Genomic DNA, 115,343 nt, shown 5'->3' with positions numbered 1-115,343 from the left:
ACGCTTTACCAGAAGGCATCGAATTTGTTACAGGTTCCGTTACAATCAATGGGACAACAGTCGCAGGAAGCAATCCCGAAAATGGTATTTCTTTGCCGCCGCTAGGGCCGAAAACGACGACGGTGGTTTCCTTTGAAGCCCATATCGCGGCAACAGGACAACCGGGACCACGTACGAATCAGGCCCGCTTGCTGCTTACAGAGGGAGAAGAAGCGAGTGCGATCCTGTCCAATGCTGTAACCATTGCCGTACTCCAGCCTGTTCTGAAGCTCACCAAATCTGCCGATACAGACAGTGTGCTGCCAGGACAGAGTATCGTTTATACCATCACCGCAGAAAACACTGGAAACATCGGTGCCTTCGGATTGCTAAGTGACTCACTGCCGCCGGAGCTCTCTTTTGTACCTGATTCCGTCTCGGTGAACGGAGTTGCTCAGTATGGTGTCAGTCCGGGGCAAAGCATCGCCCTCGGTACAATCGCGCCGGGAGAAAAGGCTACTGCCGTCTTCTCTGCTCTCGTACTCCGGGCCTCCGAATCAGGCACACTCGTGAATGAAGCTTCATTGGCCTACTCCTACCAATTGCCGGATGGACGCAGTTTACATTTGGAAACTGTCTCTTCCCCTGTCACAGTGAAGGCAACCCGATCTGTAGAAGGAGACTTATCAGCCGTGTTAAGCACAACAGTATCTGCTGTCGTATTGGGCGATGCGGTGCCTTACCAGTTAGCTCTTGCGAACGGCGAGGCCTCGGTTAGTACCGATGTGGTGTTAGCCGATTATGTACCTGCTGGAACCGTCATTAATCCAGACAGCTTAAGAGTTAATGATTCACCTGCCTTGATCAAACCAGGGGAACCATTATTCATCGGCAGCCTTCAACCGGGGCAAAAAGTGAATGTATCCTACACCGTGAACGTTCAGTCACTGCCTGCCGGAGGCCGTCTAAACAATAGCGTGCAGCTCCGGTATGCTGATAGCAACGGTACGAGCGAGGTCACCAGCAACATCGTGACTGTAGCCGTCTTTGACCCGCAGCTTGATGTAAGTATCTCCACAGAAAATGCTGAGGCCGTAGCAGGAGATCCCCTTACCTACACAGTGCAGCTTAACAACTTTGGCAACGTAACTACCGAAGTTACCCTGCAAAACTTTATTCCTGATGGAACTCTGTTCGTTCCCGGCACCATTCAGTTGAACGGTCAATCCTTGTTGGGGACCGATCCTGCTGTTGGTGTTGGTCTCGGATCTGCGGAACCCGGGCAGTCCTTAACGCTGACTTATCAAGTGACCGTAGCCGAAACACCTCCATCCGGCTACATCGTCAATCAGGCTATGCTTGCCTATTCGTTCACACTACCTGGAGGAAGATCCGTATCGGGCTCTCTGGCCACAAATGCCATCAACACTCCAGTCGTATATCCACTGCTTGAATTAGCCAAAAATGTGAATACCGCCGATGCCTCCGTAGGCGATACGCTCACATTTACCGTACAAATCACGAACAAAGGCGGTATCCCGGCGCTATATCCATTGTTCACAGACCCATTGCCGCAAGGACTGATTTACGTACCTAACAGCCTGACGATCCAGGAGGAAGCTCAGTCAGGCGCTAATCCGGGCACAGGAACCAATCTTCCGGATATTGCTCCAGGTGAGACTGTCATCCTTACGCTACAAGCCCAAATCCGCGAAGCACCCGTGGATGGAACCTTCAGCAACCAAGCCACCGTCGCGTATACCTCACGTCGTAGCGGAGGTGAAACAGTTCAAGAGACTGCTCAATCCAACACCGTCGGCGTGACCGTCATCGCAGCTATTCCTAAACTCACACTTAGCTCCAGCGCTCTACGTGTCGGGCAGGAAGATACCTTGTCCTTTACCGTCAACGTGGAAAACATCGGCAACACTCCGCTGGAGGAGCTATTACTCACTGCACCATTCGCAGCCGAAGATTTCCTTTTACTGCGAACGGTCACTGTGAACTCTGTGCCACTTCCATATCCTAAACTGCTCCAAGGTATCCCGTTGGGCCGACTTGATCCAGACCATAAGGCCGTCATCGTCTTTTCCTTGGACATTGAATCCGCACTTCGTGCTTATCTAATCGCTCAAGTCATCCTGCGCTATCAATTCCGCTATCCAAACGGACGCGTAGAGAAGCAGTCTGCTTCCTCCAACACCATTTTTGTGGAGATGGCTGACTTCGACGGTTCTGTAGAGTAACTTTTCACCGTGCTGTGTATCGCCTAGCTCCTTACCATCGTGTAAGGGGCTTTTTTATGTTTTTATGTACATTTGCTCATCTAGAAAACATAAAAAAGCCCTGGAATATATTCCAGGGCAGTTGCTAGCGCGTTATCCATTACTAACCATCTTACCAATTATGTAGGTCGGCTATGCCGCGGATGATTATAATTTGGTTACGTTAGCGGCTTGTGGTCCACGTGCGCCTTCGACAATGTCGAACTCCACGTCTTGTCCTTCTTCAAGTGTTTTGAAGCCTTCTGTTTGAATTGCGGAAAAATGAACGAATACGTCGCCGCCATCAGCAGTTTCAATGAAACCATAACCTTTTTCTGCGTTAAACCATTTTACTTTACCTTGCATGCACTAACATTCCCTTCGTCATCAAATGAAGTGAAGCTCTCGCCCACATTTCCGACTATACCACCCAAAGTTATCCATTGTCAATTGGAATTGATAATGTTTTCATTCATAGTTATTCCAATTTTTATTTGAAAAGCACTCTATTCATATAGATTGTCATGGTATAATAGACAAAAGAGCCTACTATATTCATATAGTAAACTCTTTGTGAGCGTTCGAAACTCATAAAGTAAATTTAATTATTTTTTTGTTGCATCCCGTTTCACTTAATTATCGGGGATCTCCAGCCATATCAATAAAATTCAAACGTCTTGGAGTAGTTCTGCTGTTGGTTTCAACGAAAGAGGAACCTAATTTCGCCCTAAACGATCTGGCGTTGGATCTATGAACGAACCTTGATCAGCACCCTCATCACAGAAGAGAGCACTGTCATCCTCTGGGGAAGCAAGGAAAATTCGTCTGCACATCTTCTTTCGACCCTCTCGTCCAATAATACCAACTTTCCATTTTTTGAATTCTATAACCACACTTTATATATAAATTCATTGCATTATAATTTCTACCTTGTGTCGAAACCACTAGTTGATCAATTGGCCTGGATTCAAGAAACACTTTTAACTCTGTTAGTAACTTCGTGCCTATTCCATGGCTTTGATGCTTTAGATCGACTCCCAAAAGACCAATCCTTGCTTTTCTGTCGTTTAAATTTTCTTTAATTGTTACGAATCCAATAATCTCTCCATCCATCTTAAGAACAAGGCAATAATCATCAAATGAACCTAGAATAGACTTTTCCACCCACAACTTATATAATTTATCTACCTTTTCTACATCAAAAATATGCTGATAACAAGAATATCTACTATCTTTAAATAATCCTGTCAGCTTTTTTTGTAATAAAGGAAAGTCATGCTCCGTGGCAAATACAAGGGAACTTTCATTTTGTGCATTACTACCTATTCTAGTCTCAAATGTTACTTTAATATCAGTCATATGAAAATTTTCATTTTCCAGAAATTGAATAGTGGTTATATCATCAATTTTACAAAGCGCTTGTATAAAGTCCAATTGATTCTTTTCTATAAAATGTTGAAGATATGAGCTTGTAACTGGGGAAGTAGTTGATACTTCGGCCATATTCATAGCAAAAAAAATAGAATCCCAATGCAAAAGCCTCAGCATTCTAGACCCCTCCGACTAATGAAGAACTATTCTGTAGAAAGAAATTATAAATACAGTCTACAATCCGATTTATATCAGACTCATCAATATTAAAATAGAGAGGTAATCTAATTAAACGTTCGCTCTCTCTAGTTGTGTAAACATCCCTACCAGTAAATGAACTATGTTTTAACCCTGCCTCGGAGCTATGAAGCGGTACATAATGAAAAACAGCCATAATTTCATGTCTTCTCAAAAAATTTAATAGTTCAGTCCTTATTTCTAAATCTCTAACTTTAATATAAAATATATGAGCATTATGAGCATTGCCCAGAGGTATACAAGGTATGTCGATTAATTTTTCTTCACTCAGAGGTTTTAATCTATTAAAATATAAATTCCAGCTAGCCAATCTATTTTTTGTAATCATCTCCGCGGCTTCAAGTTGTGCCATTAAAAAGGCAGTATTCAGTTCACTAGGGAGGTAGGAAGAACCTATGTTAACCCAAGTATACTTATCTACCTGACCTCTAAAAAATTTGGATCTGTTTGTCCCTTTCTCACGTATTATTTCAGCCTTCTCCACAAATCGGTCATCATTGACTAACAAAGCACCACCTTCCCCACAATGTACATTTTTGGTTTCGTGAAAGCTGATACATCCTAAATGACCAATAGTCCCAAGTTTTCTCCCTTTATATTCACTAAGAATTCCTTGTGCTGCATCCTCTACAACTACCAAATTGTATCTATTCGCCAAATCTAATATTTTATCCATATCGCAAGCTACTCCAGCATAATGCACTGGGACAATTGCTTTTGTTTTATCTGTGATCGCATCTTCTATAAGATCTTCATCAATATTCATAGTATCTGGTCGGATATCCACGAACACAATCTTAGCTCCTCTTAAAACAAAGGCATTAGCAGTGGATACAAATGTATAAGATGGCATGATAATTTCATCACCCTGTTGGATATCCAAGAGAATAGCAGCCATCTCCAGAGCATGTGTGCAAGAAGTCGTTATTAGTGTTTTTTTCACATTAAAAGTTCTATCAAACCAATTTGCACATAACCACGTAAATTCTCCATCACCCGAAAGATGTCCACTAGAAAATGACTCTTTGATATACTCTCCTTCTTTACCTACGATTGCCGGTACATTGAAATTTATCATTATCATCTCTCATTTCAGCAAATTATGTGGTGAAGCCCATGCAGCTTAATAAAAGTGGGGTGACTTAGTCATAGTCTCTATAATTTCTCTCATAACCTTCTCACTGTCAAAGATTTCATTTGCCCTGTTTATTGCTACAGACCTTTCGCGTTCCCTGAATACAGGATTCCCCCAATTTTTTATAAATGTATTCACATCATCAAAACTGTTAATATGATAGTACTCTCCTGCCGTGTGAGCAACATCTCCAAAGGCATATGTAAAAACGGGTAGCCCTTGTCTTAAAGCAATGGCTGCAGAAGTACCACCTCCAGATCGAACTGTGTTTAAATACGCGTCACACACTTCATAAACTGCAGCTAAGTCCTTTTGAGTTCCGACATGAACAGATTGTTTATCAAGAGTAATGTATCGATTCAATATTTTTTTATAATTTTTAAGATCACCTATAAACATAATGCGGACATGATCATTACGTTTCAATAGATCGTCTAGTTCTGTTAAAAAGGAATCATCTAGCTCCGTATCAAGGCGATTACCTACTATGGCCAATACAAAATTATCCTCCCCTAACCCCCAATGCTCTCTATGCATTTTAGTCTGCGGAGGCGTATATTTATAAGTAAACACACTTTCGATAACGGATTCTCTAGACCTGTTCAATTCTTCTAGCGTGTTCAAATCTGCTGTGTTTATTTTTCTGGGCAAAATTGAAAATGTGCTTTCGGAGATGGGAAGATCATAAGCTAATGGCAGAGTGATAACAGGCACAAAATTAGAAAATAGGTCGGCGCTTACATTTGAGCCTGAGACAGATAAAACAAAGAGTGGCTTTAAATGCCGTATCGTTTTGATTAGCTTCGTTATTTGGCCACCTTCTGGCATTTCTTTTTCGCATTGGAAGAATGGAATCTTTGAATCTTCATACATTAACCCCTCAGTTTGATTGTACTCCTCAACATAGTTAGATTGGACAGCATTAAAATAAGGCGTAACTATAGAGCGTGGCATGTCAGCGGTATTGATGAGATAAATATTTTTTTTGAGATTAATTAAAGCTTTGCAATGATCTAGCGCTACTTGTGTTGGACTATGTGTTATAGAAAGTATCTGTCCAGCTACAACAACTACAACATCTTTGTTTCGTTCTTCATAAGGAATCCAATTCTCTTCGTTAGCGATTTGGTTATTAAAATACTCAAAATATTTCCGATATATCTTTCTCAGTCTGTTAGTGTTTTTCTCCGTTTTCAATTTAGGAGTAATAAAAAGACAACTTGTAATTTGCCAGTAAATAAAATGAAGCACATCTATCCTTTCTTCTTTTTCCATAGATTCAAAAATATCATTCAAAAAACTCTGATCCTTTGTGCAGCTAAGCAAAAATGACGTTAAATATAGTCCCCAATTCTTATAATCTGATATCATTTGTTCGATTTCAGTTACTATCACTTGACGACTATTTGAATTTATACTTTCAAAGTTTCCGTTTAATTTGGTTAGTTCATGATCCAGTAATTTGTATACTTCCACATTTGATAATTTATCGTTCGATAGTATTTTTTTTATTTCAAGCGTTACCTCGGAATAGCTCATCAGGAACCCCTTTTCTTTTTATAATTAGGAGTTACAGAGGAAACCGCATTTAGCCAGACAGTCCCCTTGCCTCTCCTTTCATGCCCAAAAAGCAACTCTTATTTGGATAAAAAACACAAGGAACAAACACAGTAGTTCGTTCCCATTCACATCCTACAGATTACAAATACGATGATGTCCCTAGAGGAGGTATACGTATACAGTCTATTCTGTCCATCCAAAACTCTCTGTTGTCAGAAATCGCCCCTTCTCTTGTACTAAAAGCACCAACAAATCCATTCTGTACTAGAACAGGAGTTAGTTGGTCCAACATTAACTTTTGGTTAACTCCACCGCCAAAAGCAGGCGTATACCAGATCGGGTTTATGCCTAAAACACTCTTCATCCAATCTTTACAAGGACCGATTTCAATATCATAAAATTCCTGTGGATCGCCATTGTACGGAATATGATTATGAGCATGCACACCTATAGTCATTCCTGCCTGGCTCATTTCGACTATTTCTTCTGTATTTATATAAAAATCATTTATAAATTTTTGCTTGTCGGGAAACAAGGACTGAAAAATAGAGTCGAGAAAGGCAGTTGCTTCCGTAACAGATAATTTAAAATTAAGCATAAATTTATTGTATCTGCGGAGTTTCTTCTGTTCATACTTATAGATTTGACTTTCTTCTTCCACACCGCTCGTATCATACGTCCCACTCAGTAATTCCCACAACTCTTCATCGGATTTGAAAGAGAGCACCGTGTGTACCAAATGAACTAATGGAACGTTACCTGTGATATGTGGACCAGACATGATCGTAAAATATGCAGGAATTCCTTTTCTTTTCAAGATGTCATAAGCAACCGTATATTGATCCTTGGTACCATCATCAAACGTTAATATACACCATGGTTGTGAATTATACTTATCAATTTCATCTAATGAGATAATCTTATGAGTCTTACTAATTAAATCAAGCTGCACTTCAAAATCATGGGGATGCATGGGAACAATCCCATCCCATCCCTTTTTCTCGCGTACATAGTGATACATCGCAGCAATATTACCCATTATCAATTCCATCCTTTAGGAAGTGGCCAGATGTTAGGACGATCCATATCTCCGTCAGTTTTAACAAGATATATATTATTCACTTCCATATTTTGAAAACCATCTTCATTACTTTTCATTTTCCATACAAAATTAATGGGATTAACACGATAACGAAAAGGCTGAAACAGACCTGCAAGTCCACATTCCTCTGGAGTGTAGTCTATATTTTGTTTTTTAAACCCAATATATTCTAGGACATGTTCTAAACGATTTGAACTTAACTGATAATCTGCAGCAACGCACCCTTGGCTTCGGGCCCATGATAAAACTCCGCATACCATCTCAATCAGGCCATGATCTAATGCCCCTTCCCAGACATCAGCATTAGCCGGAATGATTTCTATAATCCTTAACACTTTTGTACCGTGGACACTCTCTTCGGGAGCATATACTCGATCTAGACGTGCAACTACAATCCCTTCAACAGCAGGATCACCAAAAAACAAATACTTATAGCCCGCACTTTTTATATATCTCCATTCCCAAAAGGAGGCGCTACGATACTGCGAAAGTGAAAAACGGCGTTGTATACTTTTAATGTACAATTGCTCCAACTTTTCACCAGTGATATTGGGTACAGGACTGTATGAATGTATCAATCTTTCCTCAACATCCGATAACCATTGCTCAATACCTGCTTGATCAACCGGGTCCTTTAGTAAATTCACATAACCGTTCACGTCGAGCGGGATGACATAACGGTTCAAATGATCTGAATAGGAATACCCCATACGCTCATACATAGGTACCACTTGAAAATTACAACCTAAGGTCAAGCACACCGAATTGTACTTTTCAGCTTCTTTCATAAGCATAATACCCAAGCCACTGTTTCTATACTTCTCTGATACAATCCACATGGCGAAACTGATACCTTTATATTGTTCTCCGTTAGAACTATACTCACCAGGAATGACCCCAAGGAATCCCTCAATACAACCATTGTCGATCAGCAGTAAACTTTCCGATAAACCATTCTCGTCAATCCGATACTGCCAATCAAACAATTCTTTATTATAGATAGCATGCTCTGGGGACCAATTAATTCTCATAAACGCAAGCAGCGACTCATAATCAGAATCTTTATATTTTACAATTTCCAATAGCTTTTCTCCCTCCTTTTCATGCGTTATATTTTTCTACATAACATTTTGAAGAAATTATTAATTATGAATATTATTCAAAATATGCAAAATGCTTTGCACAGAATCTATATTAGCTATTTCATCAATGGGAATAGACACATTAAAATTAGCTTCAAGTTCCATCACTAAATTCAATTGATTGAGCGAATCCCAATTTTCAAAGTCACTTTTTACAGATTCCAACGTCACTTTTTCGACAGGCACATTCATAATTTTAGATATTATCGATTGAACCGACTCAAATTTATTCAAAAAGAGCACTCCTTAAGTAAGATATGATGAGGTAGAAATATCTCTCCTAGATTTAAATCATTGTTTTTAGATACATCCCTATACTTCTTTGAAATAAAGTCATAAAAAGGTTTATTCTTTTCTGTCTTTACATACGTAGCCTTAATATTATGAGCTAAAAAATGCTTGGCAACTAAATAAAGCATTGCTTCCTCAATCCCCTTGCCCATGACACGACAACTCATAATAAAATCATGGATCTCAGCCTGACCTCCATCATTACATGAAACCGAAATCAGTCCTGTATAACCTGCATTCCCAAATTTGTCTTCCACTTCAAATAAGATTGCATGATTATTCGGCAGCTCACTCCAGGACCAATACTCTTCAATCGTAAACCTGCGGGTTGCCATGTTAAACTGATTCGTTTTATTGATTAGTTGGACAGCCCTCGTTAACAATAATTTATCTAATTTATGTGGAGTCACCTTAATTTCAAGTGAATGAAGCCATTCTTCCAATGAGCCTACGTTTAACTTTATCGACTCCCGTTCTTGTTCCTGTTTGAACCAGTCTGTTCGTTTACGATCCTCCAACGTTATAGCAGGAGTCTCAAAACAATCCAATCGGCTAATAAAAACAGGATACTGGGTAAAATCAACCGGTAGGTCAGGTACATAAATCTCAGGAAGAGCCTGCTTTATACGATCCCTCTCAGATGGATTATCATCCAGAAACACAACAGATTGCAGACCCAGATTAAGTTCCTTTACAATTTCAACAACATTGGCAGCTTTGTCGTTCCAGTTGATTCTAATTGAAGAAAAATCCTTTCTTCTCAGTATCATATCCGGGTGCTGTTCTATCATTTCTAATGCTACCGATTCACTGTTTTTACTGCAAATAGCCAGAATAATACCTCGGCTACTTAATCTGTGCAATTCTTGCTGAAAAAGTTTGAAGCTCTCACCAACTGGATCTATCCCTCCCAGTTTGATGTTGTCAATGCCATCGTCACCAATCACGCCACCCCAGAGCGTATTATCCAGATCACAGATAATTAGCTTTTTACTTTGTCCGTATAGACCTCTAATGACTGATTTAAGCTCATTAGATACAAAGAGAAAAAAATCACGAGAGAACGGAATTTTTCCAAGTGCATACATTTTAGCATCGTAGCTTTTTTGCTGGATTGCTGCATACCAATAGGAAGAATCAAGAATAATAACATGATCATGTTTTTGTAGTCGCTCTGAAAGACGTAAATTCATTTGCATAAGCACATTACTTAATCCTACATTATGCTTTAATGTCATTGATTGTATCCAACGGTAATGGGGGGGAAGCGACCACGACACCACAAACATATGTTTGACTTTCTTCTCTGCCCCGATAATAAGCTCGCAAAATTGATCAACTTCGTTAAGGACATCACCGATATTAAATTCCTTATAATCCATCAGTTTATTAAACGAAGGAATTACTTTCTCAGGGCTTGTCCATAAAAGCAACATATCCTTTTTCTCCGACCATACAGAGTGTTCAGAATCCATAAGAACCTGATTTACTTGATTATAAGGGGCCTCAGTCACCTCTAACATGAAATCTGCAAAAGATCCCTCTAGAAAACGAACCATTGGATTTAGATTTGAATCAGAGAGGATTAATAGTTTGTTTTTTTTCATTTTATTGTCATCCCCCATAAATCAATGCTCAACTTACTTCATAATGGCGACACTACCACATAAGTCACTTATAGGCGTATACTTAACACCATGTTCTCTACAATACTCTCTAACTGCCTGTTTTACACCGTGGAATCGAGTACTATTATAGTCATGGATTATAATGTATCCTCCAGCTGACAACTTAGGATAGAAAAATTTCAATCCTTCAAGAATAGGTTGATATAAATCAACATCGAGACTAACAAATGCAAAAGTTTCATTCACATCACTTGCTGATTCTGGAAAATAACCTTTTTTTACAATACAATTTTCTTTATACATCATCTTATTCAGCACTAAGTCCACATCTGAATTGCAAAACTCCCCTGCAACCGAGTCTGAAAAATCCCCTTTATTTTCGTTATCAATATCCTTTTGGTCAAAACCGCTAAAGGTATCGAATAAATATAGGTGACGATCAGGAAATGCCTGGTTAATATATTTGGAGAACTCCCCCTTGAACACACCCAGCTCTGCTACACTTCCCTTTACCCCACACTCATTTATTTCATCAGCAATTTGCCGCAATAGAGCCAGCCTAGTATCAAATTTCAAACTCATATAATAGTCGATAATTTTTTCCTTTTCAATTGATAGCTCTTCAACGAGCTGCTTATACACTGATTCTCCATGGATATTTGCAATAATTACATAATCGAATTCAAGCTTACAGATTTCATTAGGAGCAACGACCGATTTGGACAAAAATTTCGCGCCTTGTTTAGATACATCGTTGTCTGCAAATGCGATAACCTCAAATTCATCACTTAATAGATAATGAACACGAAGTCCTCCGTCACCTGCACCAAAAATAACTACCTTTGCTTTATCAATCAAATTCTACACCTCTCCCGAATTAAGCATCATAAATATAAGGATTTAATAAATATTCCTTTTTATGCAAAACATGGTATGCTAATTGCGTTCAATGTTATATTCATCGAAAAAAAGCCTTCATTTGATTAATAACAAAACTCTGCTCATCAACCGACATATTTGTTCCAGAGGGTAAACAAACTCCTTTTTCAAATAGTATTTGGCTAATATCCACACCACTTTCATGAGTGAAATATACGGCGTCCTTAAAGAGTGGCTGTAGATGAAGCGGCTTCCAGACTGGACGGGATTCAATGTTATCTTTGCCTAGATATCCTATTAAATCACTAACACTACTGCCTAAGATTTCAGGATCTATTGTCATTGTTGTCAACCATCGAGTAGACTTGCCAAAGCTTTTTTCCGGCATAAATTGTATTCCATCAATTCCTGATAGCTCATATCTGTACTTTTCAAAGACTTCTCGTTTCTGTTGAATGCGCTCATCCAACACACTAAGCTGTCCTCTTCCTATGCCAGCCAAAACATTACTCAGACGATAATTAAAGCCAAGATCCTCATGCTGATAATGTATTGCCTTTTCCCTAGCCTGCGTTGCATAATGCCGTGCTCTGCTCAGAGCTTCTATATCATCTGAAACCAGCATGCCTCCGCCAGAAGTGGTAATAATCTTATTTCCATTAAATGAAAGAATACCGAATTTCCCAAGCGTTCCACTCATTTGCTTGCCGTAAGTTGCCCCGAGCGATTCTGCAGCATCTTCTACAATCGGCACCTCGTAATGATCACATATCGTTTTTAACCGATTGTAGTCTGCACTCTGTCCGTACAAATTGACTATAACTACAGCTTTAGGTTTCTTTCCCTTATCTGCATAAGTCTTCAATGCTCGCTCTAGTGCCTCAGGGGACATATTCCAACTGTCCGGTTCTGAATCGATAAAGACAGGAATCGCACCTTGATACAAGATCGGATTAGCACTAGCAACAAAGGTAAGAGAAGAACAAAAAACAACATCATCCTTTTCCACTCCAAGCAGTATCAAAGACAAGTGAATCGCCGCCGTTCCGGAGCTTAGGGCAACAGCACCCCCACATCCTAAGTAACTTGACACCTCTGCTTCAAAACCGTCTACATTTTTGCCCAGTGGAGCAATCCAATTGGTTTCAAAAGCCTCTGTGATATATTGTTGTTCAAGCCCGCCCATGTGCGGCGAAGATAAATAAATTCTGTCTCGGTTGGACATTTCGTTTCATCCCTTATCGTTATCGGTTTTGATTACTCTGGCTGGACAACCCACAGCTATGACATTCCCTGGTAAATCATGGATGACACACGAACCGGCACCGACGAGAGTATTACCCCCTACACGGATACCTGGTATGAGACTTGCACCTATTCCGATATGAGCACAGCGTCCGATCTGAACTCCGCCTGCCATATGTACGCCTGGGGAAATGTGTGCGAAGTCTTCTATTCGACAATCGTGATCTATAGTAGCTGCTGTATTAACAATGACGTGCTCGCCAACATACGCGTCGGCGTTAATCACTGAATTAGGCATAATAACTGAGCCCTCTCCAATGAATGCGCTCGGTGCGACTACAGCGCTCGGGTGAACAGCAGTTCCAAATTGGGCTGTTACTGCTTTTAATTGACTCACAATTTTTATTCTTATTGTATTGTCTCCGATTGCTACAATGAACAGCGCTCCGGGATACTGAGATAATAGTTTGTCAACCTGATTAATGTCCCCCAAGACCGGCAACCCGTTCCATTCTTCTTCTTTACAAAAGTCATCAAGAACTCCAATGATTTTTTCACCACAAGATCGTAAAATATCAACTATGACCTTGGCATGTCCTCCTGTTCCAAAAACGATATAGCTCAAGGCCGACCCTCCTTAATAGGTAATTGTCTTTTGAATAAGCTGCTCTGACTTGGATGTTCGTTTCAATATATCCACGATATGAGAGCTTGTGTTATCTCTACTGTATATATTGTCAGACGCTTCAACAATTTGCTGGAAAGGTTCAGACATTGCATACTCCAATGCAGACATCAGTTCGATCTCATCGGCTTTAATATCTATTGTGTTTGCAGAGCGCTCCCTACCTGTCTGACGGGTCCCAATGTTAATGACTGGAACATGAAAGGAAGCAGCCTCGATAATCCCCGAAGAGGAATTTCCAATGAATACTTTTGCATTTTTCAACATTGTCAGATAATCAAGTTGCTCAAAACTGGTTACAAGATGCATCTCACCTCTTGCAGCAAAACGATTATATACATCAACGATAGCATCAGCTCCAGCATCCGAATTAGGCATCACACAAATAACCTCATTCTCTCCAGTCAAAAGAACTTCTAGCATCTTGCCAAGCTTGCTCATATCCGCCTCTTCCGTGGTGACAGGATGGTAAGCAAATAACACATAATCGTTATCTATATCCAGATCGTATTTACGTTTTGTTTCCTCTAGATCAGGCAAGGATGTATTCATCATCGTTTCAATTCTCGGAGCACCGACTACATGGATTCTCCATGGTTCTTCCCCGAGCCGGATTAGACGCTCTCTGCTTCCATTTGTCGCCACGAAATGAATGTGAGCCAACTTACTGATCGCATGCCGAACAGACTCATCAATCGTGCCGGATACTTCGCCACCATGTAAATGAACCAGCGGAATGTTCATGTGAGAGGACACAATCGCGGCTGCAAGCATTTCTCCCCGATCTCCCAGAACAACGACGAAATCTGGCTCCAAAGCTTCTATGGATTGCGTCATGCCCATGATTGCTATTCCGATAGAGCGAGACATATTGGCATGAGTTGACCCTTGCAGCAGACAGTCTACCTTAGCAGATACACGAAATCCGTCCTTATGAATAGCGTCCAATGTATATCCGTACTGTGGGGATAAATGCATTCCTGTCACCAAAAGATGGAGCTCCAGAGCATGTTCATCCTCAATAGCCCGCAAAACCGGGTAATATATCCCATAATCAGCTCGTGTTCCGGTAATCACCAATACTTTTTTCATTGCACATCATCCCATGATAACAAACTATCTTCATGTACATCCTTTAAAAGCTGCTTACCAACCAAGTCATCAAAATATTTAGGCTCTATTCCACTGCCTGGGCGCTTGATGACCAGATCTTCTTGAGTTAATAACTGGCCCGCCTTTTTCGATGTCGCCATCACAATACTTTTTCTTGCAACGGCTCTGGTGCTTTTCTCGGAGGGCATACATCTTTTAATACCATCCCCTAGAGCCTGCTCCACATTTCGAATCGCAAGAACCATCTTTGAAAAGTCAGCTGGCTCCAGTGAAGCCTTATGGTCAGGACCCGGAAGGGTCCGATCCAATGTAAAATGCTTTTCAATAATTCTCGCTCCTAATGCTGAAGCTGCTATAGCGATCTCAATCCCAGCCGTATGATCTGAGTAACCTGTGACCTTATTAAAGGCTGTAGATATTGTCTTCATAGCTAGCAGATTCACATCTTCTAAAGGCGCCGGATAGTCAGAAGTGCAGTGTAGTAATAGTACTTCACTTTTTTTAAATGCTTGTAACGACTCTCCAATTTCATCTAAATTAGACATCCCGGTCGATAGGATAATCGGACGCCCATAACTATCAAGCTTCTGAAGAAAGGGGATATTGTTCATATCTCCTGATCCAACCTTGAATGCGTCAATATGAATTGAATTCAGAAACTCAGCACTTTCTTCGTCAAAGGGGGTGGAAAGGAAATCTATCCCTTTATCCTCACAGTACTTTTTCAAAAGAACAAAATCCTCAAAGCTTAATTCCAGCTGTTTTAACATGTCCAGTTGGCTCTCGGTGGAGTTGGTATTTTCTGTCTGGTAATCAGCCTTTTGGGCATACTTGGTTACCAGTTTTTCGCTTTTAAAGGTCTGGAATTTCACCGCATCGGCACCGCATAAGATCGCTTGGTCAATACATTCGAAAGCGAGATTCAATGATCCGTTATGGTTTACACCCACCTCCGCAATAATGTAGATGGAATGGCTCCCCTTATTGGATAAGAAATTCTGCATGTTATATACTCCCTCCTTACTGCGAGGATTCCTTGTGGTTGGATTCTCTCCAAAAAAACTCTGCCATTTTTAAATCAAACTCGTCATCTATGTCAACAGATCGCTCTCCGGGCATAATGTAGCCACAATTATTAGGTCCTACCAGAGTGCCACTGTTCATCAACAGATCTCTTTTTACGATATAGATGGCTCCATTTAGAACATACAATTCCTTTAGATCCTGCCTCCTCAAATGCTCCCTTTCATCTTTCAGGTAGGACGTAAGCTGTCCGTTATCTATTTCCCTTAGTAGATAGGGTTGTACCCCGGACAAGGTGACACTTTGAAGGGAATCAGCCTGATTACTCGAAAATATTGTATACGCCTCTTCAATATCCATAGCATTTCGCAATGGAGATGTGGGCTGCAGCAGCATAATAACATCAAAAAACTGATCCAGTGTCTGTTCATAAAATTCAACAGCATGCTTGAATACATCAATGCTTTTAGCCTCATCGGTAGCCAGCTCAGCAGGCCTTATAAATGGAACTGCTGCGCCAGCTTGACCTGACACACAAGCAATTTCTGCACTATCCGTTGTAACTACAACTTCGTCCACACAGCTACTGTTCAGCGCTGCCTCAATACTATATTGAATGAGCGGTTTATCATGTAACAATCTAATGTTCTTACCAGGTAAACCCTTTGATCCACCGCGCGCAGGAATAATCGCCAAACATTTATGATTGCTCATCATACAATACCTTTTGTAAAGCCCAATCCGTTCTGTTCAATCAGTTCCCGAATGGCTGTCTGGAAGATCTGCGGTGCAGTCTTCGAAGAATACTCTTGAGGAATCGCCTTTTGAAAACCTTCATATTCCTGCTCTGCTGTATGAAATGACGAAGGGATAATATACATTTGTCCATTCTCCAGTGCTCTTTCAGATTCCTCAAGTGACATTAGTTCTTCATACAGCTTTTCTCCCGGCCGTATTCCAGACTCGATGACTTCACCCGAATAGATATTGCCAGTTGCCTGTTCAAACGAATCAATCAAACATTGGGCCAAGTCTGTGATTTTAAGAATCGGCATTTTAAGTACAAATACTTCTCCGCCTTGTGAATGATGCGCTGCATCTATTACCAGTTGAGCTGCTTGAGGAATAGACATCATAAATCTAGTCATCTCTGCATGTGTGACAGTCACCGGAATTCCCTTAGCAATCTGATCCCGGAATAACGGAATAACAGACCCCCTTGAGCCCATAACATTCCCAAAGCGGACACATGAGAAGACGGTACGTTTGCTACCTTTATACAAGTTGGCCGCTGAAATCAAACGTTCTGATAGTAACTTTGTAGCACCCATTGTATTCGTTGGATTTACCACTTTATCTGTGCTGATGGCTACCACTTTTTCTACATCATGCTCAATAGCAGCCTCTATTAAATTTTGTACACCTATGACATTCGTTTTCACTGCCTCCATGGGGTTGTACTCGCATGCAGGCACATGTTTAAGAGCAGCGGCATGAAAAATGTAATCTACATCCTCCATGGCATAGCTGAGCCTCTGCTTGTCCCTGATATCGCCAATCAGATAACGGACATTCGTATATTCTTTTAATTCCTGCTGTAGATCAAACTGCTTGCTCTCATCTCTACTAAAAATCCGCAGAGCTTTTGGATTATAGGACAAAATATTACGTACAATTTCGCTTCCAATTGAGCCTGTGCCGCCCGTAACCAGTACAATCTTGTTGGTAAACATAATGACCTCCGGAGTGTAAAACGATTAATTTATATATCTTTATGGACCAATGGATCGCTATCTGTTTTTTTATCTAAACGGCGAATCGATTCTGAAAACATTTCTTCAAGTATTGGGATTTGTGCTGTGATATCCTCTAGCAGCTTACCCAGATGCTCATAGATTAGATCAGACTTACGAGTCAACTGATGTTCTGTCACAATCACTGGGAGCACCTGATCAAAACGCGCAATTTCGATAGGCATAATGGACTCAAATATAGGTGAGAACCAATCCCTGTTGGCAATCAACCCCCACATTTGCTCTATAGACTCCACCATACTTTGAGCCTTTGCTGGTTTAGTCCGGCTAAATTCGCGTATTTTTTTCATCAGCTTATGAATTGCTGCAATCTCAGAACGTACATTGGATAGATCTCCGAGTGTCGCTATCAGCTTATCTCTGACATCCAGCACCTTATTTATATCAGCAGCAATATTTATTTTATTTATCAAATCGGCAATTGCATCATGATCAACAGATTCTGATGCTAACAATTTATACATCTCTTCCATCGGTTCGTATGGGGCTCCCTCAATCACTGCACCATTGCGAGTTGAATTGATAAATTTAATCCTTGGAAGTGCCTTAATCAGATTTTCGAGTCCATTCTTCATCAGGGAGAAACTTTCGTCTGTAGTATTGTATGTCCCCTTTACATTTAGCACTTTTTTAGGTGCTCCCTGCACTATCTTATCTGTAGTTTCGGCTGCAAAATGTTCAATTCCATCTGCGTAGAATTTGTTATCAGGGAACGACAAATCCTGACCTGCAAGTATGATCCGTTTAGCCCCTAGATATGCCGCTGCTTGAATAGCCGTTCCTGCAACCGTTTCTGTAGGGGATATAAAGAGTTCCTCTTTACTGAGTCCAAAGAAATATTGTGATACAGCATCACTTTTCATAATACTATGGATTTTCCCTGCACAGTTCTGATCAGAGATTTCATAATAGGAGGAGGAAGTAAACAATAAAGGCTGCTCTCTCGTTTCAGAGGAAGCAAAGATTTTCTTATTGACTGAATGGCCATCCATTATTACAGCAAGGTGAGGCTGTATTCCATGCTTTATTAATGCCTGAATGCTAGAGCCTGCTGAAATAATCAGTGCGTGAGGTCGTAATTTTTTCAGCCATTCGATATCTTCCTGTAAAGATGGGCCTGATGATACAACAATCACCGTTGCACCCTCAAAAGCGTGAAAAAGCCGCTCAATGGAAGGAGTGTATAGTACATCAGATAGATGATATAGAAAATTTCGAGTCCATTCTTCTCGAAAACGATGCTCTGTATGTTTATCTATCATAAAGCTCTGACGGTACTCCTGAAATTTCCCCTTTACTTCACGTAGCATACTCATATCATCAGTTAGATACTTACGCAGCGCAATAAACACTAAATCTTCCATCATGTAACTACTCAGCATATGAAACATCATATCGAGCTGAGAATCACCAACGGCTAGCCAGTACAAATTGGGATGCCCCAGCAAAAGACTGAGGTCATACTCCGTCACAGCCTTCCGAAAAAGCCGCTCATCCGGCTCGTATACAAACAGCCAGTGATTCGGGTACAATTCGAGGAGATCAACAATGCTGAGTCCCCTTTGAAAACCATATACAAAAATAACTTTCCCGTTTCCAATAGCCCCTTCAACAGCATTAAGCCAAGCGATATCCCTTTCAAAGGGCTCAGTAAACAAAGGTATAGATAAGTCATCATTCGGCAAACTATTTATTTGGGTTGCAACATGAGGAAACCTCTGCTCTAGAATTGTATGGTTTATTTGTAGTTGAGACAAGGTAATACCACCGTTTCGCATTAATATTTGTTAATTAGTATATCGGATTTACTCTTAATGGAATGAAGCTTTTCACAAAAAATACCCCCATTCTTAAATCGAATGGGGTACGCTCCATAATGCATTTTTATTTGCGATGATCAATAAACAAACTGTCTACAGAATAAGCTTGCTGGTATGCATGCTGCTGCACACGAATGGCTCCACGTTTCTCCATCCAGTGACCTGCTTCATCCTTAAGTGCATGCATACGCTGTAAAATTACCGAATCGTGACTTAGTATATCACGAATTTTCTGCTTATTATTTTCCGTTATCCACGGCTGAAAGGACTGCATCTGTTCTACAATGCGCTGCCTTTGATCTGCAAACTGTTCAAACTCTTCCTCACTTAAATTCATAAGGTTAGATAACACTGCTTCTGTCCTATGTTGCAGTTCTTCAAGGAGTACTTGCATATTAGGATCCGCCATTACACACTACCAACTACACCAGGCATTTTCATGGCTTCCAACCAAGCTTCCCTTAGGTCAGTCAAATGTTCCAGCACCTCTTGTGCCGGAGCGGCTATTTTGTGAACATTCGCCTCGATCAGCTCATGCAGCATATATTCATACACTCGCAATAAGTCATGGGATATTGGATACTCAAAATTCAATGCAGATATCAACTCGTGTACAATAGCTTGCGCTTTACACAAATTATTATTTGCTTTCTCGTTATCCCTATTCTCTATCCCCTCAATCCCCGCACGAACGAAACGAATAGCCCCATCGTACAGCATAATCAGCAGTTTAGGCTTGGATGCAGTTTGCGCTTGAGTCTGCCGATATTTCTGATAGGGTGTATGGATCAATTGTAAAACCTCCTTTATGACAACATGCTTGTAAGACTCGAAGATGTATTATTATACTTGCTTATTGCCGTTTCCATCGCGGTGAATTTTTTGTAATAGTTAGTTTCTTTCATCGTTAGACGGCTGGTCATGTCACTAATTCGACGGTCCAGACTCGTTAATCGCTCTCCCATTGTGCTCGTAGAAAGAAATGAAGCAGTTAGATCCTTACTTACTATTGAAGTACCGGCTGTATCAGCCATACTTTTCAGTGAAGTATTCGAAATCTTTTTAAGCTTAGCAATAACACCATCTTGCTGTGTGTATTTATTAGTTAGTGCGGTACTCGGATCCTGTTTACCAAAAAAATTCGTGATAATATCTGGATCTTTTTCAACCGCCGCACGCAATTTGTCTGCATCCAAAATTAGCTTGCCCTTCGTATCATACGTCCCCGTAGTGATTCCAAGCTCAGACATCATTAAAGGCTTATTCTTACCATTTGCATCAACTCTGCCGATATCTACACCTTGAATCATGGCATTACGCATTTCAGATAATGTATCCTGCAGGATAGGATCGTTTCTAAGCATGCCACTCTTGGCCTTGGTTGTCCAGAGCTTGACTTCATCATCGCTCATACCGGCTTTTTGTTCCGTCGTAAGCGGAGCGTATTTTTTAAATCTCTCCTCACTAACCTTGCCATTGAGTGTAGCAAGAACATCATTATATGCATCGACAAAGCTTTGAATATTTTCCACAATCTTATCGGTATCTTTGGTTGCTTCGATCCTTGTCGCAGCACCACCGGCTGCCTTCAGCGTAATATCAATGCCATTAATGGTAAAATTATTGGATGACTTTTTGACTTCAAGTCCATTTACCTTTAGCACAGCATCGGTTCCGTTCGTTGAAGACAGTTTAAACTCACTATTAATTTGAGCATCGATATTGAATGCTTGGGAACCGGTGGTTTTACTTGTTAATGACAAACCAGATTTGGCATCATACAGAGCAGTTACTCCAGCCTTACTGTTATCATTAATTTTTTTGACAAACGATTCAATGGTTTCGTTTGCATCCACATCAATGGTGGCCCCACCAACCTGAACCGTACGAGCTGCCCCGTCGGCAAATGCAAGCTCAGTGCTTGCCTTTACCGACCATGAGCTGTCTGAGACAGATCTTGCGGCAGTAGCGAGATTTGTTACCGAGATATCCAATACTCCACTGGCAGACGATGAAGCCGATGCAGTCAACGCATCGCTATTTCCCGTTACTGTTACTTTCTGCGGATTCATTGAAGCAGTGCGGCTTAATGTCGTCAGTTTATCTTGTAGAAATGAAACAATTTTAGTGCTGGACTCACGATAGTTTTCTCGTTTCCATTCCATTAGCTGCTTTTGTTGATTCAGCTTATCGAGCGGTACACGCTCAGCAGTCATCAGCTTTTTGACCACTGCATCAATATCCAGGCCTGAGCCGCCTGAGAGACCACTTATTCTAGTTACCATAATTGTATATCCCCCTATACTTTTTTATCGATAATGATCCCTGCAATTTCCATCATTCTAGCGGCTATGTCCAAAATTTTCTCAGGAGGCACCTCACGAATCAGATCGCCAGTTTCCTTGTTCATCACTTTTATCATGATTGCATGTGTCTTTTCATGCACAGAGATCTCAAATGTCTTCTGTGGGCCTTGAATAGCATCAATTGCTTTCTGTAGTTCCAAAACTGCTTCCTCATGTGTCGGCTGTTTCTGCGCTGTACCACCTATATTGGTTGTTTGGACAGCATCTTGTATGGCAGAATAATTTGTTTCGGCATCTGAAGGGGCTCCACGTTGTATTCCTGCTGATGGCTGAATCGGCAACAGATTTCCAGTGCTAGAGGGGATCATCGAGTCCATAGAATAACCTCCATTCATAGTTTTAGACACAATAAAACCGTTCTGTATTTGAAATGCCAATACATTATATATCGGTAAATGAGTGCAATTATTTACGAAAAAACTAAAATAAAAGCAAAAAAAGATCCTGCGAAAGGCAGGATCTTTTTTTGTAATTGCTGTCGTTTAAAATTAACGCAACAACGACAGTACGCCTTGTGGCGCGGAGTTCGCTTGTGACAGCATGGATTGGGAAGCTTGCAGCAAGATGTTGTTTTTGGACAGAGTAACCATTTCTTTTGCCATGTCAGTATCACGAATACGGGATTCGGAAGCTGTCAGGTTTTCTACAGTTGTGCCCAAGTTGTTGGAAGTGTATTCCATACGGTTTTGCATAGCACCCAAGTTCGCACGTTGCTTAGCAACCGCTTCAATTGCAGCTGTTGTAGCAGACAATTTAACTCCAGAAGTAAGGCCACGGAAACCAGCGGAGCTGATACCTTTAACAGTGAGAACGAACACGTTATCATCAGCTTGGATTTTAACGCTTCCACCGGAAATTGCAATACCGTTGAATTTAGTGTTGGACAGGATTGCATCAATTTGACCGCCCAATTGACCAAGCTCAGCTTTGATGTTGGACTTATCGCCAGCGCTGTAAGTATCATTGAGTTGTTGAACGCCCAGTTCTTTCATACGAGTCAGCATGGAGGATACTTCGTTCATTGCACCCTCAGCTGTTTGTGCGAAAGAGATACCATCTTGAACGTTACGTTGAGCTTGTTCCAAACCACGGATTTGACCGCGCATTTTTTCGGAAATGGAGAGACCAGCAGCATCGTCAGCTGCACGGTTGATGCGCAGACCTGAAGACAATTTTTCCATGTTTTTGCTTGCTGCCGTGTTGTTCAATTGCATGTTACGGTGTGTATTTAATGCAGGTAAGTTGTGATTGATAATCATTTTAAATTTCCTCCCTGAAATGGTTTGATTCCCACATCCTTGTGGTATAAGCGTCTTCACAGGTCGGCCGCCCTGAAGAATTACCGCTCTAAAATATATATCGACCCTACGACTAGAATTGTTTATAGCATTTCGATTTTTTTTGAAATATTTCTTAGTAGTTTACGACTTGGTTATTTCGATTTAAAACCAACATTTTATACATGATGACTTTATCCAAGTCCGACCTGTCCACACCTATCCTTAACCCATCAAACTTTCGAACTCACCCAAGTGGAGATTTTCGATATTACGATAAACGGTTATTGTTCCAGATAATTAAGCATAAAATCTAGTCAAACAAAGACCGACACTTTACTTGGTCACCTTCCTCAATGTATGTGCACCTCTAAGATTAGCGAATCAGGACTTTCTCTCTTCCATCTCCAACATTGCACTTTGAATGGCATTGGAATCCATAACTGCACATTGATTATTTTGCTGAATAGCCTCAAAAACTTCTTTTCGATAGATATCAATATCCTTAGGAGCAGAAATACCAATTTTCACATTATCCCCTTCAACGGAAAGAACAGTAATGACGATATCATTCTGAATCACAATGGATTCACCCTTTTTACGCGTCAATACGAGCATCAGGACTCACCGCCTTTGTCGGGCTCTATTCCATTCCATAATGGATGCTTAATTGTATACTTCGTATTCTGCAAAATAACTTGCTTCCCCGTTTGCTGTTCAATATTAAAAATTAAAGGTGCCAGCAAATTAACCGTCGTTTTGGATTGATCGCTGTTCCATGTGCAGATACATCGTACTGCTATCTGTTCTTGACTGGTGATTCCAATATCCTCAAGAGCATCATCAGATAGCTCAAATTCATAATCTTCAAAAAAATCAAAGGGATTTACGGTAATAAAAATAGTAGCAGGTTGCTCTACTGCACTGAAAAGACTAAATAATTCATTATGCTCCTGTAGTTGAAATTCCCGAAGTTGTTCAAAGCCTGGTATTCCTTTTGGAAACACATAAAGGACGGTGTTCGTATCTTGGTTTTCTTCTTCTATTTTCTGTTTTGGGGTCATCAGTAACTCCTCCTATAAATAGTAACAAAAAAGCTACGGACCACTCGTCCATAGCTTCAAGTAACAATGTCAAAGATAAAAATCAACTCATAAAGTCCATCAGAGATGGCTGCATGATCTTGGCAGATGATTTCAAGGCAGCCTCATAGATAGTTTGGGCAGATGTAGCTTGAATCATCAGACTAGCAACGTCTGCATCCTCTGTTTTGGCTTGAAGTGTCGTCAAATTCAAATTACGATCATCTAAACGGGCTTGTACCAATTCAACCCGGTTCGTGCGTGCACCTACTTCAGACAAACTTGTTTGCATTTTGGTAAAACGGGATTCAATGCTTGAAAGTTGACTTGATATTGCTGTACTATTCCCACTGGTTAATGCGGTGGATAATGCATCCATGACCTTAAAAACATTATCTGCATCTGTCGATTTCCCGAAAAAATCGCCGCCTGACGTATTTACCCGAAATGCATCTTGATCCCCGATCGCATAACTAACTGCACCTTGATCCGGATTAACCTGATCATAACTCGTGACCGTAGCCGATAGCTGATACGGTGCCTGATCATAATTTTGCCCATTGAAAACATACTTCCCACGAAGCTGACTGTTACCAATATTCATCATTTGCTCTTTTAGTTGGTCAACTTCCAGCTTAATCGAATCCAGGGCGGATTGAGGAAGTGTTTCACTTGAAGCCTGAACTGTCAGCTCTTTAAGCCGCTTCATTACATCGCTGGCCTGTTGCATAGTAGTATCAGTAAAATTCAACCAGCTAACTGCTGCGTCTGAATTGGTTTTGTATTGCTCATTAGAAGCTAGCTCAGCTCTGTAACGTAGTGCATAGGTTACTCCTACAGGGTCGTCTGAGGGCTTATTCAGCTTACGACCTGTAGAAATCTGGTTCTCCATTTTGCCCATGTTATTGTTATTCCGATTCAGGTTACTGAGCAGTTGCATATTGGTCATCCCTGAGGTTACTCGAATTGGCATAACTTACTCCACCTTCTCATTATACTAGAGACCTACGCGGCCTGTACCATTAATCAGCTTGTCCAACAGTTGGTCAAATGTAGTCATGAACCGGGAGGCTGCACTATAGGCATGCTGAAATTTAATCATATTGGACATCTCTTCATCCAATGACACCCCACTGACCGACTGACGATTCATGTCCACTTGCTCGGTCAATAGCTGTGCATTTTGCGATTGGCGCTCTGCCTCCTGAGTTTGAACACCTAATTGTCCTACAATTGAGCTGAAAAAGTCATCTACCGTGGTAGACTGGGCTTGAGTGGTATTAAAGCCAAACTTCACATTTTTCAGGTTCGCCATAGCCAACGCCAAAGCATTGTTACCTACAGTTACCTTCTCGTTCGCCGTACCCGTTCCATCTACCCGCAAAGAGCTGGAAATTTTATTGGGATCATCTTGAATATCCTTATTCAGCGTAATATTACCTGCTGTAATGGCAGCCCCATCTTTGGAGGTGAAGAACGCCCCACCTTTTTGCGGTGTCGTGCCACTAAGCGTGTATCCTAGCTGGTGAAGGCCATTAATCCCTTGTACGGTTACTTTTAAATCAGCCGTCAAGGTTCTATTGTTATTCGCATTTGAGTAAGTGACTGCTGTATTATTGGCACCCGAATTCAGTACCGTTCCCTCGGGTAGAACCGTACCTGCGGGTAAAGTAATTTCAATATTGCCATTTGCCAACGTATTAGCCAACTGGTCCATCTGACTCTTGTAATCCGATACATATTTATCCCGGGATAGAATCATACCGTATACTTCGCCACCGGTTAATGTCCCTCCCTGATATGCAGCCTCAAGGCCAGCCGCCGTAACAGCAGTTACCTCTGTACCCGCAACAGCTACTTGTCCAGCCACCGTTACCTGATAGCCGTTATCCAACTGAGTTACCTGCACATTCGCAAGTTTGGACAACTTATCAATCGCATAATCCCGCTGATCCCGTAAATCATTCGGGTTATCCCCAATTTGCTCCAACTTATAGATATTACCATTCAAATCCGCTACAGACTGCAATAATGAGTTCATCTCAGTTGTTTTTAATGTGACGTTACTAGTCAAATCAGAACTGAGTGCATCCAACTGTTTGCTAGCCTGATTCAAAGCATCTGTCAGAGCAAGCGTAGTCTCTTTTACAATTTTGCGATTCGTAACATCCTGAGGATCTTGGCTCAGATCGGACCATGCATCCCAAAAGTTATCCATGACCTTGCGGATCCCCGTATCCGAGGGTTCGTTCATAATGGTCTCAAGCTTGTTCAGCGTATCATAACGGATATCCCAGCCACCTTGAGAAGAACTTTCGTTACGGTACTGGTCATCCAGAAATGTCTGACGAACACGCTCAATAGCGGTGAATTCAACCCCTGTGCCCATCTGACCTCTTACAACAGAACGGTTCAAACCATACGCCTCCATAGATTCAGAGGCTTTCATACTTACCACTTGTCTGGAATAACCAGCTGTGTTGGCATTGGAAATATTGTGTCCGGTTGTGTTTAGTGCTGCCGTTTGCGTATTTAAGCTTCTTCTCGCTGTTTCTATACCATGAAATGTTGAGACCATGTTTTCCTCCTTCTATTAGGCGCGTGTATCAAATAGGCCCGCCGTCACAGTTGATATACTTTTATCAGCCGGGCGCTGGTAAGTCGCTTCCGATTCCGCATAATATGACATACTCTCAATGGAAAAATCGATATAGGAAATCGCCTGCTGTATAAGCTGTTGATTCAATTCATTTAGTTTCTTCAATTCCTGAAGGGTATCCGCCAAATTTTTTTGAATTTGAAGGAGGCGCTGCTTGTCATTTACATCAAACACGAGACGTGACAATTCCGTAATATTGAGATTCAACTTGGACTTAATACCACGTTCCTGCAAAAATTCATATGCTGCCTGCATACGTCGTTCATCCAGCTGCTCAATATTTCTGGAAAGCTTCGATTCCTGATTCATTACTAAAATGAGCTGATCTACCTTATTGGATATCAGCGCTTCTTTTTTTTGAGTTCCTAATGCAATCAACTGCTCGTGAGCCTCTCTAAGCTGCTCTAACACATCAATCAAACGCTCTAAAGGCATATTCCTTCACCTAGCTTTCAGAAGATTGCTTGAAGTAAGGTAACAGCTTCTCTGCAATTTTGTCAGCATCCACACGGTAAGTTCCAGAAGCTACTTGCTGCTTAAGCTCCTGAATCTTTTTAACGCGGTCTGCGTCACTGCTGCGGTTCAGCATTTCCATCGCTTCCGGGGAAATCGAGACCTCGTCCTTGCGGCGGGATTTCTTTTGTTCCTCCTGGCGTCCTGCTTCAATATTTCGTTGATATGGGTTAATGGCTCCGATGCGGTTGGTCTCGTTAATTTTCATAACTTCCACCTTCCTTATTTATTTAAAATGGTCAGAATGTATCAGACGACATAGCGTCGAACATGGTTCGTATTATGTCTTACTTCTTTATTTTGTGCATGTTTGCTAAAAATAAAAAAACCGATAAGCTCTATAAAGATTATCGGCGGTATTTGAAACTTTTTGAATAGCTGAATACGTTTTTAATTCCCCTGTACTACTTTCCACGAAGTTTATCAATCGCGCTGTAGGTACCTGAGCCCATATTATTACTTTGATCCTGATTACTACTTTCGCGTACAGCCTGATGCAGGTCTTTGGTCAGGCGTGTTCGACAAGAATCGCACATATGCCCTTCCCGTATGGGTGTTCCACATACCTCGCAAGGATACGTCATATTGGGAGCATTAGCAATGGAAATACGTCCCTCACGTATAAAGGTCGTAATTTGCTTCACGGATATCCCGGTAGCCTCCGAAAGCTCATGCATATGAATCCCCTTATTTTCACGTATATATTTGACGCACTGTTCATATTCAATCTCAATTTCTTTAATACAGTTCTGACAGATTCCCCTGACATTCATAATAAACAGCTTTCCACAGCGAGGACAGTTATCCAAGTTCATGCTCTGCAGCGCCCCTTTCCTGTTTCCGGTCTCGTATTAGTGTATCCTTACATTACCTTATACCTAAGAGCCTCGTCTAGCGAATATTTTAAAAAAAGAGTGATAGATTTTACACAATTGCACATTTTGTACGATATCATAATAAAGGTACAGAATTCTAATGTACTCTGTATTAGGAAACGCAACAAGAAAACCAAGCATTTAAATCCCACACCAGCTAATGGGCCATAACCTAACATTAAAATTTTTCTTACATCTATATATAATGATATGCAAATCGTATGTAACCTAAGGAGGAAAATGATCTCTCCCAGATCAATCTAATGCATGTGTCTATTTATCGTCATACAACACTCAGGTTTTTAGATTAAAATAAAATAAGCGCCATTCCGGTTATTTCGGGAATAGCGCCTCACTATAATTAAAATAGCTGTATATGATTATAAATGGAGTAAATATACGAATCAAGATGAGGGAAAAACCGGGCGAAACAATCCTCAGAAGAATTCATGCTCACCTGTGCCCCGAATGCCACCAAGTAACTGCTACAAATCCGGGGGAACGGCGCCCATACGAATGCTCCGCACATGGAGTGTGGGTATTCATTATATCAATGCGACTAACATCATCCCAGCTTAAAATCTATCTGAAGATAAGTGTAGACGCACCATTGAAAATTTGCAGTCCAAAAAAACAAGCTATTCCACAAATAATTATTCAAAAAAGCATTGTTTTAATAGAGGCCTTCCCGTATACTGTAGTCAAACACTTGGTTTAATAAAAACATTTTATTATGAATTTATAATGAATTATTTATTAGTGTTTGATTGCGGAACTTGCAGTTCTTGGCCTACTTTAATCAGGTTGTTGATTTTAAGCAGTTCCTCAACAGTTACACCGTATTTTTCAGCAATGGAAGTCAGCGTATCGCCATCTTGAACACTTACTGTGATTGTATTTACAGTAGCTGGTGTTACAGTCGTATTCGCTGGTGTTGTAGTTGTTGCTTGATTATTGTTCTCAGTAGCTGGTTGAACCGGTGTTGTAGCATTTTCAGTTCCAAAGAGTCTAGCTTCCAGTGCTTTCTGTGCTGCTTCTTGTTGTTCAATGATCAGTTGTAGTTCTGCCTGATCCTTGTTGTTATCCGAGTTAGACTTTGCGGATACTTGACCTGTAGCAAGTGGACTCAACAGAGATACTGCACCTAAACTAACTGCCAACATGCTAGATACTACTACTTTTTTCATTACGTTTTTCATGATTTTTTCTCTCCTCTTTTTTAAGTCAAATTTTAATTAACTGCTTTACTACTGAGCGAGACACTCCCAATGTCCGCTCTGTTGTCGTTAGCTAATCATTTATTACCAAACCATGTTAGCTATCAACAGATAGAAATTGTACTCCTATTTTCCAAATAAATCAACCTCTAAATTAAAATGTTCTGTTTTCATCCCTCACTTCCTTACTTTTTGTTTGTGTCTATATTTTTATTATATACCTCTCTCTATCTCGTTGTCAAATCTTGCTTATTGTGCGGTTTAAAAGGCTTCCCTGCTCTAGCATTCGAGTTTTTCTCGGAACGTTATGAACTTTTTTTCCTAGTTTCAAACCAAAACTCTCGTAAAGGTACATAAAATTCGGGCTTATGACCTTGCCAAAGTCAGGCAAAAAATGGTCATATGTATTCCCTCTTCGGATGCCTTTTTCCTTAAAACACGCGCACACGCTTGTAAAGTGCTGCCTGTCGTATAAATATCGTCCACCAGCCAAACAGTAACGCATTTCTGATTCTCCATTTTAGTTTGAGACTCAGCGTTTAAAATAAAGTGCTTAATTAACTCCGTCATACCTGACACAACAGAGAACGCATTGTACATCGTATCTGTGCGTTCTTTTTTTGTTTTGAAGCTTTGTTTGCCAGTATCTTGTGGACGAGAAAGTAAAGGTAAAAAGGGCAGTTTATTCCGCCTGGCAAGCTCCTCTGCCAAAATTTGGGCCTGATTGAAACCTCGCTCTGTCAATCGTGTCTCGCTTACCGGAACACATGTCACCAAATTCACGCTCCGCAGAGCCTGATTGAAACTAAAATATTCCCGACCAGCAAACTCATGCCTCATAGCCTGATAAGCCCAATGCATCATCTCGCCGAGCAGAGGACCGTACTTTTCATTTCCGCGATATTTAAACTGCCCAATCCATTCTCTCATAATAGGCGTATAGCTAGTCGCACTCCGATTACACACATAGTAGCGTGCTTCCCGGTCAGGCCTTACACAATCAGGACAAAATGTCGGGCGTCCACAATGAACACATCGAATGTTGTGAATCCAAGGAATTTGAGCCGAACAAGAAGTACAAATCCCGGGAAACTTGGAAAAACCCCCAGTGTGAATTCCACAAGCGATACATGTCTCTGACTGACGCTGAAGTAGCCAATTCAAAAAAAGTTGGGTTCTGCGCATCGTTTTCATACAGAATGCACCTTTCTTGGTAGTTTACGTGTCAATATTGCATCAGGTTTCACATTTCAAAAAAAACTTTTTTTATTTTGTGCATTTAATGTTTCACCTCCTGTAGATAGCCCTTTTTTCGCGCTAGTGTATTCATGCGCTTAATTTGTCTAATCGCCCTCTTTTGGCCGCGTGTCCATTGGGGAGATGTGAAAACGACGCTTCCACACGGATCATCCTTCGACCTTCCTGCTCGACCAGCCATTTGTACCAGAGAGGCTTCATCAAAAAGGCTGCTATCCGCGTCCAGTACATACACATCACTCCGCGGAACCGTCACACCGCGCTCCAAAATAGTGGTTGTGACCAGTACACGTATTTCAGTTGCTCGAAAGGAACGTACCTTAGCGCTTCGTTCTTCATCCTGGGATGAAGTGCCCGCAATTGGGATATCAGGCAAGCGTCTGATCAACAATTCTACTAGAGATTGAATATGTGAGATTCGTGTCACAAACAGGAAGACCTGAGCGCCGCGATGTATGGATGCGAACAAGCGTTGAATCAGGCATGCAGGAAGTCGTCCCTTTTGCAGCCAATGCTTCACCGGAGCAGTCTCCAGGCGGAATGGGACAGGCAGTGGATGGCGATGAAAACGAACAGGAACCTTGGCATGCGGCAACAGGCCGCGTGCAGCCTCTTTTTGCAACAGTAGCGGTGGAGTAGCAGACAAATAAATGAATTTACCCTCCTGCTTACATACAGCCTGTGCGGCAAAGGCGAGCATTGGATCATTGTGATAAGGAAACGCGTCAATTTCGTCAATGACAACCAGATCAAAGGCCTGACGATAACGCAGAAGCTGATGAGTCGTTGCGAGTGTCAGCTGCCCCCTTTGCCAGCGTTCATCGCTGCCTCCATAGAGCGTCACCATGCTTACATGAGGAAAGGCGATTGCCAAACGGGGCGCCAACTCCAGTACCACATCCCGGCGCGGTGTCGCTACAAGCGCCGTTCCTCCATGCTCCAGTACATGTTGCAGGAGTGGAAACATCATTTCCGTCTTGCCTGCGCCAGTCACGGCCCAAAGCAAAAACCGCTCTGCCACGCCTTCGCCAGTTGTTGGCGAAGGATATCCGCTGTTGCTGTCGCGGGCAAGGACACTCCCTTGCGACCCAGCAGCAGGGCTTGTCCCCCGGCGTGTTGCCATGCCACGCCGCAGTAGCTCGCCCGCCCGGAGCCAGAGGCTTTCCGGGCGAGAGCGCCCCCGCACCCCACTGGGCGGTGCGGCCAAAAAGCGCAGCGCCGCTTCGGCGGCGGCGCGTTGCGCAGGGCTCAGCCCCCAGCGGTCGAGCTCCGCGGCCGGGGCTGTGTCCGCCGTGCACGGCACGGCGGGTTTCGCTGCACCGCGCAGCAGCAGCGAGCACTCACGGCTGCGCCCCAGCGCGAGACACGTCTCGCAGTAGGCGCACGCCTCGCGCCCGCACGATGCACAGCTCGTGCGGTACATCGCCCCGCTGCCGCAACGATTGCAGCGGATATCACTCGTAGCGGGCCGACGCGCATGTGGTGCAAGGCCAGTAGCAAAGCTGAGTCGACCTTGCAAGTACGCGAGCTGCGCAGCCAAGCGCCAAACGCGTTCCAATCCTGGTGTCACCTCAGCTAGCAGCGCTTCAGCTTCCAGAACGAGCAACTGGCGTCCTGACAGCAAATCAGCCAGCACATCCGCTTGTCGTGCCACACGCTCCATATCCAGTTTTTCAATTTCACTGTTGGAATGCCTTGTTTGCCTGAGGTACGATACTCCTGCTATTCTCCGTTCCTCACTCCCTCCCCTATACATCATGCTGCTGCTTGGATGAAACAGTTGCCCCTCCCACCTGCATTCATTTTCTAAGTCAGGAATCCAGTCCTCCGCTCCATCCCAAATGCATATAGCATTGATCCCTCCGGTTAAATGTTGCTCTACGTCACCAGACTCTGAATTCAGTTCATCCTTTAGCTGTGCGAGAACGTATTGCCACCATTGCCTCCTTGTCCATCGCTTCATGTCCGTTGATCCCTTGAACACTTCACACAGCTTTACGCCCCAAGGCAACGGAAGCTCTCGCCCCAGCACCACCCATTTTTCGACAGCATTCTCCTGTCCCCTATTCCCTTTCAACCACCATGTCATATCTACTCGAATATCCACGGATAAGCGGATATCCCATTTCCCTCTATACCTGACCACATATACCGCAATTTTCATTTGGCACCCTTTCACTTCTCAAGTGTTTATTTTCCTCTTTCTAACAACAAAAAAGCACACTTCCATGGCCCATAGCCTGAAGTGTGCTTCACATCATTCGGATTTCAGCGAAATCCCTTTTATCTTGCATATGCAATTCCTTGTAAACATTTATATCCGGTTTCGACCGTAATGTCCACCATACTTTGTCATTAACGAACAAGTGGAGCATCCACCAACGGGTTGGCTGTTCTGAGGTCAATAACAACCTGCTTTTCACCGCCTAACTTCGGTAAAACCGGGTTTCCCGGTGAAAAACGATATGAAATGACCGAAACATCCATATGGCTGTAACGCACCATCCTTATAAGGATCGGCAGTGTATCATCCACGGATTCATCATCCAGTACCGTCACATGCAGCGGCCTCCGACGTAACCAGGCAAGTATGCTCAATGAACGCATCACCCACTCCACACGTTCTCCGTCATTAGAAGTAATGACAATATAACGGGTCGGCCGTTGATCCGAAGATAACGCGCGCACATCGTCGCCATTGCGATAGGCTTGAACCGCCTGCCGTATATACATAAGATGCACGACTGCGGCTCCCAGACCATATATAAGCAATATCCAAACCAAATGAGCCATCACGAAGGTTCCACCTCCTCCTATAGCGACAATATATGCCGTATAACAGGAAGAGGTGTCACGGTTATGTACTGGGTTTCAAAGACTACACTTTACAGCGTAACCCATCCGTATTTTATGGAATTAATAACCGCTTGTGTCCGGTCATCAACCTCCATTTTTTGCAAAATACTGCTGACATGGTTTTTGACCGTTTTTTCACTAATGAATAAATATTCACCGATCATCTTGTTGCTCTTGCCTTCTGCCATTAAGCGCAACACTTCAGCCTCACGACGGGTCAGCGGGTTATTTTCGCCTGCGACGAACTTCACGCCAGCTTCCTTCGTATGACCTTCAGCCATAGCCCCGGTTTCATTCAGATACGTCATCCGGCGGAGCTGCTGAATGAGTTTACCCGTTACCTTCGGATGAATAAACGCATACCCTTCATGCACAGAGCGAATCGCATTAATGAGGGACTCGGCCTCCATATCTTTTAACAGGTAGCCATTAGCTCCCTTGCGCAACGTCTCGAATACATAGCTTTCATCATCATGAATGGACAAAATGATAACTTTGACATCCGGGAACATCTCGCGCAGCTTCTCCGTTGCCTCCACACCGTTTTCAATAGGCATATTAATGTCCATCAGAACGATATCCGGCTTCTCTACATTACAGAACTCCAACACCTGAATACCATCGCCACATTCTCCGATGACCTCAATGTCGTCCTCCATATTCAAAATACGTTTAAGCCCTTCACGGAACAACTGATGATCGTCCGCCAAGAGAACTTTAATGGGTGCGTTACTAATTTCCTGATTTTCCATGTTGTTACTCCTTTCCCTTTTCCACGTTGGTTGGGATATGAATCACTATCTTGGTGCCTTGATTCTCAGCTGATTCGATCTCCATTCTCCCCTCGAGCAGTTCAACCCTTTCCCGCATACCAATCAGACCAAAATGCCCATGATCTTTACTTTTCTGCTGAAAAAGCTCTGGCTTAAAGCCCAGACCATTATCCTGCACCACGATTTTTACAAGCTGCGCCTGATAGGTAATCTCAACAAGCACATAGGTAGGATAAGCATGCTTGGCAACGTTGGTCAAAGCTTCTTGGATCAGACGGTAAATGGCTGCTTCCATCGCGGAAGAGAGACGATGTTCCTTGCCCCTTGTTTCAAAAAGCGCTCTAATCTTCGTTTTCTCCTCAAAATCCTGCACATATTTCCGGAGCGTCGGAATAAGTCCCAAGTCATCTAGGGCCATAGGACGCAGATTGAAAATAACCTTTCGCATTTCCTCAAGACTGGAGCGAACCTGTTTCTTCAAGTCTACTATTTCGTCCTGAACCATCTTGAATTCCTGCTTGGCGATCATTCTTTCCACAATTTCCGTCCTAAGCACTAGATGCGCAAGAAGTTGTGCAGGTCCGTCATGAATTTCACGGGATATCCGCTTGCGCTCCTCTTCCTGGGCTAAAATAATTTTCAGACCAATAAACTGCCGGTTTTTGGCCGATTCAATGATCCGCGTCACTTGTCCCAACTCACCCGACAAGTATTCCAGCACGACGCCCATCTGCGAACCGATGGTTTCAGCCCGCTCGACAGAGGCCTCAACACTTTTAGCCCGCTTTTGAAGATCATCTCTTCTGGCCTTGAGATACATTTCCTTCTCGCGAAAGATCATCACATCGAGCTGAAGCTGTGTCGCTTTCTCGTAAGCCTGCTTGATATCCTCTTCCGAATAGCGGACAAAGTCACGGCTGACCTCAGTCAACCGAATACGGGACCGCCGATAGTTCATTTCCAGCTGGTCCACCTTTTCAATCGTTTCCGCCGTTTCCTTCAGGACGCTCTGGAGTTCCTGATTTAACGTGACCAGCTCGGTCCGGGCCGTGTCTAAAATTTCGAACATCTGATATTTGCTGTTCTCCATCACCTGGATGGCATTCTTAATGACTCGGTCTATGATATCGGCTTGAAAGTCCACAAATGTTCTACTCCAATCCTAGCATTTCAAGTATATATCATACCATATCATGACTGGAGGGTGATGGTCTTCGTTTCTTGTTCCCATTTTACAGTCATTCCTAACTGCTCAGACACGAGTCTTAACGGGACTAAAGTCCTACCACCTAACACAATGGGTGCTACATCCGTGCTCTGACGCTTGCCGTTCAGGACGAGTTCTTTCTTGCCTACTGTTAAATCCATCAGCACACCGCCACGCATAATCGTAATCCGCTGATCGCCTGCGTTCCACTTGGCTTGCCCGCCAAAAGCATCCAGCACGTACTTGATCGGCACATACGTTGAACCGTCACGAGTCATCGGAGCAGCATCAATGGTCGTTGGCGTTCCGTTCACGGTTATTGACTTTTGTCCGATTGTCATTTGAGCCGTTCCTTTTTTGAGTCCTTCGGTTCCGACCGTTCCCGGTGTATTAAAAGAAATATTATCAAAAGCGACATTGCCCGTTTTAGCACGCTCATCCTGACCTTCGGCCACATTGACCACATACAGGCGCTTGAGCTTCGCCGGATATGAAATATTCAAACCACTCATATCTGCGTTAATGGTTTTCCAGCCGTTCCAGTCGATCACTTTGGCAAGGTCAATATATGCCGTTTTGCCCTGGGCATCTTCCAGCTCGGCACGCAACCAATTCAGACTCTTATCTCCTCTAACATCAATCGAGATGGATGTAGCCGCTTGTTCAAGCGTTTTACCGGTTGTACCGTTCAGCTGGGCGTAGGCATACATTTTACCACTACCGTTCGTCATGTCGTAGTTCAGCTCAAGCACTTTGGAATTGGCATGGTCGCCATCTCCTTGTACAACAGCCGCTGTGCCGGTAACGCCTTCCACATTCGAAGTAAAATCAACCGGATACGAAACATTTTCGAAGTTCTCCCAGTTGTTTGTGCTAGCCCCGCCAGCAGACAGGAAGACGACCGCGCTGAAACCATCGTAGCGACCGATGGCATAGCCCGTTTTCACACCCGCATCCACCGTATTTACCGTAAGCTGATTGTCCTTAACACTTCCCTTAAAGCCGATGAACTCCCATTTGAGCGCATCTGACGAAATGCTGACGCTCTGGCCGTCTTTCGTCTTTGCAGTTACCGGTACCGCGATTTTAGCTCCTGCGGTAAGCGATCCTGTCCCACTGCCTGCGGTAAGTGATGAAATTTCATCTGCCCCCAGGACAGTAACCTTGGTCGTAGCACTAGCTGAGCCACTGGACGCCGTCAACGTAGCTGTTCCTGGTTTCGACCCCTTCACAACCCCGCCACTCACCGACACCACGGACGGGTTGCTCGATTTCCATGTCACTTGTACATTTGAGGTATCGAACGGATTGTAGTAGGTGTCATAGCCTTTAAAAGAATAGCTTCCGATCTGACCAATAAGCAGCGTTTTATTGCCTTTAATCGTGAAGCCTTTGAGCGTCCCTTTAGGTGCACTGGTGTACACACCCACACCGTTTACGACGCTACGTTGCTCCGTACCGTATTCCGTATTGAACGTAAGCCCCGCTGTCGTATCTCCTAAATCACGGGTCACCATTGTGGTGGAGCCACCGCCATCCAGGTTCATACCCTTCCAGACACCAATATCTTTCATCAGCGTTTGCAGCTCACTCAGGGATACGCCAACGCTGTTCCCGTTCTTCTCAACGGCAATGACATAAGCGTAACGCTTGTCACGGGAGTATCCCAAAGCCGTGCGCGCCCGCGTCCCGCCTATGCTCGTTGTACTGCGGGAAAAGGAAGTTTTCTGACCGTCATTCACCAATATGGTGTGTCCGCCAATCATCATCTGGAGATTGGAAGGGTCTACCTCACTCCCTGTCGATTTGACACGAAGATGATAGCTGGTTTCTATCGTTTGTCCTACTGTCAGGTGGGCTTTGACATAATCGGCCGCTTTGCCGTGAGTACGTAAAATATAGCCGTCCTGCGGCACAGTCATATTCAACGTAGCATTGTTGGAAATTTGCGTAACCACACCATCTTGCACCAATACCTCGGTAGGCGTTGTTGAGCTGTTTTTCGGCCGCTCAATTGCTTTCCAGGCAGATGTATAAATATACATAGCGTTGGAGTGGCTGTAGCTGCTTCCACTCGTTTCAGGCGAATACGAAGCCTTATTCATCCCCGCTAAAGGGAAAGTTGATCCATCCCCGGCTTTTACTGTGCCTTCAAAGGTGAACTGCTCCACCATTGGGGAACCGTCCTTGGTTACTGCAAAAGCATACATCCCCGTTAAATCGGATGGAGTAGACATTAATACACCCTTCGATACTTGTCCACCAATCGGAGCACCCTCGCTGGAGGTATTAAAATAATCTCCGTTCACACCAGCGACTGCTCCCGTTTCTTTTGCCATACCGCCTGTGCTTTGGCGGGTTGTGAACTGTCCATTTTTCCCGGTCATAACATCCAGCTTAACGTATGGATTTTGCAAGTCTACCCGGACGATATCCGCCAGCGCTGTTCCTTTGGAGCCTTTAAAACGATATTTCATCAATGTTGCACCGGAAGTAATAATTTCTTCCCCCAGCTTTACAGTCGAACCGGAAGCTGCACTCGCAATCGGTGCAGATATCCAGCCGTTTAACGGAATTAGAGCGCCTGTTCCAGCAACGGGTCCAACCCACAATACTCCTGCCAGTGTCAAAACAGCCCATCTTTTAACGATCCCTCTGCCATCTACTTTCTCATTGCCTTGTTTCCTATTACCTAAAAACATATGGATGATAGCTCTCCCATCTTCATTGTATTCAAACGGACTTTTCCGATCATGTACTCTAAACTCTATCAAATAAACAAAAAAAAGCCTCTTATGTTAATAGACTTATTATAAAGGCAAAAGTTACGAAAATCCCGTCAACTATTTCATAAAACACAAACTATAAATTGACGAATGCATAATCAGCACACTATAATACACATGAACTTATAAGTTCAAATAATACTAATTAGTTCAAACCTAATGTTATGCACCCATCGGGAGGATTGATAATCATGAATAAACAACGAACAATCATCATACTTACCCTATCCCTGAGCATCGCGATCGCTGGATGTTCTGCCGGGAAGGAGGATGCCGCTCTAAGCTCTGCTGCACAGCCAGTCGCTGTGCGTACCGCAATCGTTAAATCCTCTCCGCTCCATACTGCCTATAACTTGTCAGGCACGCTTCAGGCTTATGAGGAAAACACACTGGCTTTTCAAAATGGAGGCACCGTAGCCAGTGCCTCTCTCTCTGTCGGCACTGCTGTACAGAAGGGCGCCGTTATTGCTCGTTTGGATGACGCTGACTACAAGCTTCAGGTTGAGCAGGCCGCTGCCTCGATTCAAGAGGCTCAGGCAGGTATAGATAACACACAGGCTAACCTTCTAGCCGCTGCCTCCGCAATCCAATCCGCCGATGCAGGCATTGCGAGCGCGGGCGCGAATGTCAGCAAGGTCAATAAGGGGGCGCGTGCCCAAGAGAAACAGCAAGCCCAAGCTACTGTGGATAAGGCCCAAAGCGCTTATACCAAGGCCAAGACAGATAGCGAGCGCACACAAAAGCTATTTGAAGCAGGTGCAGCCACCGCGTCAGACAATGAAGGTGCCCGTCTGAACGCTACCGCAGCCCTGAAAGATCTGGAGCAGGCCAAAGACTCCCTTTCCCTCCTGCTGGAAGGAGCAACGACAGAAGACCACCAATCCGCTCAGGCTTCCTTTCAGGATGCGCTTGCTGGAAGATCCAAAGCCCTTGCAGCCAGTGAACAGGCTGCGGCTTCCAAAAAACAAGCCAGTGCCAATTACGAAAAGGCACTCGTCGCCAAGAGTCAGGCAGAACTTGCACTTTCACGCACCCGTCTAATCTCTCCTGTGAACGGCGTCATTTTAGATAAGATTGTGAATACAGGTGATTTAGTCGCTTCAGGCCAAGCAGTCTATCGCATAGGCTCCATTGATCGACTCAAGGTTCTGCTTCCGGTACCGGACAGTGAAATCAGAGATTGGAAGAAGGGACAACAGGTCAGTGTCATGTTGTACGAGGAAACCCGTCAAGGCACAGTATCCAACGTTTATCCGTCAACGAGTACCAATACAGGTAGGGTTAATGTAGAGATTGTCATTTCCAATCCGGAAAGAAACTGGTTACCCGGTCAGGTCATTAAAGCTGCTCATCAGGTGACAGACAAGAACGGCATTCTCATTCCGGCCGAAGCGGTCATTAACACGGGAAGCAAGCCTTTTATTTTCAAAGATGTCCAAGGAAAAGCTGTTAAAACTCCAGTGGAGCTTGGCAATCAGGTCGTAGAAAATCAGCTTCAAATTGTATCCGGCCTTCGTGAAGGCGAACGTATTGTCATTAAAGGGGCAGAAACCCTGTTTGATGGAAATGCGATTCAGTCGGAGGAAGGCGGACGCCCATGATTGAGTATATCGTAAAAAAACGAAAAATTACGTTGCTGTTTTTTGTCATGCTGATTTTAGTCGGAATCTTCGGTTTTTTCCAGTTACCACAGCAGGAGATGCCGGATGTCACAATACAGAATGCTATGGTAACAACAGTCTACCCTGGTGCTTCACCACAAAAAGTAGAACAAACCGTAACCAAGGAGTTGGAGAAACGCATCAAGGAAGTAGAAGGCGTTAAAACGATTAATTCGACTTCTGGTAACGGATTCTCCTCTATTTTAATCGAATCCAAAGATGGAGCTGATCCTCAAACGGTTTGGGATAATATGCGTAAAAAGGTGCAGGATGCACAAGCCGATCTCCCTGATGGCGCTGAAACACCTGTTGTGAATGATAAGCTGACAAGCTCGTTTATCGGCTCCTATGCTTTGATCGCTGACTCTGTCGCACCGCTGTATCAACTCAATGATATGACTACAAGCTGGAAAGACCAGCTCAATACCATATCTGGCGTATCCAGTGTCAAATTCAGAGGTCTTCCTGATCAAGAGGTACGAGTCCATATCGACAATCAGAAGCTTCAGCAATACCAACTGTCCTGGGGGCAAGTTGCGCAGGCGATCCAGTCTCAGATTGATCGGGTCCCCACCGGGGATATTGAATACAACGGGCGCACCTATCAGCTCATTGTCCGGGAAACAGAAAAAGCCAACGAGCTAGAGCAAGTCATTCTGACACGCACCAAGGAAGGGAACCCTGTTTACCTACGAGATGTGGGTACGACTGAGCTGGCACATTCCAAAGCAGGCTACTTTGCTTACATAGATGGTAAACCAGCCATTACACTAAGCATTGGAGCAGAAACAGGCACCGATATCCCGTCGATGAGCGAGAAGGTTAATACCAAGCTGAAAGAGCTGGAAAAGACACTCCCCGCAGGCGTTCACTTTGAAACTCTTTTTGCACAAAAAGATCAGGTAACTCATATCTTCGACGATTTAAAACGTGAAACGATTCTCGCGATTGCGGCCGTTGTTCTCGTTTGTATGCTGGGCTTGAATTTGCTAACCTCTGCTTTTGTCGCGCTGGCGATTCCTATTTCGGTTTCGATCGCCATTATCTTTTTGCCCATGTTCGGCATTACACTCAATCAAATTTCCGTTGTCGGCCTGATTATCGTACTTGGTATACTCGTCGATGACGCGGTAGTCGTAAATGACAATATCGAGCGCAGACTTACGGAATTAGGCGAATCTCCCTCCGTTGCGGCAGTAAAAGGCACCAAAGAGGTGATGCTTTCTATTTTGGTTGCCACACTGGCTACCATCTCAGCCTTCGCTCCACTATTATTTCTTCCAGGGAATGTAGGTGCATTTATTAAACCGATTCCAGCCATTGTTTCCCTGACTATGCTTGCCTCTATGATCATGTCGCTCACCATCATTCCTATTTTTCGAGAATGGTATGAGAAACGCAGACAGGCTCGTCACCCTCAGGGAAAACCTAAACCACCTGGCTTGTTAGGTCATCAGATTCAATTTTTAAATAAGCTCTATTCACAAAAGTTAATGCCCAAAGTAATTCAGCGTCCTTTGCTGACCGCAATGGTTGGACTCATGCTCGGGACGGCTGCATATGGACTGGTCGCTTTCACAAGGGTTGAATTGTTTCCAGAATCGGAAGATCCTCACGTCGCATTAAATGTAAAAATGCCTGTGGGTACTTCGATCGCAGAAACAGACCAGGTAGTCAAAGACATTACAGCTTGGGTAAGAAAACAACCCGAAACCTCTAACGTAACCTATAGCGCTGGAGGAGCAGCTCCGCAATTGTTTAGTGACATTAACAGCGGCGGCGATGATAGTAGCGACAACGAGATTGTCGGTCAGATCGCTGTTATCGGCAAAGAGGATGTATTCGATCTCAATACGACAGTCGATGCCTGGGAACAGCACATTAAAAAGGCCTACCCTGGAGTTACGGTTACGATGTATGTTCCCCGTCTGGGAATTCCTGTGGGTAAGCCCGTCTCTATCCGTATTTCAGGCCAGGACCTGAATGAGCTGCAAACCCTTGCCCAAAAAGCAAAGGAACAGATCGCCACAGTAAATGGAACAACGGGGATCGTGGATGATATAGGGATTGAGCGATATGCGCTGGAACTTGAGGTCAACAAGCAGGCCATGGATCAGTACCTCGTAAGCTACACTGATTTAACCCGTACACTTCTTCTATTAAAAGAAGGAGCCCAAGTTAGCCAATTTGATACGGGAAACGGTCTGGTAGATATTAAACTGTATTTGAATCATACTGACGAGGAGCCAAGCACGCTTTTCCAACAATTAAGTGTAATAAATACTGCTGGTGAGCAGATTCCATTAAACCAGCTCGTACAGATCAAGCCTACATTTGCTATTCAGCAAATCAAGCATTACAATATGGAACGGACGATTACGGTAGAAGCCGATCTGAATGGAAGAACGGCTAGCGAAGCGATGGTAGATGTTGAAAGTAAACTGGGACAAGTGAAGTTCCCTGAGGGCTACAAATGGGAGGTGGGCGGAGAAACCTCCGATCAGTCTACCATATTCGGGGATTTAGGAAAGCTGGCAATTATTGTGGTCTTGCTCATTTTACTCTTGATCACTATGCAATTTTATTCTCTGTCCATTCCTATTATTATTATGACGACCGTATACCTGGCAGCAGCCGGCGGCATTATTGGGATTTTCTTGACTGGTATGCCTATCGGTTTTATGAGTATCATGGGAATTATCGCGCTGGCGGGAATTGTAGTGCGAAACGGAATTGTGTTAATCGAGTTCATCGAGGATGCTCGGCATGAAGGAATGGAACTGAAAGAAGCTGTGATACAAGCAGCCGCTGCCCGTTTCAGACCCATCTTATTGACTTCTCTGGCTGCAATTGTAGGTATGATCCCGTTAGCCCTACTGGGAAGCCTGCTCTTTAAGCCACTGGCGTTTACCGTCATTTTCGGATTGTTATTCTCGACATTGTTAACCCTATTTGTAGTGCCGTCATTGTATATGATCATGGCCAAGTACAAAATGCGCCGTCAACTCAAAAAACAGCAGCACACGGTTATCACACACGACCAACCTTTGTAAATGTATGAAGTGAAGTGTGTGCTGTCGGATTGGACCCTAGGGGGTAGTATGTATGGAAAGTAAAAAAAATGATATTTTACAGGCAGCCATTCGGCTGTTCTCCAGAAAAGGCTACTATTCAACATCTGTTGAAGAGATCGCCAAAGAAAGCGGGATGGCGAAGGCATCCTTTTATAAATATTTTCAAGGAAAAGAAGAGCTTCCTTTGGAAATGTGTATCATTCTGGAGAATAATATTGAACAAGACATTCGGGCACTTTACAGCAAGCCTGACCTTACTAATCATGATAAACTGCACAGGTTTATTGTACTCTATTTAAAAAACATTGTTGAAAATAAGGTATATCTTATGATTGATATGCCTGAACCATCCATGCTTATTTTTCAAAATGAGCAACTCAATGGCGCCTTCGAGCAACATGAATACAAGCTGTACAAATGGGCACGCGATTGCTTGATTGACGTTTTTGGACCGGAGATTGAAGATCACGCATGGGATATGACCTTTGTGCTTAAAAGTATTGTATTTGAATACATTCGCTTCTTTGCAGATCGGATGAATGATGAAACGGTTGAGCAGCTTGCGCAATTCATCATTTTCTTATCCCGTTCCTTGGTAGCTAATCTGAATAACGCTGATTCCCCCCCTCATTTGTTCCGGAGCAAGCAGGGCTGGTTACCTGAAAGTATTCTAAGCAATCCCTTTGACCAAGGTCGCCAGATTAACGGCCTTCTCCACTCTCTGGAAGACAGTATACTGCTATCTTCATGGAGTTCAAAGGAAGAAAAGCAGGAGTATCAGCAAATTGCAGCTCTATTAAAGGAAGAAGCTTTGAAAGCGAATCCCCAAATGGGTCTTTTAAAAGCTCTATTCTCATATTTGGAGCAGCGTAAGGAGCTAAAAAAAGTTTGTCAGTTGCTCCAAAAGCTGTTGAATCTTACACCCCCAACGGAGTAAGCGCTTAGAAATTCATCACAGTAATTCACAACTTAGCTTGTAGAATACATCAAAAAAAGACTGCTCATGTAAATCATGAGACAGTCTTTTTTGGGGTTATTGCTTATATTTTGATAGCATGTGGGAAATTATAGACCCGCTTGCGATCTCAGAGCTTCAACTTTGTCTATGCTCTCCCATGGTACATCCAGATCTGTACGGCCAAAGTGACCGTAAGCAGCCGTTTGCTTGTAGATTGGACGACGCAGGTTTAGCATTCGAATGATACCTGTTGGGCGAAGATCAAAATTGTTACGAATCAGTTCAACGATTTTCTCATCGCTTACTTTACCCGTACCGTATGTATCAACGCTAATCGAAACCGGCGTAGCCACGCCAATGGCATAGGCAAGCTGAATTTCTACCTTATCTGCCAAACCGGCTGCAACAAGGTTTTTCGCTACATAACGGGCAGCGTAAGCAGCGGAACGGTCCACTTTGGTCGGATCCTTACCGGAGAATGCTCCCCCGCCATGACGTGCATAACCGCCATACGTATCAACAATAATTTTGCGGCCTGTCAGACCTGCATCCCCTTGAGGTCCGCCAATAACAAAACGCCCTGTAGGATTAATGTAATACTTGGTTTGCTCGTCCAGCAATTCCGCAGGAACAACTGGCAAAATAACCTTTTCCTTGATGTCTGCCTGAATTTGCTCTAATGTAGTATCTTCTGCATGCTGTGTAGAAACTACAATGGCATCAATACGAACTGGTTTTCCATTTTCATACTCTACCGTTACTTGCGTTTTACCATCCGGGCGAAGGTATTTTAGTGTTCCATCCTTGCGCACTTCAGCCAAACGACGTGCAATACGGTGAGACATCGCGATTGGCAACGGCATCAGCTCAGGTGTTTCATTCGTGGCAAAACCAAACATCAGCCCTTGATCGCCTGCACCAATGTTTTCCGTTTCTTTATCTACTTCAGCAGGATCACGGCTTTCCAGGGCAGCGTTAACCCCTTGAGCGATGTCCGGCGATTGTTCATTCAAAGAAGTCAATACAGCGCAAGTATTATAATCAAAGCCGTATTTCGCACGTGTATAGCCAATTTCCTTAATCGTATTGCGTACAATGGATGGAATATCCACATATTCCGATTTGGAGCTGATTTCACCAATGACGAGAACAAGACCAGTAGCTACTGATACTTCACACGCTACCCGTGCATTAGGGTCGTTAGCCAAAAAGGCGTCCAATACGGCGTCAGAAATCTGATCACAGATTTTATCCGGATGACCTTCTGTTACGGACTCAGACGTAAACAAATGACGACCTTTTACAGACATGAATTTCAACCTCCCACAATTAAAATACATGAGGATTTATATATAAAATCCTGACATGGCAATGGCATTATTCAGACACTCTCACGTCAACATGTGACGGAAAATGACTTCTATACCTGGTTAACAAAAAATGAACCTTTTCCGGTAGGAAAAGGTTGCGTACAAGCCTCAAATGCCATGATATCCTATTTAAAACGAGGTGTCAATTCATATCTCCCCATTACAAAAGGCGAAGCTAAGCCAAATGGATAAGAAATAATTTCTGATCCAAATGAAAATAGCCTTTTTTTAAAACAACTGCACCTCAAAATCAGTAAGATTATTGCAGCTTACAAGGTACCAAATTCAGACAAGCTGCGTTCGGCAGATTGTACCAATCGCTTGGTAATTTCGCCGCCCACAGAGCCATTCTGTCTTGAAGTCAAATAGCGCCACTCCACATTTGCGCTTCCTTTAAATTCGCCCAACTCAGCAGCAAACTCACTGTCTGCACTAGGAATTACATGTGCATATTGGGGATTATAAACAGGAAACCCAAACTCAGCAGCAATTTCATACTTCAAATCATGTAATCTGGCACGGCTTTCGGGAATCAATCGTCTCTGACCTCTTGACGCCATCGTACACACCTCCATCAATTGTATTTTCTTTCATGAAGTTAGTGTGCAGCGTTTGGAGCCAGATTAGCCAAGAACAATTTGCTATCCCAAGCAGTATTTACGAAAAAGAACATTCCATTATACAACCTATTGGAGAGTGTAACCGCCACGTACCATGACGACCAGGCCAAACTTCTGGCCTTCTTTTACCTGAATACCTCTTCCTTCTCTAGGAAAGGATAGTAAATGATTTTTCTCAACCGCTTGATTATGAACGATTTCCGTTCCGGAAGTGATATCAATAGCTCCACTGGCATCCATGCTATAAACAACAGCATACCCGTTACGTAAAATAAATTCCGATCCAGCTTTGGCAATCAGCTTTTGACTAGGCTTTACATCAACCACCTTCAATTCCTCGGTCTGTTCCATAGCTGTGGAAGCTTTACCTGTACTAGGCGCTCCCGAAGTTGTTGCGTTAGAAGGAGCGTTTGTGGTGGGAGCTGCTGAACTAGTCGTTTTACTATTAGTGCTACTTGCTGATGCTCCACCTTTGATTGCCTGAGCGATTTTCTGGTCAACATAGCTTTTGGTTACGACTGGATCATCAGCTGTACCTGGTTGTCCAGAGCTGGAGGCTCCATTAACTGAGTTGTTCATTAAGGAGCCTGCAACTATCCCTCCTCCAAGCAAAACTGCTGCCAGCGATACTTTGTAGCGTGATTTCATGCTGATCCTCCTACAACAGGTTCATGCCTCTGTAAAAATAATTATATATTAGTATTAAGAAGAAGCACCTTGCAGAACCCAAGGTTTATTATAAGCCATCTTCAATGTATCAATGCTCGTAACTATATCTTCTGCTTGCTGTTCAGCCGTGGTCACTTTCAGATTAGCCTCATAAACCTGAAGTTCAGTAGCTAAACCCACATCAAATTGCTTTTTAGCCATATCTGCCGCACTTCTAGCACTCACCAAACCAGCTTGAATTTGAGAATACTGGCTTTCCAAGCCTTTAATGTTGTTATAAAGGGTTCTCACAGCTTCTTCAAGAGTTCTCTTTGTACCCTCTGTAGCATACTGAGCTTTCTCAACATCAAGTTGTTGAGCTTCGTATGGCGTATTTCCTTGAGTATTAAAATTGTAGAGCTTCAAGCTCAGTTCAGCTAAATCCACTTTTTGTTCACTTAACCAAATAGCCGTGCTGCTGGTAAGCACTTGGCTTACCTTAGTTTCCACATTATCTTTGAATTCCGAATAAACAGGTTTATCCTTCAATTCGTAACGCTGCTCTGGCTTGTAACCAATCACTTGATTCAAAGATACATATGCGCTATCCAGATCTTTTTTAGCCTTGTCTAAAGCAGCTTGATTTTGAGTCAACTGGTTGGTTGCTTGAGTCACCTCATAATCGCTCGACATTTGATTATCTCTTTTAATTTGTGCAACTTTCAGCTTGCGCTCAGCATCTTCAATATTCAAAGCAGCCAGTTTAACGGCATTTTGCTTTTGAAGAAGCTTGTTATAAAGATCCTTTACATTGTATTCAATACCTTCTTTGGTCATATCCAGGTTCTTTTTGGTAGCCTCATAATTAAGGTTAGTTTGAGCATAACCTTTGAAAGCTTTATCTTGTCCTTCGTCACCTGCTTCGGCAGGAACAAAGTCAATATTTTTGCCTGCTTCTTTCATGATTTTTCCAGCTTGATCGATATTCAGTTCTCCTGTTTTAACCGAGGTGCTATCAGCTATAGCCAGTTTAACTGCATCATCATAGGTCAAAGAATCATTATAGTAGGTATCATAAGTAACTTTAGTCACAGGAGCCGTGAAAGGCTTACTGGACAAACTATTGGTTTCACCAGTAGTACTTCCATCTACTTGATTTGAAATGGTCACTGTTCGTGTAGTCTTATTCCAATTTACTTTGGCGCCTAATGATTGGCTCACAAAGCGTAAAGGAACGAGTACTTGACCCTTCTGGATTTGAGTAGCTGCATCCAGTTGTACAGGAGCACTATTCTTATAAGCAAGTTTAGAACCAACATTTAAAGTTAACGTATCTTCATTTTTAGATGCCGTTACTTTTTTAGCTTTACTATCCCAATCCACTCTCGCTCCCAAACTTTCGAAAACTCCACGAAGAGGTACTAAGGTTGTATTTTGACTAACAACAGGAGCTTGCGTATATTGTTGGGTTACACCGTTAATAATAACTTTTATATCACCTGCTTGAGCTCCCACAAGATTGGCAAATGCAGAAGAAAGAACCAATGTGGAAAGTACTGCCACTCCAAAACGTTTCATAATTTCTCTCCTTTGTCAATATGGCTAATAAAAGAAAAGGGCTCCAAAAGGAACCCTCTTCTCATCTAATTCAGTTAACTCAAAAGAGTTGCTCTTAAATTAGTTGTTGTTTTCAACAGTTACTGTTTTCGCAGTTGCATCATAGTTGATGGATGCATCCAGCGCTCTGCTCACCCAGAAGATAGGCAGTACAGTACGGTTTTTGTTAGTTACAGCTTTAACGTCCATACGAACTACAGAACCGTTAATAGTCAACAGGTTAGTGTTCAGTTTGATTTGAGCAACGCGGTCACCTTTAATCAGGGTAACTGTGGAAGTTGCTTTGTCAAACAGGATGTTTTGTTGGGATACACCCAGAGCTTCAGCTGCATAACGTACTGGTAAGTAAGTGCGTCCGTTTTCAGCATAAGCAGCAACATCAGCTGTTTTAGATTCGCCGTTCACTGTGTAAGCAGTGCTTCCCAGTGTGAATACAGCTTTGGATTTAGTAGCACCTGGAGCTGGAGTTCCAACAGTTGCGATTGCTACTTCAGCAGCTGCAGTGTTGTTGTCTTTCCAGTTTTGAGTGTTGTCAGTTGCGCCTTTGTATGCAGTGTAAGAAACAGCGCTACCTTTCAGCTTAGCAACGATATCTCCTTGAGCTACAGTACGGTCAACAGTCAGCTTAGGAGCTGCGATTGTGATTGTACTTGGTGTAGCACTTTCGCTATCAATGTAGAAGCTCAGACGGCCTTTGTTGCTATCGCCGTAAGTATCAGTGGACACGCTCTTCACTTTAACGTCACCAGCTGTTACTTTAACTTCTGGAGTAGCAGCAAAGCGCACGCCTGTTGGCAATTCCAAGATTACTTCACGGCTGCCATCTTTCTTAACGAAAGCTTCTTTAGCTGCTTCAGTAATTGTGATGTCGCCAACTTGTTGGTCGCCCAGACCGATTGTCAGGGTTGGTTTGGAAGCAGCAGCCAGAGTAACTGCTTGTTTCACAGTTGCAACCTTAACAGTACCACTCAGACCTTGGCTACCAGCAACATCAACGTTCAGATCGCCGGAGAAACCTGGTTGTGTAGCAACTTCAACGTTTTTCAGTTTCAAAGTACCAGGATCATTAGAGCTGTTAGGATTTGTGAAAGTCAGTCTCAAAGTACGCTTGTCGGAGTCTGTGTAAGATACTTCAGCTCCACCCAAACCGTTAGTGTTTTCGAAAGATCCAGTAAAGTTGCTTCCTGGGCTGTTGCTTTCGAAAGTAGACTGCCAACGAGCACCTTCAGGCAAACGCAATGTTACAGTACGGTTTTTAACAAAAGATCCTGCAACACTTTCTTTAATTACGATATCACCAATCTTTTGCTCGTCGTGACCAGCAAGAATGGTTGTTGGAGTAGCTACAGATACACCACCACCGATTTGACCATAGTTACCTACTACAAGGGAACTAACGTCAGTAGTTGTGTTACCAGAGATATTAGCTGTAACATCGCCTTCTTTAGCATTTGTCTCATCGTCAACGTAGAAGTTCAAAGGCAAGTTGAAAGTTGTTTCTTTACCACTTACTTTGCTCAAAGACAAAGTCAAAGTGTCACCGTCTACTTTAGAAACCACATCACCAGATGCGATGTCACCAAAGAGGATTGTAGCTGCTCCTGAAGCGTTCCATTTGAAACCACTAGGCAACTTCAATTTGATGTTATTGTTAGCCAAAGAACCTGCTGTTTGTTCTTTCACTTTCAATGTCGCAGTAAATTTATCTGTATTGGAAACTGTATCTGCAACAGACAAGGATACTTGACCAGAAGATACTACGTTAGCAATTGTTACTTCACCGCTAGTCAAACCACTTGCGGAAGCAGCATCAATTGTTGCTTTTACAGGGCCATTACTTGGTCCAGTCACATTAATTTTACCAAAATTCAGGTAAATATCGGAACCATCTTTAGAATCGTTATAAGCGCTATCGAATGTTACTTTTGCAGAATTATCAGTCAGCTTTTCAACTTTAATTGGCTCTGCTGGGTATGGAGTTTCTGCTTTAGTTTTGTTATCCCCAGCATCAAGATTAACACCCAAACCATAAGTTGCATCAGAAGCGGATGTAGTAACATGTGGAGCTGTAGCAAAGTTGAAGCCTTTAGGCAATGTTACTGTAAAAGAAGCACCTTGAGCTAAGGAAGCTTGGCTAATAGAAATTCTTGCTCTACCGAGAGAAATAGGCTCAGTAGTTGCACCGGAACCGATTGACGGAGTGTTCAGAGATGTATAGCTAGAAGCTGCATGAACTGCAGTTGGTGCAGTCAGTGCTGCGATTGGAGCTGCAACACCAGCAACCAATGTTGCTGTTGCCAGCACGTTGATCATTTTTTTATTAAACTTTGTCATAACCTTTTTTTCTCCTCCTTGAATATAACCAGAAATATTATTTTTGTCTTTTTGTCGGATCTTGTCACTCATCAGTCGTTACACCTCCTTTCCGAGCTTTATGAGAACCCTTATAAAATGATATCTGTGACAATATCACAGAAGCTTGGAATCTAGTTGAAAGAAAGCGTCCATTTATGACGTACTCCAGTATTATACAATGTGATAACAATGTCGTAAAGAATTTTTTTAGCGAATTATGTCTTTACGCTTTTGTACCCCTTTGTTTCATACTCACCCAATTAGACGTAGCATGGGTTCAAAAAGTTGCGTCCGTTTCAAAAAAAAATTTTATTTTTTTTTGAATATGTATTCCGCTTCCCACAGTCATAATTATACTATTGAACCTGTTCCTCCGTCATCCTACAACTTTTACCTTCTAAGCCTTAAATGTACAAGGATTATTTCCGTACATTTAAGTCAGTCTTTAATGGAGTATATTCGTTAAGAATTACCCATAGAATATATAAAGTACATAAAGACTATAGATTCCCTTGAAATCTAATACTCTAATACACTTTAAGTAGTAGGAATGACGGAGTAACAGTGATTTACTGTAAATATAGCCGAGACAAATTACTTCACTACATTAATCTTCGCGCCATCCGTAAGCAGACTAACTCCCTTAACGACAACATTTTGTCCTTCAGCAAGCCCCTTGGTTACCTCAACCTGTTTGGCACTTTCCTGGCCTGTCTGCACCTCTACCCGCTTAGCCACTGTTCCTTCCACTACATAAGCATACTTTTTCCCTGCCTGCTCCGTAATGGCATCCTGCGATACCAAAATGTTTTTAGGAGCTTCTGATTTCATGTATACAGTCACAACCATCCCTGATTTTAATTCACCTGAACCATTAGGAACCGAAATCTCGACAGGATATGCCTTGAGATCATTATCCATTACCGGATTGACGGCCGATACTCTGGCCTCAATTCGCTTATCTAAGGAGTCCACACCTACAGTCACAGATGAACCCACCTGCAACTTAAGAAGCTCAGACTCAGAAACGTTGACTTTAGCAATAATAGGATTGGTATTCGCTATTGTAGCAACTGCTGATTGTGCACTAACCATTTGCCCCTGGGTTCCTGTTACTACCGATATCGTGCCGGAAATTGGAGCTTTGACTACAGCATCCACCAGTTGACTACGTGCTGTGTCTAAACTAGACTTAGCCTGATTCACAGAAGCTCGTGCTACGTCAATACCCGTTTTCTGTTGAGCAAGACGTAATGATTTCTGAGCATTATTATATGTTGTTTGCGCACTTTCCCTGGATGTTTGTGCATTGTGAAGTGTAATCTGTGCATTCTCCACCGCAGTTAAAGCCCTTCTATGCGCTATTTGAGACTGCTCTAACTCGGATTGAGATAGAGCGCCCGCACTAAACAACTGTTGGTTGCGATTGAGCGTATTTTGAGCATCACGTACGGAACTCTGGGCATCGACCAAACTGGTCTGAGCTTGGGTAATGGTATTGTCTTGCTGTACAAGCGCACTTTTAGCTTGATCCACACTGGACTCTGCCTGCTGCACAGATTGTGCTGCGCCAGACTCTGCCTGCTTTAAATTTGCCAGGGCAACCTGGTACGACTCCTGGGATTGCTTAATCGAGTCCCGCAAGTCCTTTTGGTCTATAGTAAACAATGTGTCGCCCTTATTTACTTTTTGCCCCACTGTAAGGTTAATACTTTGAATTTTACCACTTATTTTCGGAGACACCTGAGCCGTCTCTTTGGGAGCAAAGCTTCCAATAATACCCGTTGAATCCTTGATACTACCTTTCGTCACTTTTGCCACTTGGACCGGAATGGCTTGCTGCGCCGTAGTTGGTGCGGCAGGGGCCTCCCCCCCACCGCAACCTGCTAATGCAACTGATAAAAGCAAAGTTGTAGCAATCAGAGCACTTTTTTTATTCATTATGTTTCTCCACCTCACCTTATATATGAACACCTTTTTGTAATTTCGCTTCTTTTTTCAATTCTCTCTTCGCTTGTCTTTTCAATTTCCGATTCTTACGTTTTTGTATCATATTATCCATCATGACGTAGACTACCGGAATAAGAATCAATGTAATAACAGCAGCGAAGGACAATCCGAACACAACGACAACTGCCATAGGTGCTTGTGTTTCATTGCCACTGCCTGTTGCGAATGCCATTGGAAGCAAAGCAAGTACAGTAGCCAGCGTGGTCATTAAAATTGGACGCAACCGCTCAGCCGCTCCATGAATAATAGCTTCATCCCGATCTTGGCCTTCTTTTCGGAGCTGAATTATAAAGTCAATCATAACAATGGCATTGTTGACGACCAAACCGACGAGCATGATATAACCCGTCAAAGCTGAAACGCTGAGACTCGCCCCGGTTACAGCTAAACCGATAAGCACACCAATTACCGTAGGTGGAACCGAAAACATAATAACAAACGGTGTAAGCAACGATTCGAACTGTCCTGCCATAACCATATAAATCAGCACGACTGATAGCAAAATAGCTACCGCTAAGTTCATGAAAGACTCCATCATTTGTTCATTTTGTCCGCCACCCGTATCTGCACTATAGCCTTCTGGGAAGTGAGTACTCTTCAAAAGAGCATCTATTTTTTGATTAATGGTAAGAATGTCCCCCGTCCCATCAATATCAGCAGTAATCTGCACTTGACGCGTTTGGTCTTCACGAGTAACAGTATCGGGTACAGTCCGTTTATCAATACTTACTACTGAAGACAAAGGTACATCGATGCCTTGTGAAGTGGTAATCCGCAAGGCTTGTAGATATGACAGATCATGACGATTCTGCTCTGGCAACGATATCTTCACATCAATCTGATCCTCACCTGTACGATAGCTTGTAGCGACGGATCCATTAAAAGAAGTATTCACAGCAGATAAGATTTGGGTCGCTGATAAGCCATATCGACTAGCAAGCTCCCGATTAACGGTAATCTCATATTCTTCGCGAACCGCACTCAAGCTACTTTTGACATTAACGGTACCCGGTATGTTTTTCACGTCAGCAACGAGATTGTCTGAAAGTTCTCTCAGTACGTCAATATCGTCACCTTTTAGATTAATGTTAACAGCCGCTCCACTCGAAAGGCCTGTTGCAGACGTCAGTGTAATCTCTGCATCCGGAATACTATCAAATTTCTTACGAAGGCCATCAACTACAACATCTGTTGCCTGATGCCCATCCTTCAGCGTTACGCTTAGATCTGCCGAGTTGGTTGGAGCTGCACCAGAAAAGGCAGAATTGCCACCAGAACCAACAGTCACTGTCATTTTATCCAGATCAGGAACTTTCAAAATTTCTTTTTCTATATCTTGAACAACCTTTTCAGTTTCTTCCAAGACCGTTCCATTAGGAAGTTTCACGTTAACTGTGAATTCCCCAGTATCGGATTCCGGGATAAATTCAGTCTTAACCAAAGGAACCAGAGTCCCTGCTGCCACAAACATTAATAATGTAATAATTAAAACAGATTTTCTATGGTTAATTCCCCACTGCAGTAAATGTCGATAGCCACCCTTAAACTTCTCGAAGCCAATATTAAACCATACAATAGGGTTTATACCTTTATAAGTACCTGAAGAGTATATTGATTCATCCGGTATGGTAGGTAACCAACGTGAGCCGAGCATTGGAACAATCAGAAGAGAAACCACCAAAGCTGCAATGTGAGAAAAAATAACAGTTAATGCCAGCGGTTTAAATAAAACTCCCGCAATTCCATCAACAAAAACAACTGGTAAAAATACTACGATCTGCGCAAGTGCAGACGCCATAACGGCATTACCCACCTGCTTGGAGCCATCAATAGCCCCTTGTAGCATGCTCTTCCCTTCATGTCGCTGCCTAAAAATATTCTCAATAATAACAACCGCAAAGTCGACAAAGGATCCTAATCCCAGAAGTAAACCACTCAGTGAAATAACATTAATAGTTTGTCCGGTGAAATACATCATCATAAACGTTGCTACGAAAGAAATTGGAATAACGATAGAAGCAATAATAGTAGACCGTATACTATTCAAAAATAACAGCAATACAATGGCTGCGATAATAAGCCCCAATATAGCATGCTCTATTAATGAGTGTACGGAGTCGCTAATGGGTTTGGAAGCATCTGTTACCATCTCCAGTTGAGTTCCCGGAGGTAATTCCTTCCGTATTGAATCTAAACTATCCTTCACAGAATTGGCGATTGAAAGGGTATTTCCCCCTGTAGCTTTAGTAACAGAAATATTGATACTTGGCTTTCCATTATAGGTAGAAATGGTTGTAACTTCATCCAAGGAATCTTCAACTGTCGCAATGTCCTTTAGCTTAACGCTTCCCTTCCCTACCGGAATTGGCGTTTCACCCATTTCTGAAACAGCTTTGTATTCACCTTGAACCCGCAGTTGGATTTCTGTATTACCTCGGTACACCGAACCAGCAGAACCAGCTACGTTATTAGACGATAGCGCTTGGCTGATTTGATCCAGCGTAATGCCATAGCTTTGTAGCTTGGCCTGATCTACGGTAATCTTCACAAGCCGTTCTTGCCCACCTGACATGCTGACTGAAGCTACTCCCGAAATTCTTTCAAGACGCGGCTCAATGATATCTTCCGCAATAGGCTTCAGCTTGTTAATATCCTGGTCCCCTGTAAGAGAGAGCGTAATAACCGGCGTTGCGTTGAGATCCAATTTAAGTACGCGCGGTGAATTTGCCGCCTTTGGAAGAGAGCCTCGAACCCCATCAATTTTATCTCGCATGTCGAGGGTTGCCTGATTTATATCTATTCCCCAATTAAATTGAATTATGACCATAGATGATCCTTCTGAAGACTCGGACTGGATCGTATCCACATTCTCAATAGAAGCCAGACTCTTTTCAATAGGTTTGGTCACCAATTCCTCAACTTCTGTCGGTGTCGAGTTTGGAATACTGGTCGCTACCACAGCAATAGGCAGCTTCATATCCGGCATCTGCTCGACAGGAAGCCTTAACGCAAAAATACCGCCCCCGATTAACAAAGCAATAATTAACATAAATACTGTTACAGGACGGCGTATTGAAAACTGAGACATCTCATCACTCCCCACTCATTTCTCTATGTAATATTTAAGCACACTAATCCTCTACTACGATGAAATAGGCGTAAAGTTTCAGATAAATGCACAAAAAAAACATATAAAAAAATAATAAACACATTTTGAGATAAACACTTAAAAAAAAGCATTTAAATTACAGGTTCTCATTGGGATTACAGAACAAAAAAACGGCGTGATCCTCACCTGTAATTTTCTGCTCATTGCTATTATGGCATAGGCCCTTAATCCCAGTCAAATAGCTGATTTCTAAAAAACATCCCTCTCATGTATATGAAAGGGAATTCCAATTTCACATGGAGGGATGTTCGATAAATTCAGTTTTTTAAGGATCTAGATTTTAGGAAGTAGCTTTTTATCAGCCATAACTTTAGCTACAATAATGGCTGCATCACCACGCAAGGTCAGGGATGTAGGATTAAACATATATCCTTTTTTGGGATCGCTGGCATCAACAGGTGAACCTGTGATAAAGCCCTTCTTGGCAATAGCCAACACAGATGCTTGCGCATAGTAATCAATCTTGTCCGCATCTTTAAAGGTTTTAGACAGATTCTTCATGATCTTGTCATGATCTGTTTCCAGCTTCAAATTCAATGCTTTGGCAATGATGACCGCAGCATCTTGACGTGTGATGACATCTTCCGGCATAAAGATTCTCGGTTGCGAACCCTTTACAATACCAGCACGTGCAGCCGTTTCGATATAGCGATAATCATAAAGGGCATCTGCTGATATCGCATTTGAAACTGACACATCATCAAAATGCTTCGCACCACTGTAGTTAAGTGGAATTTGTAAGCCTTTGACCATCATCGTAGTAAATTCGCCTCTTTTAATGTAGCTGTCAGGTCCAAAGCTGTTAATTGGATCAATCGGATTCATGACACCCTTAGCCAAAATGGCCTCGATATAGTCTCTCGCGTATTTGTGTTTAATAACATCACTATACGTTTCTCCAACCTTGGCAACTACATAGTAGCCAAAACGATCAAACGGTACTTTAATGGTATGTTTCTTCGGATCTACAACACCGCCAATGTTCTGCCAGTCTTTGAGATCAGAATCAAAATAGAACACCGTCATTTGTTTCCCTGCATCCTGAGCGATACTGCTATCATACGTCAGTGTTAATGTAGCACGCTTGGAAGGTACCAGTTCATTAGATGGATCGCGCCAGTAGAAGTTTTTGATCTTGCTACTGTCGTTTTGTGACTTATTGGCCAGTTGGTATGGATCAGCACCGTTAGTTACAGGATCATACTCATCTGTTTTGATATCATCTGCTACACCTGGGTCAATCCAGAATACAGGACTTGATTTGGTATAACGATCTGGAAAATCTCTATTAAAATATTTACTTCCATCTGCGATCAAGCTCTGCATGTCCGATAATGCCTTTTCAGTTTCAAACTCATGTCGATCCACGACACCATCTTCGCTGTTCGCTATCGCAAAATACAAAGTGTGTCCGGAGAAAACCTGGTTTTTGAATTGTTGAGGCTGATCATAATCTCGACGAATCAGGCTCGTCCCCTTGGCAAAAGCAAGGGTAAGATTACCATCAAACACTTTGTGCGATGTCTTCATGGCTTCCATAAACTGCTCGCCAGGAATATTAGTAGGCACATATTTTACGGTAATGGTTTGTTTTTGTTTGTCCTTACCTACCGTAACCACTACATCAATTTTATTGTCTTTATTAGGTTTCAGCCCTGTAACGATGGCTTTGTATGTTGAAGGATAATCAATGGTGCCATCATAGTCAGAGTCAAATCCCTCTTGAACGGCTGTTTCCTTACCCACCATAACACTATCTGCATTACCTGCGTTCACTACGACTTGCACAAAGTTTTGATTCACGATTCTCTTTTCAGGGAGTGGACGCAAAATATCAAAAGATGTGGATTGGCCGGATACTTGCAATCGGAACGTTGCAAATGGTCCGCTTTTACCACTGTTGTACAAGGTAATATTGTAGGCTACTGCTGTTCCATCTTGTGGAATCGTTTGGTTTTTCAGTACAAAGCTGAAATACTTCTTATCCGGATGATAATAAACCAGCAGATCCTTTAAATCTTTGCTGTTGAATTTATCCGTAGTAGAACCGGAATTGTACACTGTCTTGGCATCTTCGGCTGAGTAGAACTGATTATTCAGAGTCCAGTTGACCTCACTGCCGTCAGATCCTTTAATCTCCAGAATATATTGGTCTTTATTGGTGATGTCGCTTAACGCACTCGGTACCTGGTTTGCAGTTCCCAAATCAGCAATGCTAAAGGTACCAAAAACATTGATGTTTTTCAGGGATGTAGTGTAATTCGTGTCATCCACTTTTTTGAAATTAGCATCTTTGGATTTTGGTGCAATTTCGCTGTATTTCGGCGCACTGCTTAGTCCGCTAACTGGAGTAAACGGAATAATACCTTGCGTGTTTGCAACAGGAATTACCGGTATATTCGTTTGTGTAAAGTTTACTTTTACTGTATTGGCGTACTCAATACCCGGTTTGTATACAAACTTGATTTCATTATTCCCATTCGCCAGTGCATTAGCTGCCGCATCCTCGGAGGATGAAGCGAGCTTAAAGTCCACTCCTGTGCCATCCAGATCAACCAATACATTGTTTACATACAGGAATACATTTCGGTTACTGCCTGTGTAATGAATATCTGATGCATTACTTACGTCGAGCAATTTACCTTTAAAGTAGCCCAATTGGGTTAATTTATAGGTATTCAAGTTTGCACTAGATGTATTCAACGGAATTTGTTGTCCGTCATAAATTGTATCGTATTTCATGAATGGACCCTGCAACAGATTCACTGTCACTTTGATCAATTTGGTCGAGTCTCCATTCAGGTAAAAATTCAGTACGTTTGTGCCCTCTTTAGGCAGGGAGTCAATGTAAGCAACAATTTTCTTCACCTGTGTTGACTTACCATTAATCGTCCTAACCACATCTTGAGGTGAACCTACCGTGTGTACAGTTACGCCGGAAAGCTCACTAATCGAAGTTGGAGCCCCGTTAACAACGATAAATTCCAAACCTACAGGAACAGACGGTGCATCTGTGGTTTTATTTTTCATAGAATTACCAGATAATTTTTGGGCTTCTGCTATAGCTGCCGTTTGATCTGATCCAGACCCATTGATTCTGTTCAACAATTGAACATTAAAATCGGAAAGGTAATTAACATCATCAATGTAAGGTTGTGTGCTGCTGCGCAATGTAAATTGCACAGGATATGCTGCTGGAGGTGTACTACTATCATCAAAAGTTAACCCCAGAAACGCTCCAGTTACATGATCAATGACAGCATCAGTAGGTACATTCACCTGAAATGGATACACTCTATAGCCATTTGAAGTTGTCACATTAGCCGTATCAATCGTAGCATCTACACCGCTGGTACTACCAACAGCGCTACCGTTGTTGCTTACATCAATAAACCGTGCATTAATGGTAGCCACCTTCGGATCGGAAGCCCCCCCTGGGACTAACACTTTACCTTTTAAAACAATTCCGCTGGTGTCTGCCACCGTAAAGTCTGGTGAAGTGCTCAGATCCGTAGACACGTTGCCATCCTTATTCAAATTCAAATCAGAAAATTCAGGTTTTCCTGTATAAATTGTAATTTCACGTGTAACCGTAAGGGCCTGAGTGCCATTACCTACTTTGATAGTCACTACGTTTTTACCAGGGCTGAGTACGACACTACCTGTTAATTTATAGCTTGTGTAGCTATTAACAGTATATGTGTTACTACTTTTTGCAGACGTTAGCGTTACATTGTCAGCGTTGGGCGCTGTACCTTGAATAACTACTTTGACGTCATCCGTACCACTATTCTTTGCATCAGTCAAAACAGTTGTTTGGTTCTCAATCAATTGCTCTGTTTCGCCATTTAACGTTGCAGACAAATCGTAGAGCTTGGGTCCGTCCTGATACTCAATATAAATAGAATCCTTCATATCAGCCGAATTTTGGCTGCTTTGGAACGTAATTCGGTTCAAACCAGGAAAGAGTTTAATGTCTGTAATTTTAAGCGTGGAACCGGCGACCGTAATTCCGCCCTTTTGGCTCTCATTTTTATTAACCTCGGTGTAGTTCGTTCCATTTTTGGAGAGCTGGAATACACTATAGGAAATGGTGCTTCCGTTCACTCCATTAATCGTACCATTAACTGTAACACGGTCGGTGTTCACCACTCTGGCCGAATCCGCATCATATTTTTCATTTGGAAAAATAAAATAAGTTCCCGTCGCAGCATGAGCCGTACCTACCAGGGCCGCCGGCACCAAGCCAATGATGAGACCAACCGTCAGCAACATGGATAGCAATCGTTTCAAATCATTGTCCTCCTTTGATTCTGTCGCACCTTGGGGCACGTAATCATTCAATACTTTTTTTATCGGTAGCGAACATACAAAAAATTAGTAAATACGCAAAAAAGGAGGGAGTTTTTTTCATAACGAAGAACAAAAAAGCCCTCAAACCCGCGGTATACCGCCAAGCTTGAAGACTTACTTTTAAAATAAAAAATTATAATTTCGACCGAGTCTGGGAATCTGGCTTAGCCAGCAACCGAATCAGGGTGTTAATCACCGGACGTTTGGTTTTGCCGATAAGACCGATAACCTCGGCGCCGATCTGTAAGAAGAACATCATGATACATATCACGACAAAGGTAACCCAGTTCGCTTCATTAAGCGCAGCAGACGATTGGATAACGGCTAATATGCCAAAGAATGCGGCTATGCCGTAAATAATCAATACGGTCTGTCTGTGGCTAAAGCCCAATTCACGCAGGCAGTGATGTAAATGACCTTTATCTGGTGAGAAAATCGGTTTTTTCTGCAACTTGCGACGAATGATTGCAAAGAATGTATCTGACAAAGGCACGGCGATTATAATCAATGGTGTAATAAACGATACAATTGCAATCTGTTTGAATCCGAGCATCGACAGCATCGCCAGACAGAAGCCCAAAAATAGAGATCCTGTATCACCCATAAATATTTTCGCAGGATGAAAGTTAAAAAACAGAAATCCGATAATGCTTCCCAGTAACACCAAGCAAAGCATAGCAACCATATAGTTGCCCATCAGAAGAGACATTACAAAAATCGTTCCGATTGCAATTCCTGAAACACCAGCAGCCAGTCCATCCAGACCATCAATCAAATTGATGGCATTCGTTACACCTACAATCCAGAAAATTGTAAGCGGGATGGAGATCCAGCTTTCCAAAGAAGAATATGCATCCTGAAAAGGCACGTTCACAAAATCAACACGAATATCAAAAGCAAATACGACCATACACGCAACGGCAATTTGAGCCAAAAATTTCAATTTTGCATTAAGATCAAAACGATCATCGAGGGCACCAATCAATGTAATCAACGTTCCGCCAATTAGAAAGGCTGCGATAAAGTTAATATCCCTTGAGGACAGCATTCCTTCAGGCACAAAAGGTAAAATCGCCAATAAGGACAAAAGAAATGCCAGGAAAATCCCCAGACCGCCAAGACGCGGCATAATTCGGGTATGTACCTTTCGGGCATTCGGCACATCGACGGCTCCAACCTTCACAGCAAATTTTTTGACAAGCGGTGTCAATAACAACGCAAGTCCCAGTGCCATGATGAAACCAATAATATAGATCAATAACATTTGATCATTCGACCCCCAATTTTAAAGCAATCCTTTTCAGATGTAACCGCATTGAATTATACTCTCATCGAAAATAAATACCAAGCTTCATATTCTGGCAATTAGCGGGTTTTGAAGGCAGATTCAAGCTATTTATCACACTTTTGTGACGTTTTCTTTTTCACGCATCACTTTCACGGCGAATTTCGGCAACGCAAGCATTCTTTTGTACCGACTTGGCTCTTTCAATAGCCTGTACAACCACTCAGCTCTGAGCTTCTGGAACAATTTAGGCGCGCGTTTGGCTTTACCGGATATAACATCGAAGCTACCGCCCACTCCCATCATTACGGGAACACCCAATTGTTCTTTATATTTACCAATCCAGGGCTCCTGCGTGTCCGCTCCACGTGCTACAAACAGCAAGTCAGGATTTGCTTCACGAATAGCTGCAATCACTGCTTCATCCTCTTCCGGTCCGAAAAATCCATCACGCTTGCCGCAAACCGTAATACCGGGATAAAGCTCATGTACCCGCTGGGCTGTCGCTTGAATCACCTCGGATGTCGATCCGAGCAAATAAACTTTCCAATGATAGTTTTCTCCAGCTCCAAGCAATTCATGTAACAAGTCAAAACCTGCCACTCGTTCTGGTACTGGATGTCCTACATAATTTGCGGCCCAGACCACGCCGGTCCCATCCGGGACGACGAGCTCCGCCTGCTTCATCACGGACATGTACACTGGATTATCCAATGCAGCCATAACCATAATCGGATTAGCAGTAATCACCTGATGCGGACGGCGAGACTCTATCGCCTGGATCAATACATTTAATGTATCTTCCATATTAAGCCTTGATACCGGAACACCGAAAATCGGGACGGTAGGCACATTCGTAACCTTATCGACTGTCACTGTATCCATCATCCTTTGCGACACAAGTAATTAATGATATGCTGTGCCGGCAAACGGGCCTCGCTCTTCAACAAAGCAATTGCCGCTCCCTGGCTCTCGATCCATTGGCTCCGCTGATCCAGCAATCGTATAGCCTCATCAGCCAGCTTTTGACCATTCAGCGCTTCTGTGGTGCCTACAGGCTGGCTACCGACGCGGCCGAGGAAATGGTCAATTTTCGGATCATAGGATATCCCCAACGGGGGCACCTGATGGGATGCTGCATAAATCAGACTGTGCAATCTCATCCCGACCATCAAACTACAACGACTGACTTCCAGCAACATCTGCTGAGGATCGGTAACCTGCTCACATATACTAACACGGCTGCCCGTTTCCCTAATATCCCCTAACAAATCCATTACCATCCTTGAAGCCTGCTCATCGTCTGGCAGATGGAAAGGAAAAAAGCGCAAATGTACACGGCGCCCAGCAGCTAATTTCTTCAAACCATCCGCAATCGCCGTTAATTCACGACGTTCCTTGTCCCAGTAACGTACGGACACACCAACGATCGGAAGTTCATTTTCCCCTTCGACAGCCGCTCCTTGCAAACCTTCGGAATTGGAGGGCAATGGAAGCCCCATTACTGGATCGGGAACGACCTCAACAACAGGACGTTTTAATTTCATGGTGCCCAGTAGCGCCGCAGACTGTTCATCTCTTACAGATACATATTCGCAACGCTGAAACACCGACCGGATCATAGGATAAAATATCTTCCGTTGCACCGGGCCGATACCTTGAGCATACACAAACGTCGGCTTTCCGGCCCATTGGGCCAGTTTGAGAATCGCTAGGTAATAAGGAATGCTTTTGGGACTGGTTGCATCCTGAAGCAAACTTCCGCCACCGCTGATTAACCCGTCACTGTTTTTAATCGCTCTCTGAACTTCTCCCAGACTCATACGCGGTACGGCTTCTACTCCGTACATCTTCTGTGTCCAATCGGGGTCCGAAGACAGTACAACAGGTTTAACCGTAATCCCCGCCTGACGGCTTTCCTCCTCTAATGCTGTCAAAATCGACTTGAGCACTGCCTCGTCTCCACTATTGTGAAAGCCGTAATAACCCGAGATTATTATCGTTTGAGCTGTGGTGACCATTTCTTCCAACATCCTTCCAGCACTTGCCACACGACAATTGCGATAATTCCCAGAATCAGACCCAATCCCAATCCTAACAGCCCACGACTAAACGAGAGTGCGGCTGGAGAATGAATATGAGCAAAGGTATCGACCATAGAGGCCTGACCAATAGCAGCGATAATCAGCAAATAGATCGCTTTGCGATATTTCAACGCCAGAAACGCACCAGCAATAAACAGTGGATGTGCCATCAAGAATTCCTTATTACGCGGACGTACACCAAATGCATTCTCAAGGAAATTCCGGAAAACCAGCTCTGTGTTCGATACAGTACCCGCATTTCCGGTACGGCTCAAATAGTATACTCCTGCGGCTCCGATCACAGCCAGTACGATAATCCACAGTACGGTAATCGGTGTGCGCAGCAGTTTTGAAATTTCTTCGCGTATAGAAACGCCACGATAAAAGAAAATATATATCGCCGCCAAAAAAATCGGCAAAATGTGAAGCAAGCTTACGCCTCTAAATTGGTTCAGCACAAGACTGTACGCAATACTGTTCAACAGTGCAATAACAAACGGTACAGCAGCCAAGGACAAGACTGCAGTCTGAACGTACAGTACAAGTGTTTGAACGAGACGATGACCTACTGAAAGCTCAGGCTCCTGTTCACGTTTGATTCTAATCGTACGCACAGCAATGACCATTGCAACCGTGGGTCCGCTAATCGCTGCGAGCAGTGCCAGGCCCTGCTCCATCAAGCTGGAGTTCAGGACGTAAAGACCTGCTGAGCCAACCAGTCCCAATCCAAAGGCTAACAAGGTCAATGCCGGGACAAAATACGACACCATAATGGAGAAGAAAGCCAGTACCCCCAGAACAACGACCAGTTTTAGGTAACGTTGGTAGGATGAATCAACCACTTTAAACGGTTCAGCCTGTCCAAGCTCAAATCCCTTTTTCTCCATCCGTTGAACTGCATTGCCGGGTTTGTCCAAACTATGGATCAAGTTGTCTACAGAATCCTTCACTTTGGCCTCAGCCACACTGCGGGTCGGAGCTGTATTAAGATACAGCATGCGAATGTTGCGGTCCTTGGTCGCCAATGCAAAACGATCAGCCAACGTCTCCACATCAAGCGTTGAATCTTTGTCGCTCAGTGAGTACAGGCGCACAACGTTATATTTTATATCGTAAGCCAGCTTGTTGAAGCCTGCCTGCGGTTTTTTCAGGTTTTCAATAGCGGCCAGACCGATATTGTATTTGTTAAGCAATTCAGCAAATGCCGCCAAGCTGTGCTTTTTCTCATTATCTGTAAAACCTTTAACAGAATCTCCTTCAAACAAAATGCGTTTTACGCCATTCTCCTGAAAGGAGGCCAACGTCTCTTCCGTCAATTCCTGATTGTAAGGAAGGCTGTCGCTCATCCGTGGAACGATAAAAAATCCTTTATTCCGAAGCTGTTTCATAGCAATCGGATCAGGCTGCATGGGCTTGAGATACGCATCCTCTGGAGAAGTTTCTACAATGAGCCCTTCATGGCCCTGATAAGTCCATGGTTTGACGTTAATGTCCAAGCTGGTAAAAGTACGTTCAATTAACGGCTTCAAAGCCGCAGCGTTTTCCTGATCAGTGAAAACAACGTACGTAAAATTCTCGTTTACGGGTGATACCCGTTTTTCCATATCAGCAATGTTCTGAGTCGTATAGGTCACAACATGGCCTGCTTTACGGAAATCATCCAGTGTGCTTTCATACATTGCCATACTGTTCACACCGGCCTGCTTTAAGCGATCGAGCTGCTCATTCAGATAATCCTGCGGGTGAGCCTGATACGAAGCTGCCTCCGTCAAATCCCGATAGTCGAATACGATCTCTACTTTTTTACTTGATGATTCTGTCTTCACACGATCGGCAATTACAGGTATGGAAGCCAGCAAGCCAAGTGCAACCAGAATCCATAACCATTTTCGAGAAGCCGTATTCCAATACTGCCATTTCTGATACACCAAAGAACCTCCTTAATATTCGGGATTTTGCAAAATTCAATGCTGCCCACCTTGCCCTTGCTCAGTCCTTGGTAGGCCACTCATTGGATTTTGCAAAATCCTCCGTTGCCGGAATAAGCTTATTTTCCCAAAGCCTCTTCCAGATTATTCTGCAACACAGAAATGACCCCCACGGCGTACTGCCCTTTGCCGTGAGAGGTCACCGATTTCTTAATTCGTATCCAATTACCTTAATCCTATTCTATTATAAATGGATTTGTCTCAAGCGTCTACGCGTGCCATAACAGCCTCCACCAGACGGCTGATTCTTTGCTCGGCATCTGCCAGTGAGGCACCGCGTACCGCAAAGTACACTTTAATTTTAGGCTCAGTACCGGAAGGACGCAAGCAGAACCACGAGCCGTCTTCCAGTAAGAATTTAAGCACATTCTCTTGTGGAAGTCCGTCCAAACCCTGTGAGTAATCCAGCACTTTTTCCACCTTCACACCTGCAATTTCCAGAGGCGGAGTAGTGCGCCAATCCGTCATTTTGCCCTGAATCTGCGCCACTCCATCCTTGCCCTTGAGCGTGCGGGACTCCAGCTTCTCCAGGAAGTAACCAAACTGCTCGTACAGCTCCTGTAAAACATCATACAGCGTCTTGCCTTGGGTGCTGTAATAAGCAGCTGCTTCAGCGATCAGCATAGCCGCCAAGACCGCATCCTTGTCACGGGCATAATTGCCTGCCAGGTAGCCGTAGCTTTCCTCATAGCCAAACAGGTAGGTATAATCACCCGTTTGGTCGAACTGATTCATTTTCTCACCAATGTACTTAAAGCCCGTAAGCGTGTTGAATACCGTTGCTCCAAAATGCTCAGCAATCACTGCGCCCATTTCACTCGTTACGATGGTTTTAATGACAGCTCCATTATTTGGAAGCTTACCCGTTTCTTTTAGCTGGTTCAACAAGTAGTAGACCATGATCGCGCCAGACTGATTACCGGACAATACCACATACTCGCCGTCACGGTTTTTCACAACTGCTCCCATGCGATCCGCATCAGGGTCTGTACCGATCAACAGGTCCGCACCAATTTTTTCACCCAGTGCAATAGCCAGCTTGAAGGCATCACGTTCTTCCGGGTTGGGTGATTTGACAGTAGAAAATTCAGCATCCGGCTGTTCTTGCTCAGGCACAATATGTACCTGCTCAAAACCGATTTTCTCCAATACGCGACGAATCGGTACGTTGCCTGAGCCATGGAGAGGTGTAAACACAACCTTGAAGTTTTTGCCTGGTCCGGCTGCAATCAGCTCACGATTAACACTCACACTGGCTACCGTATCCACAAACGCTTCATCTTCTTGCTCTCCGAGCCAAACCAGCAGGCCCTGGGCCTCTGCTTCTTCACGTGTCAGACGGTGAATATCAGCAAAAGAAGGAACCTCATGGATATAACCAATCACCTGCTCAGCCTGATCAGGAACAAGCTGACCGCCTTCATCGTTGTATACCTTGTATCCATTATATTCAGGAGGATTATGGCTTGCTGTTACAACAATCCCACCACTGGCTTTCAAATGACGTACGCTGAAAGAAAGCTGTGGCGTTGGTCGCAAGGAAGGGAACAGCTTGGCAACGATGCCGTTGCCTGCCAGTACCAAAGCCGCATCCAAAGCAAACTCTGGCGAGAAATGACGCGAGTCATGCGCGATTACAACCGAAGGCTTCCCTTCTTTCCCCGCATGCTGCTCCAAAATATAACGAGCCAGTCCCTGAGTCGCACGTCCAATGACGTAACGATTCATCCGGTTGCTTCCCGCCCCGATCACTCCGCGCAGACCACCTGTGCCGAATTCAAGCTCTTTGTAAAAGCGATCCTCCAACTCCTGCTCGTTGCCTTCCAATGCGCGCAACTCCTGTTTGGTTTCTTCATCAATATAAGGGTCTTGCAGCCAGCTTTCAATGCTTTCCAGTGCTTTTTTACTCAACTGCGTCATGCCAATTTCCCCTCTCCATTTTTGGTTGGTCAACAGGATTTCTATGTACACATGCACTCGGTTCAGACGTCGTGCTTATGTCTCTAGAGCTTACTTATTGAGCAGGGTCAGACAAGGCAAACATAATTTCGCCCTCGGCTACTACCGTCTCGCCTACTTTGGCTGTAGCTTTCCCTTTACCAAATGAGCCTTTGGAACGGGTAATCTCCACTTCAAGCGTCAGCGTATCCCCAGGAACCACCTGTCCACGGAAACGGAAGCCATCCAGCCCTGCCAAGAAACCAATTTTGCCGCGATTGCTTTCCAGATGCAGCAGTGCGAATGCCCCTACCTGAGCCAAAGCTTCGGTAATCAGCACACCCGGCATCACGGGATAACCCGGAAAATGTCCAATGAAATGAGGCTCACTCATCGTGACATTCTTAATACCTACTGCTCTTTTCCCTTCCTCCAGCTCAATAATGCGGTCCACCAACAAAAACGGCGGCCGATGCGGGATAATCTCCTGAATTTGATTAACATCCAATTGCAATTTGTCCATTTAATTTAATAACTCCTCCCGCTTGCAGGGTTCAGGCCCTTAACAAAATAGAGCCGCTGCAAGCATAATATTACCCCGCCTGCGCTGCATAAAAACAGCTCAAATCGGTAACAATGTTAGATATCCTTCACCTACTGCAGAAGTGAAGGTTGAGATAAGGGGCTTTTTCCGCCGGTTATGCAACCAGAGGCGCGAAGAGGCCCTTTTGCCCGTGCTTAGTCTTACCCCGCAGTGTTTAAACTTCCCCATCATTATACAGTTATCAGATGTAAAAAGAAAATTACGCGGAAGTACCATATTGGGTGCTCCTATTATGGGGTGAAGCAGAGCTTCAATTTGAGTCAAGGGGGAGAGGGCTATGGGGATTGATCATTCTTCCGATCGCTGTTAACCCCGGATTTTTTCATTGTACAGGAGATTTAAAGGGTAAAATCCGGGGTTAAAGGCGAACGCTGACGCTTCTTCAGAACGATTCCATCCCCTCCGCCAAGTTACTTTTGGCTCAAAAATAAAGCCTCGCTTCATTAATACTCGCTTGGCGTGAAGGGCGAAACAACACCGAAGGCCCCTGCGATGGCCTTCATTGGCCCTCCAACGCCGTGCTGCGTTGGGCCAGTTACGTTTGGGCATAACAAAACCCTGCGCCGCTGGCACAGGGTTTTGTTGTTTTTATATACTACCCACACAAATTGCGGGTTGATTTACCTTAACAAGAGTAGGGTCGATGGCGGGTAGCCAGCGGAGCGAAGGATTTGAATCTGGAGAAGCGTCAGCGTTCGCCTTTGCAACGGGATTTTCACATCTGAATAACTTATAAAATAAGAAAATCCCGTTGCAACAGCGATCGTAAGATCAAATCATTTGCGGAGCAACCTTCTCCCCGCCCCACTCTTTTAAAGTAAACTCAAGGCGCAAATATAAGGTCAATGACGTGCTGCCAGGTTTTCCATTCAAATACGCCTGCCAGTCCTTGCTTGCCTACGATCACATATCCTGCAATCAAACCACCCAACAGCGAGAATAGGAGCAGCAATGGGATTATGAAATAACGGGCGGTACGCCAGCGGGACTTCGCCTTTTCAGGCACCGGACGGGAATTGGGTTGTTCTTCCTTCATCACCAAATCCCTATGCCCTCAGATTGTTAGCCAGATTCAACATTGTATCGCTAGAAGTCAGCGCCCGTGCTGCCAATTGATACATTCGCTGAACTTGCATCATGTCCGTCATTTCACCCGCTAAATCCACATTAGACTGTTCCAAATAGCCGGAACGTACAGATACGTCCGCTGGAACAGCGCCCGCTACACCTGCTGCACCAAATACATTCGCTTCTGTCACACCATATGCTAACACGAACAGGTTATCGTCCCGCTGTTCCAATCCTTCTGGACGTTGCACATCCATCAGTTTGATCCGCTGACCAACTATGGGATTTCCCGTTCCGTCCGGGCGAATGAGCAATTCACCGTCCGGGTTAATCGCTACCTTGGAGCCCGACGGAGCAGTTACAGGAACATCATTGTTATCCAGCACTTGATAGCCTTCAGCAGTTGTCAGCAACATCGTTTTGCCGTCATTCGGATCTGGAACAAAATGAAAGCTGCCGTCACGTGTCCAAGCCTTCTGTCCATTTCCCTGAACTTCGAACATGGCATTGCCCTGGATCGCCAGATCTGTAGGAAGCCCCGTCTCTTTAAGCGGTCCCTGCTCCATATTTTTCATAGCCGAAGCTAATTTCACACCGTAGCCCAAATTATAGCCGAGCGGCATAGCCCGTCCATTTTGGAGATACGTCGAAGGCTGCTGCTGCACATTAGCCAGCACATCTTCAAAAGAACCCTGTTTACTCTTATAACCAACCGTATTGACATTGGCGATATTATCGGCAATCAAATCCAAGCGCTGCTGCACACTGGCCATAGACACCATTGCGCCGATCATGGAGTTGTTCATCACTTACCCCCTGTTATACACGGCCTACTTCATTCACGGCCTTGTCCAAGCTTTTATCATAAAATTGAATGACCTTCTGATTCGCTTCATACGCTCTTAACGCAGCCATCATATCCACCATCGACTGCGAAGCGTCCACATTGGATACTTCCAGATAGCCTTGACGAACAGATACCACATCATTCGCAGTCATCGTTCTGGCCGTAGCACCGTCCGTATCATTCAGACGAAAATTCCCGTTACCTTCACGAACGAGCTGGTATGGACGGTCAATGACACTGATTCCAAGCGTCGTTCCCAACGTCTGATTAGAGGCTTTGTCCACCAATTCGCCCTGCTCATTTACTTTAAGCGCTGAAACAGCCCCCGTCAATCGAATCGGGTTGCCATTCGTATCCAGCACTGCTGAACCAGTTGACGAGAGCAACGCTCCCGTTCCATTTACCTGAAAATGCCCATCACGTGTATAGCGTACATTACCATTGCTGTCCCGAACCGTAAAAAATGCTTCCGGACGATAGGTGACTTCACCGTTAGCATTGATGAATTTCCCCGCCTGATCAAAAGCCATGGGCTGACCGGTTGCCGGGTCGTTCACGTTAATATTGGACTGTATTGCGAAATCCGTAGCTTGTCCGCTATCCTTTAATGCCCCCTGAATGTAAGGGGAGAGGCTTTCCTCAGCAAAAACGCCAGTATTGAGCTTGCCGACCGTACGGTCCGGGTTATTTGGATTGCCCCCGGTCATCGAAATAAGCATTTCGGGAAAAGAACGCTGAACACTATTTTCCTGCTTGTATCCCGGTGTGTTCATATTGGCAATATTTTGCGTCACGGTGTCATGGCGTCGTTGTTGCGTTGTCATTCCGGCGGCGGCAGTATATAAACCTCTCAACATGTATCGTGCACCCCAATCCTGTACTCTCCTGGTCAAACATCTGCTCGTACGGAGGCATGGAAGCCAAAACCTAGATAGCCTGCCTGACCGTATACGAGTCTCTTATAATCACTATCGGCAGATTAGAACTTTTTCTTAACGACATGATCCAAATTATCCAGCATAATTCCTGTGCCCTTGACGACACAATGCATCGGATCTTCAGCAACAAGTACCGGAACACGCAGTTCCTCGGCAAGCAACTCGTCCAAACCGCTTAGCAACGCGCCGCCGCCAGTCAAAATAACACCACGATCAATGATGTCTGCTGACAGTTCCGGTGGGGTCTGCTCCAATACAAACTTGGCCGCAGCCACAATCGCTGATACAGGGTCTCTGAGCGCATCCTGAACTTCAGCCGCAGAAATACTTAACGTTTTAGGCAATCCGGATACCATATCCCGCCCCCGGATGTCCATTTCTGCCTGTCGTCCGCTCGGATGCACGGTACCGATGGCGATTTTAATATCTTCCGCCGTACGTTCCCCGATCAAAAGCTTGTACTTTGTTTTCACATATTTCATGATGGCGGAATCAAACTTGTCTCCTGCCATTTTAATGGAAGAAGCCGTTACTACATCCCCCATAGAGAGGACCGCAACGTCTGTTGTTCCACCACCAATATCCACCACCATATTGCCACTAGGCTCAAAAATATCCATTCCTGCCCCGATGGCAGCTGCTTTTGGCTCTTCCTCCAAAAATACTTCTTTGGCCCCGCTACGCTCCGCCGCTTCACGAATCGCTTTTTGTTCCACTGAGGTAATGTTCGTCGGCGCACAAATCAGAATACGAGGGTGGCTATACCAGCTTTTTCCCCCTACCCGATTGATAAAATATTTTAGCATCGCTTCGGTCACTTCAAAATCGGCGATGACACCGTCGCGTAGTGGACGGATGGCTATGATATTACCAGGAGTACGTCCAACCATACGGCGCGCTTCCTCTCCGACAGCCAGAACTCTTTTTGTATCGCTTTCTATTGCAACAACGGAAGGTTCGTCAAGAACAACCCCCTTCCCTTTGACGTGGATAAGCACGTTGGCCGTACCGAGGTCGATACCGATATCATTACTGAACATATTAAGAAGGCCCCCAAAGTGATATTTTAAAAAGCTGAGATTCGACAAGAAGCGGCAAATATATGTATAAACCTACGGTTACATGTCATTTTTCGATCTTGTACCATCTTTTAACATATCATACTTCAGGGGGTTGATTCAATGGCTTTGCCAGCCAATTCACTATATATTTTTAGGACTTGCCTGAAACGAGGATCTCCCTTCTTTTGCCGCTCGTTTTTTTGTACTTGATTTTCGTCGCTTCCCCTCCCCGCAGATGGCGGATGGATTTATGGTATTCGAGAATGTGCTTCACCTGATCTGCAAGGTCCGGGTTGATTTCAGGCAGCCGTTCGGTCAGATCTTTATGCACCGTGCTCTTGGAGACACCAAATTCCTTGGCAATCGTACGGACCGTATTCCTTGTTTCCACGATACAGCGACCGATTTTGATGGTCCGTTCCTTGATGTAATCGTGCACGCTCCCGCCTCCCTACTGTGGATAGTTTGGTACATTATATGAGGAGTGTGCCTATATATTCGCGGTTTGGCGGGAAGACATGCTTCGGAAGGCCTATTTATTTGGCAAAAGCAACTGATGTTGACCCGATGAACTACAAAAGCACAAGAAAAAAGCGAGGGATGATGATCCCCCACTTTACATGAAAAGCTATGGCTGAATTTATTTTTTAGGAAGCAGACCGGTTGGATTCACTGGCTTGGCATCCTGATACACTTCAAAATGCAGATGTGTTTTCAAATCCTTTTCAAGTTCATTACGACCCGCCGAAGCGATGACATCGTTCTGTTTTACTTGATCGCCTTCTTTTACTTTCAGATCGTTCAAGCTTTGGTACACGGTTCTGAGATTATTATCATGCGTAATTTCCACCACATTGCCTACCAGCGGGTGTTGTTCCACACGAGTCACTTTACCACTGAGGGCAGCTCTCACTTCGAATGTTTGATCATCGGCGCGGGAAAGATCAATCCCGGTGTTGGCGGTAAAGGTTTTATCGTACTCTACCATCGCAGCCGCCTGTTCGTCAGCAGTCGCGTTTTCGTCAAAGAATGGCTTTACGACCTGTACTGCGGCAGCATCTGCTACCGGCCATGCGAGATTTTCCGACTGGGCAACGACTTCCATACTTTCAGGCTGTTGTCCGGTAACATCGGTATTGATCGTTGTTGTATTCTGTACCGATGAATTAGTTGGGTCAGGTTTGAAAGACTTCTGGCTGGCATCCTGATAGACCCACACTAGAGTTAGTATAATGGCTGCTGCGGCAATGTAGGCTGCCGGGTATGCCCACCTTTTGGACAACAGCTTTTTCCACGAAGACGGCCGTGAAGCCCTTCCACCCTGAAAGGTTTTGGGTGTTTCTTCATGATTTTGGTTCTGGTTTTTATTTTGTTCACTCATTTGCTCATCACCTCAGTAACCAGTGTTACCGGGTGCAACTCTTTTATACTTCAAAGTTTTGAAAAATTTACTAACTTAGAATACGAGAAGCTTGGGCAAAGGAAACACCCGTATAATAGTGAAGGAGAATTTGAGTGGCGGTATGTCCTTCCTTGGCCATTCCGTTAGCTCCCCATTGGCTCATACCAACACCATGTCCGTATCCATAGGTTGTAATGGCGATCCGATCCCCTTCCGCCTTCCACGTAAATTCAGCAGAACGCAATCCCAACTTGTTTCGGATTTCCGGTCCTGTAAAAATAGTGCCTCCTACTTCGATCTGCTTGATCCGATGTCCCTTTGTCTTGGAAAGTATCCGAATTTCCGGTATACTCCCTCCTCCGGCAGAAGCGGCCATCGCCGTACGGCTCAAACCCAATCTATTAAACACAGTCTGACGGCTCAGCGTGACGGTTTCTGTATAACCGGGCGCAAGCTGCTTGTCCCACGGACTTGACACACTACGTAAATAGGGCACAGCCTTGGCCCACACATCCTCTGAATTTTCAGTATAACCGTTACTGGTAGAAAAAAAGGAAGCGGTAATCGGCTTGCCCTCATACACCATGACCGTATCCTTGGTATCGCGTACGGCCTGCTGGATTTTGGCCAGTTCTGCGGATTTGCCAGCATGCCCCCACTCTCTATCAAGTTTGGCTTTGGAAATGTAGGCTTGGTGCTTAACCGTATCGGTCACATCCGCCCCCGCCGGAGCGCCGCTGGTGTCATCAGCCAGCAAACGGCGGGCAATGAAGGTACGCGCAGCAATGGCCTGCGCCTTCAACGCCTCGCCCTCAAAGCTGGGCGGCATTTCGGCGGCTACTACGCCGACAATGTATTGCTCCAGCGGCAGCGTCTCCGTGCGACCAGTGGACGTGACGTATACCCGCACGTCCGGCTCTGCCGCCGCTGGTACGCTACGCGCTGGCGCGGCGGGCACTGCAGGCATGGGTGGGACGCCCGGCAGTCGTGTAACGGGCGCCTCGCCCTTCGCAACCGCTGGCGTAGCCGTGCGGTTGCCAGGCGGCAACGGCTGCGCCGTGTGGCGTGGCCACGCCATTAGTGCGGGCACCATCAGCGCTAGCGCAAGCAGGCCCGCCATAGCGGCGGCGGGCAGCCACGGGCGGTGGCTGCCCCAGCGCGGTACATGCCCGGTGGCAGGCCGCAGATACGGCAGCGGCACGGACGGCTGGCTGCCGCGTGCGTCGCGGGTCGTGGCTGCCCCGGGGGCGAGCGACGACGCCGGGATAGGGCGCTGCGCGGGAGTGACCGCCGCCGTACGCCGGGCGGTGAGGGTCACTCTGTCAGGAGCTGACGCGCCCGGAGGAACGGACTGCTGTTGCACAGGACGCCCTGCCTGTGCAACAGCTATAGAGCCGTGGCTGTCTCCCGCAGGTGAAACCCGGCGATGTTCCTTGGCATGATGAATGGGTATACGAATACGAACCTGTGAATCTTTCATAAGCTGAAACCTCCATCAAAGGGTTAGAGTCCGGCTGGAAGCAACGATACGCTCCAGCAGATATTTTCAATCATATGAGGTCGTCCACTTTGATAGAACCCTTTTAAGAGAACTGAAAGAATGAAAAAGACAGGCTGAAAACATAAAAAACCAAGTCCATAATGGACTTGGTTTCTCACTTATTCGTAAATATTACAACATGTATTAGCCGCATGAGGCTATATACGCTAAAGCTTAGGCCAGGGAAGGCTGAATCTTGAACAGATTCCCTGATGCCGGTTCTGGTATGACGCGCTCAGCACTGGAAGCACCCAGCTTGGGCTCTTCTACCGTTACTCTGTAAATGTCCGCCCCTAACCCGGTCAGCTTCTCAGCCAGATGAACATAACCACGGTCGATGTGATGTACACCGGATACCTCCGTTGTACCTTCCGCAATCAGTCCAGTCAGAATCAAGGCAGCACCTGCACGCAGATCTGTTGAGGTTACTTTTGCACCCGTCAATTTAGCATTGCCGGTTACAATAGCAGAACGGCCTTCAACTTTAATCTCCGCATTCATCAGATGAAATTCATCCACATGCATAAAACGATTTTCAAATACGGTTTCCGTGATAATGCTGGTTCCCTCAGCGGCAAGTTGAAGTGCCATCATCTGAGACTGCATATCCGTAGGGAAACCAGGATAAGGCAACGTTTTAACGTCAACGGCCTTTAACGGTTTATCCGAAATTACGCGAATTCCATTTTCATCCGGTTGAATGGTTACACCCATTTCTTCCATCTTGGAGATAACCGGTCCCAAATGGTCCGATATCGCGCCTTCTACATATACGTTCCCGCCTGTGATCGCAGCAGCAACCATGTAAGTACCTGCTTCTACCCGGTCGGGAATGACCGTATGCTTCACACCATGCAGCTTTTCAACGCCTTCAATGCGAATAACGCCTGTACCTGCACCGCGCACCTTGGCACCCATACCGTTCAGGAAATTCGCAAGATCGACGATCTCAGGTTCCTTGGCAGCATTTTCAATGGTGGTAATGCCCTCCGCTAGAGTAGCGGCCATCATAATATTTTCGGTCGCACCTACGCTGGCTACATCCAAATAAACTTTGGCTCCACGCAGACGTCCGTTACTTTTAGCTTCAATAAATCCTTGGCCCAGACTAATCTCGGCGCCCAATGCTTCAAAACCCTTCAAATGCTGATCAATCGGTCGCGTACCAATTGCACATCCGCCCGGAAGCGAAATTCTTGTGTGTCCCAAACGTGTAAGCAACGGCCCCATAACCAAAAACGATGCACGCATTTTCCTAACCCACTCGTAAGGGGCTTCACAGGAAATTATCTTCCGCGCGTCAACACGAATGACCTCGTCTTGGTATGTAACGCCTGCTCCTAAGGACTCCAGCACTTTGTTAATGGTCATCACATCGTCTAGAGGAGGTGCATCAATGATAACACTTTCTCCTTCTTCTCCTAAAAGAGAAGCGGCGATGATCGGCAGAACTGAGTTTTTGGCTCCGCTGACTTTGACACTCCCGGTCAATCTGTTGCCACCGCGGACGATAAATTTGCTCATCTATGGTTCCCTCCGCGCGTCATTTCCCTTTTCCATCATGGAAAAAAAGAACATTTTCCGCTATTTTCATGCCTTGCTTTTTCATTACATAAAAAAACAAGAATTTACTAATACCCTAACTGCCATCATAACACTGATTAAATCAAGTATACAAGCGTTTTTTACACATGACGACTATTGTGCTTCTAGCCTGCTCAACCAGCTATACACGTATAGTTCTTTTGTTTACCATTGTTGACAATATGGCACGATGTTATTCGACAATTCCCGCAGATACACAGCCATAAAGTCATATAACCCGCCCTCTTCATGTTAAAACACATTCTACAGCATCTGGCTCCATGAGATATAGCTTAACAGAAACCCGGACACCAGTTGTCCCAAAATAATGGCAAGAAACAAGTGCAGCAATCTGCCCTGTGGTCCCTTTGGATGCCTGATGAACAAATCCAGCTTTAAGCTTTGTAAAGCCCACCAAGCTAACGCTATACAAATGAGCGACACGATCATGGAGACCAGCGCGGTCATACTCGCCGATTGACTTAACTGTTCAGCCAATTGCTGCTTCCCGTTCATCCGTAATCCCTCCCACTTGCGTCACAGACTTCTTTATAATACTCGGCGAACGCCTAATATGCCAGTGCTAATTCTATTTTCAGGACAATTATTTCGACAAAATACGAACATTTTCTTCTGTTTCGTGAATTTAAAAGGTACTATGTACCTAGCTATTAAGCAAGAAATAGGACTGTATTTTTGGAAATCATATCTAAAAAAAGGGCTCGATCACAGTGATCGAAGGAAGGAAAAGGCTACCTCCTCTTCTTCTGCCGGAACATCATTTGGCAGAAATTATGAAGTGGTTTCCCAGTCATTCCATCCGTATACCATGCCGAACCCTTTTACAATCCAGTTAAAACCCAATATTAATTCTTATTGGTTCTGATGCTTGTTGCATTCAGACGGTTAAGTGCCCGTTGCAGGGCTACCTCCGCCCGATGATGGTCTACTTTCTCCTGCTTGCTCTGGAGCCGCAGCTCTGCCCGCTCCCTTGCCGCACGGGCACGCTCCACATCAATATCCTCGGAACGCTCCGCACTTTCAGCCAAAATGACCACTTTATCCTTGCGGACTTCAACAAAGCCCCCATTGACTGCAATCACTTCTGTCTGACCGCCAGTTTTAATACGTACCGGCGCAATCTTCAAGGGAGTGACCAAGGGAAGGTGTCCGGGTAAAATCCCGAGATCGCCTTCCGAGCCGCGAACACTGATGCTGTTTACCTGTTCTGCAAAGACCAAGCGCTCCGGCGTCACAATCTCCAACAAATACGTGCTCACTTGAATCCCTCCTGAAAGCTGCCCGCAGACAGCTCACTTCGTAAGGCTCGGCTACTCTTCGCCTGTATGCTTACAGCGTTTTGGCTTTTTCTACCGCTTCTTCGATGGCTCCTACAAAAAGGAAAGCCGCTTCTGGAAGATGATCATACTTGCCTTCCAGAATTTCTTTGAAGCTTCGTACAGTTTCTTTAACCGGCACATATTTACCCGGGAAGCCGTTGAACGCTTCGGCAACGTGGAAAGGTTGGGACAAGAAACGCTGGATTTTGCGCGCACGGGCTACCAGCATTTTATCTTCTTCACTCAGCTCGTCCATACCCAAGATAGCAATGATATCCTGAAGCTCGTTATAACGGGCCAAAATTTGTTTTACACCTTGGGCTACATTATAATGCTCTTCACCCACAACTTCCGGAGACAAAATCCGGGAACTCGACGCGAGTGGATCAACCGCTGGGTAGATACCCATTTCGGAAATTTTACGCTCCAGATTTGTCGTTGCATCCAAATGGGCAAACGTTGTAGCAGGAGCCGGGTCAGTATAATCATCCGCAGGTACATAGATCGCCTGAATGGAAGTAACAGAACCTTTTTTAGTAGAAGTAATCCGTTCCTGCAATTGACCCATCTCAGTTGCCAGCGTAGGCTGGTAACCTACTGCCGAAGGCATACGTCCCAAGAGGGCGGAAACCTCGGAACCAGCTTGGGTAAAGCGGAAGATGTTATCAATAAAGAGCAACACGTCACGGCCTTCCTGATCACGGAAATACTCCGCCATCGTCAGACCCGTAAGGGCAACACGCAAGCGCGCGCCTGGAGGCTCGTTCATTTGTCCGAACACCATCGCTGTTTTGTTGATAACGCCAGAATCTCTCATTTCATGGTACAAGTCATTTCCTTCACGTGTGCGTTCACCAACACCCGCAAATACAGAAATACCACCATGTTCCTGAGCGATATTGTTAATCAATTCCTGAATCGTTACGGTCTTACCTACACCGGCACCACCAAACAATCCGACTTTACCACCTTTGGCGTACGGAGCCAGCAGGTCGATAACTTTAATGCCGGTTTCGAGCATTTCTGCTTGAGTTGTCAATTCATCGAAGGCAGGAGCCTGACGGTGAATCGGATTTCTAGCTGCTTCACTCAAATCAGTACCATTATCAATTGGCGTTCCAAGTACGTTAAATACGCGTCCCAGAGTTGCTTCACCGACAGGTACCGAAATAGGTGCTCCCTGATCGATTGCTTCAACTCCACGAACCAGACCATCTGTGGAAGACATGGCAATACAACGCACACGGTTGTCACCAAGGTGTTTCGATGCTTCGAGCGTCAGGTCAACTTTGACTCCGTTCTCCAGCACAGTCCCAATATGAATGGCATTCAGGATTTCCGGAAGCTGTCCGCGTTCAAACTCAACGTCGACAACCGGACCCATGATGCTCACTACGCGTCCTTTGTTCATCTTTTGGTTTCCCTCCTACAAGCTTGCACAGCCGCAAATCCGAACTACACGATTTGTTTTGCGCCCGCAAATTATCATATTAGTATAGGACCAGTTATACAGCAGTCCGCAAAAAAAGCCCATTAAGACTGGGCACTTGCCCCTGCCACGATTTCCGTAATTTCCTGGGTAATAGCCGCTTGACGAGCACGGTTATAGGTTAGCGACAGCTCACCAATCAGCTTCGTAGCATTTTTAGTGGCAGATCCCATTGCTGTCATTTTCGCTCCCAGTTCACTCGCCTTACCGTTCAGCAAAGCACCATAGATGAGTGTTTCCGCGTATCGCGGCAACAGCACTTCCAGCACTCCTTCCGGTGACGGCTCATACTCATAGTTAATCGAGGATGATGCTGTAGCCGAATCCGGCGTCGCCATAGGCAACAGACGGTCAACGGTTGGAATCTGAGTCAATGCATTAACAAAGCGGTTATAGCATAGATACAGCTCATCAAATTCTTTGAGCTCAAAACCCTGCACAGCTTTGTTGGCAATCGTCTTGATATCTGCAAAAGCAGGTGTATCCGACAGATCTGTTACCGACTCGGCAATAGGAAACTCGCGGCGTCTGAAATAGTCCCGTCCTTTTCGTCCAATAATGAAAATTGTAAATTCATCCTGTGAACGGTGACGTTCCGCAATTGTCTGTGTAACCTGCCGCAAAATGTTGGCATTATAACCACCAGCCAGACCACGATCAGATGTAATGATGAGATATGCCGTCTTTTTGACCGGACGCGATTCCAGCATCGGGTGCTTAACGTTGTTTGACCCCGCAGCAATACTGGTCACAACTTCCCTAAGCTTTTCCGAATAAGGACGAGCCGCCTCAGCCTTCTCCTGAGCTTTTCTAAGCTTGGATGCAGCTACCATCTCCATCGCTTTCGTAATCTGCTTCGTACTCTGCACACTTTTGATCTGACGTTTAATCTCGCGCATACCTTTTGCCATGATTTCACCACCTTCAAGCTTTGGCAAAGCCAAAGCTACTTCGTAAGCATTCACTTAGCTTTGGCAAAGCCAAAGCTAACTTCGTAAACCGGTTCTGGATATCCGGCCGTCCATGATGAAGGACAGTCCAGCCGGACTAATCATAAAGGGCCTGTTATTGAGTATAAAACATGCCAAGGAAGCCACAGCCCGGAGGGCACGCTTCCTTAGGACACTTCTCGTCATAAACTGGCAAATTCCAATGTATTAAACCGACGTGGCAAATGATTTTTTGAATTTCTCGATAGCTGCTTTGAGAGCCGCATCGTTATCAGGAACCAAGTCTTTTGTATCACGAATAGATTGAAGAATATCTTGATGATCAGACTCCATATAAGAAAGGAAGTCTTTCTCAAAACGTTTCACGTCTGCTACAGGAATATCATCCAGGAAGCCTTTTACCGCAGTGTACAAGCTCACAACCTGTTGTTCTACAGCCAGAGGCTGGTTAACACCCTGTTTCAAAATCTCCATCATACGCGCGCCGCGATCCAGACGAGCTTTGGTGGACTTGTCCAAATCGGAACCGAATTGGGAGAACGCTTGAAGCTCACGATATTGGGCGAGATCCAGACGCAGGGAACCTGCAACCTTTTTCATCGCTTTGATCTGAGCCGAACCACCTACACGGGATACAGAAATACCTACGTTAATCGCCGGACGTTGTCCTGCATAGAACAAGTCAGCTTCGAGGAAGATTTGTCCGTCTGTGATGGAAATAACGTTCGTTGGAATATAGGCAGATACGTCGGAAGCCTGTGTTTCAATGAATGGCAACGCAGTTAGCGATCCGCCGCCTAACTCGTCATTCAGCTTCGCTGCACGTTCCAGCAAGCGGGAATGCAGATAGAAAACGTCTCCTGGGTATGCCTCACGGCCCGGTGGACGACGCAGCAACAGGGAAAGTTCCCGGTAAGCTGACGCTTGTTTGGTCAAGTCATCGTATACAACCAATACGTGCTCGCCTTTGTACATAAAGTACTCACCCATAGCGCAGCCAGAGTAAGGTGCGATATAGAGCAATGGTGATGGGTCGGAAGCTGCCGCTGTAACGACAATCGTATATTCCAAAGCACCATGACGACGCAAGGTTTCAACGACTTGAGCTACCGTAGATTGCTTTTGGCCGATGGCAACATAAATACATTTCATGCCGCTGCCTTTTTGATTCAAAATCGCGTCAATCGCAATAGAGGTTTTACCTGTTTGACGGTCACCGATGATCAGCTCGCGTTGACCGCGACCAATCGGAACCATTGCATCAATAGCTTTAATCCCCGTCTGCATTGGCTCATGTACCGATTTACGGGCCATAACGCCTGGAGCTTGGCTTTCTACCGGACGGAATTCCGTTGTAGCAATCGGGCCTTTACCGTCAACTGGTTGTCCCAGCGGATTAACAACACGTCCGATCAATGCTTCCCCTACAGGAACCTGCATGATCTGACCTGTACGTTTCACTTGACCGCCTTCACGGATATCGGAGAATTGACCGAGAATAACAACACCGACATTGCTTTCTTCCACGTTGAGCGCCAAGCCCAAAACGCCGTTTTCGAATTCAACCAATTCACCGGACATGACTTTTTCCAGTCCGTAGACGCGGGCAATACCGTCGCCGACTTCAACAACAGTGCCGACTTCAACGACCTCGATATCATTTTTATATTGTTCAATCTGACTTTTAATCAATGAACTGATTTCTTCAGGTTTGATACTCAAGTGTGTTCACCCCTATCTTCTATACTCGTCTGTTAAAGGATTTCTCAAGACGATCCAGCTTGCCGGCCAGACTACCGTCGTATAGCGTATCGCCGATAACCACTTTCAATCCGCCCAGCAGACTCGGGTCCACTATGTTTTCCACACGGATTGTTTTATGTTCACGGGCTCCGAATTGCTCGGCTACCGCTGTTTTTTCCTGCTCACTGAGCGCATAAGTGGAATACACCTTTGCATGGGCAAGTCCCAGCTTGTACTCCTGAATATCGAGGTATCCGGCGAGAAGAGATTCGAACAAATCCGCTCTGCTGCGCTGGATCAACAGCTTAATCGTGTTGATCACCGGAGCAGACAGCTTGCCCTCAAAACTGTTAGCCAGAACCTGAAGCTTGACCGCTTCCGTAATGTTAGGAGAGTTGATGAACTTACGGATTTCAGCATCCCCGGAGACAGCTTCTACAAAAGCACGAAGCTCTTGCTCGGTCTCCATAATGGTTTGCTCTTGCTCCGCCACTTCAAACAAAGCTTTTGCATACCGTTTGGCAACTACCGTATCCCGGCTCATGCTTTGCCTCCTACCTCTTTAAGGTACTGGTCGACAAGCTCTCCCTGGACTTGGTCTTCCTTGATTTCTTTTTGAATCAGCTTGGAAGCGATTTGTACCGAAGCCCGGCCCACTTCGCTGCGCAGCTCGGCAACTGCCTTATTGCGCTCGCTTGTGATCTCACGAACAGCTTCGTCTTTCAGGCGGACAGCTTCGTCCTTGGCCTGAACGATAATTTGCTCCGCTTGCTTGCTACCTGTTTGTTTCGACTGCTCAATAATATCGTAGGCTTCTTTACGTGCCTGTTGGAGAGCCTGCTTTTGCTCCTCAACATAAGCAGCAGCCTGTTCACGCGTCTGTGCCGCTTCATTCATTTGCTTCAAAACAAGCTCACGCCGCTTCTCCATGATTGAAAAGAGAGGGCCGAATGCATAACGGGTCAGCAACCAGTACAAGATCAAAAATGCAATTATAGTAAAAACGATACTTGTCCAATTTAAACTCAATTGAAGTCACTCCTTTCCGGTGAACGTCAGTCCTAGTTATCTCTTAAGCCAAGCAACAAAGAAGGCGCGGATGGCTGTGCCTTCCCCGCCAAACCTTGCAAGTTTCAAATTATTATGCCTTAGCGTAGAAAATGAATGCCAGGACGACACCGATAATAGGCAGGGCTTCAACCAGACCTACACCGATAAACATTACCGTTTGCAAAGTTGATTTAGCCTCAGGCTGACGAGCGATACCTTCAACTGTTTTACTTACGATCAGACCGTTACCAATACCTGCGCCGAGCGCACCCAAACCTACTGCGATAGCTGCTGCTATTAATGCCCAAGCTCCCATTTTAAAAATCCTCCTTAGAGATGTGTATTTGTGTTGTACATGTATTTGCAGTTAAGAGCGAAGCGCACTCCTGAACTTAACTAAAAACCGGAAACTGAAAATTACCTAATGATCTTCTTCATGTGTATCGATTGCCTGTGAAATATACACGAACGTCAAAATGGTAAAGACGAACGCCTGGATACTGCCGACAAAGATACTGAATCCTTGCCATACAATCAGCCCCAATACGGAAGCAATCCATCCTCCAAAGCCAATTGCCGTCAATTTCAGCAGTACACTAATCAAAACCTCGCCGGCAAAAATATTACCGAATAGACGCATACCATGTGTCAAAAGTTTCGAGAACTGCTCAATCAGGTTAATTGGCAAAAAGAAAGGGAATGGCTGAATGTAATGCTTGAAGTATGCTTTGGTGTTACGGAAGATTCCCAGGAAATGAACCAGGACAAAGATCATCAATGCCAGACCAATGGACACCCCTGCATCTGCGGTAGGTGATTTCCACCAGTTGACACCCACGTGGGCAGATTCGCCCGGATGAGACGCTTGTGCCTGTTCTAATGCTTCCTTGACTGGAATGATTTCATGTCCAAATACTTGGGCACTTTGCGCATTATCGAATTCGGTCACAATCCCGAACGGTAAGCCCAGCATATTTCCGACAAAAATGAACATGATCAGCGTCATCCCCAAGGAGAGGAATGGCTTCCCTTTTTTCAAATCCATCGTGCTGGTAATCAGTCCTTGAACGAATTCTACGACCCATTCCATAAAGTTTTGCAGCTTGCTTGGATTGTCTACAGACAAATTGCGTGTTGCAGCAAAAGCCAGTCCAAACACAATCGCGCAAGTTACAAAGAGCATAATAATGACGGACAAGTCAATGTTAAACCCGCCCAATTCGATAATCGGTGATTCATGCAACATGTTTTCTCACCCCTTTCTCAGTTGAGCCATCATTTTTCCTGTAGCGCGAATATGATGCCTATAATTAAAAGAAGAAACTGTCCAGTCACCAGGCTTGCCATTACAGCGATCTCATGGAAATAGGCCGGGAATTCTATCGCCAGCACCACCGCCAAAATAGAGGTCGCTACACGAACTCCAAAGCCGATGCCCACCCTTTTCTTCTTGCCTTCACCGGCGGCTGCACTCGCAACCTGTCGAATTTTGTAGGCCATATGCAGCACATTAAGACAGCTTACTCCCGTTCCCAGAATGATTCCGTGAGCAATGTCACGATGTTGGGGCATGAAGGCGGAGACCAGGAAACACAGAGCCATAATACAAAGCGCTACGATCCATAACATTTTTTGCATTCGGGTCATCTCACTCATGGTTATCCCTCAATACCTTTCCGATCACAAGGGCAATACTCAATGCGCCTACAACCAAGCCTGCGAGAACGCTTACGCCAATCCAAATTCCGGAGCCACCAAGTTTGGCGTCAAGCCACTTTCCGGCAAGAAAACCACCCAGTGTGCATACCGCCAAATCAATGCCGATAGCGCTCACCAGTCCAATTGCCTTGAAGGCATTTCCGGTGTTATTTCGGTTGTTGTTTTGCTTGGAAGGTTTGACCACTTTTCCATGTCACCCCTGCAATTCCAGTCCATTTTACTTAAATATAAGATGCTTTGTCAATTGAGATATTTTAGCGCCCTAAAGTATAGAATCAGTCAACAAAGCATCTTAAAATGCCGTATCCCTTGGTAACCGTACAGTTTAACTGTATGCTTGCCTTGTAAAGGATTATTATGTCGTGCGAACACCTTTTGTGAACATTGTGTGAAATTCTTCAGGGCGTTCAGATTGAACACCATAATGGTGCAAAATTGCATTGACAATTCTTACCGATGCTTGTCCATCACCATAAGGATTTGCTGCCTGACTCATAGACTCATATAAAGCAGAATCCGTCAAAAGAGCCCTGGTTCGATTGTAGACGTTCTCTTCATTCGTACCCACCAGCTCCAGTGTGCCTGCTTCAATGCCTTCCGGTCTTTCAGTCGTATCGCGTAGTACCAGTACAGGCACGCCGAATGAAGGGGCTTCCTCCTGAAGACCACCGGAATCAGTAAGAATGAGATGAGTGTGCGGATAAAAATTGTGTAAATCCACCACATCCAGCGGATCAATCAGCTTAATACGCGGATGGTTGCCTAAAATCTCAAATGCAGGCTCCTTCACAGCCGGACTTGGATGAACGGGATACACAATAGCAATATCCTCAAACTCGTCCGCGATCCGTTTGACCGCACTAAAAATTTGGCGATGTGGTTCCCCCTGGGACTCCCGACGGTGTGCCGTCATCAGAATCATACGCTTGCCTTTAGCCCATTCCAACACCGGATGCTCGTAATCCTGACGAACTGTGTACTGAAATACGTCAGTCACTGTATTGCCTGTTACATATATTCGCGATTCAGGTTTATTTTCCTTCCGCAAATTTCCAGACGATAAAGATGTAGGAGAAAAATGAAGATCAGACAGCACTCCTGTAAGTTGACGGTTCATTTCCTCAGGGTATGGAGATAGTTTGTTCCACGTCCGCAAACCCGCTTCCACATGCCCCACTTCGATCTGTTGCATAAAGGCCGCATAGCTGGCCAGGAAAGTCGTCAGCGTATCGCCGTGAACGAGTACAATATCCGGCTTTGCCTCACGTAATACAGGCTCTAAACCTTGAAGCACACGGATCGAAATTTCATTAAGCGTCTGACGATCCTTCATCACATCCAGATCATAGTCAGGGTGAATATTAAATACTTCCAGAACCTGATCGAGCATTTGGCGATGTTGAGCCGTTACGCATACTACAGACTCGATATGCTCGGGGTGACGTTGAAGCTCCAAAATAAGAGGAGCCATCTTAATCGCTTCCGGACGCACGCCAAAAATAGTCATCACTTTGATTTTGGACATTTTCTGTTGAACCCCTTTTCAAAATAAACGCCCGACTCCAAGATCGTTCTCCTATGAAAAACGACTTGTCCGTAACGCCCATATATTATGCCGAATGACCAGAGGCCGTTTATTTGGTTCCGTACAAACGGTCTCCCGCATCACCAAGACCAGGAATAATGTAGCCGTGATCATCCAGACGCTCGTCCAGTGCAGCAACATAAATATCTACATCGGGGTGGGCATCCTGAACAGCCTTGACTCCCTCGGGAGCGGCAATCAAATTCATCATTTTAATTTGGGTGCAGCCTCTCTTTTTCAACACATCAATAGCCGCGATCGCCGAGCCGCCTGTTGCCAGCATCGGATCAATCACGATCAATTCACGCTCTGTCACGTCTGTAGGCAGCTTCGTGTAGTATTCCACAGGCTGCAATGTCTCAGGATCACGGAACAGTCCCACATGCCCTACCTTTGCTGCCGGCAGCAGTTTAACGACGCCATCCAGCATACCCAGGCCTGCGCGCAAGATCGGAATGAGGCCCAGCATACGACCGGAAATCACTTTACCTTCCGTCTCAGCAACCGGCGTCTGCACCGTAATGCTTTCCAGCGGGATATCCCGCGTAATTTCATAAGCCATCAATGTTGCTACTTCATCCACCAGTTCGCGGAAATCCTTGGTGTTGGTCCGCACATCGCGGATAAATGTAAGTTTGTGTTGGATCAAAGGGTGATCACAAACCACCAGTTTTGCCATGATATATTCCCTCCGGTATTATCGTCACGTTCTTTCGCACCAGAACATTGAACATCCTGTATGGAAAGGATCTATGTAACCTATTTGTACAAACCAAATAAGCACAGATGCAATGCGTGCCTGTAAATCCTGTTTATTATAACATTCCCTTGATTGATTTAACACCTGCCACCGCAACCTTTTGTCAAGAGGAAGATATGACAGGTAAAAAGCATACTTTGCCCACTTCAGGGGTGACTTTTGTCATACAAAAAGTGCATAAAAAAGGCTCTGACGGCACTTGACCGTCAAAGCCTTTGAACTTCAGACTACCCACCCAAGCTACAGGCATTGTGTCCTGATACAGCATCAATCTTTTATCTAAACTTCAAATTGTCCCATGCCCCCTGAAATTGCTGGAGCATTTCATCCTTCGTAATGACTCCCACAATATAGGCCTGCAAGCTACTTTCAGATCCTGATTCAGTCCCTTAGGGAAACGTTGATAGTTCCAACTCCATATCTTGTCGCTGTTTTATTTTATTCCAGGCATTCGCGTAGTTCTCAAAATGGAAGGTCATCGGCCACGAAGCGGAATGAGCCAAAATGTCGCTTGTTTTTCCCATTACATTTCGACCTCCTTTTTCTTCGTCAGACGCACCTGGATGCTCGTAATGATTGCAACGATAACAAAGAAAATAATGACTTTGGCAGTACCCAATCCAAGACGACTATTTGTAAACGCTTCATTATATATGTCCTCCGAACGCAACGGACTCCGTCGACTTGAAAGGTCCACCCTTTGTCAGCGCCAAATTCAACTCAATTACTTTAAAGGACCAGGATATCACCAGAAACAGGCAAAATTGCTAGAAATCAAAAAAAGACTGTTCCCACTCCGATTTACGGAAGAAAAACAGCCTTATCAGTCTCATCATATGTGTAGTCATGGTCATCCCCCAGATGCCAAGGCTGACAACCTGAGGCTAAGGGGGAGCATGAACAAGCCGATTGATTAGTATTGAGTACCTGGGTAGATCGGGAATTTGTCTGTCAGTTCGCCAACAGCTTGGCTGGCTTTAAACAATACCGTATCATCCTTCGGATTTTTGAGAGTTTCAGCAATGATTTTACCGATTTTGACCATAGCCTCTTCATCCATACCACGGGATGTTGCAGCAGGTGTACCAATGCGGATTCCGCTGGTAACGAATGGACTGGTCGGGTCGAAAGGAATCGCGTTTTTGTTGACCGTGATGCCCACGGAATCCAGTACATGCTCCGCTTCTTTTCCAGTGATGTTCAAGTTACGCGTGTCCAGCAGCATCAAGTGATTATCCGTACCGCCGGATACAATGTTAATGCCTTCAGCCAGCAATGTCTCAGCCAGCACCTGGGCGTTGCGAACTACGTTTTGCGCATAGGTTTTGAAGGAAGGCTGGAGCGCTTCACCCAAGGCAACGGCTTTAGATGCGATCACATGCATCAAAGGCCCCCCTTGAGTGCCTGGGAAAATCGCTTTATCAATCGCTTGCGCCCACGCTTTGCGAGTCAGAATCAGACCGCCACGCGGACCACGCAGCGTTTTGTGTGTCGTTGTTGTAACAAATTGAGCATGCGGAACCGGGCTTGGGTGAATACCTGCTGCCACAAGACCCGCGATATGTGCCATATCGACCATGAACAGAGCGCCCACATCGTTGGCAATGGAAGCAAAGGCTTCAAAATCGATGGTACGCGGATACGCGCTCGCTCCGGCTACAATCAGACGAGGGCGATGCTTGAAGGCTGCCTTGCGCACTTCATCATAGTCGATGCGGAAGTTGTCTTCACGTACGCCGTAAGCGGCAAAGTTATACAGCAAGCCGGAGGCGTTAACCGGACTTCCGTGTGTCAGATGGCCACCGTGCGCCAGGTTCATACCCAGTACGGTATCTCCAGGTTTAAGAGCTGCCAGATATACTGCCATGTTCGCTTGCGCTCCCGAGTGAGCCTGTACGTTAGCATGCTCTGCACCGAACAGTTCTTTGGCACGGTCGCGTGCAATGTCCTCGACGATATCCACATGCTCACAGCCACCGTAGTAGCGTTTGTTTGGATAACCTTCAGCATATTTATTCGTCAGTACGGAGCCCATTGCTTCCATTACTGCTTCGCTGACGATATTTTCGGATGCGATCAGCTCGATATTGTGGCGTTGTCGTTTCAGTTCAAGTCCCATTGCTTCCAGCACTGCCGGGTCACTTTTACGCAGATGTTCCATCATGATTGATTACTCCCTCTCCATGGTCAATTGTCAGGTATACAGGCAAGCGCCTGCTCCTCTGTTGGGTACCTCATCATCAATGCAAAAAAGATCAATACAAACATGCAGTCCAAGCCAAAATACAAATGCTAGTCGCAGCTTCCGCCGCCTTCTTGCTCCAGACTATACACTGCTCGTTGTCCGCCAATGAGCGGAGGACGAGTGAATGCCGCCGTCACACGCGCTTCGCCAATCCAGCGAAGGCCTGGACGAAACGGAACGGCAATCGGTCGCAAATGCATACCGATCAGCGTCTCACCAATGTCTACCCCCGCATGCGCCTGTACATTCGCTGCCAGACACGCATCTTCCAGCGCACGATAGGCGGCGGTAGCCATAGATCCGCCTGCCGTACGAACGGGAACGGCGGCGACCTCCGTCAGTCCCAGCCGCTCCAGCACGGCTCGCTCAACGACTAGCGCACGGTTCAAATGCTCGCAGCATTGAAATGCCACGTCAAAACCATACGCCCTGCGAACGGATTCCACTCCAGCCAGCAATTGCTGCGCTACATCGAGCGCTCCCGCCGTGCCAATCCGGCTTCCCGCCACCTCACTGGTGCTTACGCCGATAACCAACAGGCGACCAGCTTTGAGACTGGCTGCTTCTGCGATTTCCTTCACGACAGAAGCGGTCTGTGCTTTAAGCGCAACCTCATGATCCAATTGTCCTACCATTGGAACCTCCTTTGGTTGAACGGCCCCACAGAGACTGGGCACGGGCTTATGCCCCATGTTCAACACACTCTCTCCTGATATCACAATCTGACTATATTATAGCCGATGAATCGGATTTCGAGCAGGAAAAATGGAAAAACTGCTTAAAGGACCCTCTCTCGGTTTGGATACTCGAAGTAACAGCATGCGGAAGAATAATAGCCATTTGTCTGGACGGAAGGACACTGGAGGCCGGACCTAGTTCATATACGAAAAAAGAGCAGTCCACAGCCTATGTGGATTTGCTCTTTTGCCCAGGCGACCGGCCGTATATCCGGTGCTCCATCGTGGTTAACCCCACTTTTGTCGCCAGTTACACCGGATTCTTGTTTTTCCACCTTATCTTAACGGATTAACCGCCGAAAATCAACAGATCCCGTACAAAATAGATAGGTAATCCAAACTTTATTCGGACAAGGACTGTAGCTTGTCCACCAGCTTGTGCAGCGCTGTTCGGATTTCTGCAGCCGTGACATCGTAATCTTCACGCGACCCGCCGAACGGATCGGAAATATCAAAGCCCGGAATACGTTGACGCAGTTCAATCATCCGCTCACGCTCCCGTGCCGAAAGCTCCTGACCTAATGATCCCATCAGTTGTTGCGAAGCGTACAGACCATCCAGCTCCTGTACATCATTCAGCACTGAATCCCGGTCCTCCACATATTCCTTGAGCGTAAACACCTTGCCCACCGTTTGGGGAAAGCGCTGAATGACGTGCTGCTTATGCCCTTGGGTCAAGGTTAAAATCAGATGTGCCCACTCGGCAAGCCCACCGTTCAAAGAAGTTGAGGTGATTTGATCCGAGATATTGTGGTCACGTAGCACTGCCTCTGCATGTCGGGAAATGGGCGTACCTTCCATCGCGGCTACTCCCGCCGAGCGCACTTCCAACCCTAGCCCGTGCTCAGCAGACAGCTTGCGCAGCATCCCTTCAGCCATTGGACTGCGACAGGTGTTCCCTGTGCAAACGAATAAGATATGTTTCAACGTCTTCACCCCCCGTAAGTTAAAAAATATATAAACAGAGGATTACTAAAATCCTGTATTTATTTTACACTGTCCGCCCCAAAATCAAAACATAAACATAATGCCAAATGCCAGTAAAATAGCACCGCCCACCGCTTCTCCATAGTCTCCCAGATTGCGGCTGACCTTGCGGCCTAACAGCAGTCCCAGCATCGCCATCGCTCCCCCGCAAAAGCCAAACGTCAGAACGGTCAGCACCAAATCACTCTGGAACATGCCCAGTGATACCCCGACAGAAAAGGAGTCGACGCTCACCCCAAGCGAAAATAGTAAAAGGCCCAGGGGCGAACGATGGTCCAGCACCTGTACCCCGTCACCTTTGAAGGAATTATACACCATATGCCCGCCCAAAAGGATAAGCAATCCCCCTGCAAAATAGGTCGTCACATGACCCAATAAAGAACTCATATAATGGCCTGTGAACATACCCAGCAATGGCATCAGTATGTGAAAAAAGCCAATGACCGTGCTGATCCGCAGCACGTCCCGCAGGCGTATCCCCTTCATGCCGATCCCTACGCCCAACGATAACGCATCCATCCCCAGCGCTACTGCCATGACCAGAATCGTTACAATCTGCCCGGCATGGGCAGAGGCTGCCAGCATACTCCATCCCCCCAATATCCGTCCGCTCTTGTACACGTTATGCGGACAAGAGGCAAAACAGTACAAGCATACGGTTTACCGTGCTTGTACCGGGAAGGAGAGGGGCCAACTATGCTGAAAAGGTCAATCCATGCAAACGCGGGGACTGCATATATAGGAAATGTTTGGGAAATGTTTGGATAGTGTCCGCGTCGTCCTAGAGACGGACGACCCGATGGCCTGCTGCTTTGAGCAGGCGGTTCATGACGGCGTCTCCCAGCCCTTTTGGCGGACAAGCTTCCGCCAAGATGTAGGTGACGCCTTCCTCGTCGCAGCGGCGCAGCACGCCGTACAAGCGCTGCGCCGCCTCATGGAGCTCGTCCAGCTTGCCCAGCGTGTAAACGCGCTCTCCGGCATAGCCGGCGGCATGCTCGTCGAACGCGAGCACCGCCGTGCGCTCTCCACGCGCGGACGCCTCCGCCAGCGCAGCGCAAATCCAGCTCGTCACCTTCGCGGATGACGGGCCTTGCACTACGCTCAAACGGCCTCGCGGCGCGTAGTGCGTGTACTTCATGCCCGGCGAACGCGGTGCCGGGCTATCGGCGTCCTCGCCGGGCGAAGCGACGGCGAGCGCCGGGTCCAGCTCGACGGCGCGAGCGACCGCAGCGAGCTGCTCGGCCGTCACGCCACCGGGGCGCAGGATGGTGACGGTTCCGTCGTCACTGGCCTGCACCACCGTAGACTCCAGCCCTACACCCGTGGGGCCACCGTCCAAAATGCCGCCGATGCGGCCCTCCAGGTCCTCCCGCACATGCTGTGCAAGGGTCGGACTGGGCCTGCCCGAGCGGTTGGCGCTTGGCGCAGCCAGCGGACAGCCTGCTTCCGCAATCAGGCGCAGCGCTACCGGATGATCTGGCATGCGCACGCCGACCGTGTCCAGCCCCGCCGTCACACGGGGCGACAGTGCTTGCGGAATTACGGGCAGCACCAGCGTTAGCGGTCCCGGCCAGAACGCATCCATCAGCGCCCGCGCCGTATCATTTACTTCCGTTACCATGCCATCCAACTGGGCAGGGTCGGAAATATGCACGATCAGCGGATTATCGGAAGGACGCCCTTTGGCGGCGAATACCGATTCTACCGCTTCCGTGCTACGCGCATCCGCGCCCAAGCCGTACACCGTCTCAGTAGGGAACGCTACCGTCTCTCCTGCTTGCAGCAGCACAGCAGCCTCACGAATGCCTTTTTCCGCCGCGACAAGGGCTTGTCCGGATAACATTTCACCAGAGAAATCCCCTTCAACCACTAAGCCTCTGACGTCCCACCAATTCGTATGGGAAGCCGCCAACGGCGGCTTTAGCTCATAAAGCCCCTGTTTATCCAGTACCGATTCACATTTTTCCTTTTGCACAGACTCTCCGCACAAACCTTGTATTTGATTCGATTTATCGCTCATATCAGATCATCCCATACGTTATTGTCATACAGTCCTGTTCAGTTTGCTCTATCGTCAAAGAACTTGCCTTGGCGGCTTACCTGAACCGAATCAGTCCATGTCTCATAGCTGTAAAGCCTATATTTCATTATAACATACCGGAATCATCCACCCGTTGTTCTCTTTTCTACAGTTCACGACAATTAGGCAAAAAGACCACTCACCCATCCCCACAACCCCGTCAACGCATCCCATAGAAAAAACCGTACTTCCGGCTCCTTGTCAGCGGCATTCGTCCGTCCGCCTCCTTGGTCCGCTTTTGCCGAGACCGCTTGTGCTGCTGCTTCCCCGCTGCCCGCATCAATAAAGCACAAGGGAGGAAACAGCACACACCACCAATTTTGCCCCTTGCCTTGTCCCAGCGTAACCCGAAGCGCTTCATAATCTCCTGCCGGATAAACAAGTCCACCGTACATCTTGGTCGGAAAAGGTACGTTTGCCAATTCCACCTGATGGTCGTACGAAATGCCCCGTCGAGCCAGTTCCGCGCCTACTAAACGGTCAATTTCGGGTAAATGAGCAGCAATCAGCACTCTGGCTTGCTCCAAACTTTGCGGGTTTTCCAACTTGCCCACCCACGCATCCATCTGTTGTACGATGGAATCCCTTATTTCACGTTTTACCAACTGATCCTCCGGGCGATCCGAGTTGGCCAAAATACGCAATCGGATGGAATCATGCGGAATAACGCCCGCTCCTGTCGTGGCCATCCCTGCCCCTACAGGCCCTCTTGACCCTGATGTCATGGCGGCATCTGTTTTTTGACCTTCCCACGACATCATTAATATTGAAATACAAAATAGTATCATTGCAACTTGCTTGGTCCAGCTTCTCATCCCAAATCCCCCCAAACTCTATCATGTCTATCAGTCTGTCCGGTTTGGGAGAGGCTAAACCTATCAATCTCGTGAAATGTTCAAGAAGATTTAAAAAAACATCCATAGCCCTACATCGAGCAACATGGATCTGCGTACCAAAGCTTGGGAGTAACCCGCGTATACAAAAAAGCCCAGATTTCACAATCTGGACCCTTTTGCATCTCACTATTTTTCTCACCATAAAACACGAAGCTGTATCTATCCACAATCTGTACACACTAAGCTTTTTTCGCCTTCGTCAAGTTCACTCTGGAAGGCTGTGGCAGATCGTCCTCCAGCTCCTGACCGTGTACCTTAATGCTCATAACCAAGCCAATACTAGCCATATTAATGAGCAACGACGTACCCCCATAGCTTATAAAAGGGAGCGTAATCCCCGTCAGTGGCATGATGCCCAAAAACGCGCCGATATTCTCAAAAATCTGATACAGCAGCATGGACACAATGCCGACAATAAGATAGGGTCCAGCCCGATCACGGCATTCCAGCGAGATCAGGATCATACGGTGTATCAAAATAAAATATAGCAGCAGCAGCACCGATGAGCCGACAAAGCCAAATTCCTCCGCTACGACCACAAAAATAGAATCCGCATAGGTGTAAGGCACACGACCAGATTGCACCGAAGTCCCCTGCAAAAAGCCTTTGCCCATCATTCCACCAGAGGCAATGGCCAGCTTGGCGTTTTTCGTATGATAAGATGCCTTCGCTGTCGCTTCTTCCGGTACCAGCCAAGGGTCCAGACGCTCTACCCAGTGACTACGGCCAATGCCCTTCATAAAGGTATCAATCTGATCGTGGAAGGAAATATACGCTTTGATCCCGCCGCCTGCGGCGACTACAAAAATCGTAAATCCGATCAATGCATGGGAGGCCTTCACATTACCGATCCACAGCATCCCGAGAACGATGACAATGTACCCGAGCGCATTACCCAAGTCATTTTGCGCCATTACCATAGCGAACGGGACAAAGCTCACTAAAGCAACTGGAAGTACATCCTGTATAAAGTAAAGCTTGCTCTTGCGCTTCTTTATCAGCATATACGCCAGAAAAATAATAAGCACTAGCTTGAATACCTCAGCAGGCTGAAGGTTCAAGCCACCAATTTTCAAAAAGCCCTGGGAGTTATTAACCGTCCCGCCAAAAAAGCCGAGAGCCAACAGGAATATTCCGCCGCCATATACATACAGCGCTTTTTTAATAAAAATACGAAAATCCACCAACGCCAAACCCAAAACAGCCACAAAACCCAATATATAATACCCGATCATTTTCTGGTAGTCGTTTCCGTGCTCCGCAATGTTGGTAGGGCCTCTACCCGCGCTATACACCGTTATGATACTAATCGCCATCAGCAAAACCAGAATGAAGATAACCGGACCGTCAATTTTTTTCAATTTCTGAAGCATGATTTCCCCCTGAGCCGTTTCTCGGTCATACTCCTTTTATTCTAAAGGAAAGACTCGCAAAAAGAAAATGCAGCATTATTCCGCAACGCCCAGGACATGGCGTTCGATTCCAGCAAGGTCCGGAACGATTAGAATCGTATTCCAATGACCTGCCTGCTCCAGCAGTCCAGCCACGTCTCTGGCCTGTCCCATGCCTAGCTCAAACCCGATTAACCGCGGCGGAGCCTGAAGCAGCCCAAGCTGCTCCAGCATCGCCCGATACGGGCCAAGCCCGTCAGGCCCGCCATCCAGCGCCATACGCGGCTCATGGTCGCGCACCTCCGGCTGCAAGCCTGCGATGTCGGCGGCCGGGATGTATGGCGGATTGGACACCAGGATGTCCACCGCCTCTCCCGCGAACGGCGCCAGCAGGTCGCCTTCGCGCAGCTCCACGGCTGCGCCGTTGGCAGCGGCGTTATGCGCCGCCATCTCCAGCGCTGCGGCGGAAATATCCCCCGCCGCCACACGCCACCGGGGCCGCTCAGCCGCCAGCGTGACGGCAATCGCCCCGCTGCCCGCGCCGATATCGAGCGCCTGCGGAGCGCCGTCCGGCCACAGCCGGTCGCCGTGCTGAAGTATGGCCTCGACGAGCAGTTCTGTCTCGGGGCGCGGAATCAGCACCGACGGCGAAACCGCGAACGGACGGCCATAAAACTCCTGCCGTCCGATAATATACTGCGCTGGCTCACCCGCTGCTTTGCGAGCCATAACCGCTTCCCACGCCTCTTTGCCCGAGGCTGGGAACGGATCGCCCAGCGCAGCGTAGAACGCCGTGCCTTCCAGCCCGAGCGCATGCTCCAGCAGCAGGCGGGCGTTATGCTGCGGCTCCAGCACGCCGCAGCTCCCTAAAAAAGAAGAAGCCTCAACTAAGGCTTCTCTGATACTCATGCTCCGTTCCGGCGACATTCGATACACAAGATCGCGTTCGTGTCCCAAAACTTAAACCTCTTGTTCCATCAAATCAGCCTGCTCTGCAATCGTGAGCGCCGATACGATTTCTTCGATCTCCCCGTTCATCACCTGATCCAGCTTGTGCATGGTCAGCCCGATGCGGTGATCTGTTACACGGCTTTGCGGGAAGTTGTAGGTACGAATGCGCTCACTGCGATCTCCGGTACCCACTTTGCTCTTACGCTCGCCTGCATATTTGGCTTCCTCTTCCTGACGAAGCATATCCGAAATACGGGCACGCAAAACCTGTAGTGCCTTCTCCTTGTTGGAGTTTTGGGATTTGCCGTCCTGACAGGTTGCCATAATGCCTGTTGGCATATGCGTTACACGTACCGCCGACTTGGTCGTATTAACGGACTGACCGCCAGCACCGCTGGAGCAGAACGTATCTACGCGGATATCCTTGTCGGAAATTTCAACATCCACTTCTTCGGCCTCAGGCATAACGGATACCGTAGATGTAGATGTATGAATACGTCCACCGGATTCCGTCGTCGGAATCCGCTGTACGCGGTGTGCTCCGCTTTCGAATTTCATTTTGCTGTATGCGCCGCGACCGTTAATCATGAAAATAACCTCTTTAAAGCCCCCAAGGTCATTCATGTTCGCGTCCATCAGCTCTACACGCCAGCCTTGGGTATCGGCATAACGAGTGTACATCCGGTACAGATCGGCCGCGAACAATGCCGCTTCGTCACCACCCGCTGCACCACGAATCTCGATAATCACATTCTTATCATCATTCGGGTCCTTCGGCAGCAGCAAAATGCGGATTTTCTCGTCCAGCTCCCGTTTACGGGCACTGAGCTCATCAATCTCCATCTTCACCATTTCACGCATCTCGTCGTCCAGCTTTTCGGCCTGCATGGCTTTAGCAGCGTCAAGCTCTTCAACGACAGTTTTATATTCAGTATATGCTTCATAAGCAGGCTGTAAATCAGACTGTTCTTTGGAATAATCTCTAAGTTTCTTGCTATCGTTCGCTACATCCGGATCGCAGAGCAGTTCGCTCAGTTTATCGTAGCGGTCCGCCAATGATTGCAATCGGTCCAACAAGCGATTCACCTCTTCAGTTAAATTAATATGAAGCCAGATTCAAATTCACTGGCTACAGCTCTTTATTATACCAACTAATTAACTAATTAGCTACTAAAAATACTTCTAATTCATGAATTGAATAACAACAATAATTTCAATAAAAAAAGACATGCACCACAGCCCCTTCAACCTGAAGGAATTCAATACCCTAATACACACAAAAAACGCTAAGCACTGATTGGCTGAGCGTTTTTTCGTTAGAATGGTCGAAATTCCTACTTGCCTTCATAAATCCATTCGACTAATTTCCTATCAAAGGAATGAGGTTCTTCGAACATAGGATTATGCCCACTATGCTCAAAAATTACTTTCTTCCCGTTCTCATAGGTGTCATCCACAAGATCCCACAGTGAAACGGGTGCAACCAAATAATCATGTCTCCCTAAACCAATAAATACTGGCTTATTAACATCGGCCAACAATTGTATCAGATTAAGTTTTCCGAATGCTTCTCCCCATAAATGATCAATGATTGTCATATTCGTATATACACCATCCCACATGTAAGCTGCATTAAATGTATAATCGTAAAAACTTTGGGCTCCCATACGAATACACATGTAAACAAACCGTCTCGCGGGATCTTTCTTGATACCATGTTCTAATAAAACAATATCTTTTTCAAAATGCCTTTTTCTCTCTGGACTTGCTGTCTCATTAAAAAATGAAAAGCTTTGCCGCTGTCTTTCTTCGCTATTGGTAGGTGCTGAATTTAACAAAACAACTTTCTGAACATGTTCAGGGTATTTTCTGGCAAATTCCAAAGCCATAAAGGCATGTCCGGAATGTCCCAATATGATAAAATCCTCAAGATTAAGGGATTGTCTTGCTGCTTCTATATCATCTAATGCTTTATCCAACGTATAATCTTCGGGTTCTAAAGCTCGAGGCGGCTTCACAAATCCCCTATGATCCAAGAAAATGAACTGAAACTTTTTATATAAATTCTCCGAAAACAAGTGAGGATAATATATACTACTGCCAACAACCAATATTGGCTTTCCATACCCTTGTATACAGTAATTCAACTTAAATCCATCGCTAATTAAATGTTGATTTTTGTTCATTTTAATAGTCCTCTTTTCTTTTTTATTAAAAGAAGAGCTATCGACAAAATGAAGCTCTTCCTTATACCACTCCCTTTCCTTTTTCCAATTCTCTTGTATTCTCCATGGAACGTTCTAACATTTCAGCTCACCTCTATCGGTTCTTTTTAGCTATGTAATTAAGGGGATTTTAACATATTTCCTTTCAAAATCGAGCTAAGAATATGGATTTATCCTAAACAATAAAAAAAGCCGCCACCCAACACAGGCAGCGACTACTTTATTTAGCACAATGTTTCATACTGCAAACCTAATATTATACATTAAAACGGAAATGCATAACGTCTCCGTCTTGTACCACGTATTCCTTACCTTCCAAACGAAGCTGACCACGTTCCTTAGCCCCGTTCATAGAGCCAGCAGCGACCAAATCGTTGTAGGATACAACCTCGGCACGAATAAATCCGCGTTCAAAATCCGTGTGGATAACGCCCGCAGCACCCGGTGCTTTAGTTCCTTTGTGAATGGTCCATGCGCGTACTTCCTGCACACCTGCTGTGAAATACGTATACAGACCCAACAAGCGGTAAGCGGCTTTGATCAGACGATTCAGACCGGATTCAGCCAGTCCCAGTTCCTCCAGGAACATTGCCTTGTCTTCGCCTTCCAGCTCGGCAATTTCAGATTCTACTTTGGCGCTAATCGGCACCACTTCTGCATTTTCCGCTACAGCAAAATCACGTACCTTTTGCACATATGGATTGCTGTCGGCTTCCGTTACACCGTCTTCGCTGACATTAGCTGCGTACAGTACAGGCTTCATCGTAAGCAAATGAAGATCACGTACAATCAACTGTTCTTCATCCGACAATTCCACGCTGCGCGCAGGCTTATCAGCATACAGTGATTCCTTGATCCGCTCCAGCACTTCAACTTCCTGGGTGTATTGCTTGTTGCCACCCTTCATGTTTTTGCGGGAACGCTCAATGCGCTTGTCTACGCTTTCGATATCCGCCAGAATCAGCTCCAGATTAATGGTCTGAATGTCACTGATCGGGTCGATTTTGCCGTCCACATGGGTGATATTCTCATCTTCAAAACAACGTACCACATGCACAATCGCATCCACTTCACGAATATGAGCCAGAAACTTGTTACCCAAACCCTCACCCTTGCTCGCACCGCGTACAAGTCCTGCAATATCAACAAATTCAAAAGCCGTCGGCACCGTTTTGTTCGGCACAACCAGTTCAGTTAGCTTATCCAGCCGCTCGTCCGGTACTTCAACGACACCTACATTCGGATCAATCGTACAAAATGGATAGTTTGCGGATTCCGCACCCGCCTGCGTTATTGCGTTAAACAGTGTTGATTTGCCCACGTTCGGCAGACCCACAATCCCCGCTTTTAAAGCCATAATCAGAACAACTCCCGTTTATATAAAATGTGCGTTATGCCATCCGTTAGTTTACCAACCCACATTATATATGAGAACCTATACATGCGGCAAGCATACGACTGTGACTTTCAGGATTTTGCTATATCCTCTACTTCTTCATTTAAATCTCTTTGCTCATCTGAATATCCGTAACCCGATAGCCTGACTTGCGGTACACATGCAAAGCCCGTTCATTATGCCCAAATACATGCAAACCGATGCGAACGGCTCCCAGCCTGCGAGCTTCCTGTTCCAAAGCCCCCATCGCCAATGTGCCTAGCCCCCGCCCCTGATATGAATCGTAGACGAGAATATCCAGCAGAAAAGCTTCTTTCCCTTGTGCGCTATCCGTCATATTGAACCAGATATAGCCCGCTTCCTCTTGGCTCTCCACAACATCCGTATCCGAATACATCAGCATGTAAAGGTGAGCATGGGGAGTATCCAGTCTCTGTGGCAGGTATCGGGCAAAGCTTTCTGCCGCGCGTTCCGGCGCTTCTTCCACCGTCCATGTGCCTGCCTGAATTTTTTCGTCCGCGTAGTCCGCGAGCGAGCGCTGCTCAAACCGTTCATATTGCTCTGCGTCCATCGGTACCAGGGTTACAATGCTGCTCATGCGTTCGCCTTCTTTCTCAACCGAGTCGTGTCTTTAAGTCCTTTAATCCCAGCTACTCCAATTCCGAACATGACTGTTCGCAGTTCCAGCTCCACCTGCTCCAGCCGCGCTTCGAGCGCCTCTGTGGAGGCGACCGCCGATCCGAGCAGCGACCGTCCGAAACCCGCCATATCAGCGCCCAAGGCAAGCGCCTTGGCTGCATCGACACCGTCTCTAAGTCCGCCACTGCCGATCACTGCGCCATTCGGCTGCGCCGCCCTGACTTCTACGATACAATCTGCGGTGGAGTTCCCCCAATCCGCAAATGCTTCCGCCGCTGCACGGCGCACAGGATCAGAATTGCGGAATTTTTCCACCTGACTCCAGCTTGTCCCGCCTGCGCCCGCGACATCAATAAAAGCCGCGCCCGCATCGTACAATCTCGAAGCCGTCTCGCCATCTATGCCCCAGCCTACTTCCTTCACACCTACGGGCACTGAAAGCCGGCGGCACAGCTCTTCAATACGTCCAAGCAATCCGCCAAAATCCAGATTCCCCTCGGGTTGGAAAACCTCCTGCAATCCGTTCAAATGCAGTACAAGCATGTCCGCTCCGGCAATCTCTACCGCACGGCGACAGTCGTCCACGCCAAATCCGTAGTTCAACTGCACTGCTCCCAGATTGGCAAGGATCGGAATATTCGGTGCCAAGCGACGAACCGCAAAAGTCGGAGCCAGTTCTTCTTTTTCCACCGCAGCTCGCACCGAGCCTACTCCCAGCGCCCAGCCGCGTTTCTCCGCTGTTTCTGCCAAGCGCTCATTAATCGCTCCCGTCTCCGCGCTGCCGCCTGTCATGGAGCTAATCAGCAGCGGCGTTCGCACTGCGCGCCCCAGAAAAGTAGTGTCCAAACGTACCTCATCAAAATGCAGTTCAGGCAGTGCACAGTGTTTAAAGGCATAGCGCTCCAGTCCATTCGTGATGCCTTGGCCTGCCACGTCCTCTTGCAAACAAAGTCGGACATGCTCTATCTTCCGTTCACCTGTGCGTGCAGCAGGCAGCAAAGAACCGGATTTGCCGGAAATCTCAGGTGTTTCAGATTTATTTTCCACATTACTCATCTATGTCCCACCTCATTCAGGTCACTTCATGTATTTACATTGGTCTAAAAACACAAATAAGACCGCTCCCGAACACGGTAACCGATCTATTTATGTATTATTACAGGCAATTATTTGATACTTTTATTGTAGCATGGATGGAAAAATATATACACAAAATCGCGAGCCTTTCCTCTGCTTATACAAACCGTTCAGGTAAGTTTTATTTGTACCTTAGTCCTCAATGTCTGCATAATAATCATTTTTTTGCTTTTCCCAGTACCGTCTGTCTTCATCTGTAATTTCCCTTAGCACTTTACATGGATTTCCTACGGCAACCACATTATCAGGAATGTCTTTGGTAACGATAGATCCCGCCCCGATAACTACATTATTTCCAATATTCACTCCTGGAGTGATTACGGTATTTGCGCCAATCCATACACTGTTCCCAATCGTTATCGGTTTACCAAATTCGAGCAAGATGTTGCGTACATCTGAATCTATCGGATGCCCAGCCGTATATACACCTACCCTGGGGCCGAAAAAAACATGATCCCCTATTGTTACTTTCGCTACGTCAATAATGATGCAGTCATAATTGGCATAGAACTGATTGCCCACTGTAATGTGACAGCCATAGTCACAGCGAAATGGAGGTTCGATATATATCTCCTGACCTGTAGACTCGAACAGTTGTTTAAGTAGCTCTACCCGGTACTCCTGTTGCTCTTCCGTACTGTTATTGAACAAGCGGGTAAGCATTCTCGATTTCTTGCTATCCTTTGCTAATTCTTTTCCACCAGCCATATATAATTTGCCTTCTAACATATTTTCTTTATTCGTTGCCATGTACACTTTCCTTCCTGTTTAAAAGGTTTTCATTTCACTCCATGAAGTTGGACAAATGCCAGATACTAAATTATAGTATAGTTTATTATTATACTTTTAATAAGCATTGTCAAAAGCGAGTGGGTGCAGTGGCTACCACCGGATACATTGCCTTTTTAGTAGGCCCCCCAGGATTAGGATTTCTGGGAGAGTCTCTCGGTCTCTTACACGCCATGATCGCGGTGCTTATCGGTGTTATCCTTGCTGGCCTTTTATCAGACGCTGCCAAGCCAATGGATTCAAGAGGAAATCGGCAATAATGCCATATACTAATTATGATTTAATATAGCGTCATATTATAGTAAAAGACAAAAGAAGCCTTGAATATCAAGGCTTCTTTAAGTAAAATCCGTCATCCCTTCATGGAATCAGGTACATGTGAAATGCTTTCCTGCTGCTCCTTCGTACGCCCGTTACCAAACTTGAATATCAGGATGCCACCGATAATGACCAGCACGCCGATCAGCTTGGTAAAGGTGAACGGAATCTTTTCCAGTCCCAGCCATCCTAACGAATCCCACAGCAAAGCAGTGCCCAATTGTGCCGTTAATACGATAGATATCGCATAAGTCGGGCCAAGCAGCTTCACTCCTTGTACCAGACAGAACACCACGCCAACACCAATCATTCCACTGACCCAGTACCACGGCTGCATATGCTGTAGTGTAAATGTATTTTTTCCTGCAAAAATAAGACTGCCGAGCAAGGAGGCCAGAAACCCCGTTCCCAGCACAAGTGTGGTTGTGGCCCATGAACCTGTCCGTTCGTTCACCTTATTATTGAATATCGTTTGCAGGCTAACAAAGGCTCCTGCGATTACCGCCAGTACAATTCCTAATAGCATGATTCAGCTCTCCCCTGCTAATTCTTTTACGAATGATTATGCTTCATAAATATTATGGCCTGCCAGTTGGTCCAAACCTTCTCTGTCACGAATCACAATATAGCCCCGTACTCGTTCCACTAATCCATCTGCGCTCATCTTGCGAATCACACGGTTGAGATGCCTGTAGCTGGTTCCGATTAAATTCGCCACATCTACGAGACTGGATGCACGCAATTCTTCATGAAAAGAAGAAGAATCCCCTTCCTCAAAAGAAACGGATAGCAGGTAACTGGCCAGTCTGACTTCCACAGGATACATTAAGTTAAAGCTGGAAAAGTCGGAATCCATGCAAAACTTCCGGGTAACGATATCCAGCAAAAATTGCAGCATTGGAGCATAGTCTCTGCCATATTTATTCATCCATTGCTGGTGAATACCGATTACATATATAGGAGACACAGCCTCCACCGTATTGATCACGTTGCTTCTGCGAATATATTCAACATCCCCAATAACCTCAATTGGTGTTTTGAAGCAGAGAACCAGTGTTTTGCCTTCCGTTGAACTGGTATAGATCTTGACCTTGCCCTGTACCAATATGTACAGATGTTCAATGGAATCCCCTTGTGTGCACAGTTTTTCCCCTTGTTCCAAACGATGCAGTGACAAATAAGGCCGCAGCGGCTCATGTAGTATGGTTTCTAGCTGATGCAATTGTAAAAAATGCTTCAGTTGCTCTTGATCCTGAATTTCTTTCATGCTTGAGCTCACCTTCGTTTTCTACGTTCTGGGTTCCTTCTCCGAATGAAATTCTATTTAGAGCTTCAAAATGATCACACCCGCGATCATCATACCAATGCCTATAAATTGCGGCAGCTTCATTTTTTGCTTCACTACACCAAACCATCCGTTAATATCAACCAGAAAGGTTAGGCACAACTGGGCAATCAACAGCGCCGAGATCGTGAATGTAACTCCGATATGCTGAATAGCGGTCACTTCACTGAATATGATGATAGCTGCAAAAGCGCCACCCAAGAGATACATGGGCTTTACCTGCTTCATCTCCGCCACATTTCCATCTCGTGTGAACATCCAGATCAATGCCGCCAAAATAACACCCGTCAACTGAGTAACCGTAGCCGCCTGCCATGTACCGATATCCTGACTTATCCGTGTATTCGCCACCCCTTGCAGCGTAATACAAGCGCCTCCCAAAAAAGCAAATAAAATTCCTCTCATGAATCGTTATTCTCCCTATCTAAGTGACTTTTCTATTTATTAAAGTATAGGTTAGTCTCACCATAAAGGACATATGTCCTGAATCAACAAAAAAATCCCCTCTTCATAATAAGAGGATTAGGAAAAGGGATGAAACCCATACTGTATGATCTATTCCGATTCCACATAATCTATAATGGGTGCCCCATTCCAACCATCCATACCTTTCCTTCCAGTCATTACGCTTCAATCCTGTACACTTGCGTTAATAACTAGACAGTACCCCATCCTAAAACTGCATGTTCCGGTACAATGAAGTGGAATGCAGCATTCAATAGAGGAGTTGACCCCCATATGGGTAAGCATGATACGCTGCATTCTGGGCCGGCATATAACCCTATTTCCCAGCAAAAGATATCAAAAAGAAAGCTATTCCAAAGAAAATCCGGGCGAACAAGCCGCACTATTAAAATCATTATCCTGTTACTCATCCTGTGGCTGATTGCCATTATGATCTATCAGACCCATAAGCCACTGCCCCCCTTCGTTTCTTATGAAAGTCAGGAGTATTCGACCAACGAGGTAAACTTCTGGACGGATTTGACCTATCCTTCCGGGGATGGAGGTACCGCACAGCATGAAGGGCAAATTTTGAACCGTATGCTTGGGATCGTTGACGAAGCCAAACAATTTATCGTCATCGACCTGTTTCTGTTCAACGATTATAAACATAAGGGCCAGCGCTTCCCCCAAGTCAGCGCACAGATGACCGAGCATCTTATTGCCAAAAAGAAGGCTAATCCTGATATGCCTATCTTTTTCATTACAGATGAAGTCAATACCAATTACAATTCATCCCCCAATCATTTGCTGGAGAATATGAAACGAGCGGGAATTCAGGTTGTGCAGACTGATGTGGACCCGCTGCGGGATTCCACACCAAGCTATTCTGCGGTGTGGCGTACCTTTTTCCAATGGTTCGGACAGCAGGGCACAGGCTGGATTCCCAACCTGATGGCCAGTGACGGACCTGACGTTACGGCACGCTCTTATCTCAAGCTGTTAAACGTCAAGGCCAATCATCGAAAATTGGTTGCCAGCGAACAAACAGCGCTCATTTCCACAGGGAATGTTCACGATGCGAGTGCATATCACTCCAATGTGGCGCTGGAGGTGAAGGGACCCATCATCGGGGACATTTTACAAACCGAGCAGGCGGTGCTGGACTTCTCTGGCGGAGGGCAGCTTCCTGCCTATACGCCACAAGCGGAAGCCTCTGCTCAATCGGGAAAAGACAGCTACCGGATCAAATATCTAACCGAAGGCAAGGTATATACATCGGTTCTAGATGTCATCGGGCAGACAAAGAAAGGCGATAGCATTCATATGGGCATGTTTTATTTGGCAGACCGTAAAGTGTTGAACAGCCTTCTGGATGCCTCTGCACGCGGTGTGAACATCCAATTGTTGCTGGACCCGAATCAAAACGCGTTTGGACAGGAAAAAATCGGCATTCCCAATCGTCCGGTCGCCAAAGAACTGTCCGACAAATCGGGCGGAAAAATCCAAATCCGCTGGTACAATACGACCCATGAGCAATATCATACCAAGCTGATTTATATTGCCAAGGGACAGGGAGATCACATCATTTTGGGCGGGTCTACGAATTTGACACCACGTAATTTGAACGACCTGAATCTGGAAAATGAATTGTGGGTGGCCGCTCCGGCGGACAGCAAGCTGACCCAACAGATTGCGGCCTATTTTGATACATTATGGAATAACCGAGGAACTGAATACAGTCTGGATCTGGAGGCTTACGAGGACAAATCTACATTTTGGAAAGGTATACTATATCGTTTACAAGACATCTTGGGCTTTACCACATTTTAAAATTAGGAGGGCACTGTAGCGTGCTTACTTTATTCATTCAACCTACAGCAGTGGTGAAAGCAGCCGGGCGAGTGATTCCATCAAACGCTTGAACAGACGCTTTTTCATAAATTCCTCGCGTACGATCAGGCTGGCAGACTGCAAATCCCGCTCGTAATCCGCCACCATCTGCTGTACACTATGCGTTCGGATCAACAGAGCGTTCACTTCAAAATTCAGGTGGAAGCTACGCATGTCCATATTAGCCGTTCCGATGGTCGCAACCTCTCCGTCAATAATGAGAAGTTTGGAATGGAGAAAGCCTTTTTCATACTCATATACCTTGACCCCAACCTCCAGCAATGTTTGGAAGTACGAATGGGACGCGAGGAACGGCAGCCACTTGTCCGGTTTGGCAGGAAACAGAATCCGCACGTCCAAACCGGACAGAGCCGCCATCCGAAGCGCGGTCAGAATATCTTCATCCGGGATAAAATAAGGAGTGGCAATCCATACCGATTTGCGGGCGGACGTGATCATGGAGAAGAACAGATTTTTGAGCACTCTCCGCTCATTATCCGGGCCGCTGGCAATAATCTGTACGCCTCCATCCGTAATTGGCTCGATTTTGGGGGACAGATATTCCTTATCCAGCACCGATTCACCCGTCATATGAAGCCAGTCCTGCAAAAATATAAGTTGCAGCGTCCGCACAGCCTCGCCCTTCACAATCATGTGTGTGTCACGCCAAAATCCGTAGGCTTTGTTGCGGCTAAGGTACTCATCCCCTACATTCAGACCGCCGATTAATCCGATATTACCGTCGATAACCACAATTTTACGGTGATTACGGTAGTTTACCCGGCTGGAGAAAAACAAGATCCGAGCGCCGCCGTATGCAACGACCTCTACTCCTGCATCTCTCATTTCCTTCAAAAATGACTTCGACAACTGAATACTGCCCACCGCATCGTACATAAACCGCACCTTAACACCCGCTTTGGCCTTTTCGATCAAAATTTTCTGAATGCTGGTGCCGATATCATCCGACCGAAAAATGTAGTATTCCATGTGGATATGATGCTCTGCCTTGCGTAGTTCCGCCAGCAATGTGGAGAAGGTCTCATCTCCGTTGTTCAAGATTTGGGTTTCGGCCGCAAAATAAATCGGGGAACGGGCCAGCCTGCGTGCCAATCGCATTAACTGCTGCTGCTCATCGGTAAAATAGGTCAAGTCCCGTTTGACGTGCATGGCATCCTTCTCAATACGCTCGTAAGCCTGCTGGTCACGCAATGCCTTTTTGTCATACTTGCGGCGTTTGAACACATTTTGCCCGAACAAAAAATAAAGAGGAAGTCCAACCACCGGCAGCAAGGCCAGCAGCAAAATCCAGGACATTGTAGTGGAGGGATTGCGATTCTCCGAAAAAATAATCAGACTGATGGAAATGACCGTCAGCGTGGAGAAAATACTGATGACCGTTCCTTCATTTCTGCCAATATAATTAAACAAACCAAAATAATAAATAACAAAAACCATAGCCGCAATTAACACAGCCAGTAAGCTTCGCCTCATAATTTACCTCATTTCCAATGTACTGCATCCTCACCAAACAGCAAGAAACAGACATTGTATATATGAACTAGATGATTCATCGCTAAAAAATAGACATCTTCATTATATTGTACATGAGCACCTTATTTCTTCCCACTTTTTTGTTAAGGTTTTAAAGAAAAAAAGAGAATCCGGGGAAAAACCCGCAACAAAACCGGATAAAGCCGGGTTGACACCTACTTTTTTCCGTGCAAGAATAAACTAACGAACGTTAGGTAGGTGAGAATAATGGGGATGGAAGATATTCGAAAAGCCGCTCTTTTCCAATTTGCCGCCAATGGGTATGAGGGGGCATCCTTAAGCAATATTGCCGCTGAGGTTGGTATTCGAAAACCTTCTATATATGCGCATTTTCAAGGCAAGGAGGATCTGTTTCTACAGGTGGCGAGGTACGCTTTTCAAGAGCAGAATTTACGTATTTTTGAATACTTTTCGGAACGCAGAGATCAGTCGCTGGAGCATACGCTGCATGACTTCCTGTTTTGGATGGGACAGGAATATGAGAGCAACAACACAGCCAAGTTTATGCTTCGCTTTTCCTTCTTACCGCCTGTGTCTTTGTATACCGAGGTTCTGGATATTGTTAATCCTTTTCTGGAAAATATGGAGCGAAAATTAACTCGCATCCTGCGGAATGCACGAGATAGGGGACCCTTTGGACATATGGAGCCAGTGGATGTGGCCCTATCCTTCATAACACTGCTGGACGGAATCATGGTGGAACTGCTCTATAGTGGGAGCCTGAACTACCACCGAAGATTGAAAGCTGCATGGCCTATTTTTTGGCGCGGGATTACGTTAACCCCGCCTCATGAAGCGTGAAGGAACAAGAACGTAACGGGTGATTAATCTACAACTAATCTATATTTAAAGGGGAACGCTCATCATGAATCGCAGCTGGATTTATGTTTTTATAGGTGGCCTTATTGAGGTCGTATGGGTCTCGGGTCTGAAGCACGCAGATTCCGCATTCGCCTGGATTGTAACCGTGCTGGCTATGATAGCCAGCTTTTATTTGATCATGAAAGCGGCCAGCCGTTTGCCTGTAGGCACGGTGTACGCTGTATTTACCGGACTTGGAACAGGTGGGACGGTTGTAGGTGAAATGCTGCTGTTCGGGGAACCCTTTCAATGGTCCAAAACGCTGTTAATCGCTCTTTTGCTGGCAGGGGTGGTCGGCCTGAAATTGGTTACTGACCGTGATGCTCAGGAAGGGAGTGGCGCATAATGGCTTGGATTGCATTGGTTATCGCGGGATGCTCGGAAGTTTTTGGAGTCATCGGTATGAAGGGAGTTACGATCGGCAAGGGCTGGAAGGCATTCATGCTCATGGTTCTATCTTTTGTCATTAGCTTCTCGCTGCTCAGCTACGCAATGAAGAGTTTGCCTATGGGAACTTCCTACGCGGTGTGGACAGGCATTGGAACGGTCGGCAGCACGATTACGGGCATGTTCTTGTACGGTGAACAAAAAAGCGTACTGCGTGTCCTGTTCATTGCTATGATTCTTGCCGCAGCATTGGGTTTAAAGCTGATTTCTTAAAGGAGTGATACCTTGTGATTACCACCGTAACGCTTAACGCGGCTGTGGATAAAATCTACACGGTTGCAGGCTTCGGTCTGAATGCCGTCCACCGGATCGAGGGCGGCCTGACGGTGCCGGGCGGCAAAGGCGTCAATGCCGCCCGTGTCATTCGCACGCTGGGCGAGCCTGTGCGGGCGACCGGGTTTGCCGCCGGACACACTGGGCGGCTGCTCATCGACGGGTTGAGCTCGGAAGGCGTAAGCGCCGATTTCATCGAAACGGCGCACGGGGAAACCCGTCTCGCCATTACCGTGCTCGACCCGTCCACGCGCACGCAGACCGAGCTGATCGAAAGCGGCCCGACTATCGGGCCGTCTGAGCTGGCCGCGCTGCGGCGCAAAATCACGACCCTTGCCGCGGACTCGGCTTGGGTCGTGTTTTCGGGCAGCCTGCCTCCGGGCTGCCCGCCGGATCTGTACGCCGAGCTGTGCACGCTGGCGAAGGCGCGCGGTGCGCGAGTGGCGCTGGACGCGAGCGGCGAGGCCTTGCGCCTGGGGCTGCGCGGAAGGCCCGACCTCGTGAAGCCTAACGAGGACGAGGCCGCCCGCTTCGCCGGCATCGACGCAGCGCGCCCGGGTGCTGCTGAAGCGGCGGCAGCGCAGCTGCTTGAGGCCGGAGCGCAGCTGGCCGTCATCTCGCTCGGCGCGCGCGGGGCGCTGGCGGTGACGCGCGATGCGCGCTACCGCGTGAGCCTGCCGAACGCGGACATTGTCAGCGCGCTCGGCAGCGGTGACGCCATGGTCGCCGGGCTGGTCACCGGCGCGGCGGCGGGGCTGGAGCTCCCGGCCATGCTACGGCGGGGAGCGGCCTGCGGCACGGCGGCGGCTTTGCACGCCATGGCCGGAAAGATTGAGCTACAGGACGTGCAACGTCTGGAGCAGGGCATTACAGTGACGCTGTTGTAATCGGCGTCACTTTTTTTATCCAATCCAAATATTCGTTTGTTCGATGTTGCGAATGTTTGATGCTCGGAATGTCCTGTTCTCCGACTGATTTACAGCAAAATCCTGTTTTCCAGTATATTTTTCATACAAATATGTGACTTCGAAGGGCCTAATTTCACCAGTGAATCCTGAAACTCTGCAATTTCCTCTACCGACGCGGTTTGTACCTTGATGAGATAATTAAATTCCCCGCTGATGCGAAATAAATCGGTGACCTCTTTTGCTTCTCTACAAAAATCGACCAGCTCTTGGCAATGCTCAGTCTTTAATAAAATAAACGTTGTCGTCCCACGATTCAGCTCCCGTAAATTAAATACGGTGCTATACCCTGAAATAATTCCTCGTTCCTCCAGCTTCATCATTCTTTCTTTAACGGAAGGTTGAGACATCGAGATTTCTTTACTGATCTGGGAAATAGATATCCGGGCGTCATGCTGAAGCAACTGCATAATTTTGTGGTCAATATCGTCTATGTGATGATGCATATCAAGCACCTCCTGTTTTAATTTTAAAAAATAATGTTTTTTGTACGAATTAACTTTTATTTAATAACTAATATAGGCTAAAATCCTCACTTTTCATATATATGAACCTTATTATTATCCATATAATAAGGTGAACTTATTTATAAGGGGAGATTTTGAATGAGCGTGAAGGGTCTTGCACATGTGGCGATTCAAGCCCAAGATTATCAAGCAACCATTGCATTCTATACTGAGGTATTGGGTTTTAAAAGAGGACATCATTGGAGTCTGCCGTCTTTTCAAATTCGGGAAGCTTCTATGCTCATTTCACCGGATCAAATAACCTGTCTTGAGATTTTTGATAACGACGCAGTCATTCCTGCTCAAGGAAAAAAAGCTTCCTCCGAGGATGAAATTGCCCACGGTGCTTTGCTGCACTTCGCATTTTATGTGGATGATGTAAACGAAATATACCAAAAAGCCCTTGCTCATGGAGCAAGAACCTTTGTAAAACCGGATCAGCTCACGCTTGGTGAACCCCCTCTGGTGGTAAAAAACGCTGTGATCTACAGCCCCAATGGCGAGGTTATCGAATTTATCGAGGATGTAGATTTTGATATGTCTTATTCCAACAAAAAATAGTCAGCATCGTTATAAGCTCATGATTTCAAATTTACTGAAAGGTCCGCTTCCCTTGGAAGTGGGCTTTTTCATATTTCACTTAACCCCGATCTATGATCAATCCGGAAGAATTAAAACGATTTTGATAAAGGACCGATATATTGATAAGCTACTTTTTTCACCAACATGGATGGTCAGGAAATTATATTTAATATTCAGCTATGCAAAGGAGTAGATTACCATCTCAATTGATTTCAACGTGTATTGGTTTCATTTTAGCTCCGAACTGCTGATGCCGTTCTTCAGCTTGCTTGGACTGGTACTCATCTATTTTGGATTCAGAACGATCCGCCGCCATCGCTACCGCAAACGCCATTGGGTTCGTACCAAGGGGCAAATCGTGGATGCGCATATCGAAGTCGACGTTGATGTCGTTCCCTTTGACCGTGATGATCCGGTTGATACCAGCTACACCCGCCGATTGAAAGTACGCTTCTACACCACTTCAGGTGAAGTCGTAGAATTCTGGAACCCTTATAGCACCAATCTGAGCTTCAACCGGATTGGCAGAAAGATTAACGTATTATACAATCCGACAAATCCTCGGGATGCCCTAATCGCAGGCGGTGTAAATGGTGCAGGCTGCCTTGCCGTTATGCTGTTTCTGATCGGTGTTCCCTTCGCTTTAAGCGGGGTATTCGCTTTACTGAAGTTCTTCTTGTAACAAGGTTTGGATCATATGCTGTTCATAAAATTTACCGCCATATAAATAGCCAAACCTAAAATAATCAAGGCTGATATTTTATTAAGCACAGTGCCGAATCTTCCTTCTGAATCCATACGCCCTACAAGACGCCCGGCTGTCGCCAAACCAATAAACCATATCCACGATACCGACACGGCAGCCAGTCCGAAAGCCCAGCGTTCCCCGCCGTCATATTGGAGAGAGCTGGTTCCAATCACGCCGACGGTATCAAAAATGGCATGAGGGTTCAGTAAAGATACCGAAGCGGCAAAAATCATCTGCTGCTTCGGCAGCATGGGCTGACTTTCCCCCGAGGAAGCTGCCTTCGATTTCCACAGGGTCCAGGCCATATAAAGCAGAAATAGACAGCCTGCTGCATAAAGCGCATTCGTAAGCCACAGAAAACGCTGCAAAATAAGGGAGACGCCCCCAACTGCGAGCCCAATCAGGACCGTGTCACAGACTCCCGCCGTAATAACGGCAGGCAATGCATTACGAAACCGGGACTGCGATGCCCCCTGATTGAATACAAATACATTTTGTACTCCCAAGGGTAGAATCAGCCCTACTGCCAATAAAACGGCATGGATAATAGCTTCTAGCATGAATATATTCCCCCAAATTCATTCCATCCTATTTTCTCTGATGTTTTCTCACTTATACAGTTTTCGAACAGGAAGCTTGCACATCCCTAATCTTCCTGTGTTTCCTTTAAGTTTTTCACGTTCTGCGTGTTCTGTTGTACGCTCTGCTTCAACTGCTCTATAGCAAGCTGGTAATCCTGCGGATTATTCATGTTAAATGTGGCCTTATGCCATATGTCTTCACTCACCCCCGGCAAATCCTCTACCTTCGCATAACGAACGTTCAGCTTGTCCAACCAATCAGTGAGACGAAGTCGTCCACTACGCAAACATTCCTCGGCAGACGGCAGCACACTCTGATGGTACACAGCCAGCAACGGGTGTATACGCCCGTCCACAGAAGAGATTACAGCTTGTAATGAAGATTCCGTTGGCTGGATCAACAAGCCATTTCCACCCATCAGTGCTTGCTCCCCTTCCGCTTCTTGTTTCCTTTGGTCACTGGTTGTCTTTTGCACCGCTCCCCAGTCCGTTGTTTGGGCAACCAAGGCACGCAATACCTCTGGCTGCACGAAGGGCATATCACAGGCGACGACAATCCCCCACTCCGTGTTGGAAGCAGAAAGCCCAGCATGGATGCCGCTTAATGGCCCCAAGCTAGGATACAGGTCTGTCGTCATTTCCAGACCAAACCGTCTATACTGCTGCGTATCTCGGGCCACGACGATAACTCGTTGCGCTACTTGCCCCAGCACAGCAGATATTCTTTCCAGTACCGCAACTCCCCCAAGCTGGAGCATCGCTTTGTCCTGTCCCATTCTGCTAGATCGTCCGCCTGCTACGATAATTCCAGTCACCTCCACCATCACCATTAAGCCTCCTTTTTTTTAGATAAATTCTATCATTAATTGTGAATGATCACAGAATAGAGCCATCACTTCAAGGTTTTCTAGTTATATAAGTGGGTTTCAAAAACAGGGACAGCTCTAATCATAGCATCCGGATAAAGAATAAAAAATGGCGATCCATCTGGATCGCCTGAAAATAGAGGGTGCCTCTTTATCTTTTCATCTAGTTCATTGCTTTTTAATTTATGAATTTAATGAGTTGCAAAAACCGTTTCAGTATGGAGGTCGCTTCCACCCGGGCCGCCTGCTGTTTGGGGGCAAGCAAGTCGGGGGAGACGCCTTTAATTAAGCCTTGCTCTGTAGCCTTCGCCATAGCCTCTTGAGCCCAAGGAGAAACAGCGGATGCATCGCTGTATATCTCTTTATATTTCTCACTAGCAGGGCCAGCATTCAGAATTTGGGCATAATGTGCTGCCTTTTCGGTAATAACCACGATCTCCTCACGGGTAATCAATTTTTCTGGTCCAAATGACCGATTCCCGTAACCACGGATCAGACCAGCTTCCATTGCAGCTCCCACACTACCAGCATACCAGGCGTTTTCTTTCACATCCGTAAAATGTTCCGTTAACGGCTTTTCCTGCATACCGAGCCCACGCACAAGCAATGCAACAAATTCAGCTCTTGTTACAGGTCGATCCGGATCAAAAATATCAGGCTGAACACCTTTGACAATCAGCTTGTTTGCCAGCATCTCCACATCTTTTTGTGCCCAATGATTCTCCAAATCCTTAAACTTTTTGTCTGTTGAGACTACAGCATAAATGCTGTTATGATTTGACTTGATGATTGCCTCTGTTTGGCCATTCACATTCCGGATCAACACAGGAACAGACGATAACACACCTGTCTGTGGATCGAACCATACCGCAGCTACGTGCTCAGGATCAACTTCATGATCCAAAATCAATTTCCGTTCCACGTAGTGACCGAAAAATTCAGTGATCTCGTGATCTCCGGCCATAAGCTTGAAATCAACCGGGTTTACCACAACACCCGCTAAACCCGTGTCAGCAATAACTTGTCTTACTTGTTCACCGTTTTCGCCTGTCAACGCTGAAATTTCAACGATCAGATTGTCTTCAGGATATAATGAGACCAATTTGTCGACCAGTTCAGGAGAAAGGGTGAACTGTGCTACTGCCGTGCAAATGCTGATTGGTACCCTTGTACTTTCCTTCTCATATTCTTTTAAAAAAGCAGAAGATATACTCAATTTTGCCGCTTTACTGTATCCCGAAGCATCAACGATCAGCTCTTTCTGCTCACCAATTGTAACATTCAGAGCTTGGCTAGCGTCGCCATCATTCAAGCCGATAAGTTGGATTGTACTATTCTTATCGGATACTGTTTTAGCGTCCTTTAATACAACACCAGTGTTTGTCCCTGTTTGGGAAGCAGGAGACGAGGTATCCGAATCTGACGTTTCTTTGTCCTTCGAACGATGTGGGCGCTCGTCCTTCGTTTGGAACGTCCATTCCTGTGGATCATGGATCCCCA

General features: G+C 45.4%; 104 protein-coding genes, 1 pseudogene and 1 riboswitch (1 of these 106 running past the window's edge). Of the genes and pseudogenes, 11 read left to right on the top strand and 94 right to left on the bottom strand.

Annotated elements, in window-relative coordinates; genetic code table 11:
• A protein-coding gene (locus ACWXW9_RS15390) for a DUF7507 domain-containing protein (RefSeq protein WP_494930109.1) crosses the window boundary here: on the top strand, positions 1-2,225 show its end. Its footprint begins 8,848 nt before the window's first position; only the last 2,225 of its 11,073 coding nucleotides appear in the window; its start codon lies beyond the left edge, outside the window; the stop codon is at positions 2,223-2,225.
• Between the two features lie 186 nt (positions 2,226-2,411).
• Here ACWXW9_RS15390 and ACWXW9_RS15385 read toward each other — a convergent pair whose 3' ends face one another.
• From ACWXW9_RS15385 to ACWXW9_RS15215, 35 genes are all read right to left on the bottom strand, one after another.
• Positions 2,412-2,609, bottom strand: coding sequence for a cold shock domain-containing protein (locus tag ACWXW9_RS15385; RefSeq protein ID WP_013373372.1), 198 nt, complete (start codon positions 2,607-2,609; stop codon positions 2,412-2,414).
• A 429-nt stretch (positions 2,610-3,038) separates the two neighbouring features.
• Positions 3,039-3,791, bottom strand: a complete 753-nt coding sequence (locus ACWXW9_RS15380; protein ID WP_494930108.1) for a GNAT family N-acetyltransferase — start codon at positions 3,789-3,791, stop codon at positions 3,039-3,041.
• Position 3,792: 1 nt separating this feature from the next.
• The gene (rffA, locus tag ACWXW9_RS15375; RefSeq protein WP_494930107.1) at positions 3,793-4,950 is read right to left on the bottom strand and encodes a dTDP-4-amino-4,6-dideoxygalactose transaminase; all 1,158 of its coding nucleotides are present in this window, start codon (positions 4,948-4,950) and stop codon (positions 3,793-3,795) included.
• Between the two features lie 45 nt (positions 4,951-4,995).
• Complete coding sequence (locus tag ACWXW9_RS15370) at positions 4,996-6,546, bottom strand: glycosyltransferase family protein (protein ID WP_494930106.1); 1,551 nt, start codon at positions 6,544-6,546, stop codon at positions 4,996-4,998.
• 160 nt (positions 6,547-6,706) lie between these two features.
• Positions 6,707-7,606, bottom strand: a complete 900-nt coding sequence (locus ACWXW9_RS15365) for a polysaccharide deacetylase family protein (RefSeq protein ID WP_494930105.1) — start codon at positions 7,604-7,606, stop codon at positions 6,707-6,709.
• Between the two features lie 2 nt (positions 7,607-7,608).
• Positions 7,609-8,751, bottom strand: a complete 1,143-nt coding sequence (locus tag ACWXW9_RS15360) for a GNAT family N-acetyltransferase (RefSeq protein WP_494930104.1) — start codon at positions 8,749-8,751, stop codon at positions 7,609-7,611.
• A 60-nt stretch (positions 8,752-8,811) separates the two neighbouring features.
• Positions 8,812-9,054 (bottom strand): acyl carrier protein, encoded by a 243-nt coding sequence (locus ACWXW9_RS15355; protein ID WP_494930103.1) that lies wholly within the window; start codon positions 9,052-9,054, stop codon positions 8,812-8,814.
• Positions 9,042-10,709 (bottom strand): HAD-IIIC family phosphatase, encoded by a 1,668-nt coding sequence (locus ACWXW9_RS15350; protein WP_494930102.1) that lies wholly within the window; start codon positions 10,707-10,709, stop codon positions 9,042-9,044. The genes ACWXW9_RS15355 and ACWXW9_RS15350 overlap by 13 nt, the downstream gene beginning before the upstream one ends.
• Before the next feature lie 33 nt (positions 10,710-10,742).
• Positions 10,743-11,588: a TylF/MycF/NovP-related O-methyltransferase gene (locus tag ACWXW9_RS15345; protein WP_494930101.1), complete on the bottom strand. Its 846-nt coding sequence runs from the start codon at positions 11,586-11,588 to the stop codon at positions 10,743-10,745.
• Between the two features lie 100 nt (positions 11,589-11,688).
• Entirely contained in the window at positions 11,689-12,834 is a 1,146-nt protein-coding gene (locus tag ACWXW9_RS15340; RefSeq protein ID WP_494930100.1) for a DegT/DnrJ/EryC1/StrS family aminotransferase, read from the bottom strand.
• Between the two features lie 6 nt (positions 12,835-12,840).
• Entirely contained in the window at positions 12,841-13,479 is a 639-nt protein-coding gene (locus ACWXW9_RS15335; protein ID WP_494930099.1) for an acetyltransferase, read from the bottom strand.
• Between the two features lie 12 nt (positions 13,480-13,491).
• The gene (gene neuC / locus ACWXW9_RS15330; RefSeq protein ID WP_494930098.1) at positions 13,492-14,631 is read right to left on the bottom strand and encodes a UDP-N-acetylglucosamine 2-epimerase; all 1,140 of its coding nucleotides are present in this window, start codon (positions 14,629-14,631) and stop codon (positions 13,492-13,494) included.
• Positions 14,628-15,656, bottom strand: coding sequence for an N-acetylneuraminate synthase (gene neuB, locus ACWXW9_RS15325; RefSeq protein WP_494930097.1), 1,029 nt, complete (start codon positions 15,654-15,656; stop codon positions 14,628-14,630). Before neuB ends, neuC begins: the two co-directional genes overlap by 4 nt.
• A gap of 16 nt (positions 15,657-15,672) precedes the next feature.
• Entirely contained in the window at positions 15,673-16,392 is a 720-nt protein-coding gene (locus tag ACWXW9_RS15320; protein ID WP_494930096.1) for an acylneuraminate cytidylyltransferase family protein, read from the bottom strand.
• On the bottom strand, positions 16,389-17,408 hold the full coding sequence (locus ACWXW9_RS15315; protein ID WP_494930095.1) for a UDP-N-acetylglucosamine 4,6-dehydratase family protein: 1,020 nt from the start codon (positions 17,406-17,408) through the stop codon (positions 16,389-16,391). The genes ACWXW9_RS15320 and ACWXW9_RS15315 overlap by 4 nt, the downstream gene beginning before the upstream one ends.
• 29 nt (positions 17,409-17,437) lie before the next feature.
• On the bottom strand, positions 17,438-19,246 hold the full coding sequence (locus ACWXW9_RS15310) for a motility associated factor glycosyltransferase family protein (protein WP_494930094.1): 1,809 nt from the start codon (positions 19,244-19,246) through the stop codon (positions 17,438-17,440).
• A gap of 127 nt (positions 19,247-19,373) precedes the next feature.
• Positions 19,374-19,646 (bottom strand): hypothetical protein, encoded by a 273-nt coding sequence (locus tag ACWXW9_RS15305; protein ID WP_494930093.1) that lies wholly within the window; start codon positions 19,644-19,646, stop codon positions 19,374-19,376.
• A gap of 71 nt (positions 19,647-19,717) precedes the next feature.
• Positions 19,718-20,101 carry a flagellar export chaperone FliS gene (gene fliS / locus ACWXW9_RS15300; protein ID WP_494930092.1) on the bottom strand — a complete coding sequence of 128 codons (384 nt, stop codon included), beginning with the start codon at positions 20,099-20,101 and terminating at the stop codon, positions 19,718-19,720.
• Positions 20,102-20,115: 14 nt separating this feature from the next.
• A complete protein-coding gene (gene fliD / locus ACWXW9_RS15295; protein WP_494930091.1) occupies positions 20,116-21,594 on the bottom strand; it encodes a flagellar filament capping protein FliD in 1,479 nt (492 codons plus the stop codon).
• A 14-nt stretch (positions 21,595-21,608) separates the two neighbouring features.
• The gene (locus tag ACWXW9_RS15290; RefSeq protein WP_494930090.1) at positions 21,609-21,992 is read right to left on the bottom strand and encodes a flagellar protein FlaG; all 384 of its coding nucleotides are present in this window, start codon (positions 21,990-21,992) and stop codon (positions 21,609-21,611) included.
• 171 nt (positions 21,993-22,163) lie between these two features.
• Positions 22,164-22,934: a flagellin N-terminal helical domain-containing protein gene (locus ACWXW9_RS15285; protein ID WP_494930089.1), complete on the bottom strand. Its 771-nt coding sequence runs from the start codon at positions 22,932-22,934 to the stop codon at positions 22,164-22,166.
• A gap of 402 nt (positions 22,935-23,336) precedes the next feature.
• Positions 23,337-23,570, bottom strand: coding sequence for a carbon storage regulator CsrA (gene csrA, locus ACWXW9_RS15280; protein ID WP_494930088.1), 234 nt, complete (start codon positions 23,568-23,570; stop codon positions 23,337-23,339).
• A complete protein-coding gene (locus ACWXW9_RS15275) occupies positions 23,570-24,016 on the bottom strand; it encodes a flagellar assembly protein FliW (protein WP_494930087.1) in 447 nt (148 codons plus the stop codon). Before ACWXW9_RS15275 ends, csrA begins: the two co-directional genes overlap by 1 nt.
• Before the next feature lie 82 nt (positions 24,017-24,098).
• A complete protein-coding gene (gene flgL / locus ACWXW9_RS15270) occupies positions 24,099-25,007 on the bottom strand; it encodes a flagellar hook-associated protein FlgL (protein WP_494930086.1) in 909 nt (302 codons plus the stop codon).
• A 24-nt stretch (positions 25,008-25,031) separates the two neighbouring features.
• On the bottom strand, positions 25,032-26,612 hold the full coding sequence (gene flgK / locus ACWXW9_RS15265) for a flagellar hook-associated protein FlgK (protein WP_494930085.1): 1,581 nt from the start codon (positions 26,610-26,612) through the stop codon (positions 25,032-25,034).
• Between the two features lie 15 nt (positions 26,613-26,627).
• Entirely contained in the window at positions 26,628-27,128 is a 501-nt protein-coding gene (locus tag ACWXW9_RS15260) for a flagellar protein FlgN (protein WP_134912190.1), read from the bottom strand.
• 10 nt (positions 27,129-27,138) lie between these two features.
• A complete protein-coding gene (flgM, locus tag ACWXW9_RS15255) occupies positions 27,139-27,414 on the bottom strand; it encodes a flagellar biosynthesis anti-sigma factor FlgM (RefSeq protein WP_014278436.1) in 276 nt (91 codons plus the stop codon).
• A gap of 196 nt (positions 27,415-27,610) precedes the next feature.
• Entirely contained in the window at positions 27,611-28,021 is a 411-nt protein-coding gene (locus ACWXW9_RS15250; protein ID WP_494930084.1) for a TIGR03826 family flagellar region protein, read from the bottom strand.
• 809 nt (positions 28,022-28,830) lie between these two features.
• Positions 28,831-29,280, bottom strand: a complete 450-nt coding sequence (locus ACWXW9_RS15245) for a LysM peptidoglycan-binding domain-containing protein (protein WP_494930083.1) — start codon at positions 29,278-29,280, stop codon at positions 28,831-28,833.
• Positions 29,281-29,664: 384 nt separating this feature from the next.
• Positions 29,665-30,228, bottom strand: a complete 564-nt coding sequence (locus ACWXW9_RS15240; RefSeq protein WP_494930082.1) for a ComF family protein — start codon at positions 30,226-30,228, stop codon at positions 29,665-29,667.
• A gap of 349 nt (positions 30,229-30,577) precedes the next feature.
• Complete coding sequence (locus ACWXW9_RS15235) at positions 30,578-32,719, bottom strand: ATP-dependent helicase ComFA (protein WP_494930081.1); 2,142 nt, start codon at positions 32,717-32,719, stop codon at positions 30,578-30,580.
• Positions 32,720-32,910: 191 nt separating this feature from the next.
• Positions 32,911-33,351 carry a hypothetical protein gene (locus tag ACWXW9_RS15230; protein WP_494930080.1) on the bottom strand — a complete coding sequence of 147 codons (441 nt, stop codon included), beginning with the start codon at positions 33,349-33,351 and terminating at the stop codon, positions 32,911-32,913.
• An 89-nt stretch (positions 33,352-33,440) separates the two neighbouring features.
• Positions 33,441-34,163 carry a response regulator gene (locus tag ACWXW9_RS15225; RefSeq protein ID WP_007432713.1) on the bottom strand — a complete coding sequence of 241 codons (723 nt, stop codon included), beginning with the start codon at positions 34,161-34,163 and terminating at the stop codon, positions 33,441-33,443.
• A gap of 4 nt (positions 34,164-34,167) precedes the next feature.
• Entirely contained in the window at positions 34,168-35,328 is a 1,161-nt protein-coding gene (locus ACWXW9_RS15220) for a sensor histidine kinase (RefSeq protein WP_090888724.1), read from the bottom strand.
• A 47-nt stretch (positions 35,329-35,375) separates the two neighbouring features.
• The gene (locus ACWXW9_RS15215) at positions 35,376-38,093 is read right to left on the bottom strand and encodes a stalk domain-containing protein (protein ID WP_494930079.1); all 2,718 of its coding nucleotides are present in this window, start codon (positions 38,091-38,093) and stop codon (positions 35,376-35,378) included.
• 275 nt (positions 38,094-38,368) lie between these two features.
• Here ACWXW9_RS15215 and ACWXW9_RS15210 point away from each other — a divergent pair, with 275 nt between their 5' ends.
• Genes ACWXW9_RS15210 through ACWXW9_RS15200 form a run of 3 tightly spaced genes read left to right on the top strand, consistent with a single transcriptional unit; the run spans position 38,369 to position 43,849 of the window.
• A complete protein-coding gene (locus tag ACWXW9_RS15210; RefSeq protein ID WP_494930078.1) occupies positions 38,369-39,778 on the top strand; it encodes an efflux RND transporter periplasmic adaptor subunit in 1,410 nt (469 codons plus the stop codon).
• Complete coding sequence (locus ACWXW9_RS15205) at positions 39,775-42,891, top strand: efflux RND transporter permease subunit (protein WP_494930077.1); 3,117 nt, start codon at positions 39,775-39,777, stop codon at positions 42,889-42,891. Before ACWXW9_RS15210 ends, ACWXW9_RS15205 begins: the two co-directional genes overlap by 4 nt.
• Positions 42,892-42,943: 52 nt before the next feature.
• Positions 42,944-43,849, top strand: a complete 906-nt coding sequence (locus ACWXW9_RS15200) for a TetR/AcrR family transcriptional regulator (protein ID WP_494930076.1) — start codon at positions 42,944-42,946, stop codon at positions 43,847-43,849.
• A gap of 128 nt (positions 43,850-43,977) precedes the next feature.
• On the opposite strand, the gene metK is transcribed toward ACWXW9_RS15200, so the two are convergent.
• From metK to ACWXW9_RS14930, 54 genes and pseudogenes are all read right to left on the bottom strand, one after another.
• The gene (gene metK, locus ACWXW9_RS15195; RefSeq protein WP_494930075.1) at positions 43,978-45,180 is read right to left on the bottom strand and encodes a methionine adenosyltransferase; all 1,203 of its coding nucleotides are present in this window, start codon (positions 45,178-45,180) and stop codon (positions 43,978-43,980) included.
• Between the two features lie 329 nt (positions 45,181-45,509).
• A complete protein-coding gene (locus tag ACWXW9_RS15190; protein ID WP_494930074.1) occupies positions 45,510-45,800 on the bottom strand; it encodes an alpha/beta-type small acid-soluble spore protein in 291 nt (96 codons plus the stop codon).
• Between the two features lie 126 nt (positions 45,801-45,926).
• Positions 45,927-46,508 carry a hypothetical protein gene (locus ACWXW9_RS15185; protein WP_494930073.1) on the bottom strand — a complete coding sequence of 194 codons (582 nt, stop codon included), beginning with the start codon at positions 46,506-46,508 and terminating at the stop codon, positions 45,927-45,929.
• A 54-nt stretch (positions 46,509-46,562) separates the two neighbouring features.
• The gene (locus ACWXW9_RS15180) at positions 46,563-48,086 is read right to left on the bottom strand and encodes a stalk domain-containing protein (protein ID WP_494930072.1); all 1,524 of its coding nucleotides are present in this window, start codon (positions 48,084-48,086) and stop codon (positions 46,563-46,565) included.
• A 99-nt stretch (positions 48,087-48,185) separates the two neighbouring features.
• Positions 48,186-50,531, bottom strand: a complete 2,346-nt coding sequence (locus ACWXW9_RS15175; RefSeq protein ID WP_494930071.1) for a copper amine oxidase N-terminal domain-containing protein — start codon at positions 50,529-50,531, stop codon at positions 48,186-48,188.
• Positions 50,532-51,074: 543 nt separating this feature from the next.
• Positions 51,075-52,421, bottom strand: coding sequence for an efflux RND transporter periplasmic adaptor subunit (locus ACWXW9_RS15170; protein ID WP_494930070.1), 1,347 nt, complete (start codon positions 52,419-52,421; stop codon positions 51,075-51,077).
• 19 nt (positions 52,422-52,440) lie between these two features.
• Positions 52,441-55,578, bottom strand: a complete 3,138-nt coding sequence (locus ACWXW9_RS15165; protein WP_494930069.1) for an efflux RND transporter permease subunit — start codon at positions 55,576-55,578, stop codon at positions 52,441-52,443.
• Positions 55,579-55,932: 354 nt separating this feature from the next.
• Positions 55,933-59,952: an S-layer homology domain-containing protein gene (locus tag ACWXW9_RS15160; RefSeq protein WP_494930068.1), complete on the bottom strand. Its 4,020-nt coding sequence runs from the start codon at positions 59,950-59,952 to the stop codon at positions 55,933-55,935.
• Positions 59,953-60,145: 193 nt separating this feature from the next.
• Positions 60,146-61,276 (bottom strand): glycosyltransferase family 4 protein, encoded by a 1,131-nt coding sequence (locus ACWXW9_RS15155; protein WP_494930067.1) that lies wholly within the window; start codon positions 61,274-61,276, stop codon positions 60,146-60,148.
• A 135-nt stretch (positions 61,277-61,411) separates the two neighbouring features.
• Entirely contained in the window at positions 61,412-62,173 is a 762-nt protein-coding gene (locus ACWXW9_RS15150) for a WecB/TagA/CpsF family glycosyltransferase (protein ID WP_134912175.1), read from the bottom strand.
• An 8-nt stretch (positions 62,174-62,181) separates the two neighbouring features.
• The gene (gene csaB / locus ACWXW9_RS15145) at positions 62,182-63,318 is read right to left on the bottom strand and encodes a polysaccharide pyruvyl transferase CsaB (RefSeq protein WP_494930066.1); all 1,137 of its coding nucleotides are present in this window, start codon (positions 63,316-63,318) and stop codon (positions 62,182-62,184) included.
• Positions 63,294-65,309, bottom strand: coding sequence for a DUF5693 family protein (locus ACWXW9_RS15140; protein ID WP_494930065.1), 2,016 nt, complete (start codon positions 65,307-65,309; stop codon positions 63,294-63,296). The genes csaB and ACWXW9_RS15140 overlap by 25 nt, the downstream gene beginning before the upstream one ends.
• 261 nt (positions 65,310-65,570) lie before the next feature.
• Complete coding sequence (locus tag ACWXW9_RS15135; protein ID WP_494930064.1) at positions 65,571-67,289, bottom strand: phospho-sugar mutase; 1,719 nt, start codon at positions 67,287-67,289, stop codon at positions 65,571-65,573.
• 94 nt (positions 67,290-67,383) lie between these two features.
• A complete protein-coding gene (gene fabZ / locus ACWXW9_RS15130; RefSeq protein ID WP_494930063.1) occupies positions 67,384-67,830 on the bottom strand; it encodes a 3-hydroxyacyl-ACP dehydratase FabZ in 447 nt (148 codons plus the stop codon).
• Between the two features lie 904 nt (positions 67,831-68,734).
• Entirely contained in the window at positions 68,735-68,947 is a 213-nt protein-coding gene (locus tag ACWXW9_RS15125; protein ID WP_494930062.1) for a DNA-directed RNA polymerase subunit beta, read from the bottom strand.
• Positions 68,948-68,957: 10 nt separating this feature from the next.
• Positions 68,958-69,785, bottom strand: a complete 828-nt coding sequence (locus tag ACWXW9_RS15120; RefSeq protein ID WP_494930061.1) for a flagellar hook-basal body protein — start codon at positions 69,783-69,785, stop codon at positions 68,958-68,960.
• Between the two features lie 13 nt (positions 69,786-69,798).
• Positions 69,799-70,683, bottom strand: a complete 885-nt coding sequence (locus ACWXW9_RS15115; protein ID WP_494930060.1) for a flagellar hook-basal body protein — start codon at positions 70,681-70,683, stop codon at positions 69,799-69,801.
• A gap of 122 nt (positions 70,684-70,805) precedes the next feature.
• Positions 70,806-71,804, bottom strand: coding sequence for a rod shape-determining protein (locus tag ACWXW9_RS15110; RefSeq protein WP_044646231.1), 999 nt, complete (start codon positions 71,802-71,804; stop codon positions 70,806-70,808).
• Between the two features lie 172 nt (positions 71,805-71,976).
• Positions 71,977-72,264 (bottom strand): sporulation transcriptional regulator SpoIIID, encoded by a 288-nt coding sequence (gene spoIIID / locus ACWXW9_RS15105; protein ID WP_007432737.1) that lies wholly within the window; start codon positions 72,262-72,264, stop codon positions 71,977-71,979.
• A gap of 201 nt (positions 72,265-72,465) precedes the next feature.
• Entirely contained in the window at positions 72,466-73,206 is a 741-nt protein-coding gene (spoIIQ, locus tag ACWXW9_RS15100) for a stage II sporulation protein SpoIIQ (RefSeq protein ID WP_134912168.1), read from the bottom strand.
• A gap of 70 nt (positions 73,207-73,276) precedes the next feature.
• A complete protein-coding gene (spoIID, locus tag ACWXW9_RS15095; RefSeq protein WP_494930059.1) occupies positions 73,277-74,707 on the bottom strand; it encodes a stage II sporulation protein D in 1,431 nt (476 codons plus the stop codon).
• A 234-nt stretch (positions 74,708-74,941) separates the two neighbouring features.
• On the bottom strand, positions 74,942-76,291 hold the full coding sequence (gene murA / locus ACWXW9_RS15090; RefSeq protein ID WP_134912166.1) for a UDP-N-acetylglucosamine 1-carboxyvinyltransferase: 1,350 nt from the start codon (positions 76,289-76,291) through the stop codon (positions 74,942-74,944).
• A gap of 324 nt (positions 76,292-76,615) precedes the next feature.
• Entirely contained in the window at positions 76,616-76,867 is a 252-nt protein-coding gene (locus ACWXW9_RS15085) for a DUF1146 family protein (RefSeq protein WP_025683770.1), read from the bottom strand.
• Between the two features lie 350 nt (positions 76,868-77,217).
• The gene (locus tag ACWXW9_RS15080) at positions 77,218-77,631 is read right to left on the bottom strand and encodes a F0F1 ATP synthase subunit epsilon (RefSeq protein ID WP_025683771.1); all 414 of its coding nucleotides are present in this window, start codon (positions 77,629-77,631) and stop codon (positions 77,218-77,220) included.
• A 70-nt stretch (positions 77,632-77,701) separates the two neighbouring features.
• Positions 77,702-79,102 carry a F0F1 ATP synthase subunit beta gene (atpD, locus tag ACWXW9_RS15075; RefSeq protein ID WP_431086371.1) on the bottom strand — a complete coding sequence of 467 codons (1,401 nt, stop codon included), beginning with the start codon at positions 79,100-79,102 and terminating at the stop codon, positions 77,702-77,704.
• A gap of 122 nt (positions 79,103-79,224) precedes the next feature.
• Complete coding sequence (gene atpG, locus ACWXW9_RS15070) at positions 79,225-80,091, bottom strand: ATP synthase F1 subunit gamma (RefSeq protein ID WP_494930058.1); 867 nt, start codon at positions 80,089-80,091, stop codon at positions 79,225-79,227.
• Positions 80,092-80,337: 246 nt separating this feature from the next.
• Positions 80,338-81,852 carry a F0F1 ATP synthase subunit alpha gene (gene atpA, locus ACWXW9_RS15065; RefSeq protein ID WP_025683774.1) on the bottom strand — a complete coding sequence of 505 codons (1,515 nt, stop codon included), beginning with the start codon at positions 81,850-81,852 and terminating at the stop codon, positions 80,338-80,340.
• A 19-nt stretch (positions 81,853-81,871) separates the two neighbouring features.
• Complete coding sequence (locus ACWXW9_RS15060; protein ID WP_476126387.1) at positions 81,872-82,417, bottom strand: F0F1 ATP synthase subunit delta; 546 nt, start codon at positions 82,415-82,417, stop codon at positions 81,872-81,874.
• Entirely contained in the window at positions 82,414-82,902 is a 489-nt protein-coding gene (atpF, locus tag ACWXW9_RS15055) for a F0F1 ATP synthase subunit B (protein ID WP_494930057.1), read from the bottom strand. The genes ACWXW9_RS15060 and atpF overlap by 4 nt, the downstream gene beginning before the upstream one ends.
• A 112-nt stretch (positions 82,903-83,014) precedes the next feature.
• Complete coding sequence (gene atpE / locus ACWXW9_RS15050; RefSeq protein WP_025683777.1) at positions 83,015-83,239, bottom strand: F0F1 ATP synthase subunit C; 225 nt, start codon at positions 83,237-83,239, stop codon at positions 83,015-83,017.
• A gap of 105 nt (positions 83,240-83,344) precedes the next feature.
• Entirely contained in the window at positions 83,345-84,169 is an 825-nt protein-coding gene (gene atpB / locus ACWXW9_RS15045) for a F0F1 ATP synthase subunit A (RefSeq protein WP_494930056.1), read from the bottom strand.
• A 29-nt stretch (positions 84,170-84,198) separates the two neighbouring features.
• Positions 84,199-84,579: an ATP synthase subunit I gene (locus tag ACWXW9_RS15040; protein ID WP_494930055.1), complete on the bottom strand. Its 381-nt coding sequence runs from the start codon at positions 84,577-84,579 to the stop codon at positions 84,199-84,201.
• Positions 84,572-84,826 carry an AtpZ/AtpI family protein gene (locus tag ACWXW9_RS15035; protein WP_494930054.1) on the bottom strand — a complete coding sequence of 85 codons (255 nt, stop codon included), beginning with the start codon at positions 84,824-84,826 and terminating at the stop codon, positions 84,572-84,574. The genes ACWXW9_RS15040 and ACWXW9_RS15035 overlap by 8 nt, the downstream gene beginning before the upstream one ends.
• A gap of 171 nt (positions 84,827-84,997) precedes the next feature.
• Positions 84,998-86,167, bottom strand: a complete 1,170-nt coding sequence (wecB, locus tag ACWXW9_RS15030; protein WP_494930053.1) for a non-hydrolyzing UDP-N-acetylglucosamine 2-epimerase — start codon at positions 86,165-86,167, stop codon at positions 84,998-85,000.
• A gap of 109 nt (positions 86,168-86,276) precedes the next feature.
• Positions 86,277-86,906: a uracil phosphoribosyltransferase gene (gene upp / locus ACWXW9_RS15025; RefSeq protein WP_013312332.1), complete on the bottom strand. Its 630-nt coding sequence runs from the start codon at positions 86,904-86,906 to the stop codon at positions 86,277-86,279.
• A gap of 470 nt (positions 86,907-87,376) precedes the next feature.
• Complete coding sequence (locus ACWXW9_RS15020; protein ID WP_268794242.1) at positions 87,377-87,511, bottom strand: hypothetical protein; 135 nt, start codon at positions 87,509-87,511, stop codon at positions 87,377-87,379.
• Positions 87,511-87,748 (bottom strand): annotated as a pseudogene (locus tag ACWXW9_RS15015) (sugar ABC transporter permease); the annotation flags it as partial. The gene ACWXW9_RS15020 and the pseudogene ACWXW9_RS15015, both read right to left, overlap by 1 nt.
• Before the next feature lie 152 nt (positions 87,749-87,900).
• Positions 87,901-89,151 carry a serine hydroxymethyltransferase gene (glyA, locus tag ACWXW9_RS15010; protein WP_494930052.1) on the bottom strand — a complete coding sequence of 417 codons (1,251 nt, stop codon included), beginning with the start codon at positions 89,149-89,151 and terminating at the stop codon, positions 87,901-87,903.
• Between the two features lie 128 nt (positions 89,152-89,279).
• Positions 89,280-89,867: a TIGR01440 family protein gene (locus ACWXW9_RS15005; protein ID WP_494930051.1), complete on the bottom strand. Its 588-nt coding sequence runs from the start codon at positions 89,865-89,867 to the stop codon at positions 89,280-89,282.
• A gap of 284 nt (positions 89,868-90,151) precedes the next feature.
• A riboswitch (ZMP/ZTP riboswitch) is annotated at positions 90,152-90,233 on the bottom strand.
• 78 nt (positions 90,234-90,311) lie between these two features.
• Positions 90,312-90,896 (bottom strand): low molecular weight protein arginine phosphatase, encoded by a 585-nt coding sequence (locus tag ACWXW9_RS15000; RefSeq protein ID WP_494930050.1) that lies wholly within the window; start codon positions 90,894-90,896, stop codon positions 90,312-90,314.
• An 84-nt stretch (positions 90,897-90,980) separates the two neighbouring features.
• Positions 90,981-91,541 carry a manganese efflux pump MntP gene (locus tag ACWXW9_RS14995; RefSeq protein ID WP_494930049.1) on the bottom strand — a complete coding sequence of 187 codons (561 nt, stop codon included), beginning with the start codon at positions 91,539-91,541 and terminating at the stop codon, positions 90,981-90,983.
• 196 nt (positions 91,542-91,737) lie between these two features.
• Positions 91,738-92,976, bottom strand: coding sequence for an L-threonylcarbamoyladenylate synthase (locus tag ACWXW9_RS14990; protein WP_494930048.1), 1,239 nt, complete (start codon positions 92,974-92,976; stop codon positions 91,738-91,740).
• A 182-nt stretch (positions 92,977-93,158) separates the two neighbouring features.
• Positions 93,159-93,851, bottom strand: coding sequence for a stage II sporulation protein R (gene spoIIR / locus ACWXW9_RS14985; RefSeq protein ID WP_494930047.1), 693 nt, complete (start codon positions 93,849-93,851; stop codon positions 93,159-93,161).
• A 260-nt stretch (positions 93,852-94,111) separates the two neighbouring features.
• Positions 94,112-95,305, bottom strand: coding sequence for an FtsW/RodA/SpoVE family cell cycle protein (locus ACWXW9_RS14980; protein WP_494930046.1), 1,194 nt, complete (start codon positions 95,303-95,305; stop codon positions 94,112-94,114).
• 75 nt (positions 95,306-95,380) lie between these two features.
• Positions 95,381-96,280 carry a peptide chain release factor N(5)-glutamine methyltransferase gene (gene prmC, locus ACWXW9_RS14975; RefSeq protein ID WP_494930045.1) on the bottom strand — a complete coding sequence of 300 codons (900 nt, stop codon included), beginning with the start codon at positions 96,278-96,280 and terminating at the stop codon, positions 95,381-95,383.
• A 3-nt stretch (positions 96,281-96,283) separates the two neighbouring features.
• Entirely contained in the window at positions 96,284-97,351 is a 1,068-nt protein-coding gene (gene prfA / locus ACWXW9_RS14970; protein WP_025683383.1) for a peptide chain release factor 1, read from the bottom strand.
• 257 nt (positions 97,352-97,608) lie between these two features.
• A complete protein-coding gene (locus ACWXW9_RS14965; protein WP_494930044.1) occupies positions 97,609-98,460 on the bottom strand; it encodes an alpha/beta fold hydrolase in 852 nt (283 codons plus the stop codon).
• Between the two features lie 295 nt (positions 98,461-98,755).
• A complete protein-coding gene (gene ychF / locus ACWXW9_RS14960; RefSeq protein ID WP_014278491.1) occupies positions 98,756-99,856 on the bottom strand; it encodes a redox-regulated ATPase YchF in 1,101 nt (366 codons plus the stop codon).
• Between the two features lie 142 nt (positions 99,857-99,998).
• Positions 99,999-100,493 carry a GNAT family N-acetyltransferase gene (locus ACWXW9_RS14955; protein ID WP_494930043.1) on the bottom strand — a complete coding sequence of 165 codons (495 nt, stop codon included), beginning with the start codon at positions 100,491-100,493 and terminating at the stop codon, positions 99,999-100,001.
• Positions 100,490-101,590, bottom strand: a complete 1,101-nt coding sequence (gene fni / locus ACWXW9_RS14950; protein WP_494930042.1) for a type 2 isopentenyl-diphosphate Delta-isomerase — start codon at positions 101,588-101,590, stop codon at positions 100,490-100,492. The genes ACWXW9_RS14955 and fni overlap by 4 nt, the downstream gene beginning before the upstream one ends.
• 213 nt (positions 101,591-101,803) lie before the next feature.
• Positions 101,804-102,421, bottom strand: coding sequence for a sugar O-acetyltransferase (locus ACWXW9_RS14945; RefSeq protein WP_494930041.1), 618 nt, complete (start codon positions 102,419-102,421; stop codon positions 101,804-101,806).
• Between the two features lie 391 nt (positions 102,422-102,812).
• Positions 102,813-103,304: a DMT family transporter gene (locus ACWXW9_RS14940; RefSeq protein WP_025683387.1), complete on the bottom strand. Its 492-nt coding sequence runs from the start codon at positions 103,302-103,304 to the stop codon at positions 102,813-102,815.
• Positions 103,305-103,340: 36 nt separating this feature from the next.
• The gene (locus ACWXW9_RS14935) at positions 103,341-104,045 is read right to left on the bottom strand and encodes a Crp/Fnr family transcriptional regulator (RefSeq protein ID WP_494930040.1); all 705 of its coding nucleotides are present in this window, start codon (positions 104,043-104,045) and stop codon (positions 103,341-103,343) included.
• A gap of 57 nt (positions 104,046-104,102) precedes the next feature.
• Positions 104,103-104,528 carry a DMT family transporter gene (locus tag ACWXW9_RS14930; RefSeq protein WP_044646203.1) on the bottom strand — a complete coding sequence of 142 codons (426 nt, stop codon included), beginning with the start codon at positions 104,526-104,528 and terminating at the stop codon, positions 104,103-104,105.
• A gap of 333 nt (positions 104,529-104,861) precedes the next feature.
• Between ACWXW9_RS14930 and ACWXW9_RS14925 the strand changes: the two genes are divergently transcribed.
• A complete protein-coding gene (locus ACWXW9_RS14925; RefSeq protein WP_494930039.1) occupies positions 104,862-106,400 on the top strand; it encodes a phospholipase D family protein in 1,539 nt (512 codons plus the stop codon).
• Positions 106,401-106,442: 42 nt separating this feature from the next.
• Here the strand turns inward: ACWXW9_RS14925 and cls are convergent, their stop codons facing one another.
• On the bottom strand, positions 106,443-107,954 hold the full coding sequence (cls, locus tag ACWXW9_RS14920; RefSeq protein WP_494930038.1) for a cardiolipin synthase: 1,512 nt from the start codon (positions 107,952-107,954) through the stop codon (positions 106,443-106,445).
• Between the two features lie 267 nt (positions 107,955-108,221).
• On the opposite strand from cls, the gene ACWXW9_RS14915 reads away from it, so the two are divergent.
• From ACWXW9_RS14915 to ACWXW9_RS14900, 4 genes are all read left to right on the top strand, one after another.
• Positions 108,222-108,815, top strand: a complete 594-nt coding sequence (locus ACWXW9_RS14915; RefSeq protein WP_494930037.1) for a TetR/AcrR family transcriptional regulator — start codon at positions 108,222-108,224, stop codon at positions 108,813-108,815.
• Between the two features lie 64 nt (positions 108,816-108,879).
• Positions 108,880-109,221 carry a DMT family transporter gene (locus tag ACWXW9_RS14910; protein ID WP_494930036.1) on the top strand — a complete coding sequence of 114 codons (342 nt, stop codon included), beginning with the start codon at positions 108,880-108,882 and terminating at the stop codon, positions 109,219-109,221.
• The gene (locus ACWXW9_RS14905; protein ID WP_137060600.1) at positions 109,221-109,535 is read left to right on the top strand and encodes a DMT family transporter; all 315 of its coding nucleotides are present in this window, start codon (positions 109,221-109,223) and stop codon (positions 109,533-109,535) included. Before ACWXW9_RS14910 ends, ACWXW9_RS14905 begins: the two co-directional genes overlap by 1 nt.
• A gap of 14 nt (positions 109,536-109,549) precedes the next feature.
• Complete coding sequence (locus ACWXW9_RS14900) at positions 109,550-110,482, top strand: 1-phosphofructokinase family hexose kinase (RefSeq protein ID WP_494930035.1); 933 nt, start codon at positions 109,550-109,552, stop codon at positions 110,480-110,482.
• Positions 110,483-110,571: 89 nt separating this feature from the next.
• Here ACWXW9_RS14900 and ACWXW9_RS14895 read toward each other — a convergent pair whose 3' ends face one another.
• Entirely contained in the window at positions 110,572-111,006 is a 435-nt protein-coding gene (locus ACWXW9_RS14895) for an Lrp/AsnC family transcriptional regulator (RefSeq protein ID WP_494930034.1), read from the bottom strand.
• 159 nt (positions 111,007-111,165) lie between these two features.
• On the opposite strand from ACWXW9_RS14895, the gene ACWXW9_RS14890 reads away from it, so the two are divergent.
• Positions 111,166-111,627 (top strand): VOC family protein, encoded by a 462-nt coding sequence (locus tag ACWXW9_RS14890; protein WP_494930033.1) that lies wholly within the window; start codon positions 111,166-111,168, stop codon positions 111,625-111,627.
• 238 nt (positions 111,628-111,865) lie between these two features.
• Positions 111,866-112,330, top strand: a complete 465-nt coding sequence (locus ACWXW9_RS14885) for a DUF3592 domain-containing protein (RefSeq protein ID WP_494930032.1) — start codon at positions 111,866-111,868, stop codon at positions 112,328-112,330.
• Between the two features lie 11 nt (positions 112,331-112,341).
• On the opposite strand, the gene ACWXW9_RS14880 is transcribed toward ACWXW9_RS14885, so the two are convergent.
• The 3 genes from ACWXW9_RS14880 to ACWXW9_RS14870 form a co-directional block, all read right to left on the bottom strand.
• Positions 112,342-112,956 (bottom strand): LysE/ArgO family amino acid transporter, encoded by a 615-nt coding sequence (locus tag ACWXW9_RS14880; RefSeq protein WP_494930031.1) that lies wholly within the window; start codon positions 112,954-112,956, stop codon positions 112,342-112,344.
• A gap of 86 nt (positions 112,957-113,042) precedes the next feature.
• Entirely contained in the window at positions 113,043-113,801 is a 759-nt protein-coding gene (gene mobA / locus ACWXW9_RS14875; protein WP_494930169.1) for a molybdenum cofactor guanylyltransferase, read from the bottom strand.
• Between the two features lie 220 nt (positions 113,802-114,021).
• Positions 114,022-115,343: S-layer homology domain-containing protein (locus tag ACWXW9_RS14870; protein ID WP_494930030.1), on the bottom strand; the 1,322-nt coding region annotated here is incomplete at its 5' end.

It is taken from the genome of Paenibacillus sp. LT-B23 (assembly GCF_059417685.1).
The sequence above is the reverse complement of the archived record's forward strand: the minus strand, read 5'-3'. Positions and strand labels throughout refer to the sequence as shown.

Bases quoted from the DNA above. Each gene is read 5' to 3' on its own strand.
- ACWXW9_RS15385 (WP_013373372.1), bottom strand. From the start codon at position 2,609: ATGCAAGGTAAAGTAAAATGGTTTAACGCAGAAAAAGGTTATGGTTTC.
- ACWXW9_RS15380 (WP_494930108.1), bottom strand. From the start codon at position 3,791: ATGCTGAGGCTTTTGCATTGGGATTCTATTTTTTTTGCTATGAATATG.
- rffA (WP_494930107.1), bottom strand. From the start codon at position 4,950: ATGATAAATTTCAATGTACCGGCAATCGTAGGTAAAGAAGGAGAGTAT.
- ACWXW9_RS15370 (WP_494930106.1), bottom strand. From the start codon at position 6,546: ATGAGCTATTCCGAGGTAACGCTTGAAATAAAAAAAATACTATCGAAC.
- ACWXW9_RS15365 (WP_494930105.1), bottom strand. From the start codon at position 7,606: ATGGGTAATATTGCTGCGATGTATCACTATGTACGCGAGAAAAAGGGA.
- ACWXW9_RS15350 (WP_494930102.1), bottom strand. From the start codon at position 10,709: ATGAAAAAAAACAAACTATTAATCCTCTCTGATTCAAATCTAAATCCA.
- ACWXW9_RS15340 (WP_494930100.1), bottom strand. From the start codon at position 12,834: ATGTCCAACCGAGACAGAATTTATTTATCTTCGCCGCACATGGGCGGG.
- neuC (WP_494930098.1), bottom strand. From the start codon at position 14,631: ATGAAAAAAGTATTGGTGATTACCGGAACACGAGCTGATTATGGGATA.
- neuB (WP_494930097.1), bottom strand. From the start codon at position 15,656: ATGCAGAATTTCTTATCCAATAAGGGGAGCCATTCCATCTACATTATT.
- ACWXW9_RS15320 (WP_494930096.1), bottom strand. From the start codon at position 16,392: ATGATGAGCAATCATAAATGTTTGGCGATTATTCCTGCGCGCGGTGGA.
- ACWXW9_RS15315 (WP_494930095.1), bottom strand. From the start codon at position 17,408: ATGTTTACCAACAAGATTGTACTGGTTACGGGCGGCACAGGCTCAATT.
- ACWXW9_RS15305 (WP_494930093.1), bottom strand. From the start codon at position 19,646: ATGAATTTAAGTGAGGAAGAGTTTGAACAGTTTGCAGATCAAAGGCAG.
- fliD (WP_494930091.1), bottom strand. From the start codon at position 21,594: ATGGTAACTAGAATAAGTGGTCTCTCAGGCGGCTCAGGCCTGGATATT.
- ACWXW9_RS15290 (WP_494930090.1), bottom strand. From the start codon at position 21,992: ATGGACTCGATGATCCCCTCTAGCACTGGAAATCTGTTGCCGATTCAG.
- ACWXW9_RS15285 (WP_494930089.1), bottom strand. From the start codon at position 22,934: ATGATTATCAATCACAACTTACCTGCATTAAATACACACCGTAACATG.
- csrA (WP_494930088.1), bottom strand. From the start codon at position 23,570: ATGCTCGTATTGACGCGTAAAAAGGGTGAATCCATTGTGATTCAGAAT.
- ACWXW9_RS15275 (WP_494930087.1), bottom strand. From the start codon at position 24,016: ATGACCCCAAAACAGAAAATAGAAGAAGAAAACCAAGATACGAACACC.
- flgL (WP_494930086.1), bottom strand. From the start codon at position 25,007: ATGCCAATTCGAGTAACCTCAGGGATGACCAATATGCAACTGCTCAGT.
- flgK (WP_494930085.1), bottom strand. From the start codon at position 26,612: ATGGTCTCAACATTTCATGGTATAGAAACAGCGAGAAGAAGCTTAAAT.
- ACWXW9_RS15260 (WP_134912190.1), bottom strand. From the start codon at position 27,128: ATGCCTTTAGAGCGTTTGATTGATGTGTTAGAGCAGCTTAGAGAGGCT.
- flgM (WP_014278436.1), bottom strand. From the start codon at position 27,414: ATGAAAATTAACGAGACCAACCGCATCGGAGCCATTAACCCATATCAA.
- ACWXW9_RS15250 (WP_494930084.1), bottom strand. From the start codon at position 28,021: ATGAACTTGGATAACTGTCCTCGCTGTGGAAAGCTGTTTATTATGAAT.
- ACWXW9_RS15245 (WP_494930083.1), bottom strand. From the start codon at position 29,280: ATGAAAAACGTAATGAAAAAAGTAGTAGTATCTAGCATGTTGGCAGTT.
- ACWXW9_RS15240 (WP_494930082.1), bottom strand. From the start codon at position 30,228: ATGAGAGAATGGATTGGGCAGTTTAAATATCGCGGAAATGAAAAGTAC.
- ACWXW9_RS15235 (WP_494930081.1), bottom strand. From the start codon at position 32,719: ATGAAAATTGCGGTATATGTGGTCAGGTATAGAGGGAAATGGGATATC.
- ACWXW9_RS15225 (WP_007432713.1), bottom strand. From the start codon at position 34,163: ATGGAAAATCAGGAAATTAGTAACGCACCCATTAAAGTTCTCTTGGCG.
- ACWXW9_RS15215 (WP_494930079.1), bottom strand. From the start codon at position 38,093: ATGTTTTTAGGTAATAGGAAACAAGGCAATGAGAAAGTAGATGGCAGA.
- ACWXW9_RS15210 (WP_494930078.1), top strand. From the start codon at position 38,369: ATGAATAAACAACGAACAATCATCATACTTACCCTATCCCTGAGCATC.
- ACWXW9_RS15205 (WP_494930077.1), top strand. From the start codon at position 39,775: ATGATTGAGTATATCGTAAAAAAACGAAAAATTACGTTGCTGTTTTTT.
- ACWXW9_RS15200 (WP_494930076.1), top strand. From the start codon at position 42,944: ATGGAAAGTAAAAAAAATGATATTTTACAGGCAGCCATTCGGCTGTTC.
- metK (WP_494930075.1), bottom strand. From the start codon at position 45,180: ATGTCTGTAAAAGGTCGTCATTTGTTTACGTCTGAGTCCGTAACAGAA.
- ACWXW9_RS15190 (WP_494930074.1), bottom strand. From the start codon at position 45,800: ATGGCGTCAAGAGGTCAGAGACGATTGATTCCCGAAAGCCGTGCCAGA.
- ACWXW9_RS15185 (WP_494930073.1), bottom strand. From the start codon at position 46,508: ATGAAATCACGCTACAAAGTATCGCTGGCAGCAGTTTTGCTTGGAGGA.
- ACWXW9_RS15180 (WP_494930072.1), bottom strand. From the start codon at position 48,086: ATGAAACGTTTTGGAGTGGCAGTACTTTCCACATTGGTTCTTTCTTCT.
- ACWXW9_RS15175 (WP_494930071.1), bottom strand. From the start codon at position 50,531: ATGAGTGACAAGATCCGACAAAAAGACAAAAATAATATTTCTGGTTAT.
- ACWXW9_RS15170 (WP_494930070.1), bottom strand. From the start codon at position 52,421: ATGAATAAAAAAAGTGCTCTGATTGCTACAACTTTGCTTTTATCAGTT.
- ACWXW9_RS15165 (WP_494930069.1), bottom strand. From the start codon at position 55,578: ATGTCTCAGTTTTCAATACGCCGTCCTGTAACAGTATTTATGTTAATT.
- ACWXW9_RS15155 (WP_494930067.1), bottom strand. From the start codon at position 61,276: ATGTTATTGATCTATATTATTGGTTTCATCATGGCACTGGGACTTGCG.
- csaB (WP_494930066.1), bottom strand. From the start codon at position 63,318: ATGGTCACCACAGCTCAAACGATAATAATCTCGGGTTATTACGGCTTT.
- ACWXW9_RS15135 (WP_494930064.1), bottom strand. From the start codon at position 67,289: ATGACGCAGTTGAGTAAAAAAGCACTGGAAAGCATTGAAAGCTGGCTG.
- fabZ (WP_494930063.1), bottom strand. From the start codon at position 67,830: ATGGACAAATTGCAATTGGATGTTAATCAAATTCAGGAGATTATCCCG.
- ACWXW9_RS15125 (WP_494930062.1), bottom strand. From the start codon at position 68,947: ATGAAGGAAGAACAACCCAATTCCCGTCCGGTGCCTGAAAAGGCGAAG.
- ACWXW9_RS15120 (WP_494930061.1), bottom strand. From the start codon at position 69,785: ATGAACAACTCCATGATCGGCGCAATGGTGTCTATGGCCAGTGTGCAG.
- ACWXW9_RS15115 (WP_494930060.1), bottom strand. From the start codon at position 70,683: ATGTTGAGAGGTTTATATACTGCCGCCGCCGGAATGACAACGCAACAA.
- ACWXW9_RS15110 (WP_044646231.1), bottom strand. From the start codon at position 71,804: ATGTTCAGTAATGATATCGGTATCGACCTCGGTACGGCCAACGTGCTT.
- spoIIQ (WP_134912168.1), bottom strand. From the start codon at position 73,206: ATGAGTGAACAAAATAAAAACCAGAACCAAAATCATGAAGAAACACCC.
- spoIID (WP_494930059.1), bottom strand. From the start codon at position 74,707: ATGAAAGATTCACAGGTTCGTATTCGTATACCCATTCATCATGCCAAG.
- murA (WP_134912166.1), bottom strand. From the start codon at position 76,291: ATGAGCAAATTTATCGTCCGCGGTGGCAACAGATTGACCGGGAGTGTC.
- ACWXW9_RS15085 (WP_025683770.1), bottom strand. From the start codon at position 76,867: ATGAACGGGAAGCAGCAATTGGCTGAACAGTTAAGTCAATCGGCGAGT.
- atpD (WP_431086371.1), bottom strand. From the start codon at position 79,102: ATGAACAAAGGACGCGTAGTGAGCATCATGGGTCCGGTTGTCGACGTT.
- atpG (WP_494930058.1), bottom strand. From the start codon at position 80,091: ATGGCAAAAGGTATGCGCGAGATTAAACGTCAGATCAAAAGTGTGCAG.
- ACWXW9_RS15060 (WP_476126387.1), bottom strand. From the start codon at position 82,417: ATGAGCCGGGATACGGTAGTTGCCAAACGGTATGCAAAAGCTTTGTTT.
- atpE (WP_025683777.1), bottom strand. From the start codon at position 83,239: ATGGGAGCTTGGGCATTAATAGCAGCAGCTATCGCAGTAGGTTTGGGT.
- atpB (WP_494930056.1), bottom strand. From the start codon at position 84,169: ATGTTGCATGAATCACCGATTATCGAATTGGGCGGGTTTAACATTGAC.
- ACWXW9_RS15040 (WP_494930055.1), bottom strand. From the start codon at position 84,579: ATGAGTGAGATGACCCGAATGCAAAAAATGTTATGGATCGTAGCGCTT.
- wecB (WP_494930053.1), bottom strand. From the start codon at position 86,167: ATGTCCAAAATCAAAGTGATGACTATTTTTGGCGTGCGTCCGGAAGCG.
- upp (WP_013312332.1), bottom strand. From the start codon at position 86,906: ATGGCAAAACTGGTGGTTTGTGATCACCCTTTGATCCAACACAAACTT.
- ACWXW9_RS15020 (WP_268794242.1), bottom strand. From the start codon at position 87,511: ATGGGAAAAACAAGCGACATTTTGGCTCATTCCGCTTCGTGGCCGATG.
- glyA (WP_494930052.1), bottom strand. From the start codon at position 89,151: ATGATGGAACATCTGCGTAAAAGTGACCCGGCAGTGCTGGAAGCAATG.
- ACWXW9_RS15005 (WP_494930051.1), bottom strand. From the start codon at position 89,867: ATGGTAGGACAATTGGATCATGAGGTTGCGCTTAAAGCACAGACCGCT.
- ACWXW9_RS14995 (WP_494930049.1), bottom strand. From the start codon at position 91,541: ATGCTGGCAGCCTCTGCCCATGCCGGGCAGATTGTAACGATTCTGGTC.
- ACWXW9_RS14990 (WP_494930048.1), bottom strand. From the start codon at position 92,976: ATGAGCGATAAATCGAATCAAATACAAGGTTTGTGCGGAGAGTCTGTG.
- spoIIR (WP_494930047.1), bottom strand. From the start codon at position 93,851: ATGAGAAGCTGGACCAAGCAAGTTGCAATGATACTATTTTGTATTTCA.
- ACWXW9_RS14980 (WP_494930046.1), bottom strand. From the start codon at position 95,305: ATGCTTCAGAAATTGAAAAAAATTGACGGTCCGGTTATCTTCATTCTG.
- ACWXW9_RS14965 (WP_494930044.1), bottom strand. From the start codon at position 98,460: ATGAACAAAAATCAACATTTAATTAGCGATGGATTTAAGTTGAATTAC.
- ychF (WP_014278491.1), bottom strand. From the start codon at position 99,856: ATGGCTTTAAAAGCGGGGATTGTGGGTCTGCCGAACGTGGGCAAATCA.
- ACWXW9_RS14955 (WP_494930043.1), bottom strand. From the start codon at position 100,493: ATGAGCAGCATTGTAACCCTGGTACCGATGGACGCAGAGCAATATGAA.
- fni (WP_494930042.1), bottom strand. From the start codon at position 101,590: ATGAGTAATGTGGAAAATAAATCTGAAACACCTGAGATTTCCGGCAAA.
- ACWXW9_RS14945 (WP_494930041.1), bottom strand. From the start codon at position 102,421: ATGGCAACGAATAAAGAAAATATGTTAGAAGGCAAATTATATATGGCT.
- ACWXW9_RS14940 (WP_025683387.1), bottom strand. From the start codon at position 103,304: ATGCTATTAGGAATTGTACTGGCGGTAATCGCAGGAGCCTTTGTTAGC.
- ACWXW9_RS14935 (WP_494930040.1), bottom strand. From the start codon at position 104,045: ATGAAAGAAATTCAGGATCAAGAGCAACTGAAGCATTTTTTACAATTG.
- ACWXW9_RS14930 (WP_044646203.1), bottom strand. From the start codon at position 104,528: ATGAGAGGAATTTTATTTGCTTTTTTGGGAGGCGCTTGTATTACGCTG.
- ACWXW9_RS14925 (WP_494930039.1), top strand. From the start codon at position 104,862: ATGGGTAAGCATGATACGCTGCATTCTGGGCCGGCATATAACCCTATT.
- cls (WP_494930038.1), bottom strand. From the start codon at position 107,954: ATGAGGCGAAGCTTACTGGCTGTGTTAATTGCGGCTATGGTTTTTGTT.
- ACWXW9_RS14915 (WP_494930037.1), top strand. From the start codon at position 108,222: ATGGGGATGGAAGATATTCGAAAAGCCGCTCTTTTCCAATTTGCCGCC.
- ACWXW9_RS14910 (WP_494930036.1), top strand. From the start codon at position 108,880: ATGAATCGCAGCTGGATTTATGTTTTTATAGGTGGCCTTATTGAGGTC.
- ACWXW9_RS14905 (WP_137060600.1), top strand. From the start codon at position 109,221: ATGGCTTGGATTGCATTGGTTATCGCGGGATGCTCGGAAGTTTTTGGA.
- ACWXW9_RS14895 (WP_494930034.1), bottom strand. From the start codon at position 111,006: ATGCATCATCACATAGACGATATTGACCACAAAATTATGCAGTTGCTT.
- ACWXW9_RS14890 (WP_494930033.1), top strand. From the start codon at position 111,166: ATGAGCGTGAAGGGTCTTGCACATGTGGCGATTCAAGCCCAAGATTAT.
- ACWXW9_RS14880 (WP_494930031.1), bottom strand. From the start codon at position 112,956: ATGCTAGAAGCTATTATCCATGCCGTTTTATTGGCAGTAGGGCTGATT.
- mobA (WP_494930169.1), bottom strand. From the start codon at position 113,801: ATGGTGGAGGTGACTGGAATTATCGTAGCAGGCGGACGATCTAGCAGA.